At 69.2% G+C, this 109,884-nt stretch carries 113 protein-coding genes, 4 tRNA genes and 2 rRNA genes (2 of these 119 only partly in view); 53 read left to right on the top strand and 66 right to left on the bottom strand.

Annotated features, from left to right (window positions below):
• From CYAGR_RS14585 to CYAGR_RS14570, 4 genes are all read right to left on the bottom strand, one after another.
• On the bottom strand, positions 1-152 hold the start of the coding sequence (locus CYAGR_RS14585) for a DUF3326 domain-containing protein (RefSeq protein WP_015110610.1). It extends 907 nt beyond the left edge of the window; 152 of the gene's 1,059 nt are visible here — the first part of the coding sequence; it begins with the start codon at positions 150-152; its stop codon lies off the left edge, out of view.
• Positions 149-370, bottom strand: coding sequence for a hypothetical protein (locus CYAGR_RS14580; protein ID WP_015110609.1), 222 nt, complete (start codon positions 368-370; stop codon positions 149-151). Before CYAGR_RS14580 ends, CYAGR_RS14585 begins: the two co-directional genes overlap by 4 nt.
• Positions 367-672 (bottom strand): 2Fe-2S iron-sulfur cluster-binding protein, encoded by a 306-nt coding sequence (locus CYAGR_RS14575; protein WP_043327374.1) that lies wholly within the window; start codon positions 670-672, stop codon positions 367-369. The genes CYAGR_RS14580 and CYAGR_RS14575 overlap by 4 nt, the downstream gene beginning before the upstream one ends.
• A 99-nt stretch (positions 673-771) precedes the next feature.
• The gene (locus tag CYAGR_RS14570; protein WP_015110607.1) at positions 772-1,509 is read right to left on the bottom strand and encodes a TIGR02466 family protein; all 738 of its coding nucleotides are present in this window, start codon (positions 1,507-1,509) and stop codon (positions 772-774) included.
• 85 nt (positions 1,510-1,594) lie between these two features.
• On the opposite strand from CYAGR_RS14570, the gene CYAGR_RS14565 reads away from it, so the two are divergent.
• From CYAGR_RS14565 to CYAGR_RS16645, 4 genes are read left to right on the top strand one after another with little or no spacing between them, the layout of a single operon-like run.
• On the top strand, positions 1,595-2,281 hold the full coding sequence (locus CYAGR_RS14565; protein WP_015110606.1) for a hypothetical protein: 687 nt from the start codon (positions 1,595-1,597) through the stop codon (positions 2,279-2,281).
• A gap of 56 nt (positions 2,282-2,337) precedes the next feature.
• Positions 2,338-3,096, top strand: a complete 759-nt coding sequence (locus CYAGR_RS14560; protein ID WP_015110605.1) for a DUF4336 domain-containing protein — start codon at positions 2,338-2,340, stop codon at positions 3,094-3,096.
• Positions 3,093-4,073: an NAD(P)-dependent alcohol dehydrogenase gene (locus CYAGR_RS14555; RefSeq protein WP_015110604.1), complete on the top strand. Its 981-nt coding sequence runs from the start codon at positions 3,093-3,095 to the stop codon at positions 4,071-4,073. The genes CYAGR_RS14560 and CYAGR_RS14555 overlap by 4 nt, the downstream gene beginning before the upstream one ends.
• A 6-nt stretch (positions 4,074-4,079) precedes the next feature.
• Positions 4,080-4,520, top strand: a complete 441-nt coding sequence (locus CYAGR_RS16645) for an MGMT family protein (RefSeq protein ID WP_015110603.1) — start codon at positions 4,080-4,082, stop codon at positions 4,518-4,520.
• Positions 4,521-4,606: 86 nt separating this feature from the next.
• Here the strand turns inward: CYAGR_RS16645 and CYAGR_RS14545 are convergent, their stop codons facing one another.
• A complete protein-coding gene (locus tag CYAGR_RS14545; RefSeq protein WP_015110602.1) occupies positions 4,607-4,876 on the bottom strand; it encodes a hypothetical protein in 270 nt (89 codons plus the stop codon).
• A 307-nt stretch (positions 4,877-5,183) separates the two neighbouring features.
• On the opposite strand from CYAGR_RS14545, the gene CYAGR_RS14540 reads away from it, so the two are divergent.
• From CYAGR_RS14540 to CYAGR_RS14530, 3 genes are all read left to right on the top strand, one after another.
• The gene (locus CYAGR_RS14540; RefSeq protein WP_051017149.1) at positions 5,184-5,513 is read left to right on the top strand and encodes an HD-GYP domain-containing protein; all 330 of its coding nucleotides are present in this window, start codon (positions 5,184-5,186) and stop codon (positions 5,511-5,513) included.
• A 669-nt stretch (positions 5,514-6,182) separates the two neighbouring features.
• The gene (locus tag CYAGR_RS14535) at positions 6,183-7,871 is read left to right on the top strand and encodes a sulfatase family protein (protein WP_015110601.1); all 1,689 of its coding nucleotides are present in this window, start codon (positions 6,183-6,185) and stop codon (positions 7,869-7,871) included.
• 129 nt (positions 7,872-8,000) lie between these two features.
• The gene (locus CYAGR_RS14530) at positions 8,001-8,330 is read left to right on the top strand and encodes a hypothetical protein (protein WP_015110600.1); all 330 of its coding nucleotides are present in this window, start codon (positions 8,001-8,003) and stop codon (positions 8,328-8,330) included.
• Between the two features lie 115 nt (positions 8,331-8,445).
• Here the strand turns inward: CYAGR_RS14530 and CYAGR_RS14525 are convergent, their stop codons facing one another.
• The 9 genes from CYAGR_RS14525 to CYAGR_RS14485 all read right to left on the bottom strand — a co-directional run bounded on the left by CYAGR_RS14525 (position 8,446) and on the right by CYAGR_RS14485 (position 15,600).
• Positions 8,446-9,396 carry a F0F1 ATP synthase subunit gamma gene (locus tag CYAGR_RS14525; protein WP_015110599.1) on the bottom strand — a complete coding sequence of 317 codons (951 nt, stop codon included), beginning with the start codon at positions 9,394-9,396 and terminating at the stop codon, positions 8,446-8,448.
• Between the two features lie 10 nt (positions 9,397-9,406).
• Entirely contained in the window at positions 9,407-10,924 is a 1,518-nt protein-coding gene (gene atpA, locus CYAGR_RS14520) for a F0F1 ATP synthase subunit alpha (protein ID WP_015110598.1), read from the bottom strand.
• 61 nt (positions 10,925-10,985) lie between these two features.
• Entirely contained in the window at positions 10,986-11,534 is a 549-nt protein-coding gene (gene atpH, locus CYAGR_RS14515) for an ATP synthase F1 subunit delta (protein WP_015110597.1), read from the bottom strand.
• Positions 11,534-12,073, bottom strand: a complete 540-nt coding sequence (locus CYAGR_RS14510; RefSeq protein WP_015110596.1) for a F0F1 ATP synthase subunit B — start codon at positions 12,071-12,073, stop codon at positions 11,534-11,536. The genes atpH and CYAGR_RS14510 overlap by 1 nt, the downstream gene beginning before the upstream one ends.
• A complete protein-coding gene (locus CYAGR_RS14505) occupies positions 12,070-12,552 on the bottom strand; it encodes a F0F1 ATP synthase subunit B' (RefSeq protein ID WP_015110595.1) in 483 nt (160 codons plus the stop codon). Before CYAGR_RS14505 ends, CYAGR_RS14510 begins: the two co-directional genes overlap by 4 nt.
• Before the next feature lie 100 nt (positions 12,553-12,652).
• Positions 12,653-12,898, bottom strand: coding sequence for an ATP synthase F0 subunit C (gene atpE, locus CYAGR_RS14500; RefSeq protein ID WP_015110594.1), 246 nt, complete (start codon positions 12,896-12,898; stop codon positions 12,653-12,655).
• Positions 12,899-13,053: 155 nt separating this feature from the next.
• Positions 13,054-13,782, bottom strand: coding sequence for a F0F1 ATP synthase subunit A (atpB, locus tag CYAGR_RS14495; protein WP_015110593.1), 729 nt, complete (start codon positions 13,780-13,782; stop codon positions 13,054-13,056).
• Positions 13,783-13,856: 74 nt separating this feature from the next.
• Positions 13,857-14,204 carry an ATP synthase subunit I gene (locus CYAGR_RS14490; RefSeq protein ID WP_245552539.1) on the bottom strand — a complete coding sequence of 116 codons (348 nt, stop codon included), beginning with the start codon at positions 14,202-14,204 and terminating at the stop codon, positions 13,857-13,859.
• A gap of 172 nt (positions 14,205-14,376) precedes the next feature.
• Complete coding sequence (locus CYAGR_RS14485; RefSeq protein ID WP_015110591.1) at positions 14,377-15,600, bottom strand: class I SAM-dependent methyltransferase; 1,224 nt, start codon at positions 15,598-15,600, stop codon at positions 14,377-14,379.
• Between the two features lie 149 nt (positions 15,601-15,749).
• Between CYAGR_RS14485 and CYAGR_RS14480 the strand changes: the two genes are divergently transcribed.
• The 7 genes from CYAGR_RS14480 (at position 15,750) to CYAGR_RS14450 (ending at position 23,856) form a co-directional block, all read left to right on the top strand.
• Positions 15,750-18,776: a phycobilisome rod-core linker polypeptide gene (locus CYAGR_RS14480; RefSeq protein WP_043327361.1), complete on the top strand. Its 3,027-nt coding sequence runs from the start codon at positions 15,750-15,752 to the stop codon at positions 18,774-18,776.
• A 387-nt stretch (positions 18,777-19,163) separates the two neighbouring features.
• Entirely contained in the window at positions 19,164-19,649 is a 486-nt protein-coding gene (locus CYAGR_RS14475) for an allophycocyanin subunit alpha (RefSeq protein ID WP_015110589.1), read from the top strand.
• 43 nt (positions 19,650-19,692) lie between these two features.
• Positions 19,693-20,181, top strand: coding sequence for an allophycocyanin subunit beta (apcB, locus tag CYAGR_RS14470; protein WP_015110588.1), 489 nt, complete (start codon positions 19,693-19,695; stop codon positions 20,179-20,181).
• Positions 20,182-20,227: 46 nt separating this feature from the next.
• Positions 20,228-20,428, top strand: coding sequence for a rod-capping linker protein CpcD domain-containing protein (locus CYAGR_RS14465; RefSeq protein ID WP_015110587.1), 201 nt, complete (start codon positions 20,228-20,230; stop codon positions 20,426-20,428).
• 131 nt (positions 20,429-20,559) lie between these two features.
• Positions 20,560-21,786, top strand: a complete 1,227-nt coding sequence (locus CYAGR_RS14460) for an FtsW/RodA/SpoVE family cell cycle protein (protein ID WP_015110586.1) — start codon at positions 20,560-20,562, stop codon at positions 21,784-21,786.
• Positions 21,787-21,811: 25 nt separating this feature from the next.
• Entirely contained in the window at positions 21,812-22,540 is a 729-nt protein-coding gene (locus tag CYAGR_RS14455) for a cytochrome c biogenesis CcdA family protein (RefSeq protein WP_015110585.1), read from the top strand.
• The gene (locus tag CYAGR_RS14450) at positions 22,537-23,856 is read left to right on the top strand and encodes a cytochrome c biogenesis protein ResB (RefSeq protein ID WP_015110584.1); all 1,320 of its coding nucleotides are present in this window, start codon (positions 22,537-22,539) and stop codon (positions 23,854-23,856) included. Before CYAGR_RS14455 ends, CYAGR_RS14450 begins: the two co-directional genes overlap by 4 nt.
• A gap of 1 nt (position 23,857) precedes the next feature.
• Here the strand turns inward: CYAGR_RS14450 and queF are convergent, their stop codons facing one another.
• Positions 23,858-24,274 (bottom strand): preQ(1) synthase, encoded by a 417-nt coding sequence (queF, locus tag CYAGR_RS14445; protein ID WP_015110583.1) that lies wholly within the window; start codon positions 24,272-24,274, stop codon positions 23,858-23,860.
• Between the two features lie 215 nt (positions 24,275-24,489).
• On the opposite strand from queF, the gene CYAGR_RS14440 reads away from it, so the two are divergent.
• Complete coding sequence (locus CYAGR_RS14440; RefSeq protein WP_015110582.1) at positions 24,490-24,828, top strand: P-II family nitrogen regulator; 339 nt, start codon at positions 24,490-24,492, stop codon at positions 24,826-24,828.
• Positions 24,829-24,867: 39 nt separating this feature from the next.
• Here CYAGR_RS14440 and CYAGR_RS14435 read toward each other — a convergent pair whose 3' ends face one another.
• Positions 24,868-25,746 (bottom strand): TlyA family RNA methyltransferase, encoded by an 879-nt coding sequence (locus CYAGR_RS14435; protein ID WP_051017243.1) that lies wholly within the window; start codon positions 25,744-25,746, stop codon positions 24,868-24,870.
• Between the two features lie 141 nt (positions 25,747-25,887).
• Here CYAGR_RS14435 and CYAGR_RS14430 point away from each other — a divergent pair, with 141 nt between their 5' ends.
• Together CYAGR_RS14430 and purB are read left to right on the top strand one after the other, a co-directional pair.
• Positions 25,888-26,100, top strand: a complete 213-nt coding sequence (locus CYAGR_RS14430; protein WP_015110580.1) for a hypothetical protein — start codon at positions 25,888-25,890, stop codon at positions 26,098-26,100.
• Between the two features lie 52 nt (positions 26,101-26,152).
• Positions 26,153-27,448, top strand: a complete 1,296-nt coding sequence (gene purB / locus CYAGR_RS14425; protein ID WP_015110579.1) for an adenylosuccinate lyase — start codon at positions 26,153-26,155, stop codon at positions 27,446-27,448.
• Positions 27,449-27,541: 93 nt separating this feature from the next.
• Here purB and CYAGR_RS14420 read toward each other — a convergent pair whose 3' ends face one another.
• Complete coding sequence (locus CYAGR_RS14420; RefSeq protein ID WP_015110578.1) at positions 27,542-28,810, bottom strand: ATP-binding protein; 1,269 nt, start codon at positions 28,808-28,810, stop codon at positions 27,542-27,544.
• A gap of 100 nt (positions 28,811-28,910) precedes the next feature.
• A complete protein-coding gene (locus CYAGR_RS14415; protein WP_015110577.1) occupies positions 28,911-31,742 on the bottom strand; it encodes a DEAD/DEAH box helicase in 2,832 nt (943 codons plus the stop codon).
• Between the two features lie 66 nt (positions 31,743-31,808).
• On the opposite strand from CYAGR_RS14415, the gene CYAGR_RS14410 reads away from it, so the two are divergent.
• Positions 31,809-32,930: a baeRF11 domain-containing protein gene (locus tag CYAGR_RS14410; RefSeq protein ID WP_015110576.1), complete on the top strand. Its 1,122-nt coding sequence runs from the start codon at positions 31,809-31,811 to the stop codon at positions 32,928-32,930.
• Between the two features lie 67 nt (positions 32,931-32,997).
• Here CYAGR_RS14410 and CYAGR_RS14405 read toward each other — a convergent pair whose 3' ends face one another.
• A complete protein-coding gene (locus tag CYAGR_RS14405) occupies positions 32,998-33,723 on the bottom strand; it encodes an oxygen-binding di-iron domain-containing protein (RefSeq protein ID WP_015110575.1) in 726 nt (241 codons plus the stop codon).
• Between the two features lie 104 nt (positions 33,724-33,827).
• Here CYAGR_RS14405 and CYAGR_RS14400 point away from each other — a divergent pair, with 104 nt between their 5' ends.
• Positions 33,828-34,766 carry an IS481 family transposase gene (locus CYAGR_RS14400; protein ID WP_015110574.1) on the top strand — a complete coding sequence of 313 codons (939 nt, stop codon included), beginning with the start codon at positions 33,828-33,830 and terminating at the stop codon, positions 34,764-34,766.
• A 762-nt stretch (positions 34,767-35,528) separates the two neighbouring features.
• Here the strand turns inward: CYAGR_RS14400 and CYAGR_RS18575 are convergent.
• The 4 genes from CYAGR_RS18575 to CYAGR_RS14390 form a co-directional block, all read right to left on the bottom strand.
• Entirely contained in the window at positions 35,529-35,804 is a 276-nt protein-coding gene (locus CYAGR_RS18575; protein WP_156818487.1) for a hypothetical protein, read from the bottom strand.
• 171 nt (positions 35,805-35,975) lie between these two features.
• Complete coding sequence (locus tag CYAGR_RS18570; RefSeq protein WP_015110571.1) at positions 35,976-37,100, bottom strand: hypothetical protein; 1,125 nt, start codon at positions 37,098-37,100, stop codon at positions 35,976-35,978.
• Positions 37,101-38,230: 1,130 nt separating this feature from the next.
• Positions 38,231-39,289: an IS91 family transposase gene (locus CYAGR_RS14395; protein ID WP_015109140.1), complete on the bottom strand. Its 1,059-nt coding sequence runs from the start codon at positions 39,287-39,289 to the stop codon at positions 38,231-38,233.
• Positions 39,249-40,235: a tyrosine-type recombinase/integrase gene (locus CYAGR_RS14390; protein ID WP_245552538.1), complete on the bottom strand. Its 987-nt coding sequence runs from the start codon at positions 40,233-40,235 to the stop codon at positions 39,249-39,251. Before CYAGR_RS14390 ends, CYAGR_RS14395 begins: the two co-directional genes overlap by 41 nt.
• 496 nt (positions 40,236-40,731) lie before the next feature.
• On the opposite strand from CYAGR_RS14390, the gene CYAGR_RS14385 reads away from it, so the two are divergent.
• The 6 genes from CYAGR_RS14385 to bioA are packed head-to-tail and all read left to right on the top strand — an operon-like array spanning position 40,732 to position 45,537.
• Positions 40,732-41,994, top strand: a complete 1,263-nt coding sequence (locus CYAGR_RS14385; RefSeq protein WP_015110567.1) for an aminotransferase class I/II-fold pyridoxal phosphate-dependent enzyme — start codon at positions 40,732-40,734, stop codon at positions 41,992-41,994.
• Positions 41,978-42,724, top strand: coding sequence for an alpha/beta fold hydrolase (locus CYAGR_RS14380; RefSeq protein WP_015110566.1), 747 nt, complete (start codon positions 41,978-41,980; stop codon positions 42,722-42,724). The genes CYAGR_RS14385 and CYAGR_RS14380 overlap by 17 nt, the downstream gene beginning before the upstream one ends.
• Positions 42,721-43,494 (top strand): methyltransferase domain-containing protein, encoded by a 774-nt coding sequence (locus CYAGR_RS14375; RefSeq protein WP_015110565.1) that lies wholly within the window; start codon positions 42,721-42,723, stop codon positions 43,492-43,494. The genes CYAGR_RS14380 and CYAGR_RS14375 overlap by 4 nt, the downstream gene beginning before the upstream one ends.
• On the top strand, positions 43,491-44,114 hold the full coding sequence (gene bioD / locus CYAGR_RS14370) for a dethiobiotin synthase (protein WP_015110564.1): 624 nt from the start codon (positions 43,491-43,493) through the stop codon (positions 44,112-44,114). The genes CYAGR_RS14375 and bioD overlap by 4 nt, the downstream gene beginning before the upstream one ends.
• On the top strand, positions 44,111-44,266 hold the full coding sequence (locus CYAGR_RS18770; RefSeq protein WP_015110563.1) for a hypothetical protein: 156 nt from the start codon (positions 44,111-44,113) through the stop codon (positions 44,264-44,266). The genes bioD and CYAGR_RS18770 overlap by 4 nt, the downstream gene beginning before the upstream one ends.
• Positions 44,263-45,537, top strand: a complete 1,275-nt coding sequence (gene bioA, locus CYAGR_RS14365; protein WP_015110562.1) for an adenosylmethionine--8-amino-7-oxononanoate transaminase — start codon at positions 44,263-44,265, stop codon at positions 45,535-45,537. The genes CYAGR_RS18770 and bioA overlap by 4 nt, the downstream gene beginning before the upstream one ends.
• A 15-nt stretch (positions 45,538-45,552) precedes the next feature.
• Here the strand turns inward: bioA and CYAGR_RS14360 are convergent, their stop codons facing one another.
• Positions 45,553-45,819 (bottom strand): DUF3143 domain-containing protein, encoded by a 267-nt coding sequence (locus tag CYAGR_RS14360; RefSeq protein ID WP_015110561.1) that lies wholly within the window; start codon positions 45,817-45,819, stop codon positions 45,553-45,555.
• A 23-nt stretch (positions 45,820-45,842) separates the two neighbouring features.
• On the bottom strand, positions 45,843-46,412 hold the full coding sequence (locus CYAGR_RS14355; RefSeq protein WP_015110560.1) for a J domain-containing protein: 570 nt from the start codon (positions 46,410-46,412) through the stop codon (positions 45,843-45,845).
• A 71-nt stretch (positions 46,413-46,483) separates the two neighbouring features.
• On the opposite strand from CYAGR_RS14355, the gene CYAGR_RS14350 reads away from it, so the two are divergent.
• Positions 46,484-47,263 (top strand): 16S rRNA (guanine(527)-N(7))-methyltransferase RsmG, encoded by a 780-nt coding sequence (locus CYAGR_RS14350; RefSeq protein ID WP_015110559.1) that lies wholly within the window; start codon positions 46,484-46,486, stop codon positions 47,261-47,263.
• Here CYAGR_RS14350 and CYAGR_RS14345 read toward each other — a convergent pair.
• From CYAGR_RS14345 to CYAGR_RS19435, 6 genes are all read right to left on the bottom strand, one after another.
• Positions 47,260-48,447: an aldo/keto reductase gene (locus CYAGR_RS14345; RefSeq protein ID WP_083891448.1), complete on the bottom strand. Its 1,188-nt coding sequence runs from the start codon at positions 48,445-48,447 to the stop codon at positions 47,260-47,262. The two genes, CYAGR_RS14350 and CYAGR_RS14345, sit on opposite strands and share 4 nt — an antisense overlap.
• A 38-nt stretch (positions 48,448-48,485) precedes the next feature.
• A complete protein-coding gene (locus CYAGR_RS14340) occupies positions 48,486-48,908 on the bottom strand; it encodes a ferredoxin (protein ID WP_015110557.1) in 423 nt (140 codons plus the stop codon).
• Between the two features lie 4 nt (positions 48,909-48,912).
• Entirely contained in the window at positions 48,913-49,305 is a 393-nt protein-coding gene (locus CYAGR_RS14335; protein WP_015110556.1) for a DUF1257 domain-containing protein, read from the bottom strand.
• A 28-nt stretch (positions 49,306-49,333) separates the two neighbouring features.
• Positions 49,334-49,549 (bottom strand): DUF2997 domain-containing protein, encoded by a 216-nt coding sequence (locus CYAGR_RS14330; protein ID WP_015110555.1) that lies wholly within the window; start codon positions 49,547-49,549, stop codon positions 49,334-49,336.
• An 86-nt stretch (positions 49,550-49,635) separates the two neighbouring features.
• Complete coding sequence (locus tag CYAGR_RS14325) at positions 49,636-50,436, bottom strand: HEAT repeat domain-containing protein (protein ID WP_015110554.1); 801 nt, start codon at positions 50,434-50,436, stop codon at positions 49,636-49,638.
• 65 nt (positions 50,437-50,501) lie between these two features.
• The gene (locus CYAGR_RS19435; protein WP_015110553.1) at positions 50,502-50,627 is read right to left on the bottom strand and encodes a hypothetical protein; all 126 of its coding nucleotides are present in this window, start codon (positions 50,625-50,627) and stop codon (positions 50,502-50,504) included.
• Between the two features lie 78 nt (positions 50,628-50,705).
• On the opposite strand from CYAGR_RS19435, the gene CYAGR_RS14320 reads away from it, so the two are divergent.
• Positions 50,706-51,986: an AmpG family muropeptide MFS transporter gene (locus CYAGR_RS14320; protein ID WP_015110552.1), complete on the top strand. Its 1,281-nt coding sequence runs from the start codon at positions 50,706-50,708 to the stop codon at positions 51,984-51,986.
• On the opposite strand, the gene CYAGR_RS14315 is transcribed toward CYAGR_RS14320, so the two are convergent.
• From CYAGR_RS14315 to rpsT, 8 genes are all read right to left on the bottom strand, one after another.
• Complete coding sequence (locus CYAGR_RS14315; RefSeq protein WP_425386785.1) at positions 51,959-52,822, bottom strand: alpha/beta hydrolase; 864 nt, start codon at positions 52,820-52,822, stop codon at positions 51,959-51,961. The two genes, CYAGR_RS14320 and CYAGR_RS14315, sit on opposite strands and share 28 nt — an antisense overlap.
• A complete protein-coding gene (gene rlmN, locus CYAGR_RS14310; protein WP_015110550.1) occupies positions 52,819-53,877 on the bottom strand; it encodes a dual-specificity RNA methyltransferase RlmN in 1,059 nt (352 codons plus the stop codon). Before rlmN ends, CYAGR_RS14315 begins: the two co-directional genes overlap by 4 nt.
• On the bottom strand, positions 53,877-54,065 hold the full coding sequence (locus CYAGR_RS14305; RefSeq protein ID WP_015110549.1) for a chlorophyll a/b-binding protein: 189 nt from the start codon (positions 54,063-54,065) through the stop codon (positions 53,877-53,879). Before CYAGR_RS14305 ends, rlmN begins: the two co-directional genes overlap by 1 nt.
• Positions 54,058-58,167 (bottom strand): DNA-directed RNA polymerase subunit beta', encoded by a 4,110-nt coding sequence (locus tag CYAGR_RS14300; protein ID WP_015110548.1) that lies wholly within the window; start codon positions 58,165-58,167, stop codon positions 54,058-54,060. The genes CYAGR_RS14305 and CYAGR_RS14300 overlap by 8 nt, the downstream gene beginning before the upstream one ends.
• Positions 58,168-58,238: 71 nt before the next feature.
• Complete coding sequence (locus CYAGR_RS14295) at positions 58,239-60,143, bottom strand: DNA-directed RNA polymerase subunit gamma (protein WP_015110547.1); 1,905 nt, start codon at positions 60,141-60,143, stop codon at positions 58,239-58,241.
• 58 nt (positions 60,144-60,201) lie between these two features.
• The gene (rpoB, locus tag CYAGR_RS14290) at positions 60,202-63,492 is read right to left on the bottom strand and encodes a DNA-directed RNA polymerase subunit beta (protein ID WP_015110546.1); all 3,291 of its coding nucleotides are present in this window, start codon (positions 63,490-63,492) and stop codon (positions 60,202-60,204) included.
• Between the two features lie 249 nt (positions 63,493-63,741).
• Positions 63,742-64,554, bottom strand: coding sequence for a TatD family hydrolase (locus CYAGR_RS14285; protein ID WP_015110545.1), 813 nt, complete (start codon positions 64,552-64,554; stop codon positions 63,742-63,744).
• An 8-nt stretch (positions 64,555-64,562) separates the two neighbouring features.
• Positions 64,563-64,877: a 30S ribosomal protein S20 gene (gene rpsT / locus CYAGR_RS14280; protein ID WP_015110544.1), complete on the bottom strand. Its 315-nt coding sequence runs from the start codon at positions 64,875-64,877 to the stop codon at positions 64,563-64,565.
• Between the two features lie 103 nt (positions 64,878-64,980).
• Between rpsT and hisD the strand changes: the two genes are divergently transcribed.
• On the top strand, positions 64,981-66,363 hold the full coding sequence (gene hisD / locus CYAGR_RS14275) for a histidinol dehydrogenase (RefSeq protein ID WP_015110543.1): 1,383 nt from the start codon (positions 64,981-64,983) through the stop codon (positions 66,361-66,363).
• Positions 66,364-66,375: 12 nt separating this feature from the next.
• On the opposite strand, the gene CYAGR_RS14270 is transcribed toward hisD, so the two are convergent.
• The 4 genes from CYAGR_RS14270 to CYAGR_RS14255 form a co-directional block, all read right to left on the bottom strand.
• Positions 66,376-68,223: a putative bifunctional diguanylate cyclase/phosphodiesterase gene (locus CYAGR_RS14270; protein ID WP_015110542.1), complete on the bottom strand. Its 1,848-nt coding sequence runs from the start codon at positions 68,221-68,223 to the stop codon at positions 66,376-66,378.
• 71 nt (positions 68,224-68,294) lie between these two features.
• Complete coding sequence (gene rpiA, locus CYAGR_RS14265; protein ID WP_015110541.1) at positions 68,295-69,008, bottom strand: ribose-5-phosphate isomerase RpiA; 714 nt, start codon at positions 69,006-69,008, stop codon at positions 68,295-68,297.
• A 60-nt stretch (positions 69,009-69,068) separates the two neighbouring features.
• Positions 69,069-70,217 carry a trypsin-like peptidase domain-containing protein gene (locus CYAGR_RS14260; protein WP_015110540.1) on the bottom strand — a complete coding sequence of 383 codons (1,149 nt, stop codon included), beginning with the start codon at positions 70,215-70,217 and terminating at the stop codon, positions 69,069-69,071.
• A complete protein-coding gene (locus CYAGR_RS14255; RefSeq protein ID WP_015110539.1) occupies positions 70,217-71,014 on the bottom strand; it encodes a metallophosphoesterase in 798 nt (265 codons plus the stop codon). Before CYAGR_RS14255 ends, CYAGR_RS14260 begins: the two co-directional genes overlap by 1 nt.
• A gap of 80 nt (positions 71,015-71,094) precedes the next feature.
• On the opposite strand from CYAGR_RS14255, the gene nblD reads away from it, so the two are divergent.
• From nblD to CYAGR_RS14230, 6 genes are all read left to right on the top strand, one after another.
• Positions 71,095-71,379 (top strand): NblD family protein, encoded by a 285-nt coding sequence (gene nblD / locus CYAGR_RS14250; protein ID WP_015110538.1) that lies wholly within the window; start codon positions 71,095-71,097, stop codon positions 71,377-71,379.
• 141 nt (positions 71,380-71,520) lie between these two features.
• Positions 71,521-71,994 (top strand): ribosome assembly cofactor RimP, encoded by a 474-nt coding sequence (locus CYAGR_RS14245; protein WP_015110537.1) that lies wholly within the window; start codon positions 71,521-71,523, stop codon positions 71,992-71,994.
• A 51-nt stretch (positions 71,995-72,045) separates the two neighbouring features.
• Positions 72,046-73,479 (top strand): transcription termination factor NusA, encoded by a 1,434-nt coding sequence (gene nusA / locus CYAGR_RS14240; protein ID WP_015110536.1) that lies wholly within the window; start codon positions 72,046-72,048, stop codon positions 73,477-73,479.
• Positions 73,476-73,832 (top strand): YlxR family protein, encoded by a 357-nt coding sequence (locus tag CYAGR_RS17430; RefSeq protein ID WP_015110535.1) that lies wholly within the window; start codon positions 73,476-73,478, stop codon positions 73,830-73,832. Before nusA ends, CYAGR_RS17430 begins: the two co-directional genes overlap by 4 nt.
• Entirely contained in the window at positions 73,829-77,203 is a 3,375-nt protein-coding gene (infB, locus tag CYAGR_RS14235; protein WP_015110534.1) for a translation initiation factor IF-2, read from the top strand. The genes CYAGR_RS17430 and infB overlap by 4 nt, the downstream gene beginning before the upstream one ends.
• A 4-nt stretch (positions 77,204-77,207) precedes the next feature.
• Positions 77,208-77,987 (top strand): low-complexity tail membrane protein, encoded by a 780-nt coding sequence (locus CYAGR_RS14230; protein ID WP_015110533.1) that lies wholly within the window; start codon positions 77,208-77,210, stop codon positions 77,985-77,987.
• Here CYAGR_RS14230 and CYAGR_RS14225 read toward each other — a convergent pair.
• A complete protein-coding gene (locus CYAGR_RS14225; protein WP_015110532.1) occupies positions 77,904-78,161 on the bottom strand; it encodes a DUF3493 domain-containing protein in 258 nt (85 codons plus the stop codon). The two genes, CYAGR_RS14230 and CYAGR_RS14225, sit on opposite strands and share 84 nt — an antisense overlap.
• A gap of 52 nt (positions 78,162-78,213) precedes the next feature.
• On the opposite strand from CYAGR_RS14225, the gene CYAGR_RS14220 reads away from it, so the two are divergent.
• Positions 78,214-78,285, top strand: a tRNA-Thr gene (locus CYAGR_RS14220).
• Positions 78,286-78,379: 94 nt separating this feature from the next.
• Positions 78,380-78,871, top strand: a complete 492-nt coding sequence (locus tag CYAGR_RS14215; RefSeq protein ID WP_015110531.1) for a hypothetical protein — start codon at positions 78,380-78,382, stop codon at positions 78,869-78,871.
• Positions 78,872-78,875: 4 nt separating this feature from the next.
• Here CYAGR_RS14215 and CYAGR_RS14210 read toward each other — a convergent pair whose 3' ends face one another.
• The 6 genes from CYAGR_RS14210 to CYAGR_RS14185 form a co-directional block, all read right to left on the bottom strand.
• Entirely contained in the window at positions 78,876-79,244 is a 369-nt protein-coding gene (locus tag CYAGR_RS14210; protein ID WP_015110530.1) for an AbrB family transcriptional regulator, read from the bottom strand.
• A gap of 196 nt (positions 79,245-79,440) precedes the next feature.
• Positions 79,441-79,704 (bottom strand): hypothetical protein, encoded by a 264-nt coding sequence (locus CYAGR_RS14205; protein WP_015110529.1) that lies wholly within the window; start codon positions 79,702-79,704, stop codon positions 79,441-79,443.
• Positions 79,705-79,801: 97 nt separating this feature from the next.
• Complete coding sequence (locus tag CYAGR_RS14200) at positions 79,802-80,122, bottom strand: lactate dehydrogenase (protein WP_245552537.1); 321 nt, start codon at positions 80,120-80,122, stop codon at positions 79,802-79,804.
• A gap of 405 nt (positions 80,123-80,527) precedes the next feature.
• Positions 80,528-81,493 carry a tRNA glutamyl-Q(34) synthetase GluQRS gene (gene gluQRS, locus CYAGR_RS14195; protein WP_083891447.1) on the bottom strand — a complete coding sequence of 322 codons (966 nt, stop codon included), beginning with the start codon at positions 81,491-81,493 and terminating at the stop codon, positions 80,528-80,530.
• Positions 81,494-81,549: 56 nt separating this feature from the next.
• Complete coding sequence (locus tag CYAGR_RS14190) at positions 81,550-81,825, bottom strand: HU family DNA-binding protein (protein ID WP_015110525.1); 276 nt, start codon at positions 81,823-81,825, stop codon at positions 81,550-81,552.
• Between the two features lie 147 nt (positions 81,826-81,972).
• Complete coding sequence (locus tag CYAGR_RS14185; RefSeq protein ID WP_015110524.1) at positions 81,973-82,776, bottom strand: MBL fold metallo-hydrolase; 804 nt, start codon at positions 82,774-82,776, stop codon at positions 81,973-81,975.
• A gap of 70 nt (positions 82,777-82,846) precedes the next feature.
• Between CYAGR_RS14185 and CYAGR_RS17425 the strand changes: the two genes are divergently transcribed.
• A complete protein-coding gene (locus CYAGR_RS17425; RefSeq protein ID WP_015110523.1) occupies positions 82,847-85,003 on the top strand; it encodes a glycogen debranching protein in 2,157 nt (718 codons plus the stop codon).
• Here CYAGR_RS17425 and CYAGR_RS14175 read toward each other — a convergent pair.
• Positions 84,958-85,028, bottom strand: a tRNA-Gly gene (locus CYAGR_RS14175). The genes CYAGR_RS17425 and CYAGR_RS14175 overlap by 46 nt on opposite strands.
• Before the next feature lie 119 nt (positions 85,029-85,147).
• Here CYAGR_RS14175 and CYAGR_RS14170 point away from each other — a divergent pair.
• The 5 genes from CYAGR_RS14170 to plsY are packed head-to-tail and all read left to right on the top strand — an operon-like array spanning position 85,148 to position 89,409.
• Positions 85,148-86,587 (top strand): MFS transporter, encoded by a 1,440-nt coding sequence (locus CYAGR_RS14170; RefSeq protein WP_015110522.1) that lies wholly within the window; start codon positions 85,148-85,150, stop codon positions 86,585-86,587.
• The gene (locus tag CYAGR_RS14165) at positions 86,584-87,333 is read left to right on the top strand and encodes an MlaE family ABC transporter permease (protein WP_015110521.1); all 750 of its coding nucleotides are present in this window, start codon (positions 86,584-86,586) and stop codon (positions 87,331-87,333) included. Before CYAGR_RS14170 ends, CYAGR_RS14165 begins: the two co-directional genes overlap by 4 nt.
• A complete protein-coding gene (locus CYAGR_RS14160) occupies positions 87,330-87,806 on the top strand; it encodes a DUF3119 family protein (protein ID WP_015110520.1) in 477 nt (158 codons plus the stop codon). The genes CYAGR_RS14165 and CYAGR_RS14160 overlap by 4 nt, the downstream gene beginning before the upstream one ends.
• On the top strand, positions 87,803-88,753 hold the full coding sequence (locus CYAGR_RS14155) for a DUF3086 domain-containing protein (RefSeq protein ID WP_015110519.1): 951 nt from the start codon (positions 87,803-87,805) through the stop codon (positions 88,751-88,753). The genes CYAGR_RS14160 and CYAGR_RS14155 overlap by 4 nt, the downstream gene beginning before the upstream one ends.
• A gap of 20 nt (positions 88,754-88,773) precedes the next feature.
• Positions 88,774-89,409, top strand: coding sequence for a glycerol-3-phosphate 1-O-acyltransferase PlsY (gene plsY, locus CYAGR_RS14150; protein ID WP_015110518.1), 636 nt, complete (start codon positions 88,774-88,776; stop codon positions 89,407-89,409).
• A 3-nt stretch (positions 89,410-89,412) separates the two neighbouring features.
• Here the strand turns inward: plsY and proC are convergent, their stop codons facing one another.
• The 7 genes from proC to CYAGR_RS14115 all read right to left on the bottom strand — a co-directional run bounded on the left by proC (position 89,413) and on the right by CYAGR_RS14115 (position 94,775).
• Positions 89,413-90,231 carry a pyrroline-5-carboxylate reductase gene (gene proC, locus CYAGR_RS14145; RefSeq protein WP_015110517.1) on the bottom strand — a complete coding sequence of 273 codons (819 nt, stop codon included), beginning with the start codon at positions 90,229-90,231 and terminating at the stop codon, positions 89,413-89,415.
• Entirely contained in the window at positions 90,218-90,787 is a 570-nt protein-coding gene (locus CYAGR_RS14140; protein ID WP_043325926.1) for a cell division protein SepF, read from the bottom strand. Before CYAGR_RS14140 ends, proC begins: the two co-directional genes overlap by 14 nt.
• A gap of 74 nt (positions 90,788-90,861) precedes the next feature.
• Positions 90,862-91,548, bottom strand: a complete 687-nt coding sequence (locus CYAGR_RS14135; RefSeq protein ID WP_015110515.1) for a YggS family pyridoxal phosphate-dependent enzyme — start codon at positions 91,546-91,548, stop codon at positions 90,862-90,864.
• Positions 91,548-91,814, bottom strand: a complete 267-nt coding sequence (locus CYAGR_RS14130; protein ID WP_015110514.1) for a PipX family protein — start codon at positions 91,812-91,814, stop codon at positions 91,548-91,550. The genes CYAGR_RS14135 and CYAGR_RS14130 overlap by 1 nt, the downstream gene beginning before the upstream one ends.
• Before the next feature lie 22 nt (positions 91,815-91,836).
• Positions 91,837-92,793, bottom strand: coding sequence for a CbiQ family ECF transporter T component (locus CYAGR_RS14125; protein ID WP_015110513.1), 957 nt, complete (start codon positions 92,791-92,793; stop codon positions 91,837-91,839).
• Positions 92,794-92,843: 50 nt separating this feature from the next.
• Positions 92,844-94,208, bottom strand: a complete 1,365-nt coding sequence (gene der, locus CYAGR_RS14120) for a ribosome biogenesis GTPase Der (protein WP_015110512.1) — start codon at positions 94,206-94,208, stop codon at positions 92,844-92,846.
• 57 nt (positions 94,209-94,265) lie between these two features.
• Complete coding sequence (locus CYAGR_RS14115; RefSeq protein WP_015110511.1) at positions 94,266-94,775, bottom strand: DUF1823 family protein; 510 nt, start codon at positions 94,773-94,775, stop codon at positions 94,266-94,268.
• A 17-nt stretch (positions 94,776-94,792) separates the two neighbouring features.
• Here CYAGR_RS14115 and dusB point away from each other — a divergent pair, with 17 nt between their 5' ends.
• Positions 94,793-95,848, top strand: a complete 1,056-nt coding sequence (gene dusB, locus CYAGR_RS14110; protein WP_015110510.1) for a tRNA dihydrouridine synthase DusB — start codon at positions 94,793-94,795, stop codon at positions 95,846-95,848.
• Here the strand turns inward: dusB and CYAGR_RS14105 are convergent.
• Positions 95,805-96,437, bottom strand: a complete 633-nt coding sequence (locus CYAGR_RS14105; protein WP_156818485.1) for a DUF4079 domain-containing protein — start codon at positions 96,435-96,437, stop codon at positions 95,805-95,807. The two genes, dusB and CYAGR_RS14105, sit on opposite strands and share 44 nt — an antisense overlap.
• A gap of 88 nt (positions 96,438-96,525) precedes the next feature.
• Positions 96,526-97,236, bottom strand: a complete 711-nt coding sequence (gene cobI / locus CYAGR_RS14100) for a precorrin-2 C(20)-methyltransferase (protein WP_015110508.1) — start codon at positions 97,234-97,236, stop codon at positions 96,526-96,528.
• Between the two features lie 99 nt (positions 97,237-97,335).
• On the opposite strand from cobI, the gene CYAGR_RS14095 reads away from it, so the two are divergent.
• Positions 97,336-97,905, top strand: coding sequence for a 1,2-dihydroxy-3-keto-5-methylthiopentene dioxygenase (locus CYAGR_RS14095; RefSeq protein ID WP_015110507.1), 570 nt, complete (start codon positions 97,336-97,338; stop codon positions 97,903-97,905).
• Positions 97,906-97,915: 10 nt separating this feature from the next.
• Here CYAGR_RS14095 and CYAGR_RS14090 read toward each other — a convergent pair whose 3' ends face one another.
• Together CYAGR_RS14090 and aroQ are read right to left on the bottom strand one after the other, a co-directional pair.
• A complete protein-coding gene (locus tag CYAGR_RS14090) occupies positions 97,916-98,548 on the bottom strand; it encodes a MiaE family protein (RefSeq protein ID WP_015110506.1) in 633 nt (210 codons plus the stop codon).
• On the bottom strand, positions 98,545-99,000 hold the full coding sequence (gene aroQ / locus CYAGR_RS14085) for a type II 3-dehydroquinate dehydratase (protein ID WP_015110505.1): 456 nt from the start codon (positions 98,998-99,000) through the stop codon (positions 98,545-98,547). Before aroQ ends, CYAGR_RS14090 begins: the two co-directional genes overlap by 4 nt.
• Before the next feature lie 73 nt (positions 99,001-99,073).
• On the opposite strand from aroQ, the gene CYAGR_RS14080 reads away from it, so the two are divergent.
• From CYAGR_RS14080 to CYAGR_RS14055, 6 genes are all read left to right on the top strand, one after another.
• Positions 99,074-99,155, top strand: a tRNA-Tyr gene (locus CYAGR_RS14080).
• A 10-nt stretch (positions 99,156-99,165) separates the two neighbouring features.
• A tRNA-Thr gene (locus tag CYAGR_RS14075) sits at positions 99,166-99,237 on the top strand.
• A 115-nt stretch (positions 99,238-99,352) separates the two neighbouring features.
• Entirely contained in the window at positions 99,353-100,090 is a 738-nt protein-coding gene (locus CYAGR_RS14070; RefSeq protein ID WP_015110504.1) for a GAP family protein, read from the top strand.
• A 32-nt stretch (positions 100,091-100,122) separates the two neighbouring features.
• Positions 100,123-100,722: a hypothetical protein gene (locus tag CYAGR_RS14065; RefSeq protein WP_015110503.1), complete on the top strand. Its 600-nt coding sequence runs from the start codon at positions 100,123-100,125 to the stop codon at positions 100,720-100,722.
• A 68-nt stretch (positions 100,723-100,790) separates the two neighbouring features.
• Positions 100,791-102,215, top strand: coding sequence for an aldehyde dehydrogenase family protein (locus tag CYAGR_RS14060; protein WP_015110502.1), 1,425 nt, complete (start codon positions 100,791-100,793; stop codon positions 102,213-102,215).
• A 58-nt stretch (positions 102,216-102,273) separates the two neighbouring features.
• Positions 102,274-103,353, top strand: coding sequence for a LysM peptidoglycan-binding domain-containing protein (locus tag CYAGR_RS14055; RefSeq protein ID WP_015110501.1), 1,080 nt, complete (start codon positions 102,274-102,276; stop codon positions 103,351-103,353).
• Positions 103,354-103,369: 16 nt separating this feature from the next.
• Here the strand turns inward: CYAGR_RS14055 and CYAGR_RS14050 are convergent, their stop codons facing one another.
• Together CYAGR_RS14050 and CYAGR_RS14045 are read right to left on the bottom strand one after the other, a co-directional pair.
• The gene (locus CYAGR_RS14050; RefSeq protein ID WP_015110500.1) at positions 103,370-104,866 is read right to left on the bottom strand and encodes a RecQ family ATP-dependent DNA helicase; all 1,497 of its coding nucleotides are present in this window, start codon (positions 104,864-104,866) and stop codon (positions 103,370-103,372) included.
• Positions 104,867-104,972: 106 nt separating this feature from the next.
• Positions 104,973-106,004 (bottom strand): hypothetical protein, encoded by a 1,032-nt coding sequence (locus CYAGR_RS14045; protein ID WP_245552536.1) that lies wholly within the window; start codon positions 106,002-106,004, stop codon positions 104,973-104,975.
• Between the two features lie 140 nt (positions 106,005-106,144).
• Here CYAGR_RS14045 and CYAGR_RS14040 point away from each other — a divergent pair, with 140 nt between their 5' ends.
• The 3 genes from CYAGR_RS14040 to mtnC all read left to right on the top strand — a co-directional run bounded on the left by CYAGR_RS14040 (position 106,145) and on the right by mtnC (position 108,713).
• Positions 106,145-106,354 carry a photosystem I reaction center subunit IV gene (locus CYAGR_RS14040; protein WP_015110498.1) on the top strand — a complete coding sequence of 70 codons (210 nt, stop codon included), beginning with the start codon at positions 106,145-106,147 and terminating at the stop codon, positions 106,352-106,354.
• Positions 106,355-106,397: 43 nt separating this feature from the next.
• The gene (locus tag CYAGR_RS14035) at positions 106,398-107,246 is read left to right on the top strand and encodes a DNA-formamidopyrimidine glycosylase (protein ID WP_015110497.1); all 849 of its coding nucleotides are present in this window, start codon (positions 106,398-106,400) and stop codon (positions 107,244-107,246) included.
• A gap of 63 nt (positions 107,247-107,309) precedes the next feature.
• Positions 107,310-108,713, top strand: coding sequence for an acireductone synthase (gene mtnC / locus CYAGR_RS19515; protein ID WP_015110496.1), 1,404 nt, complete (start codon positions 107,310-107,312; stop codon positions 108,711-108,713).
• Positions 108,714-108,860: 147 nt separating this feature from the next.
• Here mtnC and rrf read toward each other — a convergent pair.
• Together rrf and CYAGR_RS14015 are read right to left on the bottom strand one after the other, a co-directional pair.
• Positions 108,861-108,977, bottom strand: a 5S ribosomal RNA gene (gene rrf, locus CYAGR_RS14020).
• A gap of 151 nt (positions 108,978-109,128) precedes the next feature.
• A 23S ribosomal RNA gene (locus CYAGR_RS14015) occupies positions 109,129-109,884 on the bottom strand (it continues 2,120 nt past the right edge of the window).

The raw sequence follows: 109,884 nt of genomic DNA, 5'->3' as shown, positions 1-109,884 counted from the left end.
TTCATCACGTTGGGGTGGGTGATCAGGCAGCCGCTGGCCGCCGCCAGCAACCGGGCCGCCGGCAGGCCGTCGCCGGCGAAGCCGCCCACGGCGCAGCCCACCCCGGTGGGAATCACCAGCAGGGTGGGCAGGGGCGGGACCGCCGGGCTCAAGGGCCGGGGACGGGGGCCGCCGTCGGCGCCGGCGCCACCACGACCCCCTCGAGCCGCAGGCCGCGGCGGGGATCCACCGCCGTGATCGCCCAGCGCAGGGGCTCGGCGCCCTCACCGGCCAGGCGGCGGGCCTCCCGCGCCAGACCCTGCCGCAGCTGGGGCAGCAGCGGACCGGGGGAGGCCTGCAGCCACAGCTCCAGGGGCACCAGGGCGCTCATTTCTGGAACTGACCGAACTGGGCCTCGTAGAGGGCGTCCTCCTGGCCGGCCACCAGGTCGAGGTCGGCAAGGGGATAGGAGACGCACAACAGGGCATAGCCCTTGGCCTGAAGGTCGGCCTTCACGCCCATGGCATCGGGCTGGTGCACCGTGCCACTGCGCAGCAGGGCGGCACAGGTGGTGCAGACGCCCGAGCAGCAGGAGCTGGGCAGGGGCACCCCGGCCGCCTCAGCGGCGCTCAGCACCGTCTGATCGCTGCGACAGGGAAAGCTGTAGGAGGTGCCATCCAGGCTGGCGCTGATCTGGAAGACGGAAAGCTCCGGCGTGGTGGCTGGGGTGGTCGCTGGGGTGGTCTCAGACACGGCGGGGGGATCGGGGAGGGGCGGCGTTGGCAGGGCGGCTCAGGCTCCCGGCTCGGTCCCATCCTCCCCGATCGCCAGCCAGCGACCGGGGTGGGGGGCAAGGTACTCACCCGGATCGGGCGCGTTCGCCGGGGCCGTGAGGACGAAGTCGATGCTGAGTGAGAAGCGGGTGTCCTCGGTGTCCCCGTTGGGCAGCACCGCATGGTCCACCGACGAGGGGAACAGCAGCAGCAGCCCCGCCCGGGGGGCCACGTCGTGCCAGGGGCGGTTGAGGGTGGCATCGGCCCCGATCGGCCCGTCCTGGCCCACCGCCAGCCCCGGCACCAGCTCGTTCACCTGCCGGGGGGCGAACAGGCGCAGGCAGCCGCTGCGGCCGCTGCCGTCGCCATTGAGGTAGTAGATGGCGCTGAGGTGGGCGTTGGGGTGGTGGTGGCGCCCCACCTGCTCACCGGCCTCGCTGATCACCGGCCAACTGCGCTGCACCTGCAGGGCCAGGCGCCGGCGATCGAACCCCAGCGCCGCCAGATACTCCCAGGCATGGAGCGCCAGCCGGCCGATCAGGGGGGCGAACAGGGGGTTGCGGTGCAACTCCCCGGCGCCGCGCACATCCCCGGTCCACGCCACCCCCTCTTCACTGGGGTCCCGCTCCCGCAGCTCCAGGGCCCGCTGCAGCAGCAGGGCGGTGTCGAGGGGATCGGGCGCCAGCTGCACCCGGCCCAGGGCCATCGGGAACAGGGGCTCGATCGCCAGGGCGGCAGGGGCGGCGGCATCGGCCATGGGCGAACGGGGAAAGAACGGGGAGGCAGCTGGCAGGGAACGGGACCATCATTCCCTGGCGCGACCTCACCCCTCCGGCTCCACCATGTTCACCCTGGATCAGGTCGTTCCCTGGGGCCGCTCCTTCGATGAGTACGGGGCCATGTTCGCCCTCACGGCGGACGACTTGGCGCGCCGGATCCTGGGCTGCGGGGATGGACCGGCCAGCTTCAACGCCGAAGCCAGCCGCAGGGGCACGACGGTGATCTCCTGCGATCCGATCTATCGCTTCAGCCGGGAGGCGATCGGCTCCCGCATCGCCGCCACCTACGACCAGGTCATTGAACAGATCCGGGAGAACCACAGCGACTTCGTCTGGGAGGCCATCCCCACGCCCGAGGAACTCGGCCGACGACGCCTGGAGGCCATGGGGGCCTTCCTGGACGACTATCCGGCCGGGGTGGCGCAGGGGCGCTATGTGGAAGCCACGCTGCCTTTCCTGCCCTTCGCCGACGCCAGCTTCGAGCTGGCGCTCTGCTCCCATCTGCTGTTTCTGTACAGCCTGCAGCTGGATGCCGCCTTCCATCGGGCCTCGCTGCTGGAGCTGGTCCGGGTGGCGCAGGAGGTGAGGGTGTTTCCGCTGCTCACCCTGGGCGGTGAATTGTCGCCCCATCTGGAGGAGAGTGGGGCAGCCCTGCGCGCGGAGGGTTGCACGGTGGCGATCGAACCGGTGCCCTACGAATTCCAGCGCGGCGGCAACGCGATGCTGCGGATTCGTCGCCCGGCCAGCTGACGCCAACCACCCGTTGGCCCAGGCCCTTACGTTTGGCCCAGCCATCGGCCACACCCATGCTGCGGCGCCTCGCCGATCATCTCTGGGTGGCCGAACAACCGCAGACCTACTTCGGCCTGAGCATCGGCACCCGGATGACGGTCATCCGCCTGGAGAACAGCAACCGGCTGGTGATTCTTTCGCCGATCCAGCCAACACCTGAGCTCGAAATCGAACTGGCCGCCATCGGTGTCGTCACCGACATCGTGGCGCCCAACGCCTTCCACCATCTCCATCTCCAGGCCTTCCAGCAGCGCTTTCCCCAGGCCATCTCCTGGGGTCCGCCCTTCCTGAGGCAGAAGTGTCCCCATCTGGAGCTGGACCGTCTGCTCAACGCGGAAGAGCCATCCCCATGGCCGGGATTGCTGCTGTGCAGCCTGAGCGGGCTCCACACCCTGGGGCCCACCGGCCCATCGCCGCTGCATGAGGTGGCCTTCTGCCACACCCCGAGCAGGACCCTCGTCCTGACGGACAGCGCCTTCCACTTCGATGCCTCCGCCCCCTGGCTCACCCGCTGGCTCACCCGGATCGGCGGCGGTTACGCTCGCCTGGAGCCCACCATTCTCGAGCGCCTGGCCACCTCCGACAGGACTTCGCTGCGGAGGGCCATGCAGGCTGTCCTGCAGTGGGACTTCGACAGGGTGATCGTGGCCCACGGCGCTGTGGTGGAAACCGGCGGCAAGGAAAGACTCACCAAGGCCTACGCGGCGTTTCTCGGCAGCGACCTCGGGCCCTGCGCCGGCGCCCCCCCAATCCCCAAGGACCACCAGCCATGAAAGCCGTCGTCGTTGAGCGCTACGGGCCACCCGAAGTGCTGCGCATCATCGAGATGCCCATACCCACCCCCAAAGACGACGAAATCCTGATCCGAATCAACGCCACCACCGTCACATCAGGGGACTGGCGCATTCGAAGCCAGACGGTTCCCACGGGGTTCGGGCTGATCATGCGGCTGGTGTTCGGCCTGCGGAAGCCCAGGCAACCGATCCTCGGTTCGGAGCTGGCCGGGGTGGTCGCGGCGATCGGCAGGGACGTCACCCGGTTCAAGGTGGGGGAGCGGGTGTTCGCCTTCAGCGACGTCCGCCTGGGCTGCCATGCCGAGTACATCGTCCTGCCGCAGGACGGCATGGTGGTGGCCACACCGCCCGCGCTCACGGATGAGACGGCCGCCGCCCTCTGCTTCGGCGGAACGACGGCCCTGGATTTCCTGCGGCGTGGCAAGGTTCAGCGCGGGGACAAGGTGCTGGTGAATGGGGCCTCCGGCGCGGTGGGGAGCGCCGTTGTGCAGCTGGCCCGCCACTTCGGGACCGAGTTGACCGGGGTGTGCAGCGGAGCCAGCATGGATCTGGTGCGCTCCCTGGGGGCGGCCCATGTCATCGACTACACCCAGGACGACTTCACCCGCAACGGCCAAACGTACGACCTCATCGTCGATACGGTCGGCACGGCGCCCTTTTCTCGCTGCAGGCGATCCCTGAAGGATGGGGGGCGGCTGTTGCTGGTGCTGGCCGGGTTGCCCGACATGCTGCGGAGCCTGTGGGTGTCGATGACGAGCTGCCACACGGTGATCGCCGGTCCCGCTGGCCTGAAACGCGACGATCTGCTCACGCTTGCCGCCCTGGCTGAGACGGGAGCGTTCCGACCCGTGATCGATCGGATCTATCCGATCGATCAGATTGTGGAAGCCCACCGTTATGTCGACACGGGACGAAAGAAGGGTAATGTCATCATCTCTGTGCGCGATCAGAACTAGTTCCCCATGACAAAGTCCGAGGCTTTCGCCCGCATCAAGGCACAGGTGCTCCGGATCGTCACGACGATTCCCGAATCGAAAATCACCACCTACCAATCCATCGGAGAACATCTGGCGGTGATGCCCAGACACGTCGCCTACATCCTCAGCCAGCTGGACGACAACGCGAAGATGGACGTTCCCTGGTATCGCGTCGTGTCAGGAGACGGAAGCCTGGGCGTGCCCAAACGGGATCCCAACGGCGACCCCCAGGCCTGCCTTCTCGAACGGGAAGGCATCGCCGTGGTGGGAAACGCCGTGCATCCTTCCCTCGAAGCATTCTTCCTGCCATGCCATGAACTGGGCCACGGGATCCCCAGGCAGGAGCGCCGTGCCGCGACGCCCGCCAGAGCGGTGGACGCTGGGGCGCGCAACGCGTGCGGGGTTACCGACAACGGTGGACGGTGAAGACGACAGAACAGCACCGACCACCGCTGCAGGAGCTTCCGTGAAAGTCTGTTCCTCTCGAAGGGAGGGCCAGATGAAGCCTGTCATCAAGTAAGGACATGGGCCCAGTGGCCCAGGCCACCGTGACGATGGCGAAGGAGCTGGCGCTGATGGGGCGGATCAAGGACCTCCACTGCCTCCATCAGATGGAGAAGATCATCGGCAACGATCAAGAAACACTCGACGACATTCTTCAAACGGTCGTTGAGGCCATCCCGGAAGCCTGTCTGCATTCCGCCAACACCGTTGCCAGAATTTCCCTTGGCGCGAAGGTGTATCAGACGGGTGATCTGGATGATGCCAATCGGTTCGCTCATCGGCGATCAGAGCCAACGCCGACGTCTACAGCTACGAGAACGTCGGCTAGATCGAACGCTGTGACGCCGCCATCAACGGGCCTTTTCTGGCGGAAGAACGTCTCCTGCTGGACACGATCGCCATCCGTCTCGGCAGCCTGACTGCCAGGGCGATCGCCGAAGAAGAGCAGCTCAGAACTCTCCGGGAGACCAAGAGGCTGTACAAGCAGTTGCTCACGGTCCCGGAGGGGGGATCCCTCCACCACAGGCGACCAGCACAGTGTGGAGAAAACTGGCCTCAGCCATCGGACAGAAACTGGGACAGCCAGTGCGGCAGCTGGAGGGACTGCAACTGGCCGCCTCCGTCCATGTCATCGGCAAGTTGAACGTGCCGGCGGAAATCCTCTGCAAGCCGAGGACACTGACCGATCATGAATCCGACCTGATCAGGGACCATGCCCAGGCTGGCCACAACGTCTTCAAGGACGTTGCCTCTTCCAGGCCGAGTGCCCGCATCATCCAGGAACACCACGAACGGATGGACGGCAGCGACGATCCGAATGGACTCTATGGCGACAAACTGATGCTGGAACCCCGGATCGTGGCGATCCCCGACGTGATGGAGGCCTGCCTGCGGCTGTTCAACGACAAGGGCTAGACCTGCGAGGATTGCCCCCTGGACGGATCCTTTTATGACGGCTGCGAACCGCCATTCTCTTTGTCTTCTGCCAGGGGTGGATCTGCTCAGCGAGCTCGAAACCATGGCCCAGGACAATCCGGAGCTCTGCGGCATCGGCAGCCTCAAGAGTCCAGCCCTACGCTTCCCATGGGGGCGGACGGGGGCGTTCTGGCCAGTCCCCACGAGGTCGTCTCCATGGCCGGCAGTGTGACCATGGAAGTGTCCATCTGCCCATGGTCGTGGCCGATGGGGAAGGATAAGACAGCGGTGATTCGGACTTCCCTGGATAGCGACGTCACAAGACGATGGACCTTGCTTGTCGCTCGCAGTCCTGGCGGCTGTGCAGGAGAACGGATGAAGCCTGCCAATACCTGGAATTGGAGATCACAAGCCTGGGCACCATCGAATCCTGGGGTGAGCGCCAGGGCAACCGGCCACGGGCAAAGGCGTCAGCAGACTTTCTGGAATTGTTGCAGCGTATAAAGCTGAATGTCCTGGGACCCATCCGGCCTTCTTGAGCGAGCAAGCTTGCATCAACTCGAGCTGCCCGATTCAATGACTTCAAGACGCAAGTTTCTACATCTGGCTGGAGCTGGCACCGTGGCACTGGGTGTGGCCAACGGATCGACATCGGGTGCCAGAGCATCGGTGGCGAGCGCTGCCAGCGCAGCGAAGGTTGCTGGTGCGTCCGGGGCTCAGCGCTACAACATCCTCTTCATTCTCACTGACCAGGAGCGCTTTTTTCAGCCCTGGGAACTGCCTGGGGATTTCAGCCTTCCCGGCCATGAACGTCTCATCAAGCAGGGCACCAGCTTCATCAATCACCGCATCAACTCCTGCGTCTGCACGCCTTCGCGGGCGGTGGCCTACACGGGCCAACACATCCAGCAGACGCGAATGTTCGACAACACGAATTTTCCGTGGGTCAGCAGCCTGTCCACCGATATCCGCACCGTCGGGCACATGCTGCGGGAGGCAGGCTATTACACGGCCTATAAAGGAAAATGGCATCTGACCAAGGAGTTCGAAACCGTCAACAAGCTGGGGACACCCACCAAGATCTTCACCGAGGAGATGGAAGCCTATGGGTTCTCCGACTACTTCGGAGTTGGCGACATCATTGCCCATACCCAGGGCGGCTATCTCCATGATGGCGTGATCACCGCCATGGGCATCAGTTGGTTACGCGGGAAGGGACGGGAGCTGGCGGCCCAGGGGAAGCCCTGGTTTCTCGCTGTCAATCTCGTGAATCCCCACGATGTGATGTTCTACGACACCGATGCCCCTGGTACCACGGTTCAGGCCCAACGGGGAATCGTCCATGTGGCCCGCGATCCGAAGGATCCCTTGTATGCCAGGCAATGGGCTTTCTCCCTTCCTCCCAGTCACACCCAGCCCTTGGATGTGCCCGGACGACCACCCGCCCATCGCGACTTCCTGAAATCACATGACGCGTTGGTTGGCGAGATCCCCAACGAGATCCCGCGCTGGAAGCGCAGGCATAACTACTATCTGAACTGCCTGCAGGATGTGGACCGCAACATCGTCACGCTGCTGGCCGAACTGGATGCGGCCGGCCTGAGGGAGCGAACGATCGTGATTCTGACCTCAGATCACGGGGACATGGATGGGGCACACCAGCTCCATGCCAAAGGCGCCGTCGCCTATCGGGAGCAGAATCATGTTCCCCTGATCGTTGCCCATCCGGCCTATCCAGGTGGCAACCGCTGCCAGGCCCTCACCTCCCATCTCGACCTCGCCCCGACCTTGGTGGGCCTGACTGGCGTCGCGCCCGACAGAAAAGCGGAGATCGTGAGAGGGCTGCCGGGCAAGGACTTCTCGACTCTGCTCGCCGCTCCCGAACGGGCAGCGATCGACAGCCTGCGGGAAGGAATCCTGTTCAACTACAACATGCTCGCCTACATCGATGGCGATTTCCTTTACAAAGCCGTTGGCCACCTGCAAAAGGGGGGCAAGCCGGATCAGCTCAAGCAGGTGGGTATCGTCCCCAACCTGATGAAACGGGGAGCCGTTCGATCGGTGTATGACGGGCGCCATGTCTTTTCTCGCTACTTCTCCCCGAAGCAGCACAACAGACCCCGTACCTATGAACAACTTGAGCAGTTCAACGATCTGGAGTTGTTTGATGTGCAGGCCGATCCCCATGAAATGAAGAACCTTGCCTCAACCGGGAAGAAGCATCGCGATCTCGTGATGGCCATGAACGAAAAGCTCAACCGTCTGATCGACCGCGAGGTGGGAGAGGATCTTGGCCAGATGCTTCCCGGGGGCATCGACGCCGGATGGGCGGTGAATGAACAGACGATGGCCCCCTGAACGGCCCTGTCGGAATCGCCGGGAGCCAGGCCTCCAGAGGGCTTCCGATGGTCGGACTTCCACCCATCGGCCGCCCTTTTCGCAGCGCCATCTCCTCCATAACGTTGATCCATTCTCTTCAACGTTCCCATGGAGAAGCGGAACAACAACACCGACTCCCTGGTCCCCGCCTCGGTGAGCTTCCGCCAGCTCGCGGCCATGCTGGGTAAGGCCCCCGTGGAAGCGGAGCAGCAGGGAGAGCTCCCCACGGCAGCCACCGCTGAACGTGAGGCTTTTGAGCGGCTGCTGGCCGAATGGAGCCGCAGCGGCCAGCGCCTCCTGGCAGCCCTCGGCAACGGCGGCCCCGCCACCACCGAAGGCCGCTCCCCACGCCAGCTGATCGCCCTCGGCGCCCTCCAGGCGCACCTCGCCTTGGCGCTCCAGGCCCACGCCGGCGCCAGCGGCCCCAACCCCGACTGATCCCAAGCCAACCTCCCCCAGAGACCGAAAACCCCGGACTTCCCGTAGGCGGCGTTGCGCGTGAAACGCGCATGGCCGCCAGAGGGAGATCCGGGGTTGTTGGTACGGCTGAACGTCAGCCCATGGCCGCCGCGCCACCCACCACTTCCAGGATTTCCTGGGTGATGGCCGCCTGCCGGGCCTTGTTGTAGTCGAGGGTGAGGGTCTTGGCGAGCGCCTTGGCGTTGTCGCTGGCGTTGTTCATGGCCGTCATCCGGCTGGCCAGTTCGCTGGCGGCCGCTTCCTGGAGGGAGCGCAGCAGCTGGTTGGCCAGGTAGAGGGGCAGCAGGGCATTGAGCAGCTGCTCCGGGCTCTGCTCGAACACGAAGTCCGGCTGCAGGGCCGGCTCGGCGTTCTCCACCTTGCCGATCTCCACCCCGAGGCGGCCGTCACGGGTGATGAGACGGAAGATCTCATCGTCGGAGCTGGCGATGCCCTGGGGATCGAGGGGCAGCAGGGTCTGGACCACCGGCTGGGAGCTCACCAGGTTGATGAAGCGGGTGAAGACGATCTCCACGCGGTCGGTGCTGGCGGAGAGGAACTCGGCGAGCACTTCGTTGGCGATCTCGCCCGCCTCCTGGGAGGTGGGCACCTGCTCCAGGCCGGTGAAGGTGGCCCGGATCGGGTAGGAGCGGTTGGTGAAGTAGGTGATGGCCTTGCGGCCCATCAGCACCATGTCCACCGTGAAGCCCTGTCCCTTGAGCTCGGCGAAGCGTTGTTCGGCCCTGCGGATCACGTTGGCGTTGTAGCCGCCGCAGAGACCCCGGTCGCCGGTGACCACCAGCAGGGTGATGGTGCTCACCGGACGGCGCTCTCCCAGCAGAGGGGAATCGGCCCCCTCGAAGCCCATGCGCGACTCGAGGTTCTGAAGCACCCGGGCCAGGCGATCGGCGAAGGGGCGGGTGCGCAGCACCTGCTCCTGGGCGCGACGCACCTTGGCGGCGGCCACCAGCCGCATGGCTTCGGTGATCTTGCGGGTGTTCTTGACCGAACTGATCCTGTCACGGATTGCCTTGAGATTGGCCATGGGGGACTCCTCAGGCGGCGGCCAGCATCGAGGAGGCGACCTCGGTGATCGCCTCCTTGAGCATGGCTTCGGATTCGTCGCTCAGCACCTTCTCGGTCTGAACCTTGTTGATGTACTCGGGCTTGTTGCTCTTGAGGTACTCGCGCAGCTCGCGGGCGAACTGGGGCACCAGCTCCACGGGCACATCGTCGATCAGCCCCTTGACACCCGCGTAGACCACCGCCACCTGCTCAGCCAGGATCAGGGGGCTGAACTGGGGCTGCTTGAGCAGTTCACGCAGACGCTTGCCCCGGGCCAGCTGGGCCTGGGTGGCGGCATCGAGATCGGAGGCGAACTGGGAGAAGGCGGCCAGTTCGTCGAACTGGGCCAGCTCCAGCTTCAGGGTGCCGGCGATCTTCTTGATGGCCTTGGTCTGGGCAGCGCCGCCCACCCGGCTCACGGAGATGCCCACGTTGATGGCGGGCCGCAGGCCGGAGTTGAACAGGTCGGAGCTGAGGAAGACCTGGCCGTCGGTGATCGAGATCACGTTGGTGGGGATGTAGGCCGAAACGTCGCCGGCCTGGGTCTCGATGATCGGCAGGGCGGTCATGCTGCCCTTGCCCATGGCGTCGGAAAGCTTGGCGGCCCGCTCCAGCAGGCGGCTGTGGCAGTAGAAGACGTCGCCGGGGTAGGCCTCACGGCCGGGGGGACGGCGCAGCAGCAGCGACATCTGGCGGTAGGCCTGGGCCTGCTTGGTGAGGTCGTCGTACACCACCAGGGTGGCTTTGCCCTTGTACATGAAGGACTCGGCGATGGCCGCGCCGGTGTAGGGGGCCAGGTACTGGAGGGCCGCCGCTTCCGAGGCGCTGGCCGCCACCACCACGGTGTAGTCGAGGGCGCCGCGCTCGCGGAGCACTTCCACCACGTTGGCCACCGAGGCGTTCTTCTGGCCGATGGCCACGTAGACGCAGACGACGTCCTCACCCTTCTGGTTGAGGATCGTGTCGATGCAGATGGCGGTCTTGCCGGTCTGGCGGTCGCCGATGATCAGCTCGCGCTGGCCCCGGCCGATGGGAATCATGGCGTCGATGGCCGTGATGCCGGTCTGCATGGGCTCATGCACCGACTTGCGCTGGATGATGCCGGGCGCCATCGACTCGATCAGGCGGGTCTCGGTGGTGGCGATCTCACCCTTGCCGTCGATCGGCTGACCCAGGGCGTTCACCACCCGGCCCAGCATGGCGTCGCCCACCGGCACGGCGGCGATGCGCCCGGTGGCCTTGACGGTGCTGCCCTCCTGGATACCCAGGCCCTCGCCCATCAGCACGACGCCGACGTTGTCGTCCTCCAGGTTCAGCGCCAGGCCCTCGGTGCCGTCTTCGAACAGCACCAGCTCGCCGGCCATCACCTGCTCCAGGCCGTAGACCCGGGCGATGCCATCACCGATCTGCAGGACGGTACCGACGTTGCTGACAGAGACCGACTTGTCGTAGTCGGCGATCTGTTTCTTGAGGATGGCGCTGATCTCGTCGGGGCGGATGGAAACCATGGATGGGAGTCCCCGGAGGGGAGGCGATGAAGTGAGGAGAGAAGGGGAGGGGGGGTAGGCGTCAGCTCACGTTGGCGAGCGTCAGGCCGAGGCGCCGCACCTGACCGGCGAGGCTGGCGTCGATCACCCGGGAACCGACACTGAGGACGAACCCACCGATCAGGGCAGGATCCACCGCGAGGCTGATCTCCACCTTGTCGGTGCCGGCCACGGCCTTGGCCTTCTCGGCAAGCAGCGCCTGCTGCTCGTCGCTCAGGGGACTCGCCGAGGTCACGGTGGCCAGGGCGATCTGGTTCTGCTCGCGGTAGAGATCCAGGAGCCGTTCCAGAACGGCATCGAGGAAGCCGATGCGCTGGCGGTCGGCCAGCAGCTTGAGCAGGTTGAGGAAGGAGGAGGAGATGTCCTTGCCGAAGAGTTGCTCGAGAGCTGCCTTCTTGCCTTCGACCTCAAGAACTGGGGAAGCCATCGCCTCACGCAGGTCGCTGGAGTCGTGCCAGAGGGCCAGGATCGCCCGGGCCTGATCGATCACCGCCTCGGTGTCGCCGTTGGCGTCGCACACCTGCAGGAAGGCGTCGGCGTAGGGGGTGGTGATGGTGTTGAGCAGAGGCATCAGGCGTTCCCCATCGATTGAATGGACTGATCGATCAGCTGGGCCTGGGTACTGGCGTCAAGGCGGCCGGGCAGGCTGACCAGGGCCTTGGCGATGGCCATCTCGGCGGCCTCGCGCTGCAGCAGCCGGCTGACGCGGGAAACCTCCGAATCCAGGTCGGACTGGGAGTCCTGCTTCAGGCGTGCCATCTCCTCGACGGTGCGCTTCTCGCTCTCGAAGCGGATGGCCTCGGCGCGGGCCTTGCCGTCGGCGCGGATCTTCTCGGCGCGGGTGCGGGCTTCACCCAGGCTCTTCTGGGCCTCGGCGAGGGAGGCGGTGGCGGCGTTCAGGCGCTCCTCAGCGTCCTTGAGTTCCCCCAGGATCCGCTCGCGGCGGCGCTCCAGGATGCCCCCGAGGAATCCCCTCAGGAACCACGTCAGACCGGCGATGACGATCGCCAGATTGATGATGTTGGTCTCGAAGATGTCGAAGTTGAGGCCGAAGCTGCCATGGCTCGCGAAGAGCGACGCCATCAGCGACGGGAGGGTGGAGGTGGTCATGAGGCGGTCAGGAGACGGTCGACGATGAGGTCGGCGAGCCTGTCGGCATCGGCCTCGAGAGCGCTCAGGGCTTCGGCGCGCTGAGCATCGATCTTGCTGCGGGCACTTTCGCGGCTCGCGATGGCGTCCGCCTGGGCCACCGCCAGGGCCTCACGGTAGAGACGGTCGGAATCCTGCTCGGCCTCCAGAATCACCTTCTGGGCCTCGAGCCGGGCCCCCTTCAGCTGCTCCTTGAGATCGGCCTCGAGGCGCTCGGCCTGGGCCAGCTTCTCCTTGGCCTGGGTCCGGCTTGTGGTGATGTAGCCCTCACGGTCCTCGACGGCCTTGCCGACGGGTCGGAAGAACAGGCTGTTGAGAATGAAGGTGAGGATCACCACCTGCAGCGCCATGAGCGGCAGGGTGGCGTCGAGGTCGAACAGACCTCCCTCGGGCGACCCTGCGGTCGCACCTGCCTCGGCAAGCAGAAGCCAGCTGGTCATGGGGCAATAAGGCGGGCGGTGGTGGAGGCGTGGATGGAGCCGGGGGTGGAGAAGGGCCGCGACGGACGGGCGGCCCTGTCATCCCCGCGATGGCCTCCGATCAGGAGAAGGGGTTGGCGAACAGGAGCACCAGGGCGACCACCAGGCCGTAGATGGTCAGCGATTCCATGAAGGCCAGGGACAGCAGCAGGGTGCCGCGGATCTTGCCTTCGGCTTCGGGCTGACGGGCGATGCCTTCGACGGCGCCGCCGGAAGCGGTGCCCTGGCCGATGCCAGGACCGATGGAGCCGAGACCGACGGCAAGACCAGCAGCCACGACGGACGCAGCGGAAGTAAGGGAATCCATGGTGGGGTTAGAAATGTGGGGCGCCGGGGAAGCGCGGAAGGAACCTTGTCGAGAACCCTGCGCCGGGGACACCTGGGAAGGCGGGCCCGGATCGAGCCGGACCTGCGCGCAGAGAGTTTGCCAGACCGGGGGAACGGCCCGGCCGAGGGGCCGACCTAGTGGTGCTCCTCGTGGACGGCCTCACCGATGTAGTAGGCCGCCAGGGTGGCGAAGATCAGGGCCTGGATGGCGCTGGTGAACAGGCCGAGGAACATCACCGGCAGGGGCACCACCAGGGGCACCAGGAAGGCCAGCACCGCCACCACCAGTTCGTCGGCAAGGATGTTGCCGAACAGACGGAAGGAGAGCGAGAGCGGCTTGGTGAAGTCCTCGACGATCTTGAACGGGAGCATGATCGGCGTGGGTTCCACGTAGTACTCGAAGTACCGGAAACCCTTGCGGCTCAGGCCCGCATAGAAGTAGGCCAGCGACACCAGCAGCGCCAGGGCGATGGTGGTGTTGATGTCGGCGGTGGGGGCGCCCAGTTCACCGTTGGGCAGGTGCACCAGCTTCCAGGGGATCAGGGCCCCGCCCCAGTTGCTCACGAAGATGAACAGGAACAGGGTGCCGATGAAGGGAAGCCAGTCGCGGTAGGCCTTCTCACCGATGTATTCGCGGGCGATGTCGCGCAGGTAATCCCAGAGGAACTCCAGCAGGTTCTGCACGCCCCGAGGGTCACGCTCCAGGCGGCGCGTACCCACCACCACCACGGCGAGCAGGGCGCCGATCACGACCCAGGAACTCAGGAAGACCTGGCCGTGGATCTTGTAATTGCCGAGCTGCCAGTAGAGGTGCTGGCCGACCTCGAGGGCGGCGAAGGGAAGGGCGTGGGGCAACGGAGCCATCGGGGGTAGGACCTGGCGGAACGTCGGGTGCCGCTAGGCGGCTGAAGAGGGCCGCCGGAGCGGCTGAACTTGTATCAGGTGTCGAGGACGGCCTGAACGATCAGAGCGGGCTTGTAGAGGAGAAAGCCCAGTACGGCGGGCAGGATCTCAAGGACGGGGAGCCGGGCGGCCGCGACCACCAGCACCACGGGCACCAGCAGCTGGGCCTTGCCCACCCCCTTGGTTTCGACGCCGAAGCGGGTGACGCTGCGGGCCAGGAGGCGGAGGTACAGGAGTCCTGCCAGGGCTCCCACCAGCAGGCTGAAAGCGGTGGGGAGGTCGAACCACAGGGCCGTGAGGGGCACCGCCAGGGCGGTGGCACAGACCGTGGAAAGGAGCAACCGGCGCTGCAGCCGCAGGTAACCGTCCATGCCGTTGTTCACCGTCGCCGAAGCGGCAGCGAGTTCAGGCTGGGGGGGAGGCTCGATGGTCGGATGAACTGCGACCTCTTCGGTCGACGTCTCCACGGGGGGGACGGCATCCGGGGAGGGGGTCAGGGCAGCCTGCAACCGACGAGGCTCCGTCTTGGCGTGCGGACTTTATCACTCGGCCCGTTCAGGCTCTAAGCAACAGAAGCACCCGCTCCTCCAGGAGCCGCCGCGCCGCCGCCAGCCGCTCGGCGGAGCCCTGGGCCAGGGGAAGCGCCCCGATCGGCGTGCCGGCGGGGGCCGCCTCCAGGGCCTCCATCAGGGCCAGCTCCTGCTCCGAGATGGTCAGGGGACGCAGGTCGGGACCCAGCAGCGCCGTCGAGGGCCAGCCCCACAGGCAGCGGTTGCGCTCGCCGCCGGCCGCCAGCAGGGCTTCATCGCTCAACGCCTCCGGCGCCGCGTCCGGCATCCCGTCGCCGTCCTGGCGCCGCAGGAAGAACTCGAAGTGGCTGATGTCGGGGTCGAGGCTCTCCACCAGGGCCCGCTGCTGCCGCGCCGGCAGCGCCCTGGCCCGCTCCAGCAGTTCCCCCTGCAGCAGCCGGGCCGGGTCCCACACCTCGGGATTGGAGAAGCCGGCGAAGTGGATGCCGGGCTGGTCGACGAAGCGGAACAGGCGCTCCAGGTCGTAGCTGGTCTCCTGGGGGTGGAGGTACATGTCGGCAAAGTTGGCATCAGCGGCGGTGTCGAGGGCCCAGCGCTGCTCGTGGTGCCGCCGCAGGCGGTTGGCCTCGGGCAGGGTGGCGAACAGCTCCCGGCCCAGCCGCAGACCCGCCGGTCCGGTGCCCACCCCCATCAGGGCCAGGGCCCGCTGGGTGCGGTGGATCTCCCAGCGGCCGCCGTCGGCATAGAGAAAGAGGTGCAGCAGCCCCCCCGGCCGGAGCAGGGGCACCAGGGCCCGCAGTCCCTCTTCGGGCCGGTCGAGGTGATGGAGCACCCCCACCGAGTTGATGTAGTCGAAGGGTCTCTCCCCCGCCAGGTCGAGCAGGCTGCGCTGCTCGATGCGCAGCTCCGCCACCCGGGCGGCGGCCCCGGATCGGGCGGTGCGCTCGCGGGCCACCGCCAGGGCACCGGCGCTGATGTCCACCGCCAGCACGGAGGCCCCCGGGTTGAGATGGCAGAGGTAGTCGGTGCTCACCCCTGTGCCGCAGCCGGCGTCGAGGATCCGCCAGGGCCGCGGCGCCGGCGGCAGGGCCCCGTCCACGGCCGCCACCACGCTGTCCACGCACCAGCGCCAGTTGTATCCCGGCGGCGGGCCGTCCTGAAGCGGGTCCCCCGGGTAGGGGAAGCGGTCGTAGAAGGCGCTGACCACCGGCGTGGCGGCATCCAGCGGGGCCTCCGGGGGGTGATCCATCAATGCCTGGGTGCGGGTTCCGGCAGCATTCCACGGCGCCGGCCGCCGTTCAGCGTGAGCGCCTCGGAAGGCTGCAAACATTTGTTCATGCCGCCCCGGGGGGCCAGGGGGCCAGCCGTAACGTGACCCAGCCCGGCTCGCTCTCGTTCATGACCGTGACCGCCAGCAGCGGCAGCACCAGGGTCGCCCCCCAGCGCTACGACACCCTGCCGCTCTCCAGCGTCCGGAAGGCGGAGCAGCAGGACCGTTTCCCCGACGGCGGCGAACTGGACGCCCTGACCACCTTCTTCCGCAGCGGCCAGATCCGCGTCGAAGCCGCCCGACGGATCTCCGCCAACGCCGACGCGATCGTGGCCAAGGCCGCCAACCGGATCTTCACCGGCGGCACGCCCCTCTCCTATCTCGACGCTCCCCTCAGCACCCCCAGCGCCGGTGCTGGCGATGGGGTCGCCCTCGCCGCCGACCAGGCCGCGTTCCAGCGTTCGGTGCGCACCTTCGCCCAGGGCTCCGGAGGCAGTGGTCTGCTCGGCCGCATTCTCGAAGGTGTCCAGGCCGACGCCGACGTGCGGGTGGTGCTGCCCAGCGGCTTCAACCCCATCTCGGTGGCGATCTACGGCAATGCCCGCATGCGCAAGTCGCTGCGGGACCTGGCCTGGTTCCTGCGCTACGTGGGCTATGCCGTGATCGCCGGCGATCCCAGCATCCTGGCGGTGAACACCCGCGGCCTGCGCGACGTGCTCGAGAAGGCCTGCTCCCTGGCCGCCACCAACGTGGCCCTGCAGGAGATGCGCGCTGCGGCCGCCGGTCTGTTCAAGGGGGAGCCGGACTCCCGCCAGCTGGTGATCGACTGCTTCAACGTGCTCCTCAAGGAGCTCGAGATCCCCACCCCCTCCACCCGGGCGCGCCTCGGTAGCCCGGTCAACCAGGGCCTGCAACTGCCGGCGATCTATGCCCTCGCCGCCGAAGGCGCCCAGCGCTTCGTGATGAAGCCGGGCCTCTCCGGTGCCGAGAAGGCCGAGGTCATCCGTGCCGCCTACCGCCAGGTGTTCGAGCGGGACATCGTCAAGGGCTACTCCCAGGTGGTGTGCCCGGTGGAGGCCACCCAGGTGCGCCAGGGCCAGCTCTCGATGCGGGAGTTCATCCGCGCCCTGGGCCGCAGCAAGGTCTACCGCCGCCAGTTCTACGGCCGCTTCTCCAACAGCCGGGTGGTGGAGCTCGCCTTCCGCCACTTCCTGGGCCGCGGCGTGAGCTCGATCGAGGAGTTCCGCCAGTACTTCGCCATCGTCAGTGCCAAGGGCCTGGCCGGCCTCGTCGATGCCCTGGTCAACGGCATGGAGTACGCCCGGGTCTTCGGTGAGGAAACGGTCCCCTACCTCCGCGACATCGGCGAAGAGGCCCAGGAGAGCGCCGGCTGGGGCTCCAACCGCAACCTCTTCCGCTTCAGCGCGCCGTTTGAGGGGGCGCCCCAGTACATCACCCTCTACGCCTCCTACCGCCAGCCCCTCGCCGACCAGCATCCCTACGGCGGCGGCAACGATCCCCTGGCCCTCACCTACGGGGCGATCTTCCCGTCCAGCACGGCCTCGGTGGCCACCCGCCCGGCCCCCTTCAGCTACGACACCCGCCGGATCCTGATCGGCAACGGCATGGCCCAGCCCGGGCCCATGGACAGTGCCCAGTTCCGCAAGGCCACCCCGCGCCGGGTGGGGCCGAAGGTGGTGCGCCTGCGCCAGATCGCCACCGGCGGCAGCTCCACCCCCCGCCGGGGCGGCCAGCCCAGCATCCGCGGCACCGAATCCAGCACCCAGGCCGTCATCAACGCGGTCTACGTGCAGGTGCTGGGCACCGCCGGCTACGCCGGTGAGCGCAACAAGGTGGAGGAGATCAAGCTCGAGAACGGCGACATCAGCCTGCGGGAGTTCGTGCGCCAGGTGGCCCGCTCCAACGCCTTCCGGCGCCGTTACTGGAGCGGCCTGTACATCACCAAGGCCATTGAGGTGATGCACCGCCGCATCCTCGGCCGGCCCACCTTCGGCCGCTGGGAGATCAACGCCTACTTCGACACCGCCGCCCGCAAGGGCTTCTACGGCGTCGTCGACGCCATGATCGAAGGCCGCGAGTACAACGACTGCTTCGGCGAGGACACCGTCCCCTACGAACGCTTCATCACCCCGGCCGATCGCAACGCCCGCCGCGTGCCCGGCTTGGTGCGCACCCTCGAGACGGTCGCCGACATCACGCCCCTGCAGCGGCCCAACGTGCCGGTGGCACAGGAGATCCGCACCGTCGGCGATCTGGTCCCCCGCAACCTGCCGGCCCGGCCCAAGGTGCGCGGCCAGTGGAAGGCGGAGGTGGCCGGCGGCCAGAGTTACACGGCCTCCACGGGTGCACCGAGCGGTCCCGGCACCCTCAGGCAGCCCCCGGCGCCCACCCGCAGCTGGAGCCAGTCCCCCTGGCAGCCCGGCGGTGGCGCCGCCCCCGTCTGGCGCAGTGGCGTCTCCAGCGCCGGCGGCGGCAATGGCTACATGTCCCCCGCCACCATCGGCATCGCCGGTGGCTGGAAGGCCTTGGTGGGCACCAACCTCCTGAGTGGTGTCGCTACAGCCCCCGACGGCGCCATGGCCAAGGCCCTGCGACCGGGCGCCCCCCAGGGCTTCCGTCGCCGTCAGAGCCTGTCCAGGCCCGTGCAGCTGCTCCGCGATCCCAGCGAGACCCAGGTGCAGGAGGTGGTGCAGGCGGTCTACCGCCAGCTCCTCAACCGCGTGCCCTTTGCGGCCGAGCGCCAGGTGGATCCCGAATCCCAGCTGCGCGACGGCCAGCTCTCGGTGGCCGAGTTCGTGGCCCAGATCGCCGGCAGCGATCTCTTCCAGCAGCGACTGCAGCGGATGGCCCCCCTTAGGGCCGCCTCGGCCGCCTACCTGGCCCTGCTCGGCCGCGCCGCCATGCCGGCGGAAGTGAGCCGGTTCCTGGCCACCCGCGCCACCGCCGGACAGCAGGCCGCCGTCGCCGAGCTGCTCAACGCCCGGGAGTACGCCACGGCCTTCGGCCAGGACACCGTGCCCTATCTGCGCGGCCTTGGCACCGAGGATGGCGTTCCCCTGACGACCGTGAACCGCACCGCCTCCCTTTATGGCGGCAACGCCGGGCTCACACCCTCGCTGAAGGGCGCGATCTGATCAGCCCCCGAGCCATACTGGGCGCTCCCCCCTGAGGGATGCCCAACCGCGCATCCGATGATCCCCCGGGTCTGACCCGGGGGGTTTCTTTTGGTCAGTCTCTACAACGAGACGAAGAGATTGGGCTGTCGATGCACCTGCGGCGCCGTGGACGGCAAGCTGAAAAGATGAACAATTGCTGCGCCTGGACGGTGATAACAACTCCCGCCAAAGCCGTTGCAAGCCAAGGGATCTCGCGGGCCGATCCGCCGTGAAGAACTGTTACCGGCCCCCATCGGAGCGACGGCCCTTGCCACAGAATGATGCGACGGTCGGCCAAGCCGATCACCCTTACCCACCGGATACCGGTCTCCTTCACGGTGACCGCTTGTTTCGAGGCAGAACTGCATGAGCATCGTCTCCAACTCGATCATCAACGCGGACGCCGAAGCCCGCTACCTCAGCCCTGGCGAACTTGACCAGATCAAGTCGTTCGTGGCAGGAGGTCAGCGTCGTCTGCGCGTCGCCCAGGTCCTGGCTGAAAGCCGGGAGCGCATCGTGAAGCAGGCCGGAGGCCAGCTTTTCCAGAAGCGCCCCGATCTCGTCTCCCCCGGCGGCAACGCCTACGGGGAAGAGATGACGGCTTCCTGCCTGCGCGACATGGACTACTACCTCCGCCTGGTCACCTACGGCGTGGTCGCCGGGGATGTGACCCCGATCGAAGAGATCGGCGTCATCGGGGCCCGCGAGATGTATCGCGCCCTCGGCACCCCCCTCGAAGCCATGGCGGAAGCCGTGCGCGAGATGAAGACCGCAGCCACGGGCCTTCTCACCGGCTCCGATGCCGAAGAGGCCGGCTTCTACTTCGACTACGTGGTCGGCGCCCTCTCCTGAGGTTTCACCTCCCTATCGTCCAAAGCCATCAAACCCAGGATCCATGCAAGACGCCATCACCAACGTCATCAACCAGGCCGACGTCCAGGGGCTCTATCTCGACGGCAGCTCCATGGGCCGCCTTGAGCAGTACTTCGCCAGCGGTGAGCTGCGGGTGCGTGCCGCCGCCACGATCAGCGCCAACGCTTCGGCCATCATCAAGGAAGCCGTCGCCAAGGCCCTGCTGTACTCGGACATCACCCGTCCGGGCGGCAACATGTACACCACCCGTCGTTACGCGGCCTGCATCCGCGACCTCGACTACTACCTGCGCTATGCCACCTACGCCATGCTGGCCGGTGACACGTCGATCCTCGACGAGCGTGTGCTGAACGGCCTCAAGGAGACCTACAACTCCCTGGGTGTGCCCATCGGCGCCACGGTGCAGTCGATCCAGGCCATGAAGGAAGCCACCGCCTCCCTCGTCGGTCCCGATGCCGGTCGTGAGATGGGCGTCTACTTCGACTACATCAGCTCCGGCCTGGGCAACTGATCCCCAGCAACGCCCTCACCACGGCACGTTTTCCGAGGATCACCCCATGCGCCTGTTCAAGATCACGGCCTGCATCCCCTGCCCCGAGAAGGTGCGCAGCCAGAGGGAACTGCAGAACACCTACTTCACCAAGTGGGTGCCCTACCACAGCTGGTTCGCCGAGCAGCAGCGGATCATGAAGCAGGGCGGCAGGATCCTGAAGGTGGAACTGGCCACCGGCCGTCGTCAGCAGAACTGCGGCAACTGAGGACGCCCAGCGCGCTCCCCCCCATCCGCCCGGCCTTTGGCCGGGCTTTTTTGTTGCCCTCGAGCGGCAGCAACGTCACAGGCGCCGAAATGTTCACTGCGGCTCGACAAACCCACCTCGGGCACGGCTGAATGGGCCATTCCCGGAACCCTCCCGCGGCCTTGTCCACCCCTGCCCCCCGCCTGCTCCACGGCCGTCCCGGCGCCGGCTTGCTGCCGCTGCCCTGGCAGCAGTGGCCGGCGGAAGCCCGCCTGCTGCTGGGCCTGGTGGCCCTCTGGAGCCTGGTGGGTCTGCTGGTGCTCACCTCCGCCAGCTGGTGGGTGGCCGAGCGGGAGATGGGGGACGGGGCCTACTACCTCAAGCGCCAGGCCATCTGGCTGGTGGCCAGCTGGGGGCTGCTCTGGCTGGCCATGCGCACGACGATGCGGCGCTGGCTGCACCTGGCGGCGCCGGCCCTGCTGGTGGGGGCCCTGATGGTGGCCGCCACCCTGGTGGTGGGCACCACCGTCAACGGGGCCAGCCGCTGGCTGGTGGTCGGCCCGGTGCAGCTGCAGCCCTCGGAGCTGATCAAGCCCTTCATCGTGCTGCAGGGAGCGGTGATCTTCTCCCACTGGCGCCGCATCGCCCTCGACCAGAAACTCCTCTGGATCGGCATCTTCGGGGTGGTGATCCTGCTGATCCTCAAGCAGCCCAACCTCAGCACCGCCGCCCTGCTGGGCCTGCTGCTGTGGCTGATGGCCCTGGCCGGCGGCCTGCCCCTGACACTGCTGCTGGGGGCCGCGGGCGGCGGGATCGCGCTGGGCAGCATCAGCATCATGATCAACCCCTACCAGCTCGACCGGGTCACCTCCTTCCTCAACCCCTGGCGCGTCGCCCAGGGGGACGGCTACCAGCTGGTGCAGAGCCTGCTGGCCATCGGTTCGGGGGGCGTGCTCGGCTCGGGCTTCGGTCTCTCCACCCAGAAGCTCCAGTATCTGCCCATCCAGACCACCGACTTCATCTTTGCCGTCTTCGCCGAGGAGTTCGGGTACGTCGGCTCGGTGATGCTGCTGCTGTTCCTGATGATCTTCGGCTTCGTGGGCCTGCGGGTGGCCCTGGCCTGCCGCAGCAACCAGCACCGCCTGGTGGCCATCGGCTGCACCACCCTGCTGGTGGGCCAGTCGATCCTCAACATCGCTGTGGCCAGCGGCTCGATGCCCACCACCGGCCTGCCCCTGCCGATGATCAGCTACGGCGGCAACTCCCTGCTCAGCAGCCTGTTCCTGGCGGGCCTGCTGCTGCGCTGCTCGCTGGAGTCCTCCGGACTCGAGCCGGTCCGGCCCCGGCGTCGGGCCCCCCGACCTGCCCCGATAGGCTGAGCCCTGCTGCCAACCTCGATCGGCCATGCTCAGCCCCGGGCTGCCCTTCGCCGACTGGGCCCGCAGCAGCGAACTGCTGCTCCAGGGCTCCCTGGCCCACCCCGGCCCCCTCACCCTGGCGGTGGTGTTCAGCGGCGGCCTGCTCACCAGCCTCGGTCCCTGCTCCCTCTCGCTGCTGCCCGTCACCCTGGCCTACCTGGCCGGCTTCGGCGCTGAGGGCCAGGGGCGTGCCCCCTGGCAGCGCAGCGTCAGCTTCGCGGCCGGGATCGTGGCGGCGCTGGTGCTGCTCGGCCTGGCCAGCGGCCTGATGGGCCGCCTCTACGGCCGCATCCCCGGCCAGCTGCCGCTGCTGGTGGCCGTCGTGGCCGTGGTCATGGGCCTCAACCTGCTGGGCCTGCTGCGGCTGCCGTTGCCGGCCGGGCCCGACCCCGAGCGCTGGCGGCGGCGGGTGCCGGCACCGCTGGCCCCGTTGGCGGCCGGCCTGGCCTTCGGCCTGGCGGCCACCCCCTGCACCACCCCGGTGCTGGCCGTGCTGCTGGCCTGGATGGCCCAGACCGGCCAGCCCCTGGTGGGCCTGGTGCTGCTCGCCTGCTTCGGTGCCGGCCAGGTGATGCCCCTGCTGCTGGCCGGCACGGTGGCCGCCTCCCTGCCCGGGCTGCTTCAGCTGCGCCGCCTCGGCCAGTGGGTGCCGCCGATCAGCGGCGTGGTGCTGCTCGCCAGCGGCGGCCTCACCCTGCTGTCGGTGCTGCCATGAGCGGCACGGCAGCCTCGCCCTGGCGCCCCCTGCAGCGCCTGGCCGCCTGGATCTCCGACCTGCGCCTGGCGATCGGCCTGCTGCTGGTCATCGCCATCGCCAGCGGCATCGGCACGGCCGTTCCCCAGAAGGAGGAGGCCGGCTTCTACCACCAGCTCTACGACCCCACCCCCTGGCTGGGGGTGCTCGACGGCGACGGGGTGCTGCGCCTGCAGCTCGATCACGTCTATTCCAGTGGCTGGTTCCTGGCCCTGCTCGCCTGGCTGGGCCTGTCGCTGATCCTGTGCAGCTGGCGCCGCCAGTGGCCCGCCCTGCAGGCCTCCCTGCGCTGGATCGACTACCGCAGCCCCCGGCAGCTCAGCAAGCTGAGCGTGGCCGAAACCCTCGTCACCGCCGAGCCCGTCGCCGGCCTTGAGCGGCTGGAGGCCGAACTGCGCGGTTCGGGCTGGCAGATCCATCGCCAGGACGACCGCCTGGCGGCCCGCCGGGGGGTGCTCGGCCGGGTGGGTCCCCTGCTGGTCCATGCCGGCATGGTGGTGCTGATGGTGGGGGCGGCCTGGGGCGCCCTGGGGGGCCAGCGGCTGGAGCGCTTCCTGGCCCCGGGTCGGGAGCTGGAGCTGCTCGACAGCCGCGGCAGCACCCAGGTGACCCTGGCCCTCGACGACTTCCGCATCCAGCGGGATCCGGCCGGCCGGCCGGAGCAGTTCTCCTCCAACCTGCGGCTGATCACCCCCGGCGATGCGGCCACCACCACCGAAGCCGCCATCAGCGTCAACCACCCCCTGCGCTACCGGGGCATGACGCTCTACCAGGCCGACTGGTCCCTGGCGACGATCAGCCTGCAGCTGGGCCGCAGCCCGGTGCTGGAGCTGCCGCTGCAGACCTTCCCCCAGCTGGGCGACCAGCTCTGGGGGCTGGTGCTGCCCACCCGCCCTGATGGCACCGAGCCGGTGCTGCTGAGCCTCACCAGCGAACAGGGGCCGGTGCAGGTGTTCGGCCCCGATGGCGTGGCCCTGGCCCAGCTGGTGCCGGGCGGCGATGCCCAGGAGGTGAAGGGTCTGCCGATCCGGGTGGCGAGCGTGCTGCCCGCCAGCGGCATCCTGTTCAAACGGGACCCCGGCGTGCCGCTCGTGTACACCGGTTTCGCCATCGCCCTGGCGGGCGGTGCCCTGAGCCTGGTGGCCACCCGTCAGCTCTGGGCCATCGCCGATGGGCCCGGCGGCCGGCTGCATGTGGCGGGCCTCTGCAACCGCAACCTCACCGCCTTCGCCGCCGAGCTGCCGGCGCTGCTGCAGCGGCTGGAACCCCAGCCCTGACTCAGCAGGGCCGGCGCTCGCCGTGGCTGACCCGCACCACGGTGTGGACGTTGCCGCGGGGATTGAAATCGGCCTCCAGCTGCATCCAGAGGGGATCGCAGGCGGCCACGAGGTCGTCGAGGATCCGGTTGGCCGCCTCCTCGTGGGAGATGGAGCGGTGGCGGTAGCTGTTGACGTAGAGCTTGAGGGCCTTGAGCTCCAGCACCCGGGGGCCGGGCTGGTACAGCAGCCGCAGGACGGCGAAATCGGGATAGCCGGAGAAGGGGCAGGTGCAGGTGAACTCCGGCAGTTCGATGGACACCTCGTAGGCGCGGCCCTCGCGGGGGTTGGCGAAGCAGACCAGCTGGGCCTCGGCGATGGCCCGCTCCCCGTAGAGGGGGGTCACGGTCTGGGGCTGGTCGGCGACACCGGAAGCCATGGTCAGCAGGACGGGGGAGACGGATTTTGACCGTACAGGAGCTGACCCATGGCGCGGAGCCCACGCCAGGAGCCCCGGCCGCCCGTCAGCGCCCCGGAGCGCGGGTAGCAACCGTTACGACGACCCCGGCAAGGCTCGGCGGTAATGGAGCCGTCCCCCCTCAGGCGGGGACTCTGAGAGACTCCAACCGTCGCCTTCCTGACCGCAGCACAGCCATGAAGAAAATCGAGGCCATCATCCGCCCCTTCAAACTCGAGGACGTGAAGATCGCCCTAGTCAATGCGGGCATCGTCGGCATGACCGTGAGCGAGGTGCGCGGATTCGGCCGGCAGAAGGGGCAGGTGGAGCGTTACCGCGGTTCGGAATTCACGGTGGAATTCCTGCAGAAACTCAAGCTCGAGATCGTCGTCGACGACGACCGGGTGGCCACGGTGGTCCAGGCGGTGCAGGACGCGGCCCGCACCGGCGAGATCGGTGACGGCAAGATCTTCATCAGCACCGTGGATTCGGTGATCCGGATCCGCACCGGCGACCTCGACAGCGGCGCCATCTGAGCTCGCGCTCCTGCCGCCCTGACCCTGGCCGTGGACCCCTCAGGACCCGGCCGGGGTTTCCTTCGTTGGGCGGTCCCCGGCCAGGGTCTGGTTCACCAGCGCCGCGATCCTGCCGGACCAGTTCGCGTCCTCCGCCCCCTCCGCGCTCTTCGCGGCCTCGGCGTCGCGCGTGGCGGGCGGCACGAGCCAGAGCAGGTATTCGTGGTTGCCGGCGGGCCCGGTGAGGGGCGAGGCCACCAGCCCCGCCGGGTGCCAGTCCAGCTCCCTTGCCGCCGTGATCACGGTGGCGATGGCATCGGCATGGGCCGCCGGGTCCCGCACCACGCCCCCCTTCCCCACCCGCTGGCGGCCCACCTCGAACTGGGGCTTGACCAGCAGCAGCGCCTCGCCCGCCCCCAGCAGCAGGGCCCGCAGGGCCGGCAGCACCCGGGTGAGGGAAATAAACGACACATCGGCCACGGCCAGGTCGGGCCAGGGGTCGCCCTCGCCGTAGAGCAGCTCCGGGGTGAGGTGGCGCAGGTTGGTGCGCTCCCGCAGCACCACCCGTTCATCGGTGCGCAGGCTCCAGGCCGTCTGGCCATAGCCCACATCGATCCCGTACACCCGCACCGCCCCGTGCTGCAGCAGGCAGTCAGTGAAGCCGCCGGTGGAGATGCCGCCGTCGAGGCACACCCGGCCGGCCACCCGGATCGGCAGGGCCGCCAGGGCCCCCGCCAGCTTCTCGCCCCCCCGGGAGACGAACCGGGGCGGCATCTCCACCTCCAGCGGCAGGGTCTCGGCCACCTCGGTGCCGGGCTTGTCGAGCACCTCGCCACCGCCGCGCACCCGGCCGGCGCGGATCAGCTGCTGGGCCTGCTGGCGGCTGGCCACCAGGCCCAGGTCCACCAGCCGGCGATCGAGCCGCTGCTTACGGGCCATCCAGATGTTCGGCCATGGGACCTGCCACTCCACCGGCATGTTGTCACCGAACAGCGACCGAAACCGAACAAAAACCGATGGGCGGACGGTTCAGCGCGGAACAGTCGCAGGATGGAAACCTTCTTCCCCAGGTTCCCTCCCATGGCTGCCCCTGGTTCCAAGGCTGCCCCCGGATCCAACGTGGTGGAACTTCTCCATCCGGGAAGCTTCGTGCGGCTGCGGGACCATCCCGAGGATCTGCCCCCCTTCCAGCTGATCCGGCGCCGCGGCACCCGCTGCTGGGTGCGGCAGCAGGCCTGGGGGTCGATGGTGCACCTGGAGCTGCCCTACCGCCGGCTCACCGCCGCCGCCTGAGCCGGTGGGGGCGGCTCGATAGGTTGGGGGATCGTTCATCACCGCCCGGCCCTTGATCGAGCGTTACACCCTGCCCGAGATGGGCCGCCTCTGGAGCGAGGAAGCGAAGTTCCAGAGCTGGCTTGAGGTGGAGATCGCCGCCACCGCCGCCAACGTGGAGCTGGGCCGGGTGCCCGCCGAGGCGCTGGCCACGATCCGGGAGAAGGCGGCCTTCGAGGTGCCGCGCATCCTGGAGATCGAGGCGGAGGTGCGCCACGACGTCATCGCCTTCCTCACCAACGTCAACGAGCACGTCGGTGATGCGGGCCGCTACATCCACGTCGGCATGACCAGCTCCGACGTGCTGGACACCGGCCTGGCCCTGCAGCTGAAGGCCTCGGTGGCCCTGCTGCGCACGGAACTCGATGGCCTCGCCGATGCCCTGCGCCGGCTGGCCCGGGCCCACAAGGACACGGTGATGATCGGCCGCTCCCACGCCATCCACGGCGAGCCGATCACCTTTGGCTTCAAGGTGGCCGGCTGGCTGGCCGAAACGGAGCGCAACCGGGAGCGACTGGAGCGGTTGGAGCGGGTGGTGGCCGTGGGCCAGATCAGCGGCGCCATGGGCACCTACGCCAACACCGATCCGCAGGTGGAGGCGATCACCTGCCGGCTGCTGGGCCTGGAGCCCGACACCGCCAGCACCCAGGTGATCGGCCGCGACCGTCATGCCGAGTACGTGCAGACCCTGGCCCTGGTGGGCACCTCCCTGGAGCGCTTCTCCACCGAGATCCGCAACCTGCAGCGCTCCGACGTGCTGGAGGTGGAGGAGAACTTCGCCAAGGGCCAGAAGGGCAGCTCGGCCATGCCCCACAAGCGCAACCCGATCCGCAGCGAACGCATCAGCGGCCTGGCCCGGGTGCTGCGCAGCTACACCGTGGCGGCGCTGGAGAACGTGGCCCTCTGGCACGAGCGGGACATCAGCCACAGCTCCGTGGAGCGGATGATGCTGCCCGACTGCTCGGTCACCCTGCACTTCATGCTGCGGGAGATGACCGCCGTGGTGAACGGGCTCGGGGTGTACCCCGAGAACATGGCCCGCAACATGAACGTCTACGGCGGCGTCGTGTTCAGCCAGCGGGTGCTGCTGGCCCTGGTGGAGGCGGGGCTGAGCCGGGAGGAGGCCTACCGGATCGTGCAGCGCCATGCCCACGCCGCCTGGAACACCGAGGGCGGCGACTTCCGCGCCAACCTGGCGGGGGATCCTGCGGTGACGGGCCACCTGGGCCCCGACCAGCTGGAGGCCTGCTTCGCCACCGACCTGCACCGGGCGAATCTGGACGTGATCTGGGAGCGGCTGGGGATCTGAGGCGCGCGGGCGGCGAGCAGGTGGGGTATTGGCTGGTGGCTGCCAACGGCCAATACGTAGCCGGTATTGGCCGTTCTGCCAATACGTCGCCCTTCAGCTGAGGGCCAGACGCGTCGCGCCTGTCAGCAGGTACTGGAGCGGGTCCCCTCCCCGGCGTGGCAGCACGTCCGCGGCACCCGCATGCACCAGTTGCTGCAACGTCTGGGACACCGAGGGCTGTTTGATCCCCCAGAGCCTCACCAGGTCGGCCTGGGTCAGCACCGCCTGCACGTCCCGCTCGCCCCAGGCTTCCAACCGTTGCCAGAGGGTGGTGCCGAGCTGGTCCAGCAACTCCAGTCTGTAGCGACGGCTCAGCACGAGGGTGAGGTCGGCCAGGCCAATCGGCTGGGGACCCTCACCGTCGCCTGTCAGACCCAGCAGGGCAGAGATGCCGTCCTCCAAGGCCTTGAGCAATCCGCGCAGATCGCCTCGGAACAGCTCATGCAACGCATCGATCACCGCACCCTGCACGGGCGGATGCACCGGCAGGTCCGGTTCCAGTCGCAGGGATCGGTAGCGCGCCTCCAGCAACTGGTGAACCTCCTTCGGCTCCAGGGGCTCGAGCACCACCGGATCGCTGAACACCGAGCGCACCTGGGTGTGGCTCTGCACCACGGTGCGGACGGCATCGGTGGTGCCCACCACGATCACGTGCAGGCCATCGAGCAACAGGGCCTGGTCACGGATGCTGCGCAGCAGATCGGCCGCACGGGTGGCATCGGCCTCACTGAGGTTCTCGAGATTGTTGAGGTGCAGCACCACGCCGGAGGCGCCCTGCTCCAGTGCAAAGGCCAGCAGGTCGCGCAGAACCCTGGGTCCATCCAGCAGCAGGGCCCCAGGGGGCGAGGAGACCGCCTGGGTGCTGGTGCCGCCCGCCCCAAAGCCGGCGGCCGACACCGTGAAGCCACGACCGCGCAGACGGATCGTTCGCACCAACTGCTGCGCAGCCTCCACGGCGGGTCCGCTCGCCTGCGTGCAGGAGGCGAGCACGGCATCAAAGGCGCCGGCGAGCAATTGGCCGATCAGATCCTCACTGGTCAGATCGGCCGTGATCGGGATGATCTCGGCTGAGGTCCAGTAGCCGGCGGCCAGGGCGTCGGCCTTGGCGGCCTGCACCAGGGTGGTCTTGCCGATGCCAGGCCTCCCCGCCACCGCCTGACGGGAACTGCGGGAGCCACCGATGGCGTTGAGCAGCCGTTGCCGCTCGTTCCGGCGCCCCACGAACAGGCTGAGCGGTGTGGCCTCCGAGTCCTGGCGCAGGGTGGCCTGGAAAAAGGGCGAGGAGCGGAGGTTGTAGAGCCTCCAGAGGTTCGGAAGTGCCATGGAGAGGGTATTGGCAGCGTCCGGACGCAAGCCAATACTGGCACCGTATTGGCAATTCCGCCAATAAAGGCCCTTCAACGCCAGCCCCGGCGGCCGCCCCCTACCCGGCCGGCGGCCTCTCCGTCGCCGGATCCAGCTTGCCGTTGCCCGTGGCCAGCAGGTCCTCGATCTCGCAGACCGGGAAGCGGTTGATGGCCTTGAGGGCCATGCGGGAGTTGCGGCGCAGCTGCTCGCTGATCGCCTCGCAGTAGGGAATCTGGGCCAGGAGATCGACGGTGCGGCGCAGGATCCGCACCACGTCGCCCTCGTCGAGGGAGGTGTTGGCGATCACGTCGTTCCAGCTGGCGCCCCGGGCCCAGGCGTGGACCAGGCCGGTGAGTTCCGGCTCCCACCACACCGGCACCACCACCGAGGCCCGCTCCTGCTGGCGCTGCAATTCACGCCGCAGGCTGCGCAGGTCGTGGAGGGCCTCCTCGGAGGCCGGTGGCGGCGGGTAGCCGCACCAGAGGTCGGGCCGGTTCACCTCGGTGGAGATGGCCTCCAGCACCGCCGCCAGCTCGGCCGGATCGAGGGCATCGAGATGGCCGCTCATCAGGGCCAGCCCCAGCCAGAGCTCGTTGTCGCCCCGCAGGGCGGCCACGGTGCGGCCCACCTCGGTGGGCTCCAGCCCCTCCTCGCCATCGAGGGCGCCGAAGAAGCGCAGGATGTCGATCAGGGACAGGAAGGTGTCCCAGTGGCGGTTGGCCCGGTGGTGCAGCAGCCGCTGGCGTTCGCCGATCTCCTCCTGGAGCTCCTCCATGCGGCGGCGGTGCTTCTTGAGGTGCTTGCGGTCGCCCCAGCGGTGGGCCGGGTGGGCCTCCAGCTCCTGCTCCAGCTGCCGCACCAGCTCACCCTGCTGGCGCACCTCGCCGGCCAGGTCGTAGCGGGGGGTGTGCATGTCGTGGCGGCGGGCCATCGAGGACACCGCCAGGGCCAGGCCGCCGCTGGCGTTGTCGCCATGGCGCAGCTCGTTGGCGTGGTGCAGCTCCGGCGGCTCCAGCTGGTCGACCTGCAGGCAGCTGAGCTCGGCGTGCAGGGTCACCACCGCGTGGCAGGGCAGCAGGATCCAGACGTTCTCGTCGGTGAGGCAGAGCAGCAGCGGGAACTGGCCGGAGCCCGGCACCTTGGCCACGATCACCGCCGGGGTGACCCGGCTGCGCAGGGCCGGCGCCTTGACGCTGACCAGCGTGCCCTCGCTGGCGAACTGCAGGGCCAGGGTGAGCTCATGGGCGAGGGTCTCCTCGGCCTGCTGCTGCAGGATCCGGTGCAGGCGGCGCTCCTCCCGCAGGCGGCCGCGGACCTTCTCGTAGTCCTCGAAATCGTCCCAGGGCACCTCGCCGCCGCTGGATTCGAGCGTGGCCAGCTGGGCCATCAGCTCGGCGATGCGGGCCTCGTCCTCGGCCAGGTCCAGCCCCGCCAGGTAGCGGCCGAAGCTGCGCTCCACCAGCTCCCGGGCCTTGGCCAGGTCGTAGCGCTGCAGCAGGTTGAGCACCATGCCGTAGCTGGGGGTGAACTGGCTCACCAGGGGATCGGCCGGGCTGGTGGCCAGGGCCCCGGCCTCCCTGACCCCCTCGAAGCGGCTCTGCACTGTCACCACGTAGCCCTGGGTATCCAGGCCGCGGCGGCCGGCGCGGCCCGCCATCTGCAGGAATTCGCTGCCCATCAGGGGCCGGTGGCCCCGCTCGGTGCGCTTGGAGAGGGCCGAGATCACCGTGGTGCGGGCCGGCATGTTGATGCCGGCGGCCAGGGTCTCGGTGGCGAACACCACCTTGATCAGCCCCTGCTGGAACAGCTCCTCGATCAGCTCCTTCCAGGCCGGCAGCACGCCGGCGTGGTGGGCGGCGATGCCCCGCAGCAGGGCATCGGCATGGCCGCCCTCCCGCACCGCCTCGGGCGTCACCGCCATGAAGGCGTCCAGCCGCCGGCGGATGCGGGCCTGCTCCTCGGGATTCACCAGGCACACCTTGGCCAGGTCGCGCACGGAGCGGTCGCAGTTGCGGCGGCTGAAGATGAAGTAGATGGCCGGCAGCATCTCCCGCTCCGCCATCTGGGCCACCACGAAGCCGATCGGCGGCGCCTCCGGCTGGGGCGGCCGCGGTTCCTTCGGGCCCTTGCGGCGGGTGGACTTCGGAGGGCGCCAGACCTTGCAGTTGGGGTGCAGGCCGGTGCCCTCGTCGTTGAGCAGGGGGTGCAGGCCCTTGGCGCTGCAGAAGCTGAAGGCCAGCGGGACGGGGCGGAAGTCGCTGTGGATCAGGCGGGTGGGGCCATGCACCCGCTCAATCCAGTCGGTGAGCTGGCCGGCATTGGCCACCGTGGCCGAGAGGGCCACCAGCTGCACCCGCGAGGGGCAGTGGATGATCGACTCCTCCCAGACGGTGCCCCGCTGGGTGTCGTTCATGTAGTGGCACTCGTCGAGCACCACGGCCTCCACGTCGGCCAGGGGGTCGTCGTCGGCGTGGTCGATCTCCGCGTAGAGCATGTTGCGGAAGATCTCGGTGGTCATCACCACCACCTGGGCCTCCCGGTTCAGGCTGAGATCGCCGGTGAGCAGGCCCACCTTCTCGTCGCCGAACTGGTGGCGGAAATCCCGCAGCTTCTGGTTGGAGAGGGCCTTGAGGGGCGTGGTGTAGAAGACCTTCTGGCCATGGGCCAGGGCCCGGTGGATGGCGTACTCGCCCACCAGGGTCTTGCCGGAGCCGGTGGGGGCGCTCACCACCACCGAGTGGCCCTGGTTCAGGGCGTCGATCGCCTCGAGCTGGAAACCGTCGAGGGGGAAGGGGAACAGCTGCTCCAGCGGGGGGACGGCACCGGTTCCAGCCGGGCGGCCCGAAGTCGTGTCGCTGGCGTCGCCGTCGGAGCGGATCGTGCTGCCAACGTCGGAGCGATCAAGCATGAAGCGATCCTATTGGGCCGTGTGCCCCGGGCCAGAGTGGCGTGGTCACCTGCGCACTCCTGGCCGATGCTCCACGTCGATCTGCCAAGCCGGGAGGAGCTCGCCGCCCTCGCCCGTCACATCCACGGGTCGAGCGTCTCGATCGTGCTGCCCACCACCCCGATCACCCCCGACACCGACGTGGACCGGCTGCGGTTCCGGGCCCTGGCGGAGGAGGCGGTCGGCCAACTGGAGGCCGCCTGCCAGGAGGGCTCAGCCGTGGAGGCCCTGCGGGAGTCCCTGGCCGATCTGGTCGACGACGATGGGTTCTGGCGTTTTCAGGCCCGTTCCCTGGTGGTCTACGCCACCCCCGGAACCCTGCGGACCTTCCGCCTGCCGACCACCGTCGAGCCGCTGGTGGCGGTCTCCGACCGGTTTCACCTCAAGCCCCTGCTGCGGGCCACCGCCTTCGGCAACAGCGGCTACGTGCTGGCGCTCGCCGAGGGAGGCGTGCGGCTGATCGAGGTGTCGGCCGATCTGCCGGCCAGCACGGTGAGGCTGGCGGATCTGCCGAAGGATGCGGCCGCGTCCGTCGGCAAGGCGAGCCTCAATGACCGCTCCCCCAGCGGCCGGCTCACTGGCTCGGAGGGCAAGAAGGTGCGCCTGCGGCAGTACGCCCGCCAGGTGAACCGGGCCCTGCGAGATCACCTCGCCGGTCAGAGCGTGCCGCTGGTGCTGGCGGCGGTGGAGAGCCTCGCGGCGATCTACCGCTCCGTGAACACCTACCCCCACCTGGTCGTCGCCACCATCGAGGGCAGCCCGGAGCACCGCGCCGACGACGAGCTCGCCCAGGCCGCCCGTCCGGTGTTCGACGCCCTGCATCAGCAGCGGCTGGTGGACTGGCGCAGCACGTTCGATCAGCGCCGCAACGCCGGCCGGGCCAGCACCGATCTCGCCCAGGTGGCCCGGGCGGCCACCTTCGAAGCGGTGGGCAGCCTCCTGGTGGACATTGACCGGGTGATCGACGGACGGATCGATGAGACGGACGGACGGATCTACGAGGCCGACGCCGCCGGAGCGGACAGCTACGGGGTGCTCGATGAGATCGCACGGCGGGTATTGCTCTCCGGGGGTGAGGTGCTGGGGGTGCGCCAGGGGGACCTTCCCGAGGGGGCACCCGTCGCCGCGATCCTCCGCTACGCCCTCTGACCACCGACCGGCAGGATTCGGACTGGGACGCTCCCTCCGCCGCGTCCCGGTAGGCCCCATCGCCCCATCACTCGGCCACGCACGCCTGCTTCATGGCGGCGGCGAGCTCGCTGAGCATCGGGCCGCCGGGGCCGGAATGGGAGGAGCCGTGCATCAGCGCCAGGGTCTGCGGTTGGAGGGCGGCAAGGCCGGCGAGCAGACCCTCGGTCTGGGGGGTGTAGGGCAGATAGCCGGCCAGGGGCCCCTGTTGCATCTGCTGCATGGCCGCCAGGGAGGGGCCGATCAGGTCGTGGGACACGAGCGGCGGCGGATTGCCGAAGTGGTGGAAGAGATCGGAGCAGAACAGGGTGCGGCGCGTTTCCTCGAACAGCAGGCCGGCGTCCCAGCCGTGGGGCAGGTGGGGCGTGGCCAGGAAACGGAAGCGATAGGTGCCGGTGGAGAGCACATCGGCGGGCGTCATGCCGCGGGCGGGCCGCAGGGCCACGTCGTCGACGCTGACGACCTTGCCAACGAACGTGCAGACGGGTTCGGCCTCGGGCGCGAGCTCCAGCCACTGGTTGAGGCCGCCCACCTCATCAGCCTCGAAATGACTCCAGGCCACATAGCGCAACTGGGCAGGATCGATCAGGGTGGCCACCGCGTCCCGAAGCAAAGGGAACATGCCCTTGAGGCCGGCGTGAAACAGCAGCGGCTGCTGATCGCGTACCAGAAAGTGGTTGAACTGCATGTCCAGTTCCGGCACATGGATCGAGAGCCGGAACAGATCGGGCGCTATTTCGGTGATGGTGGTCATGGAGGGAGGCTAAGTGTGTAGTCCCACCAGGTTGTTCAGCTGACGATTGGGTGTGAGGTCGCCAGGGTCGGGGTGTCACCGCCCGTCCCAAGACCTCACCCTCCATGCATAGCCACCCACTGGCCCGACTGACGCCGATCAGTCGGGAACGCCTGATTCGTCGGCACCTCGATGAAGGCGTGCCGCTCAAGGCCCTTGCGGCGCAAGCCTGGGTCAGCCTGCGCAGCGCTTACAAGTGGCTGGCGCGCTTCCGTGATGGTGGCGTGGCCGCACTGGCGGATCGACGGAGCGTGCGCCGCACTCAGCGGCGGACGCTCGATCCGCAGCAACTGCAGCAGGCTATGGACCTACGGCACCAGCGCTGCACGCTACGCCGCATCGCCAAGGCCCTCAAGGCGCCCCTCTCGACCGTCGGACGGGTGATGAACGCCCTAGGGCTGGGACGGCTCAAGAATCTGGAAACCAAGCCTCCTGTGCGGCGCTACCAGTGGGAGCGGCCCGGCGACATGATCCATGTCGACACCAAACAGCTGGCCCGTTTCGAGCGCATCGACCATCGGATCACCGGCGACCGTCGTCAAGGCTGTTCGCGTGGCGCCGGCTACGAGAAGGTGCACGTCGCCATCGATGACGCCACACGGCTGGCCTACGTCGAGGTCTTGCCTGACGAGCAGAAGGCGACCACGGTCGGCTTCTTGTGCCGTGCGGTGGGCTGGTTCAGCGATCAGGGCATCACCTGTCGCCGTGTCCTGTCGGATAACGGATCCTCCTATCGCTCTGGCGATTGGCGAAAAGCCTGTCAGGCACTGGGTCTGAAACCCATCCGCACCAAGCCCTACACCCCGCAGACCAACGGCAAGGCGGAGCGTTTCATCAAAACCCTCCTGGCGGAATGGGCCTACGTGATCGCCTACCAGACCTCAGAGGAACGCAACCGCTGGCTACCCCGCTATCTGGGCATCTATAACGGCAACAGATGCCACATGGCTCTCGGTGGCCTCAGCCCTCAGCAGTGCCTCCAGCGGCTGCTGATCGCTGAATGACCTGGTGAGAAAACACATCTAGACTGCCAGAGCTGACTAGGCTTGCGGTTAAGACACAAGCTCTTTTAAGATAATGTGAACGAGCTAGGTCTCTCGGCGGAAATACCTAACTTCTTCAAATTCTTCCATCTTGGTTTTGTTGAAATCTAACGCTCCAGATCAGAAGCGGGCAGAGCGCAACAGAATTGCAATCACCCTCCGCTCCCGTCTTCTGTATCTGGTTGTTGGACAGTTCCACTAGACGATGGAAAGAAGGCTGCACTTGCTATCTATCTGGCAAGAGCTTGGCTGATAAAAGCAGAAAGACTGACGCATTGTTAGACGCCCTTGCCACTGCCCAGTCTTGATGAGCTGCCTGTGCACGACTAACAGCAGCTACAACCTCAGCCCGTTTGAACGACAATGCAGTGTTGTAATCAGCTTTGTGTCGAAGCGATTGGAGGTCAACAAAGGCGTTGCACACGCTGATGAGCTCAGCCTCGACAGGTACCGTGAATAATGGACCAGGCCATGGAGGTGAGCTCTGCGATTGAGCCATGACCTTATTGGCCGCTTCCTTGATGGCTGTGTGTTGAAAGGATCTTGCAATGTATGGCTGCAATGCAACGTTGGTACTGATTCGGCGCGCTCCTTCGTCAATCAACAAGTGAAACACTGAATAATATGCCGCGGAAATAGCGCGTCTAAGTGACGCTTGCTTTGGCCTCATCGGATCCAAGGTGGCCAGTGTGCTGGATTGATCGAGAAGATCAGATGCGAGACTCACTCTTCACCTTCCTTCGAAAACGAGATCACTGTTGAAACCGGAAGATCTTTGGCTCTCTGTCGCACAGCAGTTGCAATACTATTTAAAAGCTTTCCCGTGTCTGCGCTTGGGTCTGCAATAGGGAATGAAGACAAGAGGCTAATCAACACTTGAATCTCGTCCTGCCCGTCCTCACTTGCACGGACTTGAGCGCGGATGGCTGAGACGTAATCTCGAAGATCAGAAAGGTCTTCTATTCTACTTTTTGATTCATCATCAAGCTTGTAGTTCATTGCAAAGTCTCGTTTTCCAAATTGTAGCAAGGCCTCATCGGCGTGTATGGATCGGGACCCGACGGCAGGGAACTAGTTGGCTCGGAAGCTGTCCAACGCTCCAGATCAGAAGCGGGTAGGTGCTGGCGGGCCGAGCAAAGTCTCTAAGCTCCCGACTTCTGAATCTGGATGTTAGATTCCCGGATTATTCTCTTTAGATTTTCCTGATGCTTCTTCAGGTAGATGGAGGATTGAATCCCCTTCAAGCTTTAGAAACTGTAAGGTTTTAGCTGCCGCTGCGATGTCTTTATAGTGCTTTTCCGAAAGCTCGTAATCATCTGAGTCCTCGCCCTCTCGATCTGCTTCATCCTGTACTGGGGCCTGCATTCGGATCTCAAAATTGAATCCGCAATCGATTCTGTTCGAAATTTTGTTAAGCGCATACTTGAGTTCTACCTTAAGCTCATTCTTCCTTCCATTATCGGCTGATCGATGGAATTCACTAATTAGGTGAGATGCAATTTCTTCTATACCCTTCCCCATCATGGCGTTGCTATGCTCTTCGATTCCCTTAAGATTCTTCTTTTCTAAGCCAAGACTTGAGAGCTCGGCTTGAATTTTTCTAATCTCTAGAAGCTTCTTGTAGAGCTCTAGTATACGTTCTAGACCAAGGGCGATGCAGGCACCTACTGCAGAAGCTGCCTCAAGAAAGACAGTCAGCTCCGAAGAGGATATTGTCTTGATAGCGAAACCAGGTCTTGACCCAGTTGCCAGCTCTGAAAAAACCCCAAAAATTTTGTTGAGCTCTTTCAATTCGTCGCCGAAAGTGCCGAGTTGATTATTCACAAAGTTGCGCGGCACCAAGATTCCAACCTCGCACTCACCAGGCTCAAGGTCCTCCCTGCCGACTCCCAAGGAATAGAACGAGCTTACAATCTGATCTATTGCCGTAGAAAACATCTGCAGTGTTTCTCTCAGCGATTGAAGCTCCGATTGGGCGACCGCAGGAGTGATCTGGTTTCGTTCGAATACATAATTGATTTGAAGCGCAAGATCTTGTCCGAGCAGACCAGTCAAACCTAGATCTGCCAACGACTCTCTCCATGCGGGGCTAAAATTGTTGCTTTCTGCGACATCAAGTGTCTTCAATAAGTCCTTGAGGCTATCGCTTGTCTCCTGTTGGTATTGTGGCTGGGATGGTTGGCTTACTTGATTTGCCAGGGCTTGGATAAGTCTGTCGAACTTGTTGAGTGTTTGAGATGAAGAAAGCTCTTTTTGCAGCGTCAAGGCGATGGCGTGAAGTCGTTCTGCGTTCATTCTGTTGGATAGCTCGATTACAGGATAAGCATAGACCTCGTAAAAGCAAGATATGTCGACGACCAATGAGAAGACCGCCAGAATCTAACGTTTGTCCTGAGAGGCACTGAGCAGCTTGCCCGGGTAGCGTACTCTCGATGGAAGAGTTAGATGCCATGGCTGTGACCCCTGCGGCGAGTTGGCGGCGGCGGCAGATGACTCTGAACCCAGGAATGCGCCTGAGACAACGAACTGAAGCGAACAAGCGTGAGCTCCTTCGCTGAGGGATCATGAGTAAGAAGCTCAAGTGTTGTGTTTGAAGAAGCACTGGTCTCTGCCATTACCCATGCAACGTACGTCTGAAAATCATTGAGGGAGAGAGACCTAATCCCGGCGCCGGAAAAGAACTCTTCGGCAAACACTGCCGCCTGAGCTCTGGTGGCATCGTTAGCAAGATCTGCTTCCAACCCGCAGTGGGCACCGAAGACTGCCCTAGTGCATATCTCATGGCGATAGATGTTCGTCCTGACGGACATCGTAGGCGGCTCGGTCCACGACACAAAGTGGCACTTGTCGTGCAGTATGCGCATATCGTCCCGAGCCAGCAGCTTCTTGCAGAGCACTAGGCGACGGGGCTTGTTCTTTTCGCTCAGGAGGTCGCGACTCGTGTACTTGAACTCAACCATCGCGAATCGATTGGCGTCAGTCAGCACATAGTCGGAACCCGCATCTCGGTCTTGCCCATCTACAGAGAAAGAGTGAAACGAGCATCCGTATTGCTGCGCTTTAGAGCGCATGAAAGAATTGAAGCTGTCAGCGAAGGATTGCTCATGCTGCATGAGAGATGGCTCCTACTAGCATCTAACGATTATGGATAGATCGTGCGCAGCCACGATCTTATCCGAAGTTGAACAAGCCTGCAACGATGGAGCCTGATGGCTTACTGCAGAAACATCCGGCCAGTTTTCAGGATATCTTTGGCTTTCTCCTGAGTGCAAATGCCTGCCGTTTGGGGCATCGTTGAACCTTGCCATGCCTCAGCCGAATCTAGAGCGCAGCTGAGCTGGCCGTTCAGTTCTCTGGAGCTGAACGGATCTGCTCAGTGTCTGCTGGCTACATTCAGGGATATCTTCCCAGCATTCTTGTCAGCCTCAGCACAGCAGCGGCGTCATCCCTCGTTCTCGCAGTGCGATGATGCGCATCTGTCCCTGGCACAGGGGGCAGAGCATAGGCGCTTTCTCGCGGGGAAGCTCTGGAATCGGCAATTCCACCCTGAGCAGCAATTGCACCCCTTGGATCAGTCGTTTGGCATTGCCATGCAGCAGGCCGTAATCCCGTACACGCCGGAAGCGTCTCGGCAGGACATGCCGCAGCAGCAGCCACAGAAACTCTCCGCCCGGTAGTGTGCGAACCTGGCGCGTTCCCTTGTTGTCCTGATAGCAGAAGCTGACTTTGCCCTCATGGTCGGCAATGATGTTCTTCTCCGGCAATACTCCACGGTAGAGGTAGCGCCCCAGATACACCAAGGCCTTTTCGCCCCTGCCCACCGATTTGCAGTTCACAATCCACTCTCTTGGCAGTGGAGTCTTGAGCCGCAAGCCCAGACGGCGCATCCCCTCGTACCATTTGGCGCGGAACACCCTCGCCAGGTTGCCGGCCGGGAACAGGTACCCTGCCACTTTGTCCCTCCACTGCCGTTTCTGCACGTTGATCGCACCTGCGGGCACAATCAGATGCACGTGGGGATGGTACTCAAGCCGCCGGTTGTGGGTGTGCAGAACGGCATGGGCGCCAATCTTCCCTCTCAGTTTCGGATCACGGCGGGCAAAGGAATCGATCGTTTCCCAGGCTGTTTTCAGCAGTAGATCATAGGCCAATCGTTGCTGCTGCCAGAAGATCTGCCTGAGTTCTGCAGGCACGGTGAAGGTGATCAGGAAGTACTCCACTGGCAGCAGCTTGGCCCGTTGTCGTTCGATCCACTGTTGACTTTCATGATGTTGGCAGTGTGGGCAACTGCGGTGTCCACAGGAATGGGGGATGCGGATGCTGTGCTCACAATCGGAGCATTGCAGCCGCATGACGTCACTGCCGCTCTGGCGGCAACGTCCCATCGCCTGCAGGGCCTGGCGGTGGCTTGGCAGCAGCTGATGGCCATGGCGGCGCTCCAGCTCACCCTGATAGCGCGCCACCAGATGGGAGAGGAGAAGCATCAGCCTTCCTCCAACGAAGCTGGAAGCCGCTCAGCAGCGTCTCGATCCGATCGCTGGTGTGATCGCGCACCACATGGGTGATGTGGGCGTAACGCGCTGTGGTGTTGCTGTTGCTGTGGCCGAGCAACGATTGGATCAGGCGTAGATCCATCCCTTGCTCCAGCAGGTGGGTGGCATAGGCATGGCGCAGGGAGTGCACTGTGAGCCGTTTCTCGATGCCACACTCCTTGCGGGCGGCCTTGAGCGCGGCCTGGACACCGCTGGCATCCATCGGTGCGCTCGCCATCCGGACGATGAACTGGCTTCCGGCCGGACTGGGGAAGAGCAGACGGGGGTGACGGTGGGTTGTCCAGAACCTGCGCAACGATTGGAGCGTGAGATCGGGGATGGGGACATAGCGATCCTTACCGCCTTTCGCATCGCGGAGGTGCACACGTCTTTGGCTGCCGTCAATGTCCGCCACCTCCAGTCCCAGGCCTTCACTGATTCGCAGACCCAGGCTGTAGACCGCCAGCAGGAAGATGCGATAACGCAACTTGCGTACCGTATTGATCAACGCATGCACTTCCTCTCGGGTGGGAATGTCCGGGAGAGTGCGTACACGGGGAGGGCGAATGATTTTGATCCACTCCATCTCGCGATCGAGCACATAGCGATGGAAGAACTGCAGGCTGCAGAGATCCACCTTGATTGTGCTCCATGAATACTGCTCCAGCAGAGCGGCAAAGTAGCTCTTTAACTCATCAGGGCTGAGATCATCGGGGCAACGACCAAAATGGCCGGCGACTCGCCGCAATGTTCGGCTGTAGCTATCAATTGTTTTGTCGCGCAAGCCATGCAGCTGCATGGCTTGCAGATTGGCATCAAACAGGCGATCAAAACGCTCCTGTTCTGCAGTATTCATCTCAGCAGCTTCCCAGCGGGAAGATGAAGGGGGAAAGCACATCCGAGGACGTGCATCCCTCAGTGTCTTCCCGACGGTCGCGCTCTCCTGTCGCTGCTCAAGACATGCTTGCAGTTCCGCGCCAGTGGCATGGCGCTAGAACCTTGGGCAGTCGGCTTGAAACTGAAGCAGTTCAGCTATGCTGTGGCTTGCAATCTGCCGCGTAGCGGCTTAGTTCAACGCTTATTGGGTGGTTTCCGAGAACCACGCCCCAGTCGCCTGTCCTTTCCGTGAACCACAAGTGCACCCCGAACACCGCGACGGCCAGAACATAGTCGGCCCATAGGGTATCCACCCCACTCAAGAAGAGCTCGCACATGGTTCTCGGAACCGAGAACCACCTGTATCCCGGGCTACACCTGTGCGGTGCACGTCGGCAGCTACACGGCCCACGCGGAGGCTCCAGGCCCACCTGAATCTCCCAACCACGCTCTGCCAAGAGTTCATCGACGGCCAGACCTCGCCTTCACACACCCCCATCCCAGACTGCCCCCTGTCATTGGTATGGGTCGCCCTGATCCCTCCTCCCCCCACCACCGAAGCCGGCGACCCCACCGCCCCCCAGCCCCCCTGGCGCCGGCAGCTGCGCGACGCCCTCGCGGCCCTGCCCCCCGCCCGCAGCCGCGCCCTGCGCACCCTGGAGCCCGCCCCCGACACGGCCTGCCTCCAGCCCGCACCCACCGGCGACGCGCTCCCCCTGCTGGATCTGGCCAGCAACGACTACCTCGGCCTCAGCCGTAACCCCGCCGTGCTCGCGGCCGCCGCGGCCGAACTGGCCGCCAGTGGTCTGGGGGCCGGCGCCTCCCGCCTGGTCACCGGCACCCGGCCCATCCACCAGCAGCTGGAGGAAGCCCTGGCCGCCTGGCTCGGCCGCGAGCGGGTGCTGCTCTTTCCCAGCGGCTTCCAGGCCAACCTCGCCGCCGTTTCGGCCCTGGCCGATCGCCACACCATGGTGCTCGCCGATCGGCTCATCCACCACTCCCTGCTGGTGGGCGTGCGAGCCAGCGGCGCCCGCCTGCAGCGCTTCGTCCACAACGACGTCGCAGACCTGAAACGCCGCCTGCTCGCCGCCCGGCGCGAACGGCCCGATGGCCAGCTGCTGGTGCTCTGCGAAAGCCTCTACAGCATGGAGGGCACCAGCGCGCCCGTCGCCGCCCTGGCGGCCCTCTGCCTCCGGCACGACGCGCCCCTGCTGGTGGATGAGGCCCACGCCCTCGGCGTGCTCGGCCCCGGCGGCCGCGGCCTCGCCCATGGCGTCGGCTCCGTGGCGATCGTGAGCGGCACCTTCGGCAAGGCCTTCGGCAGCGGTGGCGCCTTCCTCGCCGCTGACACCCTGGTGGGCGACTGGCTGCTGCAGAGCAGCGGCGCCTTCCGCTACACCACCGCCCTCGCCCCGCCGCTGGCGGCCGGTGCCCTGGCGGCCCTCGTTCACCTGCAGGCCACGCCATCGGTGGGCCTGGCCCTGGCGCAGCGGGCCGCCCGCTGGCGCGATGGCCTGGAAGCCGCGGGCTGGCCCCGGCCCCCCGGCGACGGGCCGATCCTGCCGTTGCTGCTCGGCGGCGACGCCGAGGCCCTGGCGGCCCAGCGGCGGCTGGAGGCGGCCGGCCTGCTCACCGTGGCGATCCGGCCGCCCAGCGTGCCGGAGGGCACCGCCAGGCTGCGGCTGGTGCTGCGCCAGGATCTCCCCACCGGCTCCCTCGAGCGGCTGCTGGCCGCGCTCGGGCCCGGCCCCCTCGCCCCCCGCCATGCCCTCGCCCCCTGAGGCCGCCCCGGCTTCGTCCCTGCAGGTGATCGCCATGCACGGCTGGGCCGGCGACGGCCTGGGCTGGGACCTGCTGCGCCAGGCCCTCGCCGCGCCGGGCTGGCACTGGCAGTGCGGCGAACGGGGCTACGGCGGCCGCACGCCCGCCCATCCCCAATGGGCCCCCGGCGGCCGGCGGCTGCTGATCGGCCATTCGATGGGCCCCCACCTGCTGCCCCCCTCGCTGCTTGAGCAGGCCGAGGCCGTGGTGCTGCTGGCCAGCTTCGCCCGCTTCCTGCCCCCGGGCCGCGAGGGGCGCCGCCTGCAGACCGCCCTCGCCGGCATGGCGGCCCAGCTCGCCGAAGGACCCGACGAAACCGACACGGCCCGCCGCGCCCAGCGGATGCTGCAGGCCTTCCTGGAGAAGGCGGCCTCCCCTGATCCCCCCGAGCTCCTGCCCTCGGGCCCCGCCAGCCAGCCGGTGGGGCCCGAGGGCCGGCGGCGGCTGCGCGACGACCTGGAGCGTCTGGCGGCCTGCGCCGATCTGCCGCCCGGCTTTCCCGAAGACGTACCGGTGCTGATCGTGGAGGCCGGCGCCGATCGAATCGTGGGGCCCGAGGCGCGCGCCCTGCTGCGCGAGCGCCTGCCCCACGCCGAGGTGCTCCACTTCGAAGGGGCGGGCCACTGCCTGCTGCAGGCGCCCCTGCCGAGCGAGCTGCGCCGCTGGATCACCGGCACCCTCGGCCCATGAGCGCCTTCCCCCTGCAGGTGGTCGGGGCCTTCGGCCGCCATGCCGCCGACTACGAGGGCCAGGCCGGCCTGCAGCGGGGCATCGCCTGGCGGCTCGCCCGCCTTTGCCGCGACCTGCCGGCCCCACCGCCCGGCGCCCCCCGGGCCGATCTGGGCGCCGGCAGCGGCCTGCTCAGCCGCGCCCTGCTGCACCACTGCCCCGGCCTCGCCGGCCGCCCGTTGCTGCAGCTCGATCTCTGCCCCGAGCTGCTGGCCCGCAATCCCCTGGCCACCGCCGGCCCGGAGCCGCTGGTGTGGGACCTCAACGGCGGCCTGCCCGCCGCCCTGGAGCCGGCGGGGCTGCTGGTGTCGAGCTTCGCGCTGCAGTGGCTGGAGGCGCCCGCCCAGGAACTGGAGCGCTGGGGGCGGGCCCTGGCCCCCGGCGGCTGGCTGGCGCTGGCGGTGCCCGTGCGCGGCAGCTTTCCCCAGTGGCACCAGGCTGCCGCCGCGGCCGGGGTGCCCTGCACCGCCCTGGAGCTGCCCGACGCCGACGAACTGATCGGCGCCCTGGACCGCGCCGGCCTGGCCACCACCCTCCAGCAACGGTTGCGCTTCAGCCGCCCGGCCGGCAACGGCCTGGCCACCCTGCGGCGCCTGCGTGATCTGGGTGCGGGCAGCAGCCGCACCGCGCCGCTGAGCCCCGCCCAGCTGCGCCGCCTGCTGCGCCACTGGCCCTGCGGTGCGGCAATCTCGTGGGACGTGCTGCTGCTGGTGGGCCGGAGGATCGCATGAGGCTGGTGGTCTGCGGCACCGACACCGACGTGGGCAAGACGGTGGTGAGCGCCCTGCTGGTGCAGGGGCTGGGGGCGACCTACTGGAAGCCGGTGCAGAGCGGCATGGAGGGGGGCGGCGACACGGGCCGGGTGCAGCAGCTGCTGGGGCTGCCGCCGGAGCGGGTGTGGCCGGAGGCCTACCGGCTCACGGCCCCCGTCTCCCCCCACTGGTCGGCGGAGCGGGACGGGATCACGATCGATCCGGCCCGGCTGGCCCTGCCGGCCGGGGACGGCCCCCTGGTGGTGGAGACGGCCGGCGGGCTGCTGGTGCCCCTGCGGCGCAACTGGCTGCAGATCGAGCAGATCGCCGTCTGGGGGCTGCCGGTGCTGCTGGTGGCCCGCAGCGGCCTGGGCACCCTCAACCACACCCTGCTGTCTCTGGAGGCCCTCTCCCGGCGTTCGATCCCCGTGCTCGGGCTGGTGCTCAACGGCGATCCCCACCCCGACAATCCCCGCACCCTGGAAGCCCTCGGCGGCGTGCCGGTGCTGGCGGAGCTGCCGCCCCTCGATCCCCTCGAGCGGGAGGGCCTGGAGCGGCAATGGCAGCGCAGTGGCCTGGCCCGTAGCCTGCAGCCATGAGCCGCAAGCATCTGCTCGTGACCGCTGCCGTGGCCGCGCTCTGTGCGGGCATCCTGGTGCTGTTCACCGACATCGAGACCAGCGTCACCCGCTGGGTGAACTGCGGGCCGCTGGCCACCGGGGGCGAACGCCGCTCGGAGGTCTGCCGCTGAATCGCCCCGGCTGGCATCCCCACCTCTGGCACCCCTTCACCCAGGTGGCCACCGCCGACCCGCCCCTGCGGGTGGTGCGCGGCGAGGGCGCCCTGCTGGAGCTGGAGGACGGCCGCCGGCTGATCGATGCCATCAGCAGCTGGTGGGTGACCCTGCACGGCCACGGCGAGCCCGCCATCGCCGAGGCCCTGGCCCGCCAGGCCCACACCCTGGAGCAGGTGGGCTTCTCCGATTTCCGCCACCCGGCCGCCGAGCAGCTGGCCGAGCGCCTGGCGGCCTGCAGCGGGCTGGAGCGGCTGTTCTTCTCCGACAACGGCTCCACGGCGGTGGAGGTGGCCCTCAAGATCGCCTGGCAGTGGTGGCGCAACCGGGGCGAACCGCGCCGGCAGCTGATCGCCTTCGACGGGGCGTATCACGGCGACACCTTCGGCGCCATGGCGGTGGGGGAGCGCTCCCTGTTCTCCGAGGCGTTCGAGCCGCTGCTGTTCGCCGTGGCCCGGGCCCCCTGGCCCGCCACCTGGTGGGGCGTCGAGGGGGTGGCGGCGCGGGAGACCGCCGCCCTGGAGCGGCTGGAGCAGCTGCTGGAGACGCCCACCGCGGCGGTGATCCTCGAACCATTGCTGCAGGGGGCCGGCGGCATGGCCCTGGTGCGGGAGGAGTTCCTGCGCAAGGTGGAGGCGCTGGTGCGCGCCAGCGGTGCCCTGCTGATCGCCGATGAGGTGATGACCGGCTTCGGCCGCAGCGGCCACCTGTTCGCCTGCCAGCGGGCCGGCATCCATCCGGACCTCATGGCCCTCTCCAAGGGGCTCACCGGCGGCTTCCTGCCCATGGGCGTCACCCTGGCCCGGGAGGCCATCTTCGAGGGCTTCATCGGCACCACCCCCGGCCTCACCCTCTTCCACGGCCACAGCTTCACCGCCAACCCCCTCGGTTGCGCCGCCGCCCTGGCCAGCCTGACCCTGCTGGAGGAGCGGCCGGAGCGCCACCAGGGGTTCGAGGCGCGCCACCGCCCCCACCTGGAGGCCCTGGCGCGCCACCCCCTGGTGCGGCGGCCGCGGCTGCTGGGCAGCGTCGCCGCCTTCGAGGTGGCCACCGACGCCCCCGGCTACCTGAATCCCCTCGGCCGCCGCCTGCAGCAACTGGCCCTGGAGCGGGGGGTGTTCCTGCGGCCCCTGGGGCAGGTGGTCTACCTGCTGCCGCCGCTCTGCATCGACGACGACCAGCTGGCCCGCTGCTACGCGGTGATCGAGAAAGCCCTCTCGAGCCTCTGAGCCGGCGCCCAGCGCTCAGGGTCCCGCCAGGATCGCCGCTTCCACGTCGGCCCGCGAGAGTCCATAGGGGAACTGGCGCGCCGTGGTGCGGCCCTCCTGGTGCCAGCTCACCCGCAGCTCCTCCACCTCCATCTCGATGCGGGCGCTCCACTCGGGGCGGTGCAGGTCCCAGTGGGCCACGTTGCTGCGCGACTGGCTGGCGCCCAGCTGGCGCAGCCAGGCCTCCAGGGCGGGCAGGGGGTGGTTGTAGAGGGGGGTAGGCGCGGGGGGCAGGGTCGCCATCGGATCGGCAGGGGAAGGGAGGATCAGGCGGCGGGCGGCTGGGGGAGCGGGGTGGGCGGCGAGGGGAGCGCCTGGGCCTCGCCGACAGGGGGCACCAGCTCGGCTGGAGCCACTGGGGCAGGGGCCAGCGGAGCCGGGGGCACCGAGGCCGCCTCCAGCTCCGACCACCAGCTGGGCCAGGCCATCAGTTCGGCACCGCGTGCCCAGGCCACCCCGAGCCCCAAGACCAGGCTGAGCACCAGGGCCACGGCCAGCAGCAGCAGGGCGAACCACTCGCCGCCGGACAGGGCCCGGCGCACCGGCACGGGCCGGACGACGGGCGCCGGTGCGGGCCGCAGCGGCGCTGGGGGGGCCGGCTGGGCCAGGGCGGCGTCATAGAGCCGTCGGGCGGCCGGGTCGCTCAGTACGGCGTAGGCCTGACGCAGCTGCCGGAAGGCCACCTCGGCCTCGCTCGCCGGCAGGGCGGTGGTGTCGGGGTGATAGCGCTTGCTGAGACCCCGGAACGCCTGCCGCAGCTCCTGATCGGTGGCGGTGGGCTGCAGCTGCAGCACCTGGTAGTGGGTGGGGGTGGAGGGCTTGGCTGTGGAGGACATGGTCCCTGCGGCGGCGATGGCAGCCTGCCCGGCGTGAGGGATCCTAGGGAGAAGCACCACTGCCGTAGCGGATGGCCGCCAGCCCCGACCCCAGCGCCCCTCCCGATGCCGGCCTCTGGCAGGCGCTCGGCTGGACCCCCACCGACGACCAGCTGGCGGCGCTGGTGGCCCTGCAGGAGCAGCTGCGGCTCTGGAACGGCCGGGTCAACCTCACCCGGCTGGTGGAGGGCGACGATTTCTGGATCGCCCAGGTGTTCGACAGCCTCTGGCCCTGGGTGCCCCTGCTCACGGCCCCGGGCGACGTTCCGGTCGGCCTGGAGCTGATCGATGTGGGCACCGGCGGCGGCTTCCCCGGCCTGGCCCTGGCGATCGCCCTGCCCACTGCCCGGATCACCCTGGTGGATTCGGTGGGTCGCAAGCTGGAGGCGGTGCGGGCCATGGCCCGCAGCCTGGGGCTGGACGAGGGGAGGCTGCGGCTGCGCTGCGAACGGGTCGAGCGCACCGGCCGCGCCCGCGACTGTCGGGGACGCTTCGATCGCGCCATGGCCCGCGCCGTGGCCAGCGCGCCGGTGGTGGCCGAATACCTGGTGCCCCTGCTCAAGCCCGACGGCCTGGCCCTGCTCTACCGGGGCCAGTGGGGCGCCGATGACCAGCGGGATCTGGAGGCGGCCGTGGCGGTCCTGCGGGCCAAGGTGGATCCCGTGCAGCGCTGCGACCTGCCGGCAGGCCGGGGGGTGCGCCACGGCCTCTGGCTGCGGCCGGCCGGTCCCTGTCCGGCCGCGTATCCCCGGGCCGTGGGGGTGCCCCAGAAGACGCCGATCGCGCCGGGGGCCATCACGCCAGGGGCCTAGGCCACCTGCAGCCGTTTCACCGCCTCGCCCCCCAGCCGCCCCCGCAGGCGCCGCAGCAGGTCGGGGATCTCGGCGGCCCAGGGGCTGGCCTGCAGCACCGCCAGCAGCTCGACCTCGCTGACGCTGCCGTCGAGGGCCTCGGCGTTCTCCCCCGGAAACCAGTGGCCCCCCTGGCCCAGCAGGCCGTAGCGGGCGCGGCCGTAGGCCTCCAGGTCCCAGGCCTCCAGCAGGTTGTGCAGCCAGAGCAGCACCGGCAGGTTGATCCGGCCGGGGGTGTCCTCCCAGGCGGGCAGACCCCGGTCCCAGCTGGCCAGCCAGTCGTCGCCGAGGGCCCGGCGGCGGGCCTCCTCGAGGCGGGCCAGGATCGGTGGCAGCAGCTCCCCGGCCCTGGGCAGCAGCGCCACCGCCTCCAGGTGCAGGTCCAGATCCTGCGGCGAGGCGGCACCGACGCTGATGGTGTGGATGCCGGGGGCCGACAGGCAGAACAGGTCGTTGAAGACGATCGGATGCAGCGGCGCGCAGAGCTCGCACAGGCGCTTGGAGGGGCTGTGCAGGTGGCCCCCCTTGTCGGTGGGGCTGATCACGAACACCCCCATGTCATGGGCGGTGGCGGCCTCGATCGCCGCCCGGTTGTCCTGGCGGATGAAGTACCAGTGCAGGTTGATGTAGTCGAACTGGTCGCTGGCGATCGCCTCCAGGATCAGGGGCAGCGGCGCATGGGTGGAGAAGCCCACGTGGCCGATCCGGCCCTCCTCCTGCCAGCGGCGGGCCACCGCCAGGCAACCGCCGGGCCGCAGGGTCTGATCGAGCAACTCCGGCGTGTTGACACCATGGATGGCCAGCAGATCAACCCGGCCCGCTTCGCCGTCTGGCCCCCCCTCGCCGTCCAGGCCCAGCCGCTCGAAGCTGGTGCGCAGGTCGGCCTCGAAGGCGGCCGGGTCGGCGGCCGGGGGCACCTTGGTCTGGAGGATCCGCCGGGGATCCGGCAGCCGGGGCAGCAGCCAGCCCAGCTGCCGTTCCGAGGTGCCGTAGTGGCGGGCCGTCTCAATGTGGTGCAGCCCCGCCGCCAGGGCGGCCTGCAGCGTGGCCTCGAGATTGGCCTGGCTGCCGGCCTCCACCGCCTCGGCCGGCAGGTCGCTCCAGCTCTGCTGGAAGCGCATTCCCCCCAGGGAGAGCACCGGCATCGCCAGTCCCGTGCGGCCGAAACGCCGGGTGGGGATGGTCACGGCGCTGGCGGGACGGGGCGGGGCAGGGTGCGGCGGCGGCGGCCGTGGGAGGGCAGCCCCAGGGGCTGGATCTCTTGGTCGTCGAGCTGGGCCCTCAGGGCCGGCAGCTGCTCGTAGGGCACCCAGTGGATGCAGTCCACCGGGCAGGTGTCGATCGCCTCCTGGATCCGCTCGGTGCTGTCGCCGTCCTGGCGCAGGGCCCGGGAGCGTCCCCAGTCGGGTTCCACCACGAAGGTGTTGCCGGCCACATGGGCGCAGTAGCGGCAGCCGATGCAGACGGCCTCATCAACCCAGACGGCCTGCTGACGCAGGGCCCCGCCCAGCACCGGCTCCCGGCCGGTGGCCGCCGACTCGGGGGCCACCGCGGTGCGGAAGGCGAGGGCGGGGTCGAGACCGGCGGCGGGACCCGTCGCGCTCACGGGATCAGGCGTCCCAGCGGGTCACCACCAGTTCGATGCTGCCGTCCTGGTGGTTGGTCTGCTCGCTCACCTGGAAACCCTCCTCGACGGTGCTGGCCAGGATGGTGCGCAGGGCATAGCGCTGGGTGAGCTTGGCCAGGAAGCGCTCCACCGGGATGGGCTGCTTCCAGAGCTCCAGGTCGGTGACGAGCTCGTAGCTGCCGCTGTCGGGGTTGAAGCGGAAGCCGATGTCGACGCCGTCGGCCTGGGGGATGGCGAGATCGGCGGTCACCGTCTGGCCGCGGTAGCCGCGCACCTGGCAGGTGCCCTCGGCCGGAGGGTGGCCCAGGTCGCGGAGGGCGTCCACCAGGGCCTGGCGATCGCGCAGCTCGGTCTTGACGGTGCTGAAGTGCGACATGGGACGAAAGGGAAGGGGGAGCGGGGGCTCAGGGGCCGTGGTGCTGGACGACCACCTGGGGGTCCTGGAGAACGAGGGGGGGCGTCTGGAACGCTTCCGAGGTGCTGCGTCGTTGCTGCACGCTGCCCAGCCGGGCCTCGATCCGCTCCGTCAGCTGGGAGCACCCCTCGCCCTGCACGCCCTCCACGAGTTCCTCCACGCGCCCGTCGGGGCGAATGCGGAAGCGGATGGTGCGTTGGGCCATCCCGGATGGGCTGCACAGGTGAGACCGGGATCTTAACCGCGATTTTCCGAGCTCGCGGCCGCCGGATGGCGCGGGCCCGCCGACCTTCAGCTGATCAGTCCCTCATCCACCAGGGTCTGCAGCCGTTCCAGCACCTCCGGCTGCTCCAGCTGCTCGAGGGCCATGCGGGCCTCGTCCCGGACGGTGGAGTCGCCGTCGTGCAGCATCGTATGCAGCAGGGCCTCCACCACGTCCCGCTGGCGCGGCTCCACCAGGTCGGTGTAGAGGCGCCCCAGCGACCAGGCGCAGTTGCTGCGCACCGCCGGCTCGCTGTCGATGCGGAGGCTCAGCAGCAGCTGGGCGGCGGCGGGGTCGGCCTTGGCCACGCCGGTGGCACCGGCATCGGCCAGGGAGCTGGCCGCCCACAGCCGCACCGCGGCGATGTCGAGCTCCAGGGCCCGCATCAGCGGGTTGAGCACCGGGGCCTCGGGATAGTTGCCAAGGCTCCAGGCCACCGCCTTGCGCACGTAGCCGTTGTCGTCGGCCGCCAGCAGGCCCAGCAGGGGTTCCACCGCCAGGGGGTGGGGGTTGCGGCCGAGGGCGTAGACGGCGCTCATCCGCACGATCGGGCAGCCGGCCTTGAGCAGCGGCAGCAGCAGGGGGATGGCGCGGGGGTCGCGGTGCTCACAGAAGATGCGCAGGCCCTGCAGGCGCTCCTCCCGTCCCCCCTTCAGCAGCTCGATGCCGAGGTCGCACTCGGCGGCCACGTCGGAGCTGGAGGGGGCGACGCTGTCGATCTCATCGAGGGGATCACCCAGGAGCTCCTGCGCCAGTTCCCGGGCCAGCACCTCCGGGTCGAGGGCCAGCGCGTGGGTGGTTTCGGGAAAGGGCAGGCCGTCGTCCGGCATGGAGCCATCCAGGTCAAGGCATCGTAAAAGCCGGGCGGGCGCCCGATCGGCCCGGGGCAGCCCGATCAGCCAAGCGGGGCGGGGGCGGCCATGTCGCCGGGTAGCCAGATGCGGGCGCTGACGGCGAACAGGGCCAGGGCGAACAGCAGCACGATGGCCACCGGCAGCAGCGTGGAGCGCAGGAAGGACATGGGGGGAACGGGACGGCGGGGCTGGCTGCATTGTGGTCCGACCGGCCGCCCCTAGGGTTCGGCGATCCGCGAGCGGCCATGGCCAGCCCTGCCTCCAGCAGTGTCCGCCCCTGGCGTCGCCTCCTGGCGGTGGCCGCCGAGGGGGTCGCCAGCGGCACCCCCTACATGGTGGGCACCAAGCTGCTGCAGGGCTGGCTCACCGCCAGCCAGATCCCTCTCGGCCTGATCGGCCTGCTCGGCCTGGCGGAGCTGCCCTACACGCTCAAGATGGTCTGGGCGCCGGCCCTCGACCGCTGGCCCCTGCCCTGGCCGGACCGCCGCCGCGGCTGGCTGCTGGTGCTGCAGCTCACCCTGGTGGCGGTGATCGGGGCCATGGCCCTGCTGCGGCCCTCCACCGATCCGGCCAGCCTCACGGCGATCGGGGCGATGGCGGTGCTGCTGGCGGTGGTCAGCGCCACCCAGGACATCGCCGTCGATGCCTATCGCACCGACCTGCTGCCCGACCTGGAGCGGGGCGCCGGGGCCGCCGCCTCCAACCTGGGCTACCGCACGGCGATGCTGGCGGTGGGGGCCGGCGGCTTTATCCTGGCCGGCCGCTTCGACTGGCCCCTGGCCTTCCTGTTCTCGGCCCTGCTGATGCTCGTGGTGGTGCCCTTCACCCTCACGGCGCCGCGGCTGGCACCCCTGGCGGTGCCGGTGAGCAGCCTGCGGCAGGCGGTGCTGGGGCCGGCGCGGGAGTTCCTGCACCGCAGCGGCGGCCCCCGGGCCGTGGCCCTGCTCACCCTGGTGCTGCTCTACCGCTGGCCCGACGGGCTGCTGGGCCTGATGGCGGTGCCGTTCCTGATCCAGAAGGGCTTCAGCCCGGAGGTGGTGGGGTCGGTGCTGGCGGGCTGGGGCATCGGCGCCACCATCGTCGGCACGGTGCTGGGGGGCGTGCTGTTCGGCCGGCTGGGCATGAACCGCTCCCTCTGGCTGTTCGCCCTGGTGGGGGCGGCGGGCAACCTGGCCTACTGGGGTCTGGCCCGCTTCGACGGCGGCATGCCGGCCCTGCTGATGGCGGTGGCCCTGGAGAACATCGGCGGCGGCATGGTGGGCGCCGCCTTCGTGGCGCTGCTGATGAGCCTCTGCAACCCCCGCTTCTCCGCCACCCAGTACGCCCTTCTCTCGGGGGTCTATGCCCTGAGCCGCTCCCTGCTGGCCGCCCCGGCCGGCCTGGTGGCCGAGCGCCTGGGCTGGCCGAGTTTCTTCCTGGCCACCACCGCCGCGGCCCTGCCGGCCTTCCTGCTGATGCTGCGGCTCACCCCCTGGAACGGCCAGGGGGTCCGCGGCGCCTACGAGGCGGGGCGCGACGGCGGCTGAGGGCTTTCCCCCGGGGCTTCCCCGGAGGGATCGGGCCTGAGGAACCCCTGCAGCAGAGGCAGGTACCGGGGGGAGTCCTCCACGGCGTTGTGCCCCTCCACCGGCAGCACCACAAGGGACGCCACCCCTGGCCGGAAGCTGGAGAGCAGGGCGTCGGTGTTGGCGCGGGGGATCACCTCGTCCCGTTCGGCGGCGATCAGCAGGGTGGGCGTCCCGATCCGGGGAGCCGCCGCGGCGGAGCGGTACTTGTCCTGCAGCAGCAGTCCCACCGGCACCAGGGGATAGTGGCGGGCCGCCACCGCCTCGATGCTGTCGAACGGCGTCACCAGCACCAGCCGGTCGACGGGCCGATGGGCCGCCAGGTGCACCGCCACGGCGCTGCCCAGGCTGCGGCCGACCACGGCGATCTGCCCGTGGTCGGGCCTGACCCGGTCGAACAGGGCGAGGGCATCGGCGAACAGGGCCCGCTCCGAGGGCTGGCCGCTGCTGCCGCCGTAGCCCCGGTAGTGCAGCAGGTACAAGGCGTGGTCCGGGAACGCCGCCTCCAGCCGGGGCAGCTGCCACGCCACGTCCTCGGCGTTGCCGCCGAAGTACAGCAGCGCCTTCGGGCCGGGACGGCGGCGGACGGTCACCAGCACCCGGGCCCCCGGCGGGCCGCCTGTGATCGGCAGGGCCAGCAGCTCGCCGGGCGCATCGGCGGCGCGGGGCTGAGGGAAATAGAGCAGGGAACGCTGGCGCAGGAACAGCAGGCCGCACAGGGCCCCGTAGGCCAGGGCGCCGGCCAGAAGGACCGCCAGGGCCGGGAGAGCGCGCGGCGGGATCGACAAGGCCCTCACCCCGCCGGGGCGTCCATCAGCCGGCGGCGCAGCTGGCCGCAGGCGGCGTCCTGGTCGAGGCCGCGGCTGGCCCGCACGCTCACGGCGATGTGGCGCCGCTGCAGCTGGGTGCGGAAGGCCTCCACCGCCTCCGGGGCGGGGCGCCGGAAGTCCTCCTCGGCGATCGGGTTGTAGGCGATCAGGTTGACGTGGCTCTGGAAGCCCCGCAGCAGGCGGGCGAGGGCATCGGCCTGGCGGGGGTGGTCGTTGACGCCCCCCAGCAGGATGTATTCGAAGCTCACCCGCCGGCCGGTGATCGCCACGTAATGGCGGCAGTCGTCCAGCAGGGCCTCCAGCGGGTAGGCCTGGGCGGTGGGGATCAGCTCTTCCCGCAGGCGCTGGTCGGGGGCATGGAGGCTCACGGCGAGGGTGAACTGGGCCCGGCCGAGCCGCTCGAGGGCCCGCTCCGCCAGGGTGGGCAGCGTGCGGGGCACCCCCACCGTGCTGACGGTGATCTGGCGCTGGGCCATACCCAGGTCGGTGCAGAGGCAGGCGATGGCCTCCAGCACCGCTTCGGTGTTCAGGAGGGGTTCGCCCATGCCCATGAACACCACATGGGAGGGGCGCCGGTCCATGGCCTCACGGATGCTGAGCACCTGGTCGACGATCTCGTGCACCGCCAGGGAGCGCTGCAGGCCCCCCTTGCCGGTGGCGCAGAAGCGGCAGGCCATGGGGCAGCCCACCTGGCTGCTGACGCAGACCGTGAGCCGGTCGCCGCTGGGGATGCCGACGGTCTCGAGGCTGAGGCCATCGGCGGTGGCCAGCAGCAGCTTGGTGGTGCCGTCCCGGGCGTCGCTGCGGTGCAGGAGGGCCGAGCGGCCGATGCCGGTACCCGCCGCCGCCAGCCCCTCGCGCCAGGCCTTGGGCAGCACCGTGATCGCCTCGAGGCTGCGGGCCCCCCGGCTGTAGATCCAGTCGTGCAGCTGCCGGCCGCGGAAGGCCGGCTGACCCTGGTCACCGGCCCAGGACTCCAGGGCCGCCTGACCCATCCCCAACAGCGGGGGAGGCCCGGCCATCAGGGCCAGATCAGCAGGCCGTGGCCCAGTTTCCACTCCACCGCCAGCAGGGCGATGAAGCCGAGCATGGCCACCCGGCCGTTGAGGCGCTCGGTGTGGGTGTGGAAGCCGAAGCGCGGCAGCCGGCGCACCGGCACAGGGGTGGGCCTGGACGGGGCCCTAGGGGTGGCGAGGGCGGGATCAGTCATCGCTGAGCAGCCCCTCCTCCTGCAGGCCCTCGAGGGCCGCCGGATCGGCGATCAGCTCCTCCTCCAGGCCCTCCTCGGCGGTGGGACGGGCGAAGGCAGCGAAGCCGCTGGCGGCCGCCTCGATGCCGTGGCGGCTGCGGGTGGCCTCCAGATCCTCCTCGGAGGGATCATCCAGCACGGCGGCGGTGGCGGCCGGAGCCGGCATCTCGACGGTGTAGTCGGGACGCAGGTTCTGGTTGCGGCGGTAGCCGGCGGCCTCCTCCTCGAGGATGTCCGGGTGGGGTCCGGCCTCGGCGCGCAGCTCCTCCTCGAAGCCCCCGAAACCGGTGCCGGCGGGGATCAGGCGGCCGATGATCACGTTCTCCTTGAGGCCCCGCAGCCAGTCGCTCTTGCCCTCGATGGCCGCTTCGGTCAGCACCCGGGTGGTCTCCTGGAAGGAGGCCGCCGAGATGAACGAGTCGGTGTTCAGCGAGGCCTTGGTGATGCCCAGCAGCACGGGGGTGAACTCGGCGGGAGCGCCGCCGGTGACGCCCATGGCGGAGTTCACCTGCTCCACCTGACGCAGCTCGATCAGCTCACCGGGGAGCAGCGTGGTGTCGCCGGCATCCTCGATGCGGACCTTGCTGGTCATCTGGCGCACGATCACCTCGATGTGCTTGTCGCTGATCGAGACCCCCTGCGATTTGTAGACGTTCTGCACCTCCGTCACCATGCGGAACTGCAGCTTGGAGATCGCCTCCTGGGCCGCCTCCATGGTGGGCTTGCGGCTGCGCAGGTCCTCGAAGAAGCAGTCGAGCAGCTCGTGGGGGTTGATGGGACCGTCGGTGAGCATCTCGCCGGCGCTCACCTGCTGGCCATCGGAGACCATCACGTTGCGGCCCAGCAGGATCGGGTACTCGGTGATGACATCGTCGGTCTCGATCACCGACACGGTGATCGAATCGTCGTCCTCGCCCTGTTTGATCTGCACGGTGCCGCTCTTGCGGCAGAGCACCGCCGATTCCCGCGGGCGGCGGGCCTCGAGCAGTTCCTCGATCCGGGGCAGACCCTGGACGATGTCGCCGGTCTTCTGGCGCTCGAACACCAGCAGCGCCAGGCCATCACCGCGCTGGACAAGTTCGCCGTCGCGGACGTGGAGCACCGAATCGGGCGACACCATGTAGGGACGGCCGAGGCGGATGGTGAGGGTCTGGCCGTCGATGGCCTCCACCTGGCCGCAGCAGGGGGAGATCACCCCGTCAGCGAGCACATCACCGTCGACGATGCGATCGCCCACCGCCACCGTCGGGACGGCCGCGCCGAGATCCAGGCTGCGGGTATCGTCGGCCCGCTCGACGATCAGACGGCGGATCGGTTCGCCGGGGACGGGATCGGGCAGCTGCACCACCCCGTCCTCCTTGCAGAGGATCTGGGTGGTGGCGACCACGTCGCCCCGCTTGACGGTGATGCCGTCCTCCACCTGCAGCTCGGTGTGGGTGGAGCCGTGGCTGGCGTCGGAGAGGGTATCGCGGCGGACCAGCAGGGTTTCCAGGATCACCAGCTGCAGGCGCTCGATGGTCTTGGCCCGCTTGTCGGCCACCGCCTCCACATCCACCGTCATCTGGGGGGTGGTGTCGAAGGTTTCCAGGATCAGCTGGGTGCGCAGCAGTTCCACCCCTTCCACCGACTTGATCAGCTCGCCGTCCTTGAAGGTGAGGCGCTGGGTGGCCTTGAGGCCGAGGGACGGACCGCCGGTCTGCTTGACCGTGGACAGTTCGGGCAGGTGGGCGGCATCGGGGATGGCGTACTCCTCAACGGGCCGCAGCAGCAGGGCGCCGCCCTCGGGGGTGTCCACCTTCTCGACGAACTTCATCGCCTCGGCCTTGAGGCCGGGGGCGATCTCCTCGCCGGGATTGACCATCTTTCCGTCCTCGCCATAGCGGGCCAGCACCTTGGCGTCGGAGACCAGGTGCAGCTCACCGGAGCGCACGATGATCTCCCGCAGGATGTCGTTCTTCTGGGTGACGGTGACGATGCCAGCGGTCTGGCTGAAGATGTCCTTGACCACCTCGGTGCCGGCCTCGATCCACTGGCCGTCCTCGATCATCAGCAGGGAGATGTCCTTGTTGATCTCGTGGGTTTCCTGGGGGATCCACAGCAGGGTGCCGCCCTTGCTCACCTCGAAGCCGTGCTTGGCGGAGCGGGCCTTCTTGATCGAGAGGCCGGGGGCGAACTTCACCATGCCGCCGGTCTGGGTGCGGAAGCGGTCGTCGGTGAGTTCGGCGATCACCTCTCCAGCGCCGATCTTGGTGCCGGGCTGGGTCTTGACCAGGTAGCGGGTGTTGTCCTTGCCCTCCAGGTGCCAGCTCTCGCCGGTGTGGCTGGATTCGCCCACCAGCTTGCAGTCCTTGAGGGTGAGGCTGGCGGTGACGATCTGCACCTCGCGGGAATCGCCGGTGGACTCCCGCAGCCGCACGGCGCCGCCGTATTCGCTCTGCAGGCGGCTTTCGGCCAGCACGTCGCCGGTGGTCACCGGCTTGTCGGTCTCGACGACGGGCAGGGCGTTGGGCGGCAGGTTGTAGACGTCACCGCTGAACACCCAGAGGCGGCCGAGGCGCTGGGCCTTGTGGGTGATGTTGCCCTGGCGGTCGGTGACCTCCCGGGGCTGGATCACGTCCTCAAAGCGCACCTGGCCGGCCAGGTCGCAGATGACGTCCTTCGTGGCCTTCTCGACGCTCTTCTTCACCGCCGAGCCCGAGGAGATCTGGGCCAGGATGATGTCGTGGGCGACGGGATCGCCATCGGCAACGAACAGGATCGAGCCGTTGGTGATGTCGATCTTCTGCACCTTGCCCTTGCCCGAGGGCTTGAGGGTGAGGGTGAAATCGGTTTCGGCCAGCTTGGCCTCAACGCCATGGGGGGTGCGGTGGTCGCGCACGCGGGCCTTGGGCCCGAATTCCACCACCCCATCCACCAGGGAGCGCACCACGCCGGTCTCGGCCGTGGACACACCACCGGTGTGGAAGGTGCGCATGGTGAGCTGGGTGCCCGGTTCACCGATGGACTGGGCGGCGATGATGCCGACGGCTTCGCCGAGGTCGACCAGTTCGTTGTGGGCCAGGGCCCAGCCGTAGCACTTGCGGCAGACCGAACGGGAGGCCTCGCAGGTGAGGGGGGAGCGCACCATCACGGTGGCGATCGCCGCCTTCTCGATGGCGGCCGAGATCGCCGGGTCGATCTCGCCGTTGCGGTCGACGATGACGACGCCGTCGCTGTCGACGACGGGCTGGGCCGCCAGACGGCCCACCAGCTTGGTGCCGAAGCGGCCCCGCTCATCGGCGTTGATGGGGATGAAGCGGTGGGTGCCGCAATCCTCTTCCCGCACGATCACATCCTGGGCCACATCCACCAGACGGCGGGTGAGGTAGCCGGAGTCGGCGGTGCGCAGGGCGGTGTCCACCAGGCCCTTGCGGGCGCCGTAGGAGGAGATCACGTACTCGGTGACCGTGAGCCCCTCACGGAAGTTGGTGCGGATCGGCAGGTCGATGATCTCCCCCTGGGGGTTGGCCATCAGGCCGCGCATGCCCACCAGCTGACGCACCTGGGACATGTTCCCCCGGGCGCCGGAGTTGGCCATCATCCACACCGAGTTGAGTGGATCGTTGTCGTTGAAGTTGCGGCGCACGGCTGCCACCAGCCGCTCGTTGGTCTCGGTCCAGGTGTCGATCACCTTGGTGTGGCGTTCCACCTCGGTGATCTCACCGAGCCGGTAGCGCTCCTCGGTGGCCGTGATCTGCTCCTCGGCCTCCTCCAGCAGCACGGCCTTATCACCGGGGATGCGCAGGTCGTCGACCGAGATCGAGACCGCCGCCTGGGTGGCGTAGTGGAAGCCCAGGTCCTTCAGCTCGTCGGCCATCGCCGCGGTGGCCGCGGTGCCGTGGTGCTTGTAGGCCCAGGACACCAGGTTGCGCAGCGCCTTCTTGTCGATGATCCGGTTGCGGAACGGCGGCGCCTGCTTGCTGAGGGCCGAGGCGGCCGCTGCCGCGGCGGCATTGGCGGCCGCGAGGTCGGCGGCGGCCTTGGCGCTCTTCTTGCTGATCTTCTTGGCGGGGGTGGCGGTCATGGCGGCGCGCGATGGAGAAGGCTGGAGGAAATCGGAAGACACAGGGCGGGGCTCGGCCCGGCCGGTGGAACTCAGGAGGCGGCCACGGCGTCGATGATCGTGTGGTTGATGACGACCCGACCCACGGTGGTCAGCAGGTAGCGACTGATCAGGGCGCCGTCCTCATCGAAGCGGTCGCGGCGGAACTTCCACTGCTCGACGCGGGTTCCATCGGAGAGGGTGTCGGTGGCGACGGGCTCGCTGTCCTCGTCGTCACTCTCCACCTCACCGTTGAAGCGCACCCAGACCCAGTCGTGCAGGCTGAGGTGCTTCTCCTCGAAGGCGGCGATCACGTCCTCGAGGTCGGCGAAGGTGCGGGAGCGGTCGCCGAAGGCGGGCTTCGCCTTGTCCCGGTCGACGGCGGTGAGGTAATAAGCGCCGAGCACCATGTCCTGGGAGGGGGTGATGATTGGCTCGCCGGTGGCGGGGGAGAGCACGTTGTTGCTGGCCAGCATCAGCATGCGGGCCTCCGTCTGGGCCTCGATCGCCAGGGGCACGTGCACAGCCATCTGGTCACCGTCGAAGTCGGCGTTGAAGGCCGGGCAGACCAGGGGATGGAGCTGGATGGCGCGGCCATCCACCAGCTTGGGCTCGAAGGCCTGGATGCCGAGGCGGTGCAGGGTGGGGGCCCGGTTGAGCAGGATCGGGTGCCCTTCGATCACCTCCTGCAGCACCTGCATCACCTCGTCGTCGGCGCGCTGGATCAGCTTCTTGGCCGCCTTGATGTTGTTGACGATGTTCTGGCGGATCAGGCGATGGATCACGAACGGCTGGAACAGCTCGATCGCCATCTCCTTGGGCAGGCCGCACTGGTGCATCTTCAGCTTGGGGCCCACCACGATCACAGAACGGCCGGAGTAGTCGACCCGTTTGCCGAGCAGGTTCTGGCGGAAGCGGCCCTGCTTGCCCTCGATGATGTCGCTGAGCGACTTGAGGGCCCGGTTGTTCGCCCCCACCACGGTGCGGCCGCGGCGGCCGTTGTCGATCAGGGCATCGACGGCCTCCTGCAGCATCCGCTTCTCGTTGCGGACGATGATCTCGGGGGCGAGGATCTCCTGGAGGCGGGCCAGGCGGTTGTTGCGGTTGATCACCCGCCGGTAGAGGTCGTTGAGATCGCTGGTGGCGAAACGACCGCCGTCGAGCTGCACCATGGGGCGCAGATCGGGGGGGATCACCGGGATCACATCCAGGACCATCCACTCGGGACGGGCGTTGGTGGCGATGAAGTTGTCGATCACCCGCAGGCGCTTGATCAGCTTGGCCCGCTTCTGGCCCTTGGAGTTGTTGATGTCCTCGCGGAGCTGCTCGGCCTCCTTCTCGAGGTCGAGGTCCTCCAGCAACTGCTTAAGGGCCTCGGCACCGATGCCCACCATGGGCTCGTTCTCGATCTCGGAATCCTCGGCGAAGATCTGGTCCTCGATCTCCAGCCACTCGTCCTCGGTGAGCAGCTGCTTGTAGGTGAGGTCCTTGTGGTCACCCTTGTCGAGCACCACGTAGCAGTTGAAGTAGACAATCTGCTCCACGTCCCGCAGGGGCATGTCGAGCAGGATCGCCACATAGCTGGGGATGCCCTTGAGGTACCACACATGGCTCACCGGCGCCGCCAGCTTGATGAAGCCCATGCGGTGGCGCCGCACCCGGCTCTCGGTCACTTCCACACCGCAGCGCTCACAGACGATGCCGCGGTGCCGCACCCGCTTGTACTTGCCGCAGTGGCATTCCCAGTCCTTGGAGGGGCCGAAGATCTTCTCGCAGAAGAGCCCGTCCATCTCGGGCTTGAGCGTGCGGTAGTTGATCGTTTCCGGCTTGGTGACCTCACCCACCACCTGTCCGTTGGGCAGCGTCCGCTGCCCCCACTGCATGATCCGCTCGGGGGAAGCGAGCGTGATCTTCACGTAGTCGAAGTGGTTTTCGGTGCGGAGGTTGCTGTTGGACATGGCGGGGACGCAGGGTGATCGAGAGAGACGGAGAAATCAGAGCCGGTGAATCAAGCGATCAGTCATCGTCGTAATCCGCGACACCGAGGGATTCGTAGGTGGGACGGCTGGGGGTGCTGCGACGCGGGTTGACGTCCTGCATCAGGTCGACCTCCTCGCCGGCGTCGGTGTAGACGGCGATGTCGAGGCCGAGGGACTGCAGCTCCCGCATCAGCACCTTGAACGACTCCGGCGTGCCCGGCCGGGGGATGGGCTTGCCCTTGACGATGGCGTTGAGGGCCTCGTTGCGGCCCTGCATGTCGTCGGACTTGACGGTGAGCAGCTCCTGCAGGGTGTAGGCGGCGCCGTAGGCCTCCAAGGCCCAGACCTCCATCTCCCCGAGCCGCTGGCCGCCCTGCTGGGCCTTGCCGCCCAGGGGCTGCTGGGTGACGAGCGAGTAGGGGCCGGTGGAGCGGGCGTGGATCTTGTCGTCCACCAGGTGCACCAGCTTGAGGATGTGGGCGTAGCCCACGGTCACCGGCTGGTCGAAGGGTTCGCCGCTTCGCCCATCAATGAGTTGGATCTTGCCGGGGTTGGCGGGGTTGTAGACCCAGTCCTTGCCGGGCAGCTTGGCGGCTTCCTCGAGGTAGGCCTGCACCGTCTGCTTCGACTTCTCGGGGCCGTACATCTCATCGAACGGCACCACCTTGACGCGGCAGTCGAGGTGGGAGGAGGCCCAGCCCATCAGGCACTCGAACACCTGGCCCACGTTCATGCGGCTCGGCACCCCCAGGGGGTTGAGCACGATGTCGATGGGGGTTCCGTCGGGCAGGTAAGGCATGTCCTCCCGGGGAAGAATGCGACTGATGATGCCCTTGTTGCCGTGGCGGCCGGCCATCTTGTCGCCCACCTGGATCTTGCGGCGCTGGGCCACGTAGACCCTCACGACCATGTTCGCGCCCGGCGGCAGTTCGTCGCCCTGCTCGCGGGTGTAGATGCGCACGTCGACCACCCGGCCCCGTTCGGTGCTGGGCACCCGCAGGGAGTTGTCGCGCACGTCGCGGGCCTTCTCGCCGAAGATGGCGCGCAGCAGCTTCTCTTCCGGCGGCTGATCCGACTCGCCCTTGGGGGTCACCTTGCCCACCAGGATGTCGCCGGATTCGACGTAGGCACCGATGCGGATGATGCCCATCTCATCGAGGTGGCCCAGGCTCTCCTCGGCCACGTTGGGGATCTCCCGGGTGATCTCCTCGGGACCGAGCTTGGTCTGGCGGGCTTCGATCTCGTACTTCTCGATGTGCACCGAGGTGTAGAGGTCGTCCTGGACGAGCCGGTCGCTCACCAGGATGGCGTCCTCGTAGTTGTAGCCCTCCCAGGGCATGTAGGCGATCAGGACGTTCTGGCCCAGGGCAATCTCACCGCCCTCGCAGGCGGAGCCGTTGGCCAGCACCTGGCCGGCGATCACCGGATCGCCCTGGCGGACGATCGGCCGCTGGTTGAGGCAGGTGTCCTGGTTGGAGCGCTGGTACTTCTGCAGGAAGTGGGTGTGGTCGCGGCCCTGCTCGTCACGGATGACGATGGCGGTGGCATCGACGAAGGAGACGGTGCCGTTCACCTTGGTGATGGGCACCATGCCGGAGTCGCGTGCCACCTGGGTTTCCAGGCCAGTGCCCACCAGGGGCCGTTCGGGGCGCAGCAAAGGCACGGCCTGGCGCTGCATGTTCGAGCCCATCAGGGCCCGGTTGGCGTCGTCGTGCTCGAGGAAGGGGATCAGGGAGGTGGCCACCGAGATCACCTGCACCGGTGACAGCTGGACGTAGTCCACCTGCTCGGGGGGCACCTTCTCGAAGTCCTGGCGGTAGCGGACCGGCACCAGATCGACGGTGATGCGTCCAGTGGCGTCGGTGGGCACGTCACCGGGAGCCACCCGGCACTCGTCTTCGAGGTCGGCGGAGAGGTAGAGGGGATCGCCCTGCTTGAGGACGATGCCGTTCTCCACCCGCCAGAAGGGGGTTTCGATGAAGCCGTATTCGTTCACCCGGGCGTGGGTGGCGAGTGAACCGATCAGGCCGGCGTTGGGGCCTTCAGGAGTCTCGATCGGGCAGATGCGGCCGTAGTGGGAGGGGTGGATGTCGCGCACGGCGAAGCCGGCTCGCTCCCGGGTGAGACCACCGGGGCCGAGGGCGCTGATGCGGCGCTTGTGGGTCAGCTCGGCCAGGGGGTTGGTCTGGTCCATGAACTGGCTCAGCTGGCTGGAGCCGAAGAACTCCTTGACCGCCGCCACCAGGGGCTTGGGGTTGACCAGCTGGGCGGGGGTGAGCGATTCGGTCTCGCCGACGGTCATCCGTTCCTTGATGATCCGCTCCAGGCGGTTGAGGCCCACGCGCACCTGGTTCTGCAGCAGCTCACCCACCGAGCGCACCCGGCGGTTGCCCAGGTGATCGATGTCGTCGAGGCAGGCGCCGCCCACATCGAGCTCCAGGTTGATCAGGTAGTCGATCGTGGAGAGCACGTCCTCGGCGGTGAGGGTGCGCACCGCATCGGGGATGGTGAGACGCAGCTTCTTGTTGATCTTGTAGCGGCCCACCCGGCCGAGGTCGTAGCGCTTGGGATCGAAGAAGCGGCTGTGCAGCAGCTGCTGGCCGCCGCTCACCGAGGGGGGCTCACCGGGGCGCAGCTTCTTGTAGAGCTCCAGCAGGGCCTGGTCTTCCGAGGAGATGCCCTCCTCGTTGGAGGCCTCGATCGACTTCTGGTAGTACTCCGGGTGCCGCAGCTTGTCGAGCACGTCGTTGTCGGACAGGCCGATGGCCCGCATCAGCACGTGGGCGTTGATCTTGCGGGTCTTGTCGACCCGCACGTGCAGCAGGTCGTTCTTGTCGGTCTCGAACTTGAGCCAGGCGCCCCGGTTGGGGATCAGGCTGGCGTTGAAGGTCTTGCGGCCGTTCTTGTCCTGCTCGTCCTTGAAGTAGACGCCGGGGCTGCGGACGATCTGGTTGACGATCACCCGCTCGGCGCCGTTGATGATGAAGGTGCCGCGCTCGGTCATCAGGGGGAGTTCCCCGATGAAGACCTCCTGCTCCTTGATCTCGCCGGTCTCCTTGTTGACCAGGCGGCAGGTGACGTACATCTGGGAGGCGAAGGTCGCATCGCGACGCTTGGCCTCTTCCACGTCGTGGCGGGGGCGTTTCAGGCGATACTGGTCGCCGATGAAGTGCAGCTCCAGCTTGCCGGTGTAGTCGGTGATCGGGGAGAAGCTGTCCAGCTCCTCGATCAGGCCCTTCTCCAGGAACCATTTGAAGCTCGCCCGCTGTACCTCCACGAGATCGGGAAGGTAAGTGACGGTCTTGGCGACCTGGATCGCGCTGCTCATGCGGTGAACCTGCAGGAACGAGGGGGTGGGGCGGACCTGGACGGGGTAAGGAAGGGGATCGCGGCGTGTCCTGCCTGGGCTGCCCGGGGGGTACGGGCCATGCCAACAGGCGCTCAGCCGAACCGACCGCCCCTGAAGCAGGGACGAACGATCCGGCGGGGGCGCTTACAGGGCTCGCTGCGGGTTTGCCGACTCAATTGATGCCGTCGTAGACAAAAGGAGCGCTTCCGCTTCCAGGCCAATAAGACATCATACAACCTGGAGGGGCAGCCTGAAAAGACGCGTCGCATTAGCGGTGGTGGTCGTCGCCACCTCCTCGAGCGTCTCGCCCCGCAGTTCGGCCACCCGGGCCGCGACCGACGCCACGTAGGCCGGCTCATTGCGCTTGCCGCGTCGAGGCACCGGCGCCAGGAAGGGGCAGTCGGTCTCGACGAGATAGCGGTCGGCCGGCACCAGCCGGGCGCAGGCATGGATGGGCTCGGCCCGGGAGAAGGTGACCGTGCCGCTGAAGCTGATGAACAGGCCGAGCTCGAGGAAGCCGACCATCTCCTCGGGGGTGCCCCCCCAGCAGTGCATGACGCCACGGGGGCAACGGCCCTCACGCTCGCGCCGGCGCAGCTCGGTGAGCATCGGTTCGGCTGCGTCCCGGCAGTGGATGATCACCGGCAGATCCAGGGTCACCGCCAGATCCAGCTGGGGCCCTAGGGCCGCCAGCTGCTCGTCGAGGTTGGTCGCCTTGAACAGGTCGAGGCCCAGTTCCCCGATCGCCACCACCCGCTTGTCGGCGCGGGCCGCCGTCTCAAGCGTGGCGGCGGTGTCGCCGTGCCAGTGCTGGGTGTCGAGGGGATGGACCCCGACGGCATAGCGCAGTTCGGGGAAGCGATCCGCCAGGGCCCGGATCGCCGGAATCTCCGCCGGTTCCACGCAGGCATGGACCAAGGCCTTCACCCCGGCCTCACGCCAGCGGTCGGCCACGGCATCGAGATCCGCCTCGAAATTGCGGAACACGATGTGGCAGTGGCTGTCGACCAGGGGTGGGGCGACTTGGGGGCTCACGGCCATGGGGGGCGTCAGGCGCCGGTGCTGCCGGCGGCGGTGGGCTCGAGCACCTGCTTCACCGCCCCGCTGAGGCGGGACTTCTGGTTGGCGCCGGTGTTGCGGTGCACCACGCCCACCTTGACGGCCTTGTCGATCTTGCTGAAGGCGGCGTTCATGCTCGCCTGGACGGCTGCCCTGGCCTCCTCGCCGGGCTGCTGGCCGTAGGCGCTGCAGGCGGTGAGGCAGCGCTTCATCAGGGTGCGCAGGGCGGACTTGTAGGTGCGGTTGCGCAGGCGATTGCGTTCGGCGATCTCGATGCGCTTCTTCGAAGACTTGTTATTGGCCACAGGCGTAGGGGCGCTGACTCGGCAAACGCGGATCCTACCGCGTGGGCCCTGGACAGTTCCAGGCCCTAGCGTCGACGCAGCCCATCGCCTCCGGCACCGCCCCGTGGTCGCTTCCACCCCAACCGGCAGCAGCCCTGCCGCCGCCCCTGCCGCCACCTGTGACACAGGCGGGGACCGGCCGGCGCTGCGGATCACCTGCCTGCGGGACGGCCAGCGGGCCGGCGAACGGCTCGAAGCGATCGCCGCCCGCACCGAGAGCGGCCGCCTGCGCGAGGAGGAAGCGCGGGTCGCGGCGATCCTGGTCGAGGTGAGGCAGCGCGGCGACGCCGCCCTGCTCGACTTCAGCGAGCGCTTCGACGGCCTGCGGCCCGATCCCCTGCGGGTGCCCCCCGAGCGGCTGGCCCAGGCCTGGCACGACTGCCCCGATCCCCTGCGCCGGGCCCTCGACCTGGCCCACGACCGGATCCTGGACTTCCACCGCCGCCAGATGCCGGCGGATCTGGCCGTCACCGGCCCCCACGGCGAGCGGCTGGGGCGCCGCTGGCGCCCGGTGCAGCGGGCGGGGATCTACGTCCCCGGTGGCCGGGCCTCTTACCCCAGCACGGTGCTGATGAATGCCATTCCCGCCCAGGTGGCCGGCGTGGAGCGGCTGGTGATGGTCACCCCGCCCGGCCCGGGCGGCGAACCGAACGCCACCGTGCTGGCCGCCGCCCACCGGGCCGGGGTGGAGGAGGTCTACCGGGTGGGCGGCGCCCAGGCGATCGCGGCCCTGGCCTACGGCACCGAAACGGTCCCCGCCGTCGATGTGATCAGCGGCCCCGGCAATCTCTACGTGACCCTGGCCAAGAAGGCCGTGTACGGCAAGGTCGGCATTGACTCCCTGGCCGGCCCCAGCGAGGTGCTGGTGATCGCCGACCACAGCGCGAGGCCCGCCCAGGTGGCCGCCGACCTGATGGCCCAGGCGGAGCACGATCCCCTGGCGGCGGCGATCCTGATCACCACCAGCGAGGAGCTGGCCGCCGCCGTGCCGGCCGCCATCGAAGCCCAACTGGAGCGCCACCCGCGGGCCGCCATCACCCTGCAGGCCCTCAACGACTGGGGGTTGATCGTGGTCTGCGACGATCTGGCCGAAGCGGCGGCCCTCAGCGACCGGTTCGCCCCGGAGCACCTCGAGCTGCTGGTGGACGATCCCGAATCCCTGGCGGACCGGATCACCCACGCCGGCGCCATCTTCCTCGGCCCCTGGTCGCCCGAGGCGGTGGGCGACTACCTGGCCGGCCCCAACCACACCCTGCCCACCTCCGGCACCGCCCGCTTCGCCGGCGCCCTGAGCGTCGAGACCTTCCTGCGCCACACCAGCCTGATCCACTTCAACCGGACCGCCCTGGAGGCCACCGGGCCGGCCGTGGTCACCCTGGCCGAGAGCGAGGGACTGCACAGCCACGCGGAATCGGTGCGCCAGCGGCTCGGGACCCAGCACAGCTGAGCGGACCGGCGCTCATCCGCCTGCTGAGGGCGGGAGGTGCCAGCCGGGCAGGTCCTCCGCCGGCATCGGCCGGGCGATGGCGAATCCCTGGGCGAGTTCACAGCCCATCGCCCGCAAGGCCTGCAGGTGCTCAGGTGTCTCCACGCCTTCGGCCACGCAGGTGCGGCCGAAGGCGTGGGCCAGATCCACGACGGCCTTGACGATGGCCCGATCGGCGGGATCCACCAACATCCTGGCCACGAACGAGCGGTCGATCTTGATCGTGGAGATCGGCAGCCTCCGCAGGTAGGTGAGCGAGGAGTAGCCGGTACCGAAGTCGTCGAGGGCAAAGCTCACGCCCAGCTCGCGGCAGCGCGCGATGTTCTGGGCCACCTGCTCCAGATCCTCCAGGGCGGCTGTTTCCAGCACCTCCAGCCTCAACGCCGAGGCAGGCAGATCGGGATGGAGGGCCAGGGCCGCGCGGATCCGCTCCGCGAAACCTGGATCACGCAGCTCCCAGGCCGACATGTTCACGCTCACCGCCGCACCCAGCCCTGCCCGCATCCAGGCCGCACAGTGGCGCAGGGCCTGCTCCAGCACCCAGTCGCCGAGGAGGCTGATCTCCGGTTGATCCTCGATCCAGCCCAGCCAGGCCTCCGGCAACAGCAGCCCCTGCTGGGGGTGCTGCCAGCGCACCAGGGCTTCGGCAAAGCGCAGCTGCCCGGTGGCCAGGTCGATCACCGGCTGCACGAACAGGCGCAGCTGCTGCTCTTCGATGGCCTGTCGCACCCTCTCCAGGCGGGAGCGCTGCAGCGACTGGCGTCGTTCCAGCTCCACGTCGAAGTGGTGCATACGCCCCGGGCCGGCTCGCTTGGCGGCGTACATGGCCTGGTCGGCCTGGCGCAGCAGGGTATCCGGATCGGCATCGTCGGGGGGCACCAGCCGGAAGCCGATGCTGGTGCTCAAGGCCACGCAGAGCGTCTCGCCAAGGAGGGTGGGCTGGGCGACGGCGCTGAGCAGCCGTTCCCCCAGCGAGTCCAGCTCGGCCAGGCTGCTGAGGCCAGGAAGGATCACCACGAATTCGTCCCCACCCAGCCGGCCCACCGTGTCGCCCGGTCGCAGGCACCGGCAGAGGCGCTCGGCCACGGCCACCAGCAGCTCGTCGCCTACGGCATGGCCGTGGCTGTCATTGATGGGCTTGAAGTTGTCGAGGTCGAGGTAGCCCACCGCCAGGTGGGTGCCGTTGCGCCTGGCCCGCTCCAGCTCCTCGCCCAGACGCTGGCTGAGCAGGGAGCGATTGGGCAGGCGGGTGAGCGGATCCTCGTAGGCCAGCTGGCGCAGTTGCTGGTCAATCAGCCGACGTTCGAATCCCTGGGCGAAGCCGCTGACCACGATCGAGAGCACGGCCACCTCCTGGTCGCTCCAGCGGCGGCAGCCGCGGATGTGGTCGAAGCCCGCGAACCCCTCCAGCTGGCCCCGCCGCACCAGGGGGAGGACCAGCAGGGACTGAATGCCCTGGGAGCTGAGATGGGCTCGCTCGGCATCGGCCCCGGCGGGGAGATCAAGCAGCGACTCGAGATTGATCGCCCGCCCGGATCGCATTTCCCCCATCAACCAGCCGATGGACACCTCCGACACGTGCTGGAGCTGGTGGATCTGCGGTTCCACCCCCGGCGCGCACCACTCGTGGGTGTTGCTGGCGAAACCCGGATGGCGCGTCAGGGAGAACACATAGGCCCGATCCACATCGAACAGGCCGCCAATGGACGCCAGGCTGCGATCAATGGTGGCGTCGAGTTCACTGGTGGGCTCGACGATGAACGCCTCAGCCGTCTCCGCCAGGAGCTGGAGCAGCAACTTGCTGAGGTCGCCGTGGGTCACCGTTCGCCCGGCCCACAGAGGATCCCTCCATTCTGGTGGCCACGCGCCGGGTAGCCCAGCGGAGGAGCGGCTCAGCGCCTCGCGAGGTCGCGCACCCCGGCCTCACCGTCCACGACCTCACCCACCAGCACCTGATCGGCGAGGTTCACGAACAGACCGTTCTCGAGCACACCGGGAATGTTGTTGATCGTCGCCTCCAGGGCGGCGGGGTCGCCGATGCCCCCGTCGAAGGCCACGTCCAGCACCAGGTTGCCCTGGTCGGTGACGACCGGACCGGCCTTGCGCACGGCCATGCGCAACTCGACGCGGCTGCCCATGGCCGTGAGTTCATCGCGAACCTGGCGCCAGGCCCCTGGCAGCACCTCCACCGGCAGCAGGAAGCCCAGGTTGAGGCGTTCCACCAGCTTGGTGGCATCCACCACCACCACGAAGCGGTCGGCCCGGCGGGCCACCAGCTTCTCCTGCACGTGGCAGGCCCCGCCCCCCTTGATCAGCTGGAAGGCGGGATCCACCTCATCGGCGCCATCGATGGCCAGGTCGATGCGCTGCACGGCGTTCAGCGCCTGGAGGGGAATGCCCAGCTCGGCGGCCAGCACCTCCCCCTGGAAGGAGGTGGTCACCCCGACGATGCCGCTGAGCTCACCCTGATGGAGCTTGCGGCCGAGGGCCCGGATCATCAGCGCCGCCGTGGAGCCCGAGCCCAGCCCCACCACCATGCCGTCACGGATCTGGTCCACCGCCGCCGTGGCCACGGCCTCCTTCATGCGGTCCTGGAGATCGGACATCGGGGCCTGCCGGAATGGCGCAGACCGTAGCAAGGAGGACCGTCCCAGCCCCCTGGGGCCCTACCCCGCCTGGGGCAGGGCCGCCGGCCGGATCGAGAGCTGCAGCTCCCGCTGGCCCCGCACCACCCTCAGCGGCAGGGGCTGGCCCACTTCGGCCCGTTCCACCTGCTGGAGCAGCGCCGAGGGGGTGTTCACCGGCTGGTCGGCGATGGCCACCACCAGGTCGCCGCGATGCAGCCCGGCTGCCTCGGCCGGACTCTCCGGCAGCACCCGCTGCACCAGGGAGCCGTCCCGCTCAGGGAGCTGCAGCAGGGCATTGGGATCCCGGTTGTTGTCCCGGGCCATGCGGGCCGTGAGCGGCACCAGCTGGAGGCCCAGGTAGGGGTGGACCACCGTGCCGCCGTCGCCAAGCTGGTCGGCCACCTTCCTGGCCAGGTTGATGGGGATGGCGAAGCCCAGCCCGGCGCCGGGCCCGGAGCGCACCAGGGTGTTGATGCCGATCACCTCACCGGCGGCGTTGATCAGGGGGCCGCCGGAGTTGCCCGGGTTGATGGCCGCGTCCGTCTGGATCAGGTCGAGACGCTTGTCGGCGAAGCCCAGGCTGTTGATGTCCCGATGCAGGCTGCTGACAATCCCCAGGGTGACCGTGCGCTCGAGGCCGTAGGGACTGCCCAGGGCGATGGCCCAGTCGCCCACCTCCAGGGCTTCGGAATCCCCGAGGGGAGCGGCGCTCAGGGGTGCTTTGCCGCTGACGTGCACCACCGCCAGGTCGGTCACGGGGTCGGTGCCCACCACGGTGCCGTCCAGCTGGCGGCCATCGGCCAGGGTGACGGTGACCCGGTCCACGCTCTCCACCACATGGGCGTTGGTCAGCACCAGGGCGCGGCTGTCATCGATCACCACCCCCGAGCCCTGGCCGCGCTCACGCGTGCTGCCGGAGGGATCGCCGAACAGATCCCTCAGCAGGGGATCCAGCAGGGCGGGATCGAACGGGGGCCGGGCCACGTTGCGCTCGGTGTCGATCCGCACCACCGCCGGGCCCACCCGCCGGGCGGCGTCGGCCACGAAGCTGTGGGGGGTCAGGGCCGGGGGGGCCTCCTCGAGGGCCGCCGCCGGCAGGGGAAGGGCGGCGAACGCCAGCAGCAGGGCCACCCCCATCAGGCCCTGCAGCCGCCGGATCAGGGAAGACAGGGGGAAGGGGCGTTGCATCAGGGGAGGCTAGGACCGTCAACCGGTGCCCAGCGCAGCAACCGCTGCCGCAGCACGCGGTCCGACCCCAGCGTCAGCCAGCGCCCGCCGGGGTCGGACGAGCGGCCCAGGGGACAGGGCTGCACCGGCCCGAAGCTGCGCAGGGTGGAAGGACAGCCCAGCAGGGGCACCGCCGGCCTCCCCGGGAGCCCCGCCTGCCAATGCTGGTGGATATGGCCGAAGACCAGCCCCCGCAGGGCGGCCAGCGGCTGCAGCAGATCCAGCAGGGCATCGCCGTCCCGCAGCCGGATCGCATCCATGGCGGCATCGCCGATCGGCAGCGGCGGATGGTGGACCGCCACCACCAGGGGGAGGTCGCCGTCGGCCGATCCGGCGGCCAGCTGGCGCCGCGCCCAGTCCAGCTGGGTCCCCCCCAGTTCACCGGCGGTGACGCCGCTGCGGTGGCTGTCGAGCAGCAGCAGCTGTCCGTTGCCGCAGCGGATCAGGGCCGGGGCGATCACGGCGCGGCGCCCCAGGGCGGACCGGAGCAGGGCCGGATGGTCGTGGTTGCCCGCCAGCAGGGCCACCGGCAGCTGGATCTCCTGCAGCAGGTCCCTGAGGCGGACGTACCCCCCCCAGCTCTCGTCATCGCAGAGATCGCCGCTGATCAGCACCAGGTCGGGGGTCTGCCCGGCGCTGCGGAGCTGTCCAAGGGCCTCGTGGAGCCCGTGGCGGAGCAGGGCCAGCGCCGGCCGGCCATGGCAGCGGCCGTCGGGATCGGCGAGCAGATGGGGATCGCTGAGTTGAAGAATTCGCATCGGAGACGGCTCCCGCCGGCCTGGAGCGGGACCGCTCGACCTGAATCGGCTTAACTTTGCCCCCAGTCCTCCCCGAGGCCATGGCCCCGATCCCCCCCGGCACGCGGCAGCGCTGCAACCTCTGCAAGGTGGAGATCCAGGGGATGGCCGGAGGCAACGACCTGGTCCACTTCAGCCAGGGGGCTCCGGGCAGCCGCGCCAAGCTCTGGGCCCGGGTGTGTCAGTACCTGCGTACACCGGAGCAGTGCGGCCAGTGCCTCAACCAGGACCTCAGCCTGCGGGGTGAGGTCACTGCCAACGACTACTACGCGGAGGCGCCGATCCTGGAGATGCCCAGGCCGCCGGAGGCCAATCCTCTAGGGTGAATTCGTGCCCGCCGGGCCTCACCCTTGTTCCGCATGGCCTTCTCCCTGACGGGAGGAAGCCTTGCGATTGGGGGCAGTGAACACTGCAGCGCGCGGCGGACCATCCCGCCAGCGGGAGTCCTCTCCCCACGCCGCCCGTCCTTGCCCCATCCCCTCACTGACGACCTGGAGACGCTGGCGCGGCCGGTGGTCGTCGCGGCGCACCTTGAGGTGCAGTCGGTTGAGGTGCTGGCCCACCGCATCCCCCTGACGGTCGTCGTGCGGGTGCAGAGGGCCGACGGCACCGATGTGAATCTCGATGAGTGTGCCGCCGTGAGCGGTCCCCTCGCCGAGGCCATCGAGGCCTCCGGCCTGCTGACCATGGCCTACGTCCTGGAGGTCAGCAGCCCCGGCATCGGGGAGGATCTCCACTCCGACCGGGATTTCGTCAGCTTCCGGGGCTTTCCGGTGGAAGTGCTCCGCCGGGACGCCGACGGTGCGGAAGTGCGGCGAACGGGCCTCCTGCTCGGCCGCGATGACCAGGTGGTGCAGCTCAACGAGCGCGGCCGCATCCTGCGCATCCCCCGCGACGACGTGCTGCGGGTGCGGCTCACCCAGGCGCCTCCCGATTCCTGAACCGCTCAGGTTCACCCCCCGTTCCCTTCCTGCCCCCACGCCCCCGAGTCCATGGCCCTGGTTCTTCTCCCCGGTCTCAACAACCTGATCGAGGACATCAGCGACGAGAAGAAGCTGGCTCCCCAGGTGGTGGAGGCGGCCCTGCGGGAGGCCCTGCTGAAGGGCTACGAGCGTTACCGCCGCACCCTCTACCTGGGCATCAGCGAGGACCCCTTCGAGGAGGACTACTTCAGCAACTTCGACGTGGCGCTCGATCTCGAGGAAGAGGGCTATCGGGTGCTGGCCAGCAAGATCATCGTCGAGGAGGTGGAGAGCGACGACCACCAGATCGCCATCGAGGAGGTGCGCCAGGTGGCGGAAGACGCCCAGATCGGCGACACGGTGGTGCTGGACGTGACACCGGAGAAAGATGATTTCGGCCGCATGGCCGCCGCCACCACCAAGCAGGTGCTGGCCCAGAAACTGCGCGACCAGCAGCGCCGCATGATCCAGGAGGAATTCGCCGACCTGGAGGATCCCGTGCTCACCGCCCGGGTGATCCGCTTCGAGCGCCAGAGCGTGATCATGGCCGTCAGCAGTGGCCTGGGCCGGCCCGAGGTGGAGGCGGAACTGCCCCGCCGCGACCAGCTGCCCAACGACAACTACCGCGCCAACGCCACCTTCAAGGTGTTCCTCAAGGAGGTCAGCGAGGTGCCCAGGCGCGGCCCCCAGCTGTTCGTCTCCCGGGCCAATGCGGGCCTGGTGGTCTACCTGTTCGAAAACGAGGTGCCCGAAATCCAGGAGGGTTCGGTGCGGATCGTCGCTGTGGCCCGCGAGGCCAATCCCCCCTCCCGCGCCGTCGGCCCCCGCACCAAGGTGGCGGTCGACAGTGTGGAGCGGGAAGTGGATCCGGTGGGGGCCTGCATCGGTGCCCGCGGCTCCCGCATCCAGCAGGTGGTGAATGAACTGCGGGGCGAGAAGATCGACGTGATCCGCTGGTCTCCGGACCCAGCCCAGTACCTGGCCAACTCCCTCAGTCCGGCGCGGGTGGAGATGGTCCGCCTGGTGGACCCCGAAGGTCACCACGCCCACGTGCTCGTGCCCCACGACCAGCTGAGCCTGGCCATCGGCCGGGAGGGCCAGAACGTCCGCCTGGCGGCCCGCCTCACCGGCTGGAAGATCGACATCAAGGATGCCCAGGACTACGACCAGGTCAGCGAGGACGAGAAGGTGGCAACCCTGATCGCCCAGCGCCAGGAGGAGGAGGCCCTGCAGGCCGAGGCCGAGGCCCGGCTGCAGGCCGAACAGGCCACCCGCGCCGAGGAGGACGCCCGTCTGCGGGAGCTCTACCCCCTGCCGGAGGACGAGGAGATCGATGGGGAAGGGGATGGCGAGGAGGACGGTGGGGAGGTCGGCCCATCCGAAGTGGAAGCCGAAGCCGACGATCCGCTGGAGCCCCCGCTCGAGGAGGCCCCAGAAGAGACCGCTGGTGAGGACGTCCGGTGACGTCGCCCGCCGGGCGGCCGGTGCTTCGGCGCTGCGTCTCCTGTCGCCGCCTGTGCGACCGGACCCAGCTCTGGCGTGTGGTGCGCCAGTCCGACGGGACGGTGAGCCTGGATGGGGGCATGGGCCGATCGGCCTATCTGTGCCCGCAACCGAGCTGCCTGGAGGAGGCCCGCCGTCGCCGCCGCCTCCAGCGCGGCCTGCGCTGCGCCGTCAGCGAAACCATCCTCGCCATCCTCGAGGCACGTCTCGAGCGATCGGCCCCGCGACCTCTGAGGCAAGATGAACCATGGTCGCCACGTGCGTGCGGCCCCGGGGCCCTTTCGGCCCCACCGTACGGAGACCTTTCTGAATGACCAGCAGCGGCAAAGTGAGAATCTACGAGCTGTCAAAGGACCTGGGCCTGGACAACAAGGACGTGCTCGATGCCGCCGAGAAGCTCTCCATTGCGGCCAAGAGCCACAGCAGCTCCATCAGTGATGACGAGGCCTCCCGGATCCGTTCCCTGATTGGCGTGAACGTCGCCAGCCCAACACCCGCACGCCCCGGATCGCCCACCCGGCCCGAACCGGCGCCGCCGGCGCCCCCTGCCAAGGCGATCCTGGCCGTCAAGAAGGCCGCTCCGGCTCCGGTGAGCATCCCCCGCAGCGGCGCGGCGCCGGTCGCTCCGGCCGCAGCCGCTCCACCGGCTCCCCCCGCCAGCCGTCCCCCCGCGCCCCGCCCCGTCGCGGCAGCATCGGCCCAGGCTCCGGCCCGGCCCGAGCCCCCGGCAGCACGGCCCAGGCCAGCCGGGGCCCCGGTGCCGGCGCGCCCCCGCCCTGTCGAGGCCGGCAAACCGGCCGGCCAGCCGCCCACGATCATGGGCAAACCCGCCGCCACCGCCGCACCAGCCGCCGCCCCCACGGCGAAGCCGGCCGCCCCCGGCGCCCCAGCCCGTCCTGCGCCCGCTGCCCCTGCCCGGCCGGCCGCCGCAGCCCCGCCGACCAAACCCCTGGCGGCACCGAAGCCCACCGGTCCGGCCCCGGTGAACCGTGCCTCCCAGCCCCCGGTCCGGGTCGGCTCGCCCCAGCGGCCGCCGGCCCCTGCTCCGGGACGGCCTGCCCAGGCCGGCACACCCACCCGGCCGCCCGCCACCCGGCCCCAGCTCGTCGGCCGTCCCCAGCCCGGCCAGAGCGGCCCCACCAGCAGCCGGCCCGCCCCTCCCTCGGCCCGACCCCAGCGTCCCGGCGCCCCGGCACCGATCCGTCCCGGCAGCGCCGGCGCCAGGACCGGCTCGGCCCCGGGACGGCCCGGCCCCACCCCGCTCGAACTGGTCGGCAAGCCGATCCGCCGCGACTCGGCCGGCCCCGGCACCTTCGTCGGCGGGCCGTCCGACGTGCCCCCGGCCGCCCGGGCATCCCCGAGAGGATGCGCAAGATCGATGGCCCCCGGAGAGCTGATACAGCTACAGAAGCCCACCGGCTGTCCCGGCGCCCCGCCGCCGAGGCGACCCGACCACAGCGAGGGCGGCACTGAGGCCGTTGGTGAGAAGGAGGGCGTGACGCGCCCCACCGCCACCCCTCAGGCGGCGCCCCGCCGCCCCGGCTTTGGCCCGCCCACCCCGGCCGGCGCCCGCGCCCCCGGCGCCCGGCGTCCCGACTGGGACGACAGCGCCAAGCTGGAGGCCCTGCGCAGCCGCACGCCCCAGAAGCAGCGCCAGAAGGTCCACATCATCGGCGAAAACGATGATGCCCTCACCGCCGAGACCGGTGGCTATGCCGGCGAGCAGGAAGCCTTGGTGCTACAGGCCAGCCTGGCGCGGCCGGCCAAGCCCCGCACCCCCGCCGGCGCCCAGGCCAAGCCCACCGTTGCGGTGCGCAAGCGCAAGAAGGAGACCACCCGCCAGCGTCAGCGGCGCCGTGCCATGGAGCTGCGGGCCTCCCGCGAAGCCAAGGCCCTGCGTCCCGAGATGCTGATCGTGCCTGAGGGCAACCTCACGGTGCAGGAACTGGCCGACCGCCTCGGGGTGGAGAGCTCCGAGATCATCAAATCCCTGTTCTTCAAGGGAATCATCGCCACCGTCACCCAGACCCTCGACCTCCACACGATCGAGACGGTGTCCGAGGAATTCGGCGTACCCGTGCTCCAGGACGACATCGAGGCCGCGGCCAAGAAAACCGTGGAGATGATCGAGGAGAGCGACATGGCACACCTGATCAGGCGTCCGCCCGTGGTGACCGTGATGGGCCACGTCGACCACGGCAAGACAAGCCTGCTCGACGCCATTCGCAAGACCCGCGTGGCGGCCGGAGAAGCCGGCGGCATCACCCAGCACATCGGCGCGTACCAAGTGGATGTGCCCCATGGCGAGGAGCACCGCAAGATCACCTTCCTCGACACCCCGGGCCACGAGGCGTTCACCGCCATGCGGGCCCGCGGCACCAAGGTCACCGACGTGGCGGTGCTGGTGGTGGCCGCCGACGACGGCGTCCGCCCCCAGACCCTGGAGGCGATCAGCCACGCCCGCGCCGCCGAGGTGCCGATCGTGGTGGCGATCAACAAGATCGACAAGGAAGGGGCCCAGCCCGACCGGGTCAAGCAGGAACTCTCCGGCCTCGACCTGGTGGCCGAGGACTGGGGCGGCAACACCGTCATGGTCCCCGTCAGCGCCATCAAAGGGGAGAACATCGACAAGCTGCTGGAGATGATCCTGCTGGTCACCGAAGTGGAGGACCTGCAGGCCAACCCCGACCGGATGGCCCGGGGCACGGTGATCGAGGCCCACCTCGACAAGGCCAAGGGTCCGGTGGCCACCCTGCTGATCCAGAACGGCACCCTCAAGGCCGGCGACGTTCTGGCGGCCGGACCGATCCTCGGCAAGGTGCGGGCCATGGTCGACGACACCGGCAAGCGGGTGAAGCAGGCCGGCCCGTCGAGTGCCGTGGAGGCCCTGGGCTTCAGCGAGGTGCCCACCGCCGGCGACGAGTTCGAGGTCTACGCCGATGAGAAGAGCGCCCGGGCGGTGGTCGGCGACCGGGCCACCGAGGCCCGGGCCACCCGACTGGCCCAGCAGATGGCCTCCCGCCGGGTGTCCCTGGCGTCGATGTCGGGCCAGGCCAGCGAAGGCGAGCTCAAGGAGCTCAACCTCATCCTCAAGGCCGATGTACAGGGCAGCGTCGAGGCGATCCTCGGGTCCCTCGAGCAGCTGCCCCAGGAGGAGGTTCAGGTGCGGGTGCTGCTCTCGGCACCGGGCGAGATCACCGAAACGGACGTCGACCTGGCGGCCGCGTCGGGCGCTGTGATCGTGGGCTTCAACACCTCGATGGCCTCCGGTGCCAAGCGCGCCGCCGATGCCACCGGCGTGGACGTGCGCGATTACGACGTCATCTACAAGCTGCTCGAGGACATCCAGATGGCCATGGAGGGCCTGCTGGAGCCGGAGATGGTGGAGGAGGGCCTGGGCGAGGCGGAGGTGCGGGCCGTGTTCACGATCGGCAAGAGCGCCGTGGCCGGCTGTTACGTCACCAGCGGCAAGCTGCAGCGCAACTGCCGCATCCGTGTCCATCGCGGCAAGGAGCTCGTCTACGAAGGCGATCTCGATTCCTTGCGGCGCAACAAGGACGACGTCAAGGAGGTGGCCACCGGCTTCGAGTGCGGCATCGGCTGCGACCGGTTCACCGGCTGGCAGGACAAGGATCGGGTCGAGGCCTTCAAGCTGGTCACCCAGCGCCGGACCCTCAGCACCTGATCCCGTGACGCCCCGCAGCGAGCCGCTGCTCTGGCTCCAGCTGATCGCCCTCGGGGTCCTGCCGCTTGAGGCGCTGCTGCTGCTGCTGGTGCTCGCCGGCAGCGACCCGGGCCCCCTGCCGGGTCTGGAGCGGCTGCTCTGCTGGGCGATCGGTGCCCTGGCCCCCGCCGTGCTGCTGGCGCGCCGACCCGCCGACGTCTGGTCGCTGCTGCTGCTGCAGACCCCGCTGCGGGGTCGCCGGGAGCTGCAGCGGCGGCTCAGCCGGCTGCAGGCGGCCCCTGGGCTGGCCCTGGCCACCGCCGGCGGCGCCGCCCTCGCCCTGCCCCTGCTGTGGTGGATCGATCGCCAGGCCGCCGTGGCCGCGCCCATCACCCCCTTCGCCTCCTGCCCGCGCCTGGTGGCCCTGCTGCTGGCGGCCCTGCTGCTGGTGGTGATGCTGTGGCAGTGGCAGCAGCTGATCCAGTCCCTCTGGCTGCTGAACCGCAGCCCCGAGGTCTTGGCCGCCACCCGCCCCCTCAGCCTGGAGGAACTGGAGCAGCAGCGCCTCTGCCTGGGCCTGCCCCTGTTGCTACCCGAGCCCCTCAAAAGACCCGAGGTGGTGATGCCGCCCGAAGCGAATCCAGGCGAAGCGGAGGACCCACCGGAAACCCAGGCGCCCGAGGCGCCACCAGCGCCGCCCCCGACCCCAGCCGTCGAACCCTCAGCCGTCGAGGCGGTTGCGGTCGAACCAGAGCAGCCCCCCGAAGAGGCCGAAGGCTCCGACCTGGATCAGGAGATCCCCTGAGGCCACCTCCGAGCCGGCGGAAGCCCGCAGGGCCATGGTGGCCAGGCCCAGCCCGGCCGACGCCACCAGGGCGAACCAGAGGGCCCGCCGGAGCCCCCGCCAGGGGGTTCTCGCTTCCGTGAGAAGGCGCTGGCGCAGCGCCGGATCCAGGGATCTGTTCGGGTCGGATCCCATGGAGAGGTGCCCAGCGGATGGTGTTCCGGCGAATGCTAATTTCTTGGCCGATGCCGGTGTAGCTCAGGGGTAGAGCAACTGATTCGTAATCAGTAGGTCGTCGGTTCAAATCCGATCACCGGCTTCTTCGCTCACCTCTCTCCCGTTGCCAGCAGGCCGTCTCAAGGTTTCCGTGGGCCCGGGTCCCTGTGGCCGCTGCAGCGTTGCCCTGAACGGCCATGGATGATCTGAAGGCCCGCCATGAACGGCTGCTGGAGAGCCACCACGGGGCCCTCTGCCAGGCCGCCGAACGCTTGCTGGAGGAAACGGAATGGTCGCTGGCGGCGACGGCCTTGCTGCTGCGGACCGCAGGCCCGGTCCTGAGCCAGGTGGTGGCCGTCGGGGACCTGGGCCGCTGGATCGAGCATCTCGGGCCGGATCTGGATGCCTTCGTGAGGCTGCGGCGGCAGGGGCTCGACGTGGGCGAGGCCTATGCCCGATGCCGCGCCATCGAGGGGGAGACCTTCCTGGGTGCCTGGGAGAACGTGCAGGGAACGCTACCCCTGGTCAGCCACGACGACCTCAACCGGTTCGCCGTGCTGTCGCAGCAAGGCTTCTCCCGTTCACCCCGCAACCTGCTGGTGGTGGTGAACTGGGGCGAACGGGTGACTGCGTTCCTGGTGGCCTGCGATCGCCAGAGGAAAAGGTCATCACCCTCAGGGCCGGGCTGAAGGTTCAGTCGTCGTCGTCGGTGGATCCGGCGGGAATCAGGCGAATCTGCTTGCGGCCCAGCTTGATCTCGAATTCATCGCCGGGCTGCAGATCAAGCATGGCGGTGTAGGCCTTGCCCACAAGAAGATTGCCATTGCCCTGCACGGTGGCCACATAGCTGAGTTTGCGACCGCCTTTGGAGGCACCCTTGCCACCGCCTTCGCCCAGGCTGACGCCCTTGGCTTCCAGCAGGGCCTCGTAAAAGGCGGTGAAATTAAGACGCTCTGACCCGTCCTTCTTGGTGCTGACGTAGCCGCAACCACGCACCAGATCGGATTTCGAGACATCGCCCAGTTCCTTGACCTTGGCCAGGAGATCAGATCCGGTGAGCATCGGAAGCAGAAAAGACCTTTCGAATCACACTATAAAGCTTTCGTCGCTTGTCGTCATTGGAGGATCTGCCGATAAGCCCAGCCGATGAAGCTCTGCCCACGGCACCCGGCCGATTGTTGCCACGAACCAAGGGGAACCTGTGGCGGCTTCCGGAGACAAGATCCAGAGGCCTTCACCGTGACGGGAGTCACCGGCCTCAGCACAGGGCGATGGGCCACTCCACCTTGACCACGTCAAAGTCGTCACCACCCAGACGATTGAGTTCACCGGCGGCACGTAGGGCCGCCTCGTGGGTATGGAACAGATAGGCCGTGGTCGGTTCGCTCACATCTCCGAGGCCCTGGTCGTCGGGACGGATGGAGACGTAGGAACCATCCGAGAGACGCTGGAGCACATAGCGCTCGGCCTGGGTGCATTCCAGCGGGCGGGCCGGATTGATCTCGGGTGCCCAGAAATGCATCGCAACCCCCGCGCGTGACCCTTCTAACTACTCCAGAGGACCCGCTGGCCGCGAGGAAGCGCCACATGTCGTTGCAACGGGGCCCGGACCCCGCAGTTCATGTCTCATTGCCACCGAAGTCATCGTCGTAGCCCTCGTAAGGCTCGAACTCACTCCAGCCGGGACTGGCGTTCTGCAGCAGCCCGTAGCGGGCGTCCACATCATTCATCAGCGTGTTGCCGGTGGGCACCGTGTCGCAGGTGATCGACCCATCGGCGGCGGTGACGCAATTCTCGAACTGCACATTGGCCAGCACCCTGCCCCCTCCCCCCGCCAGGACGAGCAGCAGGAGGCCGGCCAGAGAACCCGCCCGGAGCCCGCGGCAGGGGCGCGAACCATCGCTGGACTGCAGAGCGTCGGCCATCACCGGAGGGGGCATCTGCTGGGATGATGGCACCGCTTCAACACACGCACCCATGTACACCGACTGGACCGCCGTGATCCTGCTGCTGCTCACGGCGGCACCCCTGGCCGTGGTTGTGGCCACCGCCGCCTTCTTCATCTGGCGGAAGAAACGGACCTTGAAGTGACGATTCGGAAGACCATCCCATCGCCCCCGATGGCCGGGGAGCGGCCCTGGCCGAGGCAGTCGAGGCAGGTGCGGTAACGCTGATCATCGATGCGCAGCAGACCGCTGCCGCCGCACTGGGGACATCGGCTCTGACCGAGGGACGGGCCCTTCGATCCGGAGGCAGGAACCGGGGCAGCCATGGCCGGCTCGCAGGGATTTGTTCTCATCTCCTCACTGTGCCTGGCTCAGACCCCCTGGATCCCGAAATCTTCCTTAAGCATTCGTGCCCTTCCCCCGGCGCAGGGAATCCTCCAGGCCGTCCAGGGTCAGGTGGTTCGCCAGCTCCCGGGCACTGAGCCGGCTGCCCGGCGGCACCAGGCCGAGGCTGGCGGCCAGGTCCCCGATCACGCCGGGGGCATCCAGGCCCCGGCGGCGCATGCCGGCCAGCCCCTCGGCCCCCTCCCGCTTGCTCAGCCGCTCCCCCTGGCCATCACGCCACAGGGGCACGTGGGCATAGGCCGGCGGGTCGGTGCCGAGGGCGGCCATCACGGCCACCTGGGCCCCGGTGGAGGGCCACAGATCCTCTCCCCGCACCACCTCGCTGATGCCCATCAGCAGCTCATCCACGGCTGTGGCCAGGTGGTAAGCCACCACCCCGTCGGCCCGGCGCAGCACCACATCCCCCACCTCGGCGGGGCCGTCCTGGCGGCCAGCGGGTCCGCAGCGCTCCTGCCAGCGCAGGGCGCCGGGCTCCAGACGCAGTCGCCAGCTGGGCAGCCGCCCCGCCTGGGGGCCCCACAGGGGCGGGCCATTCCGGCAGTAGCCCGGATAGATCGCCAGCGCTCCATGGGGGGCGGAGACATCGGCCAGCAACCGCCGGCTGCAGCGGCAGGGGTAGAGACGGCCGGCCTGGCGCAGGGCTGAGAGAACGGTGGCGTAGACGCCGCGCTGGGCGCTCTGGCGGGCCACGGGTCCGTCCCAGGGCAGACCCAGCCAGCGCAGATCCTCCAGGATCGCGTCCTCGGCACCCGACCGGTTGCGGGGCCCGTCGAGGTCATCGATGCGCAATAGCCACACACCGCCCTTCAGCCGGGCTTCGAGCCAGCCGAGCAGGGCGGTGCGCAGGTTGCCCCGGTGCAGGGGGCCGGTGGGGGACGGGGCGAAACGGGTTCGGTAGCCCTGCCGCCGGAGCTCCAGACCCCAGCCGAGGCGTTCCTGGAGATGGAGGGGCAGTCGCAGGGGAGGTCCAGACGCCCCTGCGGCCGCCGCCATGGCCGGAGAGCGGCGGCTGGGGATCAGCCCTGGACCTTGTCCTTGAAGAGCTTGCCGGCGGTGAAGGCGGGTACGCGCTTGGCGGGGATCTTGATCTTCTCGCCGGTCTTGGGATTCAGACCCTGACGGGCGGAACGCTCACGGGGCTCGAAGGAGCCGAAGCCGAGGATGGACACCTTCTTGCCCTCGACCACCGAATCGACGATGGTTTCGATGGCGGCATCGACGACGAGGGAGACGTCGGTCTTGGTGAGCTCCGTGCGGGCAGCCACGATGTTGACGAGATCAGCTTTGTTCATTGTTCGGGGGAAGCCTCCGGGTAGGTGGCGATGGCGGGGTTCGGGACGTCGAGAGATGGAGGCGAATCGGAAGTTCCCGACCGCCCGGTGCGTTCAGCGCGCCAATCGTATGGGCGTTGCTGCAGGGCCGCAACAGGAGAAGTCCACTCATGACAGCGGTTTGGGGTCCATGGAGTCCGCAACAGGGCGTTCCGTGGTAAGGGCCGCAACCTCCAGCCCGCCCCCGGGCGGCTGGAGCGGGAGGGCCTCCAGATCCAGGGCCGCCAGCAGGGCGGCGCCCTGCTCCACCAGCTTCTCCCCCCTCAGCGCCCCCAGGCCGGCGCCGCTGGCGATCCAGCCGGGAGAGCCGGGCGGCAGCCAGCCGCGCAGCCGCTCGATGCTGCGCAGCTGGCGACCCCAATGGAAGGTGCCCCGCTGCCGCAGGGGCGCGACGCGGGCCGGCGCCACCGGAACCAGGAGCCGGCCGCAGAACAGCCCGCCCCGGCCGTCCCCCGCCGCCGGGGCGACATGCACCACGCAGGCGCCCGGGGAGGGCCCCGGCGTCCAGAGCAGCCGCACATCCGGCTCCAGCCGGTGTTCGGCGGCGAAGGTCTGCAGCGGATCCACACCGGGCAGCAGGTAGGCCTCCTGTTCCTGAACGAGCACCGGCCAGCCCAAAGCCTGCTGCAGGCGGCGGCAGCGGCCGTGGCCGCCGCGGCCGGTGAGCACGATCCAGGCCCGGGGGGCGCCGCTCCCCGACGTCCGCTGGCGGGGGCGGCCGGCCAGGAAGCGCAGGTTGGCCCGGGTGTAGGCGGGGCAGTCGATCAGCAGATCGGCGCCGGCGGCCTCGAGCAGCCAGGCGCTACCCCCCTGGCTCTCGCGACTGGGGGCGAACAACCACAGCCCGGGGCGGACCGGCAGGGGCGGACGGCCCTCCTCGGACGGCAGCAGGGCGGCAGGGGAAGCGGTCATCGCCCCATTGAACCCCCGGCGGCAGCTTCCGGAGGCCCGGCGTAGCCTGGGCACAACCCAGGCCAATGATTTGTCGGCGACCCGGATCGGACATCCCTGGCCACTGGGGGCCTCCGTCACACGCCGGGGCGTCAATTTCTCCGTGGTGGCCCCCCTGGCCACCCGCATCGAGCTGCTGATCTTCGCGGACGGGGCCGCCCGGGAACCCCTGGAGGTGATCGAACTCGACCCCGCCCACCGCTCCGGTGAGCACTGGCATGTGGAGGTGGAAGGCCTCGGGATCGGCTGCTGCTATGGCTACCGGGTGTTCGGCCCGATCCAGCCCGGGAGCCATGGCTTCAACCCCTCCAAGGTGCTGCTCGATCCCTGCGCCAGGGCGATCACCGGCTGGGACGTCTACCAGCGGGGCGCCGCCGTCGGCGCCGTCCCCAACGCCTCCGCCTGCCTCAAGGGGGTGGTCACCGAGCGGGACCGGTTCGACTTCGACGCCGCCCCCCGGCCGCGCCATTCCTGGCAGAAGAGCGTCATCTACGAGCTGCACGTGGGCGGTTTCACCCGTGGCGCTGGCTGCCCGGTGCCGGGGGAACGCCAGGGCACCCTGCTGGGGCTGATCGACACCCTGCCCTACCTCCAGTCGATGGGGGTGACGGCGATCGAACTGCTGCCGGTGATGGCGTTCGATCCCCAGGACGCCCCCGCCGGGCGGTTCAACCACTGGGGCTACAGCCCCGTGAGCTGGATGGCGCCCCATCCGGCCTATCTGGTCGAGCGCGACCCGCTGCAGGGTCGCCACGAGGTGCGCCAGCTGGTGACGGCCTGCCACCAGGCTGGCCTGGAGGTGATTCTGGATGTGGTCTACAACCACACCAGCGAAGGCAACCAGGAGGGCCCCACCCTGAGCTGGCGCGGCTTCGGCGACGCCCTCTACTACCACCAGACGGCCAGGGGCGACTACCTCGACGTCAGCGGCTGCGGCAACACGATCGCCGCCAACCGCCCCCTGGTGCGGCGCCTGATCCTGGAGTCCCTGCGGTGCTGGAGCACGGAGCTGGGCATCGACGGCTTCCGCTTCGACCTCGGCATCGCCCTGACCCGGGGGGAGGCCCTGGCCCCCCTCGATGCGCCTCCCCTGTTCGAGGAGATGGAGGCGGATCCCGATCTCAGCGATCTGAAGGTGGTGAGCGAACCCTGGGACTGCGGCGGCCTTTACCGGCTCGCCGACTTCCCGGCCCGGCGGGTGGCCAGCTGGAACGGCCGCTTCCGCGACGACGTGCGCCGCTTCTGGAAGGGGGACGACCGCACCACCTGGAGCCTGAGTCAGCGCCTGTCAGGCAATCCGGATCTGTTCAATGGCCAGCCCTCTCCGGTGGGCCGCACGATCAACTTCCTCACCGCCCACGATGGCTTCACCCTGGCGGACCTGGTCAGCTTCGACCGCAAGCACAACCTGGCCAACGGCGAGAACGACCGCGACGGGGACAACCACAACAACAGCTGGAACCACGGCGTGGAGGGTCCCTGCAGCGACGCCGGCGTCAACGGCCTGCGGGACCGGCAGCTGCGCAACCTGCTGGCCTCCCTGCTGCTGGCCCCCGGGGTGCCGATGCTGTTGATGGGCGATGAGGTGCGGCGCAGCCAGGGGGGCAACAACAACACCTGGTGCCAGAACAACCCCCTGGGGTGGATGCACTGGCAGCCGGACGCCGGGGACATGGCCCTGCGCCGCTTTCTGCGGCGCCTGATCCAACTGCGTCAGCGGCTCGCCCCCCTGCTCAACCAGGAGCTGCCCCTGGCACCGGCCCCTGCCGGCCCTGCCCGGGGCGCCGGCAGCCTGCCCCTCTGGCGGGAGTGGCACGGGCTCGAGCTGGGCAAGCCCGACTGGGCCAGCTGGTCCCACTGCCTGGGCTGGAGCCTGCATGACGCCAGCCTCGGCCCCCTGCTCTGGTGCGGCATGAACGCCTACTACCAGCCGATGCAGTTCCAGCTGCCGGCCCAGGCCGCGGGCTGGCGGCGGGTCATCGACACGGCCATTCCCGGCGACCATGACCTGCCGGCGAAACCCGATCCCTGGCTGCTGCCGACGGCGCCCCTGGAGAGCCGCAGCCTGATGCTGCTGGTGGCGACCCCCCTGCTCGAGGAGCCTGAGGAGGGAGCGGCGGCGGTGGCTCCGGCGGAGGAGCAAGCGGGCGGCGGGAATCGAACCCGCATCATCAGCTTGGAAGGCTGAGGTTTTACCACTAAACTACGCCCGCAGCAGTACAGGGGTACTGGCGACCGGTTCTTCGGAACTGGTTCCCCGAAACCGGCTGCAGCATTATGACCTGCACCGGACGGCCACAACCCGACGACCACCACCGGAGCCCCTCCAGGTTTGACCACCCCCACGCCGTCCATCCCGCCACCGGCAGCGCCGCACCTGCCGTCGGGTGTGGTGGACACGGCGGACCTTCCCGCAGGTGAGCGCCGCCGGGTGCTCCTGGCCTACGGCATGGGGGACGCCGGCACCGGCATGGCCGCCTCCCTGATCGGCTTCTACCTCTTCATCTTCTACACCTCAGCGGCGGGGCTGCCGGCCTGGATGGCCGGGCTGGTGCTGATGACCGCCCGGCTCTGGGATGCCATCAACGACCCGATCGTGGGCTGGCTGAGCGACAAGACCCGGTCCTCCTGGGGACCCCGGCTGCCCTGGATCCTGGGCAGCGCCGTTCCGCTCGGCTTCGCCATGGCCCTGATGTGGTGGCTGCCGCCGGGGGGGCTCTGGGTCCGGTTCGCCGTGTTCGTGGCCATCTCGATGGTGGCCAACACCCTCTACACCTGCGTCAACCTTCCCTACTCCGCCCTGGCGGCGGAGCTCACCACCAGCGTCAACCTGCGCACCCGCCTCAACAGCGCCCGGTTCACCGGCTCGATCATCGCCGGCCTGGTGGGGATTGTGCTGGGGGGCGTGCTGCTCAAGGATCACCAGAACCCCGACAGCTACCTGCAGGTGGGGATCTTCTCGGGGGTGCTGATCACCTGCTCCACCCTGCTCTGCGGCTGGGGCATCGCCCCGGCGGCGCGGAACTGCCAGCGGCCCACCAGCCAGCGGGGCACCACCCGGCGGCTTCTGGCCCGGGTGGGCAGCAACGGACGCTTCCAGATGGTGCTGGGGCTCTACCTGCTGCTCTGGTGCGCCCTGCAGATCATGCAGACGGCGGCGCTGATCTTCCTGCCGGTGGTGATGCGGCTGCCGGAGGGCTGGAGCAACTGGATCCTGCTGCCCTTCCAGATCAGCACCCTGGTGGGACTCCAGCTCTGGACCGCCGTCGCCCGTCGGCGTGGTCGCCTCACCGCCCTGCACTGGGGCACCGCCCTCTGGATCGCCGCCTGTGTGATGGCGATGCTGCTGGTGCCCCTTGATGCCGCCTTGGGCCCCACCGCCTCCACCACCAACATGGTGCGTCTCACCGCCCTGGTGGTGACGATCCTGATTGTCGGACTGGGGGCCTCCACCGCCTACCTGATCCCCTGGGCGCTGCTTCCGGACGCCATCGATGCCGATCCGGAGAAGCCCGCCGGGCTCTACAGCGCCTGGATGGTGTTCACCCAGAAGATCTGCATCAGCCTGGCCCTGTTCTTCTTCGGCAACCTGATGAGCCTGAGCGGCTACCAGGCGGCCAAGGGCATCCTGCAGCCGGACAGCGCCCTGCTGGCGATCCGGATGTGCATGGGCCTGATCCCGGCGCTGCTGGTGGTGCTGGGCCTGGTGGTGATGCGGCGCTGGCCGGAGCGGGGCCCCGAGCCGGAGACCCTGACGCCCTCCGCGCCATGAAGCCGCCCCGCTGGCTGCAGCGGCTGGGGGCCAGCCTGATGATCGGCGGTCAGGCGGTGAGTGCCATCGCCCGTGGCCGCATCGGCATGGTCGACCTGGTTCAGGAACTGCTGGAGGCCGGACCGGGCAGCTTCCTGATCGTGCTGATCACCGCCCTGGCGGCCGGCACCGTGTTCAACATCCAGGTGGCGGCCGAACTCTCCAAGCAGGGAGCCAGCGCCGCCGTGGGGGGGCTGCTGGCCCTGGGCCTTTCGCGGGAGATCGCCCCCCTGCTCACGGCGACCCTGCTCACCGGCAAGGTGGCCACCGCCTACGCCGCCCAGCTGGGCACCATGAAGGTGACCGAGCAGATCGACGCCATCACGATGCTGCGCACCGACCCGGTGGAGTACCTGGTGGTGCCGCGGGTGCTGGCCATGGTGGTGATGGCGCCGGTGCAGTGCCTGCTGTTCTTCTGGATGGCGATCTGGTCGGGCCAGGTGAGCAGCACCCTCCTGTACAGCATTCCTCCGAGCGTCTTCTGGAACTCGGTGCGGGTCTGGATGAAACCCGACGACCTGCCCTCGATGCTGCTCAAGGCCGTGGTGTTCGGCCTGATGATCGCTGTGATCGCCTGCGGCTGGGGGCTCACCACCCGGGGGGGCCCCAAGGAGGTGGGCGCCAGCACCACCGGCGCGGTGGTCATGATTCTTGTCAGCGTCGCCCTGGTGGACGTGCTGCTCACCCAGTTGCTCTTCGGCCAATGACCTCCACCCCCTCCCCCCCTCCGGCCAGCGCCGTCCCCGACGGCGCCGCCGGCGCGAACGTTGTGGTCCTCCGCCCCCGGGCCTGGGTGCCGCTCGGGCTGCTGGGTCTGGCGGTCGCCACCCTGGAGCTGCGGCCCCTGTGGGGCCCCGCGCTCTGGCCGGCCCTGGCCATGGGGCTCATGGGGTTGTTCCTGCTGCTGCAGACGGCCCTGCTGCGGTTGCGCTTCGCGGCCGACGCCCTGCTGGTGTCCCGTGGCGAGACCGTGATCCGGCGCTTTCCCTACGACGAATGGATCGGCTGGCGGGTCTGGTGGCCGGCCCTGCCGGTGCTGTTCTATTTCCGGGAGCAGAAGAGCCTTCACCTGCTGCCGATGCTGTTCGACGCCACGGCCCTGCGGGAGGAGCTGGAGCGGCGCCTGCCGCCCGCCCCTTCCCCTGAACCCCCCGCCGTCTTGCCCCCCCGCCTGCCATGAGCGACCAACCCGAACCGCCCGCCATCACCCCGCCGGAGCCCCTTCCCGGGACCACCCCGGCAACCGGTAACCCCGACACCAGTGGGCTGGTGGAGCTGGCCCTGACGGAACTGCGGGAACGGCGTGCCGCACTCCTGGGTGAGATCAGCGAACTGGAGAGCCGCCGGGAGCAGATCCGCCAGGAGATCGCCGGCAGCTTCGCCGGCCAGTCGGATGCGATCGCCCGGCGTCTCAAGGGCTTCCAGGACTACCTGGTGGGGGCCCTGCAGGATCTGGCCGCCGCCGCCGAGCAGATGGAGCTGGTGGTGCAGCCGCTGGTGGTGCAGCCCTCCCCCCTCGACCAGGCGACGACCGGAACCGAGGCGAGCGGGGCTCCCCAGGTCACCGCGGCCCCGGCCGCCGCGGGCCTGTTCAGCGACGATGCGGACCTGATCCGGGAGCGGCTGGAGCAGTTCGGCGGCCAGCCCGACTTCTACGCCGATCCCTGGAAACTGCGCCGGACCCTCGAGGGTTCCGCCGCCACACGGCTGGAGGACTGGTTCCTCTCCCAGGGCGGTCGGGGCGCCCAACCCAGCGGCGGCAGCCGCAGCCGCAATGCCCTGGCGGCGGCTGCGGCGATCGCGATCCTGGGGGAGCTCTACGGCGAGCGCTTCCAGACCCTGGTGCTGGCCAGCCAGCCGGAGCGCCTCGGGGAATGGCGACGGGGGCTGCAGGACTGCCTGGGGCTGAGCCGCGACGATTTCGGCCCCGCCAGCGGCATCGTGCTGTTCGAGCGCCCCGATGCCCTGATCGAGCGGGCCGACCGACTCGAGGAGCGGGGGGAACTGCCCTTCATCGTGATCGACGCGGCCGAGCAGGTGATCGAGATTCCGATCCTGCAGTTCCCCCTCTGGCTGGCCTTCGCCGCCGGCCCCGGGGAGCTCGACGCCGAAGCCGATCTCTACTGACCCTCCAGCCCATTCCTGCCATGGCCTTCCTCCCCGAACTGCTGGTGCTGCCGGCGGGCTACCTGCTCGGCTCGATTCCCTTCGGCTGGCTGGCGGGCCACTGGCTCGCCGGCGTCGACCTGCGCCAGGAAGGCTCCGGCTCCACCGGCGCCACCAACGTGCTGCGGGTGCTGGGCAAGGGTCCGGCCCTGGTGGTGTTCCTGCTCGACGTGCTCAAGGGAACGGCCGCCGTGCTGCTGGCCAAGGCGGTGCTCCAGCCCCTCGGCTTCAGCGCCGTGAGCGACTGGTGGGTGGTGGCGGCGGGTCTGGCGGCCCTGGCCGGCCACATCTGGCCGCTCTGGCTGGGCTGGAAAGGGGGCAAGGCGGTGGCCACCGGCCTGGGGATGCTGCTGGGCCTGACCTGGCCCGTGGGCCTGGCCTGTTTCGGCATCTTCCTCACCACCCTGACCCTCAGCCGCATCGTCTCGCTCTCCAGCGTGGTCGCGGCCCTGTCGCTGCCCTTGCTGATGCTGGGCTCCTTCGGCGCCGACGGGTTGCGGCCGGCCTACCTGAGCCTGGCCCTGCTCACCACGGCGCTGGTGCTCTGGCGGCACCGGAGCAACCTGCAGCGGCTGATGGCCGGCACGGAGCCGAAGCTGGGGGCCGGTCGCAGCTGACGTTCAGGCCAGCTGGCGGCTGCGTTCCGCCGCGGCCAGCACGGCCTCGATCAGGGCCGAGCGCAGGCCGGCCCGCTCCAGCTGCCGCAGCCCGGCGGCCGTGGTGCCGGCGGGGCTGGTCACCATGTCCTTGAGCTGGCCGGGGTGGAGCTCCTGCCCCTGCAGCAAGGCGGCCGTGCCCGCCATGGTGCGGTGGGCCAGGTGCATGGCCAGGGGCCGGGGCAGCCCCCCCGCCACCGCCCCGTCCGCCATCGATTCGGCCACCAGGGCCAGGAAGGCGGGACCGGAGGAGGTGAGGGCCAGGAAGGGATCGAGCTGGGGCTCCGGCAGATCCAGCACCTCCCCCACCTGGGCGAACAACCGCCGCACCTGCTCGCGCCGGGCCTCGCCGACGCCCTCACCCCAGCTCAGGCCCGTGAGTCCGGCGCGCACCAGGGCGGGGGTGTTGGGCACGGCGCGCACACAGGCCCTTCCAGGGAACAGGGCCTGCAGCCGCGCGAGGGTCACTCCCGCCAGCACGGAGATCAGCAGGGGCTCAGCGCCGCTGGGTGCCGCCGACAGAGCGGCCGCCGCTGCGGGGGCCACCGCTTCGATCTGCTGGGGCTTCACCGCCAGCAGCACCACCGGAGCGGCCCAGGCGTGGGCGGCATCGGTGCTGACCTGAACCCCGAGTTCGTCGCCCAGCCGCCGGGCGGAAGCCTCGCTGGCCACCACCGCCCGGACGGCGGAGCGCTCGAGCAGGCCGGCGTCGAGGAGCGGCAGCAGCAGGGCCCGGGCCATGCGGCCGAGGCCCACCACTCCGATGGTGTCAGACCATGGCATCCGAACGGCCCCAGGCGGGGCTGGGGGCGGCCTCCTGCTGATCATCGACGGGGCCGGTGCGCCCGGAGACCACCGTGGGGGAGGCGGCTTCCTCACCGCCCGCGGTGGTGACCGTGACGCAGCTGGGGGCGAACAGGAAGATGCTCTCGCCCACCCGTTCCTGATGCCCGTCGATGGCGAAGGTGCCACCGGCGACGAAATCCACGGCCCGCTGGGCCTGGTCCGGCTCCATCATAGTGAGGTTGAGGATGACGGTCTTGCGCTCGCGGAGGGCCTGAATCGCACGGGGCATCTCGTCAAAGCTGCGCGGCTCCATGAGGCACACCTCGGCGACGGCGCTGGTGATGCCGGGCATGCCGATGACGTTGGTGCCGGCAAAGGGATCGTCGCTGGAGAAATCGGTGCTCAGAGCCAGGGCTCCGGTGTTTCTGCTCGCCGTCGAGGTGGCCGCGGCGGTGGTGCTGTCGCCGGGGTCGTAGTCGAGTTCGTCGTCAAAGTCGCCATCGAGATAGTCGTCACCGGAGACGACGGCACGCAGGCGGGAGAACAACGACACGGAGTCGACCTCGGGAAGGATGCTTGGCCTTGAATAGCGTCCCACATCCGAGCCGGCAAGATCCCAACGCCCTTTCATGGCTGGATTGGGCGACTTCCGAACAGAGCACTGCCGAGGCGCACCCAGGTGCTGCCGGCCGCCACCGCTTCGCGCCAGTCGCCGCTCATCCCCATCGAACAGTCCGGCAGCCCCAGGGCATCGGCCAGGGCGCGGCATTCCCGGAACAGCTCCAGCCGCTCCCCGGCGGTGAGCCCCAGGGGGGCGATGGTCATCAGACCGAGGCAGCGCAGGGGGGCCAGCCGATCCTGGTCGGCCCCCAGGGCCCGCACCTCCTCCGGTTCGAAGCCGGTCTTGGCCGGGTCGGGGCGGAATTTCACCTGCAGCAGGATCCCCGGGGTCAGGCCCTCTTCGGCGGCGATCCGCTGCAGCCGCCCGGCCAGGGCCAGGCTGTCGACGGAATGGATGGTGCCGAAGTGGCGCAGCACGGCCCGCGCCTTGTTGGCCTGCAGCCGGCCGATGAAGTGCCAATCGAGATCGGGCAGGTCGGCCAGGGCGTCCTGCTTGGCGATGGCCTCCTGCAGCCGGCTCTCCCCGAAGCTCCGCTGGCCCAGGGCCGCGGCCTGGCGCATCAGCTCGGCCGGATGCCCCTTGGACACCGCCAGCAGGCGGGTGGAGGGCGGCAACGCCGCCTGCAATGTCCCCAGCCGCTCCGCCAGGGTGGAACCGAACGCCTCCGCCGCCCCGGGCGACGCCGCCGCCATCAGATGAAGGTCTGGTCGAAGAGCTGGCGCCAGCGGGCCTGGGCCTCCGGCCCCTCGCGGCGGCAGCGGGCCAGGTTCTGCTCGGCGAAGTGGCGGGCGTCCATCAGGGGAATCACCTCGAAATGGGCGCCGCGCTCCTGGAGGGTGACCAGAAAGAAGATCCGCTGGGCGTAGAGGGTGGCATACAGATCGCGGCTCTCGGCCACCGGCGCTACCCGATAGAGCATCCCGAAGGTCGGGTGGTTCAGATAGCGCTCCGTGCTCACGACTCCCTGCAGGCTGCGGCCATTAAAGGGCACCGACTTTCCAGCGCAGCGCCAGCAGGGCCGCCAGGGCCAGCACCGCCGCCAGGCTGGCGCCGGAGGGGGTGGCGGCCGGCTGGTGCAGGCGGTCGGGGGGAAGCCACATGCCGCCGCGCGCCATCAGGGCCTCAGCCCCCTGCTCGGAACGCAGCAGCACGTTGGCCAGCAGCCGCTCCCCCACCGCCAGCACCAGGCCGAGACTGGCCTTCCAGCCCAGGCGACGCAGATTCACCGCCCGGGTGGCGATGGAGCGCAGAAGGTTCTGGAGCTCCTCCTGCACCAGGGGCAGGAAGCGCAGGGACAGCAGCAGGGTGAAGCCCAGGCGCTCCACGGGCCAGCCCAGGACCCGCAGGGGGCCCAGCCACCAGGCGATGGCCCAGACCAGCTCCTCGGGGGGGGTGGACAGCAGCAGCAGGTTGGCGCTGTGGATGACGGTGAACAGCAGGGTGGCGCCGTTGATGCCGAGTTCGGCCGAGCGGCGGGTGACCACCAGGGGGCCCAGCTCCAACGATCCGGCCGTCACGGGGCCCCAGCGCACCAGCTCCCAGGAGAGGCCCGCCCGCGACACAGGCGGGGCACCTGGGGGACCGGGCACCAGCCGCAGCTCCCCCGGCGGGCGCTGCAGGCTGGCCGGCGGGCTCCCTGCGGCCGGCAGCAGGGCGGCCAGCAGGCCCACCAGCAGGGCCAGGGCGATCAGCAGCGGCAGGGTCTGCCGCCAGAGGCGCCAGGGCAGGCCGCTGAACGCGGTGATCAGCAGCAGCAGCCCCACCAGGGCCAGCCGCCAGAGGGGCCCGGCCAGGATCGGCGTCACCAGGAACGCCACCGTCCAGACCAGCTTCACCCGCGGATCGAGCCGCTTCAGCCAACTGCCTCGGCCACCGGTCTTGCCGCCCTCGCCGTCATCGACGTACTGACCGATCGGCAGCTGCCGCAACCAGTCCATTCAGGCCAGGCCCCCCTGGATCGCCCCCGGAATCGCCATCCCCATCGACCTCAGCCGCCCCGGCTCTGGTGGCGGGCCTGCTCCTTCTCGGCGTCCCGCTGCTGCTTGCCGCGCCAGAAGAGGCGCACCGGCGATCCCTCGAAGCCAAGGGCCTCGCGGATCTGGCGCTCGACGTAGCGGCGGTAGGTGTCGCCGAACAGCTTGGGATCGTTGACGAACAGGGTGAAGCTGGGGGGGCGGGTCGCCACCTGGGTGCCGTAGTAGAGGCGGCCCTGGCGGCCGCCGCGGGTGGTGGGGGGCGAGCGCCAGCGCAGGGCCTCCTGCAGCACCTCGTTCACCACCGAGGTGCTCACCCGGCGGCGGTGCTGCTCCACGGCCACGGCGGCGATGGCGAAGATGCTCTCCACCCGCTGGCCGGTGAGGGCGGAGGTGAAGAGCATCGGCGCCCAGTCGAGGAAGTAGAGCTTGGCGCGCAGCTCCTTCTCCATGGCGCTCATGGTGTGGCTGTCCTTCTCGATGGCGTCCCACTTGTTCACCACCACGGCACAGGCGCGGCCGTCCTCCTCGATCCGCCCCGCCAGGCGCTGGTCCTGCTCGGTGACACCGTCGAGGGCATCGATCACGAGGATGCAGACGTCGCTGCGCTCGATCGCCTTGAAGCTGCGGGTGATGCCGAAGTACTCCGGGCCGTAGTCGACGCTGCGGCGCCGCCGGATGCCGGCGGTGTCGATCAGCTTCCAGGTGAGACCCTCCCGTTCCAGGGTGGTGTCGATGGTGTCGCGGGTGGTGCCGCGGATCGGGCTGACGATGGCCCGGTTCTCGCCGCAGATGGCATTGAGCAGGCTGGACTTGCCCACGTTGGGGCGGCCGATGATCGCCAGCTGGATCGGCTCGGCCTCATCCGTCTCGGTAGTGGCCGGCAGGAAGCTGATCACCCGATCGAGCAGATCGCCCGTGCCGGCTCCGTGGATGGCGGAGATCGGGTGGGGTTCGCCCAGGCCCAGGCCCCAGAAATCGGCCGCCATCGCCAGGCCCTGGTCAGGGGACTCGCATTTGTTCACCCCCAGCAGCACGGGGACGTTGTGGCCCCGCAGCCACTCGGCGATCGATTCATCGGCGGCGGTGACCCCCTGCTGGCCGTCCACGATCACCACCGCCACCGACGCCTCGGCCAGGGCCAGGTTGGCCTGCTCCCGGATCTCCGGCAGAAATTCGCTGTCGTCGTCGAACACCAGGCCGCCGGTGTCCACCACGCGGAAGGTGCGGTCCCCCCAGAAACCCTCCTGGTAGGTGCGGTCCCGGGTCACACCGGGCTGGTCGTGGACGATGGCCTCACGGCTGCGGCACAGCCGGTTGACCAGCGTGGACTTGCCCACGTTGGGGCGTCCGATCACGGCGACGACGGGGAGCGCCAATCTGACTTATTCCTTACGACGGATGCGTTACCTAGACCCTACAGAGCCACGGACGCCTCAACCCACCGGGGGATCGCCGGGATGGCCGGCCACCGGGTCCTCGGGCGGATCGAGGAGCTCCGGCAGCGGGCCTGCCGCCGGGAGGGGTTCGCCGCATGCGGCCAGATCGGCCAGCAGCCAGTTCACCGCCGTGGCCCGCCGGGTGCGGCGGGGGTAGAGGCCGCCGATGCGGTAACCGGCGAAGCCCAGCTGCTGCTTGAGCAGCTGCTTGTGCTCGGGGGCGATCGAGCGGGTGAGCCGCACGCTCGCGGGCCGCTCGGCGATCAGCTGCGGCGCCTCGGGGAAGGCCTCGGCCCAGGCCGGCGGGGTGTCGGGCCCGGCCTGCCAGCGTCCGTCGGCGGCGGGGCGGTAGCCCAGCCGTTCCCAGATCAGTCGGCAGACGAAGCGATCGCTGGTGCGGTCATCCAGCACCGCCTCCAGCAGGGCGCGGCTGAGGGGAAAGGGTCCCGGGGCGCCATCAGGCTTCCAGAGGGGAGCGGCGGCAGCGTCCAAAGCGGCGTTCGGCATCCGAGAGTCACCCCAGCATGCCCAGTCCCGCTCCCCATCCCTCCCCCAACGGCCCGCTCCACCTGGCCGGCAACGGCACCGACCGGCTGCTGAGCTGCCGGGTGCTGCAGTCGCCCCTGGCGGGGGTGAGCGATGGGATCTTCCGCGCCCTGGTGCGTCGCTGGGCCCCCGACGCCCTCCTGTTCACGGAGATGGTGAATGCCACGGCCCTGGAGCTGGGCCACGGCGGCGCCAAGATGGCGGCCCTCGACCAGGATCCCGGCCCCGTTGGGGTGCAGCTGTTCGACCACCGGCCCGACGCCATGGCCGAGGCGGCCCGCCGGGCTGAGGCCGCCGGGGCCTGGCTGATCGACATCAACATGGGCTGTCCGGTGCGCAAGATCGCCCGCAAGGGGGGCGGCAGCGGCCTGCTGCGCCAGCCGGATCTGGCCCTGCGGATCGTGGCGGCGGTGGCGGCGTCGGTGCGGGTGCCGGTGACGGTGAAGACCCGGCTGGGCTGGTGCGGGGCCAGTGCCGATCCGGTGGGCTTCGCCCTGGCCCTTCAGAACGCCGGCGCCCGCGCCCTCACCCTGCACGGCCGCACCCGGGAGCAGGGGTTCTCCGGCAAAGCCGACTGGGGGGCAATCGCCCGGGTGAAGGCGGCCCTGCAGATTCCGCTGATCGCCAACGGCGACATCACCGGCCCGGAGGAGGCCCTGCGCTGCCTGGCGATCACGGGCGCCGACGGGGTGATGGTGGGGCGGGGCACCCTCGGGCGCCCCTGGCTGGTGGGGCGCATCGCCGCGGCCCTCGCCGGCCGGCCTCTGCCGCCGGAGCCCGACGCACGCGCCCGGATCGCCCTGGCCCGGGAGCACATGGAGGCCCTGGTGGCCGCCCGCGGCGATCAGGGCCTGCTGATCGCCCGCAAGCACCTGGGCTGGACCTGCCAGGGCTTCGCCGGGGCGGCCCGGCTGCGGCGCGACCTGATGGTGGCCCCCAGCCTGGAGAGTGCCCTGGGGCTGCTGCACCGGGCGGAGGCGGAGCTGGAGATCACTGGCCCAGCGCCATGCCCAGCAGGTCCCGGCTGCCGCTGATCGCCTGCACCGCCAGCAGCAGGGCGGTGAGAAAGGCGGCGCTGACATGCAGGCGCCGCATCCGAGGGGAACGCAGGGTCTCGGGGGCGGCCGCCATGGCGAACAGCAGCAGGCCGCAGAGCAGCACCCCGCTCCAGTAGTGGGACCCCCACACCGAACCGTCGAAGGGACTGCGGCCCAGGTGCCACAGGGCGGGCTGGGCTCCCAGGGTCAGCAGTCCCAGCCAGCAGATCAGGGCGAAACCGGCCCGCAGCCCGGCGCCCTTGGCCCGCCACAGGGCCAGGCAGCTCACCAGGCAGCCCACTCCGGCCAGCAGCAGGGCCACGCCGGTGCCGGAGCCGCCGACGACGACGGCGCCACCCCGGGCATAGGTGGCCGCCATGGCGATCAGCACCGCCACCACCACGCCCGAGGTCACCCAGCGGCCATGGTCGGTGTGCTCCACCCCCACCGTCGGCGGCAGGGGGTTGATGTCGAGGCGACGCTCCCGCGCCAGGATCCCGAGCCGGATGGTGGCGCCCACCACCGGGTACACAAAGAGGATGATCAGCACCGGGTGCAGCAGGGCGAACCAGTCGGTGACGGTCATCCCAGTAGCGGTCATCCCAGTAGCGGTCATCCCGGTGGCGGTCATCCCGGCGGCAGGCATCGGCAAGGGCGGGGCAAAACACGAACGGTCATGGAAGCACCGCCGGCCACCCCTGCCGGATGAGCAGCAGGGAGAAGTAGGGGGCCTCGGCGGCGGGCACCTCGGCCGCCGGGCAGAGCCGCTGGTCGGGCCAGCCCACCCGCTGGGCAAACAACGCGTCCGCCAGCAGGCCCCGCTCGGCCAGCAGCGGCCGCACCCAGGGCCAGCGGCCACCCAGCTTGAGCAGGGCCAGCACCCAGCCAGCGGCCGCCGCCTGGGCCAGCAGGTCCTCCAGCTGGCCGGGCTCCTCCGGGGTGGGGCGGATCAGCAGCCCCTCCTGCTGCAGGGCCAGGGGCCAGGCCCCGGCGGCAGCCGCCGCCGCCACGGCGCTGATGCCGGGGATCAGGCCCACCGGCAGGGCGGGGTGGCGCTCCCGCAGGGCCAGCAGCACGTAGCTGCTGCTGGCGAACAGCGACACGTCGCCCTCGCAGAGCAGCACCACCGACCGCCCGTCGGCCACCTCGGCGGCGAGGCGGTCGGCGGCGGCGTGCCAGGCCTGCCGGCGGGGCTCAGCCGCCGCCACCATCGGGAACACCAGGGGCAGGCGCCGCTGGCCGGGGTCGATCCAGGAGCCGGCCACGGCGGCCGCCATCCCCTCGGCCCCTTCGCGGGCGACCGGGTAGGCGATGGTGTCGGCGGTTTCGATGGCCCGCACCGCCGCCACGGTGAGTAGGTCGGGATCGCCGGGCCCCACCCCCACCAGGGTGAGGCCGGCACTGGCAGCACGGTCGGCGATGGGGGGAAGTCCGCTGCAGACCTTTCTAGGCTGCAGATCCTCCGACCGCCCTGGAGCGCCCCGATGACCCACCTGGTGATCCGTTCCGCCGCCGGCGACGGCCACGCCGCCCCCCTGCTGCGCAGCAGCGACGCCAACCTGATCGCCCGGGAGCTTGAGGCCCGGGGGGTGCGCTTCGAGCGTTGGGCCACGCCGGCCTCCCTGGCGACGGACGCCGACCAGGCCGCGATCCTGGCTGCCTACGCCGCGGAGATCGCCCGGGTGCAGGCCGAGGGGCGCTACCGCACGGTGGACGCGATCCGGCTCGGCCCGGACCATCCGGACCGGGAGGCCCTGCGGGCGAAGTTCCTCTCCGAGCACACCCACGCGGAAGACGAGGTGCGCTTCTTCGTGGAGGGCCGCGGACTCTTCTGCCTGCACATCGGCGACGAGGTGCTCCAGCTGGTGTGCGAGCAGGGCGACTGGATCGGGGTGCCGGCGGGCACCCGGCACTGGTTCGACACCGGCGAGCGCCCGTCCTTCTGCGCCCTGCGCTTCTTCGACAACAGCGACGGCTGGGTGGCCAGCTTCACCGGCGATCCGATCGCGTCCCGCTTCCCGCTGCTGGAGGAGATCCTGGCCGCCACGGCCTGAGCGACTGACCTCAGCTGTGCATGCGCGGCTGGGGATGGAGGCTGGCCAGGACCTGCGCCTCGCTCGCGGCCAGGGCCGTGAGCCGATCGGCCACCAACGGCCGGGGCCAGCGCCTTTCGCACAGCACCCAGTAGAGGCCGAAGTGGCGCGCCTCGCTGGCCAGCAGGTCGGCGTAGAGATCCCGCAGCTCCGGATCGGGACTGTGGGCGGCCAGCAGGGCCATCCGCTCGTGGCTGCGGGCCTCGATCAGACCCGCCACCAGGAAGCTGTCGAGCATCCGCTCCGGCTCCTGCCGGCGTACCAGGGCGGCCAGGGCGGCGCCGTAGGGCGGGGCGGCCAGGGCCCGCAGGCCGATGCCGCGCCGCTCCAGCAGGGCCTGCACCCGCTCGAAGTGCTCCAGTTCCTCCCGGGCCAGGGGGCTGAGCACGGCCGCCAGCTCCCCGTCGGACGGGTAGCGGAACATCAGCTGCAGGGCGGCGCCAGCCGCCTTGCGCTCGCAGTGGGCGTGGTCGATCAGCAGCAGCTCCGGGTGGGTCAGGGCCTGCTCCAGCCAGGCGGCGCTGCTGGGGGCCGCCAGCCACCGCACCCGGGCCGCCGCCGCCACCGGGGCCTCGGCCGCCACCGGCAGGGAGGCGCCGCTCATGCCGAGGCCCGCAGATGGGCCACCAGGCCCTCGAGGGCGAGGCGGTAACTGGTGGGGCCGAAGCCGCAGATGACCCCCAGGGCCCGGTCCGCCAGCAGGGAACGATGGCGGAAGGGCTCGCGGGCGTGGGTGTTGCTGAGGTGCACCTCCACGAAGGGCAGGGCCACCGCCAGCAGGGCATCACGGATCGCCACCGAGGTGTGGGTGTAGGCGGCGGCGTTGATCAGGATCCCGTCGCTTGCCGGACTGCCGGCCTGGCCTCCGGCCTGCTGGATGCGGTCCACCAGGGCCCCCTCGTGGTTGCTCTGGAAGCAGGTGAGCTCCACCCCCAGCGCCGCGGCCTGCTGCTCGAGGGCGGCATCGATGGCCGCCAGGGTGCTGCTGCCGTAGAGGCCCGGCTCCCGCTGGCCGAGCAGGTTGAGGTTGGGACCATGGAGCACGAGCAGGCGCATCGGGGAGGGGATAAGGGGGGAAGGGCAGGGAGGAGGCGGGAAGGTCGGCTGGTAAGTTCTGAGGGTGTGGTTCGGGTCGGTGCCCGAGTGGTTAATGGGGGCGGACTGTAAATCCGCTGGCTCTGCCTACGTTGGTTCAAATCCAACCCGGCCCACCTTCCACATGCCCTTGTAGCTCAGCGGTAGAGCACTCCCTTGGTAAGGGAGAGGTCACGAGTTCAAGTCTCGTCAAGGGCTTTCCCCCCCAGCCCCTTCCCCTCCCCGCAACTCCTGAGGCGGCAATGGGGTTCCGTTCGCGGTGGGCCGGGAGCATGCCCGAGAATGCGGGACCTCCGCCGCCCGGACGGTCTGCTTGCCGCCCCTGTTATCTCCCGTCTGCCTCAGCGTTCCCGCGCTCCTGTCTCCGGCCCTGATCACCCAGTCGTCCCTGTTCGGGATCGGCATCGCCTTCAGCCCCCTGCACATCGCGGTGGTCACCCTGCTGCTGCTGGGCCGTGACCCCCTGAAGCGCGCCATGGCCTACGTGGCGGGCTGGGCAGCCGCCAATGCCCTCGCCATCGTGCTGCTGATGGTGCTCGGGGAGACCTTCGCCATCAGCCTCAGCCACGGCGAGCGGGAGCAGGTGCTGATCGACCTGCTCGGGGCCGGCGCCCTCGTGGGCCTGGGGCTGTACCAGCTCACGCCCCAGGCCAACATCGGCGAGGAGGGGATGGCCCTGCGGCTGATGAACCAGCTGCCCGACTTCAGCACCTTCACCCTGGTGCTGATCGGCGCCACCAGCGCCCTGCTCACCCCGGAGAACCTGGTCTTCTATCTCAAGGAGGCCGGCCTGCTGCTGCTCAACGATCCCGGCCTCACCGCTGACGCGGAGGTGACGGGCCTGTTCACCCTGATGGCCAGCTCCCTGCTGCTGCTGCCGCCCCTGGCCTGGCTGGTGAGCGGCGGGGCGATCAGGGAGCCGATCATGCGCCTGGAGGACTGGCTGCAGCACAAGGCCGAGTGGCTCGTGGGGGTCCTCGCCCTGGTGCTCGGGGCCTACCTGCTCTTTGAAGGACTGCACGGCCTCAACCTGCTGAGCGTGGCCGGGTGAGCGCCGGCGGCCGTTAGCGTCGTTGGATTCCCTTGGTCAGCATCCCGTTGCTCCCCGCCGTGCGCCGGACCTGCCTGGCGATCGGTCTGGGCCTTGCCCTGGCCCTGCTGCCCCCAGGAGCTCGCCTGCTGGCCGCCACGGTCTGCGTGCTCACCCCCAGGCTGGCGCTCAATGCCCGGGCCGAGGCCGTGGCCGCCGTCCCGGTAGGAGCCCCCACGATCCTGAGCACCGAAAGCCTTGAGGAGGTGCGGATCGAACGGGCCGGTGAGCTGCTCTGGCAGCAACGGGCTCTCCCAGGCGAGCCCATCGAGGGGCCGATCGCCTGGCCCCTGGCGCCGATCCGCCCGGGCCAGCAGTTTCAGCTGCTGCTGAGGCCCGTGGGCGTCCGCAGGGACGACTTCGCCATCATCCTGCTGGAGGGCGATCCGGCCGAACGGATGGAGCGCGCCCAGCGGGAGCTCGACGGCCTGGGCCGCGATCCGCTCGCCTGGTGGGCCTCCATCCAGCGCACGTTCGACCGGGGCGACCTCAGCCTGGGCCTGGCCCTGCTTTACGCCATTGAAGGCCCGGCCTCCCCCCGGCTCGACAACCTGCGGCGAGCCGTGTTCCAGGCCGGTTGCGGCGCCCCCTGAGCGCCACCCGTCCGGCCGGGGCCGCGGCGGGGAAGGATTTGCCAGCCTGGGCGGAAAGGGCCCCACCCATGACCACACCGGCCGCTCCCGCCAGCCCCAGCGCCAGCCCCTCCCCCCTGACGGTGCCGGTGGCGACGATGCGCGACCTGGTGGAGGGGGGCACCACCCGGCCCCTGGCCTGGCGGCTGGAGCAGCTGGAGCGGCTGGGCCGCCTGCTGGAGTCGGCGGAGCCGGCGATGCTGGAGGCCCTGGCCAGCGACCTGGGCCGCTCCGCCATGGAGGGGGGGTTTGAGCTGGCGGCCCTGCGCCAGGAGCTGCGCCACACCCGCCGCCACCTGGCCGGCTGGATGCGTCCCCGCCGCCGCCCCCTGCCCCTGTGGGCGTGGCCGGGCCAGGGCTCGGTGCGCACCGAACCCCTGGGCTGCGTCCTGATCATCGGCGCCTGGAACTATCCCTTCGAGCTCTGTCTCCACCCCCTGCTCCATGTCCTGGCCGCGGGCAACACGGCCGTGGTCAAGCCCTCCGAACTGAGCCCCGCCTCGGCGGCGCTGCTGGCCGAGCTGCTGGGCCGCCACTTCGAGCCCACGGTGGTCCAGGTGGTGGGCGGCGACGGGACCGTGGCCGCCGGGCTGCTGGAGCGGGAGCGCTTCGACCACATCCTTTTCACCGGCGGGGAGCGGGTGGGACGGCTGGTGATGGGGGCCGCCGCCCGCCATCTCACCCCTGTGACGCTGGAGCTGGGGGGCCGGAACCCGGCGATCGTGCTGGCGGATGCGGATCCGACCATCACCGCCCGGCGGCTGCTGTGGGGGCGCTGCCTCAACGCCGGCCAGACCTGCCTGGCCCCCAACCACGTGCTGGTGGCGGCCGGGGGGCGGGAGGCCCTGGTGGCCGCGTTCCGCGAGCAGGCCCGGGCCCTGTACGGCCAGGATCCCCTGGCCAGCCCTGACCTGGGGCGCCTGGTCGGGGCGGCGCGCTTCAAGTGGCTCCAGGGGCTGCTGGCCCAAGCGCGGGAGAAGGGCCAGGTGCTGCTGGGCGGAGGCTGGGACGAAGCCGGGCGGAGGATCGAGCCCACCGTGGTGGCGGTCGATGATCCCGACGACGATCCGCTGCTGCAGGAGGAGCTGTTCGCCCCGATCCTGCCCCTGCTGACGGTGACGGGCCTGGAGGAGGCCCTGAGGCTGGTGCGCCGGGGCCCGAAACCCCTGGCCCTCTACCTGTTCGGCGGTGGCGCATCCGAGCGGGAACGGGCGCTGGCGGGCAGCGGTTCGGGCAGCCTGGTGGTCAACGACACGGTGATCCAGGGGGGCATGGCCTCCCTGCCCTTCGGCGGTATCGGCCCCAGCGGCATGGGGGCGTACCACGGAGAAGCTGGCTTCCTCACCTTCTCCCATCAGCGCAGTGTGATCTGCCGGTCGCTGCGGCCCGACCCCCCGATCCGCTTTCCCCCCTACGCCGGCAAGCTGGGCCTGGTCCGCCGTCTGATGGGCTAGGGGGGCTGGGCGGGCCTGGACGTGGACCTTAACGTGCCTGCAGCTATCCCTAGTGCCCATGCGCCGCCCCCTCATCGCCCTGGCTCTAGCCATGGTGTTGCCGCTGCCGGCTCTGGCTGCCCAGGTGACCGTCAAGCCCGGTGAGACCCTCTCCGACATCGCCGCGCGCCACCGGGTGAGCGTGACCACCCTGATGAAGATGAACGGGATCAGCGATCCCGATCTGGTCGAAGCGGGCCGGACCCTGACGCTGCCGGGGGGAGCGGCCCGACCCCGGGCCTCCGGCGGCAGCCTCACCGTGGCCCCCGGGGAAACCCTCTCCGAGATCGCCGAGCGGCACGGCATCACCGTCAGCCGGCTGATGCAGCTGAACGGCCTCAGCAAGGCGGACCACATCGAAGCCGGCCAGAAGCTGGTGGTGCCCTCGTCCTCCCGCAGCGCCGCCCCGGTCGCCGCGGTCAACCGCAAGGCCTCCGAGCACGTGGTTCGCAGCGGCGAAAGCCTCTCCCAGATCGCCGACGCCTACGGCGTCCCGATGAAGCAGCTGATCGCCATCAACCGGATCAGCGACCCCGACCTGGTGGAATCCGGCACCCGGCTGCGGCTGAAGCCAGCCAGCGCCCCCGCCCCCAGGCCGGCCGCCCGCCCCGCGGCGGCGGCGAAGCCGGTGCCCAAGCCGGCCGCCACGGCGAGCAGGCCCGCGCCGGCACCGGCGGCCCGCCCCCAGCCGGCCGCGACAGCAGCCAAGCCTGCGCCGGCACCGGCGCAGACCCCGGCCGCCAGCCGCCCCGCCCCCAGCGTCGCCCGGGCCACCCCGGCTCCAACGCGCCGCCCCCAGCCGGCCACGGTGGCCGCCGCCCCACGGCCCGCCAGCACGGCGACAGCGAGCCCCGGCAAGCCAGACTGGCGCAACTACGGCCCCCTGCAGGTGGACTGGGCCAACTGGCAGCCCATGGGCGGCAGCATGGTGGCCCCGACCCTCAATTCCCAGGGGGAATCTCTCTACCTGGCCGTCAACTGCAGCGCTCGCAAGCTCAATGCCACCAGCCAGGCCGGCCAGTGGAAGAGCTGGGATGATCCCCAGGCCGATTTCGAGCAGCAGCTCGTCTCCGACCTCTGCAAGGCCCGCGGCAGCTGAAGCCCACCAGGGCCGTTCAGGCCGACCAGCGCAGGGGCCAGGGATCCCGCAGGTAGCTGCGGCCCACGGGGCGCAGGTAGAGGCGCTGGGCTCCGTCATCGCTCTCACTGATCAGCTCCTCCTGCACCAGCCGGCGGGCGAGCCAGGCCCAGGAGGGCTCGGGCTCCCCGTGGGCACCGGCCAGGTCCTCCGCCAGGCCGCGCAGGTCGCGGCCACTGCGGTCCTCCAGGGCGGAGAGCAGCACGGCGGCCTGGGGGGCCCAGTCGCTGCGGGACGGCGCCGAGAGGCAGTTGTCGCAGCGGCCGCAGGGCGAGGAGATCTCCCCCACGGCCAGGAGCAGGGCCTGCTCCCGGCAGCCCTCCCCTTCGGCCACCGCCTCGATGCGCCGCAGCTGCTGCTGGGCCAGTTCGAGCCGGTGGCGCTCCAGCAGCCGCTGGTCGGGGGGGAGCTGCTGGCCGGCGGAGCGCATGGCCCAGCCCAGGCTGGTGCGATCGGCCGGATCGAAGAGCACCAGGCAACGGGCGGGCAGCCCGTCGCGACCGGCCCGCCCGGATTCCTGCAGGTAGCCCTCGGCGCTGGCCGGCAGGTCGAGGTGCAGCACCAGACCCACGTCGGGACGATCGACCCCCATGCCGAAGGCCACGGTTGCTACCAGCACCGGCGCGGGATGCTCCTGGAAATGGCGCAGGGCCAGCTGGCGGCTCTCGGGGTCCATGCCGGCGTGGTAAGCGATCGCCTCCACCCCGGCCGCCGTCAGGCGCGCGGCCCACTGCTCCACCGAGCGACGGGTGCGGGCATAGATCAGCACCGCCCCACGGGCCTCGCCGATCGCCGCCACCACCTCCGCCAGGGGATCGGAGGGGCGCCGCCGCATCGTGTAGGCGAGGTTGCCGCGGCGGGCGGAGCGCACCTGCACCAGGGGTCGGCGGAGCTGCAGCAGGCGGATGATGTCGGCCCGCACCTGGGGGGCGGCAGTAGCGCTGAGGGCCACCAGCGGCACGCCCGGACAGAGGGCCCGCAGCTGGCCCAGGCGCCGGTAATCGGGACGGAAATCATGGCCCCAGGCGCTGATGCAGTGGGCCTCATCCACCGCCAGGGCCACCAGCCGGCCGGTCTCGAGGGCCTCATCGAGCAGCTGGCGGGTGGCCTCCGCCTGGGCCCTCTCGGGAGCCAGATAGAGCAGCCGCAGCCGGTTGGCCACCAAGCGCTGCTGCAGCTGGCGGCGCTGCCCTGGATCCAGCCCCCGGTGCAGACAGGCCGCCGGGATGCCATGGGCCTGCAGCTGGCTCACCTGGTCCTGCATCAGGGCCACCAGGGGGGAGATCACCACCACCAGACCGTCCCGCACCAGGGCGGGGAGCTGGAAGCAGAGCGACTTCCCCGCCCCGGTCGGCAGCACCGCCAGGCAATCGCGGCCGGCGAGCAGGGCTTCCACCACCGGGCGCTGTCCGGGCCGGAAGCTCTCCCAGCCGAAATGGCGCCGCAGGCTCTCGGTGAGGGGATCGGCCCCCAAGCTCACTCCACCGCTGGTACCGCCAGACCCTAGCTCCCACCAGATATGGGGGCGCCGTGGCCGTTCAGCGCCCAATTCAGTGCAGCGAGCGCCAGTTCGGCAGGCCTCAGTGCAGCGGGGGCGGATCCAGCTGGTCGGGGGACTCCTCCACCAGCTGCAGGCGCACCCGCTTGCCCCCGGCCAGTTCCCCCAGGGACACCCGCATCGTGGTGCCGCTCAGGCTCTGCAGCACAGTGAGCAGCTCCCTCAGATGGGGCGTGCTGCTGCCGCTCTCCACCCAGAGGCGCTCCTGGAGCCCCCCAAGCCGGCGCCAGCTGGTGTGGAGTTTGAGCACGGCGCTCTCCAGGGCCAGGGCCTGGCCGACGGCATCGGCCAGAAGGCCGAGGGCATCAAGCCGCTGGGCCTCCTGCAGGGCCTTCTCCAGGTCGAGGTTCCCCTGCTGGAAGGCCCGCACCGCCAGACCGGCCTCGGCCGCCTTGCTGAGCCACCGGGCCGTGAGCGTCACGTCCTTGACCCGCTCCAGCTCCGGTTCATCCCGCAGCACGCGACGCAGGTCGTCCTGCTGATCCTCGGGCAGCTTGGCCAGTTCCCGCACCAGGGGCGCCACGGCCCGTGGGGGCAGCAGGTTGTCGGCGGTGCGCTGGCGGATCTCCTCCGGCAGCAGGGGGCTCGTGGCGGCGGTGAACTCATCGGTGAGCCGTCGCACCTGCTTGCGGGTGATCTGCTGGCCCTCGTTAGCCGCCTCGCTGATCATCAGCTGGATCTCCGGGTCCGCCTGGGCCGTCTCCAGGAAGGCCCGCTTGGAGAAGTTGTTGACGCTGGCCTCCTCCAGCAGGCCCTCGCCCACCAGGCCGTCGGCCGATTCCGCCAGCTGGATCAGGGTGTAGGCCCGGGTCTTGCTGATCTCCCGCTCCCGCAGCCACTGCAGGAAGCCGGTGCCGCGCCCCTCGCCGCCCCGCCGTTCCCGGTCGCGCACCGAACGCAGGATCCGCCCGCGCCAGATTTCGGTCTGCAGATCGAAACGGTCGCAGACCGCCCAGGCCTCCTCCAGGCGGGCCAGGAACTCCATCGTGCTGAGGGTGTCGCTCTCCGGATCGGGCAGATCCAGGCGCAGCTGGGGGGCCTCGGGCAGGGCCATGGACGGGACCATCGGCGGGGCCGGCGGTGGGTTCGGGGATGCTGCCACGGGGCCGGCAACGAACCGTGACATCGCCCAGGCACGGGCCCCTGATCGCCGGTAGGGTCGCTGCGCAGACCACCCGACCTTCCAGCCCAGCGATGGCCATCTCCCGCGGCGACAAAGTACGGATCAAGCGTCCCGAGTCCTACTGGTACAACGAAGTGGGAACGGTGGCCTCGATTGACACCTCCGGCATCCGTTACCCGGTCGTGGTTCGCTTCGAGAAGGTGAACTACAACGGCTACAGCGGCTCGGACGGCGGCATCAACACCAACAACTTCGCCGAAAGCGAGCTCGTCAAGGCCTGAGCGACAGGCCCGGCCCTCCAAGCCCAGCCCTACGATCCCGGGCATGCCCGAGCTCCCGGAGGTTGAAACCGTACGCCGGGGGCTCGAGCTTCAGACGTCCGGTCTCGTTATCGAGCGTGTCGAGGTGCTCCGCGCCCGCGCCATTGCCAGCCCCGAAGACCCTGCCGATTTCTGCAGGGCGCTTCGGGGCCTTTGTGTGGGCCGGTGGCTGCGCCGCGGCAAGTACCTCCTGGCCGATCTCCAGGCCCCGGACGGCAGCCCCGCAGGCCGCTGGGGGGTGCATCTGCGCATGACCGGCCAGTTTCTGTGGCTGGCGGAGGACCGTCCCCCCTGCTCCCACACCCGGGTGCGGGTCTGGAGCAGGGGCGGCGAAGAACTGCGCTTTGTCGACACCCGCAGTTTCGGCCAGATGTGGTGGGTGCCGCCCGGGGTCGCCGACGAGACCGTGATGGGCGGTCTGCGGCGCCTGGGGCCCGAACCCTTCGGAGCAGATTTCACCGGCGCCTACCTGCGGCAGCGGCTCAAGGGCTCACGCCGTCCGATCAAGAACGCTCTGCTCGATCAGTCGCTGGTGGCGGGAGTGGGAAACATCTACGCCGATGAATCCCTGTTCGCGGCAGGGATCCTGCCCCAGACACCCAGCGGCCGTCTGCCGCTGAGCCGGCTGGAGCGGCTGCGCCTGGCCCTGGTGGAGGTGCTGGAGACCAGCATCGGCGCCGGTGGCACCACCTTCAGTGATTTCCGGGACCTGCAGGGCACCAATGGCAACTACGGCGGCCAGGCCTGGGTGTACCGCCGCGGCGGATCCCCCTGCCGCCGTTGCGGCACGGCGATCCTGCGCGAGAAGCTGGGGGGGCGCAGCAGTCACTGGTGCCCCCGCTGCCAGAGCTGACCAGGCGGCCCGCTCCCGCCGCCCGTTTCGTTCCCAAGCCGTTCCCTTCGTTTCCAATCCCGCGTGACCAGCGCCCTCGCCGTCCAGCTCAGCCAGACCATGGCGGCCATCCATGAGCGCGGCTGGTGCGACGGCACCGGCGGCAACTTCAGCTGCGTTCTCTCACGTGACCCCCTGATCCTGCTGATGGCCCCCAGCGGCGTCGACAAGGGCACGGTCGCCCCGGAGGACCTGATCCAGGTGGACGCCTGCGCGCAGGTGGTGGCGGGCGAAGGTCGGGCCAGTGCCGAGACCCTGCTGCATCAGGAAATCGTGGCGCGCACCGGCGCCGGTGCCGTGCTGCACACCCATTCCCACGCCGCCACCCTGCTGTCCGACTGGTGTCTGGGGGAGGGGAGGGAGGCGGGGGCGCTGCCGCTGCAGGGCCTGGAAATGCTGAAGGGACTGGCGGGCATTGACAGCCACCGCCGCCGTGTGATGCTGCCGGTTCTGGCCAACGACCAGGATCTGGCCCGGCTCAGTGCCACCGCCGGCCCGCTGCTGGGCGACGCCCCCCACGGCCTGCTGATCGGCGGCCATGGTCTCTATGCCTGGGGGCGCGACCTGAGCGAAGCCCATCGTCATCTGGAGATCCTGGAGTGGTTGCTGGAGCAGCGCTGGCGCCGGCTTCTGCTCGAGGCCCTGGGCCAGCGGCATCCCAAGGCCAGCGGCATTCAAGCCGTGCTGCTCGACATCGAAGGAACCACCTGCCCGGTGCCCTTCGTGAGCAAGGTGCTCTTCCCCTATGCCCGTGAGCGGCTCGATGGCTTCCTGCGGGAAGGGGCAGACGAGCCGGCACTGGCACCGCTGATCGAGGCGATCGATGCGGCCATGGCCGCCACCGACAACGGCACCACCCAAGGCGAAACGTTCAGACCCTGTGATGCAGGCAGCTCCGGTCATCAAACCAGCTCCGACGGCGCAATCAACCACCTGAGCAGAGTTCGCTTCCTTCAGGAGCTGATCGATCAGGACCGCAAGCTGCCCGCCCTGAAGGAACTGCAGGGTCTGATCTGGGACCGGGGGTATGCCGACGGCGAACTGCGCTGCCCCCTGTTCGACGATGTGGCCCCGGCCCTTCGGGCCTGGCGCCGGGCCGGGCTGGAACTGGCCGTCTACTCATCAGGTTCAGTGAAGGCGCAGAAGCTCCTCTACCGCCACAGCAACGCCGGCGATTTGAGCGGCCTCTTCAGCCACTGGTTCGATACGACGACCGGCGCCAAGGGCGATGCCGCCAGCTACCGGGCCATCGCCGCCGCCATGGGTCTGGAGCCCAGGGCGATCCTCTTTGTGAGTGATGCCAGGGCCGAGCTGGAAGCGGCCCGCACCGCCGGCATGGAGACCCGCTTCAGCCAGCGCCAGGACAACCCCGAACAGGACCCCGGTCCCTTCGAGGTAATCACAAGCCTGGCACGGATCGACGTCTGATCCTGTTCACCAACAGGGCCACCGTCCGCCAACCGTGCCACAGGCCTAAGGCTCAGGCTTTGCCTGCAGCCAAAACGCATGCCAACAGAAAAGCCACCCTCCTCGGGTGGCCTCTCCTCATCGCCCCTTCTCAGGAGCTGAAGTTTTACCTGGCATCGAGCTATTTTCGCAGGGGGCTACCCCCCAACTATCGTCGCCGCTGCTGCGTTTCACAACCGAGTTCGAGATGGATCGGTGTGGTTCCACAGCGCCATGGACACCAGGATAGAGTCCCCACTCTCACCACAAACGTGATAAAGAAAGGGGGTGAACCCTGAAAACTGCATAGGTTAGAAACAACACACTTGGTGCTATCTCCTCTGGAAAAGTCGTCATTCCTCCGTCCCTTTCAGAACGGCAGGCTTAGAACCAGGTGTTGGTCAAGCCCTCGGTCTATTAGTACTCCTCCGCTTCACCGGTTACCCGGCTTCCACGTAGAGCCTATCAACGGGTGTTCTTCCCGTGACCTTACTGGCTAACGCCATGGGAATACTCATCTTGAGGTGGGCTTCCCACTTAGATGCTTTCAGCGGTTATCCTCTCCGCACATGGCTACCCAGCGTTTACCGTTGGCACGATAACTGGCACACCAGAGGTGCGTTCCTCCCGGTCCTCTCGTACTAGGGAGAAATCCTCTCAATATTCCTGCGCATGCACCGGATATGGACCGAACTGTCTCACGACGTTCTGAACCCAGCTCGCGTACCGCTTTAATGGGCGAACAGCCCAACCCTTGGGACCGACTTCAGCCCCAGGTTGCGATGAGCCGACATCGAGGTGCCAAACCTCCCCGTCGATGTGAACTCTTGGGGGAGATCAGCCTGTTATCCCTAGAGTAACTTTTATCCGTTGAGCGACGGCCCTTCCACACAGAACCGTCGGATCACTAAGGCCGACTTTCGTCCCTGTTCGACTTGTAGGTCTCACAGTCAAGCTCCCTTCTGCCTTTACACTCGTCGGCTGATTTCCAACCAGCCTGAGGGAACCTTTGCGCGCCTCCGTTACCTTTTAGGAGGCGACCGCCCCAGTCAAACTGCCCACCTGATACTGTCCGGTCCCCGGATGACGGGTGACCGTTAGAACCCTAGCTCTGAAAGAGTGGTATCTCACCGTTGGCTCACCATCACCCACA

The organism is Cyanobium gracile PCC 6307 (genome assembly GCF_000316515.1).
Lineage (GTDB): Bacteria > Cyanobacteriota > Cyanobacteriia > PCC-6307 > Cyanobiaceae > Cyanobium > Cyanobium gracile.
The sequence above is the reverse complement of the archived record's forward strand: the minus strand, read 5'-3'. Positions and strand labels throughout refer to the sequence as shown.

Bases quoted from the DNA above. Each gene is read 5' to 3' on its own strand.
- CYAGR_RS14580 (WP_015110609.1), bottom strand. From the start codon at position 370: ATGAGCGCCCTGGTGCCCCTGGAGCTGTGGCTGCAGGCCTCCCCCGGT.
- CYAGR_RS14570 (WP_015110607.1), bottom strand. From the start codon at position 1,509: ATGGCCGATGCCGCCGCCCCTGCCGCCCTGGCGATCGAGCCCCTGTTC.
- CYAGR_RS14565 (WP_015110606.1), top strand. From the start codon at position 1,595: ATGTTCACCCTGGATCAGGTCGTTCCCTGGGGCCGCTCCTTCGATGAG.
- CYAGR_RS14560 (WP_015110605.1), top strand. From the start codon at position 2,338: ATGCTGCGGCGCCTCGCCGATCATCTCTGGGTGGCCGAACAACCGCAG.
- CYAGR_RS14555 (WP_015110604.1), top strand. From the start codon at position 3,093: ATGAAAGCCGTCGTCGTTGAGCGCTACGGGCCACCCGAAGTGCTGCGC.
- CYAGR_RS16645 (WP_015110603.1), top strand. From the start codon at position 4,080: ATGACAAAGTCCGAGGCTTTCGCCCGCATCAAGGCACAGGTGCTCCGG.
- CYAGR_RS14545 (WP_015110602.1), bottom strand. From the start codon at position 4,876: ATGAGCGAACCGATTGGCATCATCCAGATCACCCGTCTGATACACCTT.
- CYAGR_RS14530 (WP_015110600.1), top strand. From the start codon at position 8,001: ATGGAGAAGCGGAACAACAACACCGACTCCCTGGTCCCCGCCTCGGTG.
- CYAGR_RS14525 (WP_015110599.1), bottom strand. From the start codon at position 9,396: ATGGCCAATCTCAAGGCAATCCGTGACAGGATCAGTTCGGTCAAGAAC.
- atpA (WP_015110598.1), bottom strand. From the start codon at position 10,924: ATGGTTTCCATCCGCCCCGACGAGATCAGCGCCATCCTCAAGAAACAG.
- atpH (WP_015110597.1), bottom strand. From the start codon at position 11,534: ATGCCTCTGCTCAACACCATCACCACCCCCTACGCCGACGCCTTCCTG.
- CYAGR_RS14510 (WP_015110596.1), bottom strand. From the start codon at position 12,073: ATGACCACCTCCACCCTCCCGTCGCTGATGGCGTCGCTCTTCGCGAGC.
- CYAGR_RS14505 (WP_015110595.1), bottom strand. From the start codon at position 12,552: ATGACCAGCTGGCTTCTGCTTGCCGAGGCAGGTGCGACCGCAGGGTCG.
- atpE (WP_015110594.1), bottom strand. From the start codon at position 12,898: ATGGATTCCCTTACTTCCGCTGCGTCCGTCGTGGCTGCTGGTCTTGCC.
- atpB (WP_015110593.1), bottom strand. From the start codon at position 13,782: ATGGCTCCGTTGCCCCACGCCCTTCCCTTCGCCGCCCTCGAGGTCGGC.
- CYAGR_RS14485 (WP_015110591.1), bottom strand. From the start codon at position 15,600: ATGGATCACCCCCCGGAGGCCCCGCTGGATGCCGCCACGCCGGTGGTC.
- CYAGR_RS14480 (WP_043327361.1), top strand. From the start codon at position 15,750: ATGACCGTGACCGCCAGCAGCGGCAGCACCAGGGTCGCCCCCCAGCGC.
- CYAGR_RS14475 (WP_015110589.1), top strand. From the start codon at position 19,164: ATGAGCATCGTCTCCAACTCGATCATCAACGCGGACGCCGAAGCCCGC.
- apcB (WP_015110588.1), top strand. From the start codon at position 19,693: ATGCAAGACGCCATCACCAACGTCATCAACCAGGCCGACGTCCAGGGG.
- CYAGR_RS14465 (WP_015110587.1), top strand. From the start codon at position 20,228: ATGCGCCTGTTCAAGATCACGGCCTGCATCCCCTGCCCCGAGAAGGTG.
- CYAGR_RS14460 (WP_015110586.1), top strand. From the start codon at position 20,560: ATGGGCCATTCCCGGAACCCTCCCGCGGCCTTGTCCACCCCTGCCCCC.
- CYAGR_RS14455 (WP_015110585.1), top strand. From the start codon at position 21,812: ATGCTCAGCCCCGGGCTGCCCTTCGCCGACTGGGCCCGCAGCAGCGAA.
- CYAGR_RS14450 (WP_015110584.1), top strand. From the start codon at position 22,537: ATGAGCGGCACGGCAGCCTCGCCCTGGCGCCCCCTGCAGCGCCTGGCC.
- queF (WP_015110583.1), bottom strand. From the start codon at position 24,274: ATGGCTTCCGGTGTCGCCGACCAGCCCCAGACCGTGACCCCCCTCTAC.
- CYAGR_RS14440 (WP_015110582.1), top strand. From the start codon at position 24,490: ATGAAGAAAATCGAGGCCATCATCCGCCCCTTCAAACTCGAGGACGTG.
- CYAGR_RS14435 (WP_051017243.1), bottom strand. From the start codon at position 25,746: ATGGCCCGTAAGCAGCGGCTCGATCGCCGGCTGGTGGACCTGGGCCTG.
- CYAGR_RS14430 (WP_015110580.1), top strand. From the start codon at position 25,888: ATGGCTGCCCCTGGTTCCAAGGCTGCCCCCGGATCCAACGTGGTGGAA.
- CYAGR_RS14420 (WP_015110578.1), bottom strand. From the start codon at position 28,810: ATGGCACTTCCGAACCTCTGGAGGCTCTACAACCTCCGCTCCTCGCCC.
- CYAGR_RS14415 (WP_015110577.1), bottom strand. From the start codon at position 31,742: ATGCTTGATCGCTCCGACGTTGGCAGCACGATCCGCTCCGACGGCGAC.
- CYAGR_RS14410 (WP_015110576.1), top strand. From the start codon at position 31,809: ATGCTCCACGTCGATCTGCCAAGCCGGGAGGAGCTCGCCGCCCTCGCC.
- CYAGR_RS14405 (WP_015110575.1), bottom strand. From the start codon at position 33,723: ATGACCACCATCACCGAAATAGCGCCCGATCTGTTCCGGCTCTCGATC.
- CYAGR_RS14400 (WP_015110574.1), top strand. From the start codon at position 33,828: ATGCATAGCCACCCACTGGCCCGACTGACGCCGATCAGTCGGGAACGC.
- CYAGR_RS18575 (WP_156818487.1), bottom strand. From the start codon at position 35,804: ATGAACTACAAGCTTGATGATGAATCAAAAAGTAGAATAGAAGACCTT.
- CYAGR_RS18570 (WP_015110571.1), bottom strand. From the start codon at position 37,100: ATGAACGCAGAACGACTTCACGCCATCGCCTTGACGCTGCAAAAAGAG.
- CYAGR_RS14395 (WP_015109140.1), bottom strand. From the start codon at position 39,289: ATGCTTCTCCTCTCCCATCTGGTGGCGCGCTATCAGGGTGAGCTGGAG.
- CYAGR_RS14390 (WP_245552538.1), bottom strand. From the start codon at position 40,235: ATGTGCTTTCCCCCTTCATCTTCCCGCTGGGAAGCTGCTGAGATGAAT.
- CYAGR_RS14380 (WP_015110566.1), top strand. From the start codon at position 41,978: ATGCCCTCGCCCCCTGAGGCCGCCCCGGCTTCGTCCCTGCAGGTGATC.
- CYAGR_RS14375 (WP_015110565.1), top strand. From the start codon at position 42,721: ATGAGCGCCTTCCCCCTGCAGGTGGTCGGGGCCTTCGGCCGCCATGCC.
- bioD (WP_015110564.1), top strand. From the start codon at position 43,491: ATGAGGCTGGTGGTCTGCGGCACCGACACCGACGTGGGCAAGACGGTG.
- CYAGR_RS18770 (WP_015110563.1), top strand. From the start codon at position 44,111: ATGAGCCGCAAGCATCTGCTCGTGACCGCTGCCGTGGCCGCGCTCTGT.
- CYAGR_RS14360 (WP_015110561.1), bottom strand. From the start codon at position 45,819: ATGGCGACCCTGCCCCCCGCGCCTACCCCCCTCTACAACCACCCCCTG.
- CYAGR_RS14355 (WP_015110560.1), bottom strand. From the start codon at position 46,412: ATGTCCTCCACAGCCAAGCCCTCCACCCCCACCCACTACCAGGTGCTG.
- CYAGR_RS14350 (WP_015110559.1), top strand. From the start codon at position 46,484: ATGGCCGCCAGCCCCGACCCCAGCGCCCCTCCCGATGCCGGCCTCTGG.
- CYAGR_RS14345 (WP_083891448.1), bottom strand. From the start codon at position 48,447: ATGCCGGTGCTCTCCCTGGGGGGAATGCGCTTCCAGCAGAGCTGGAGC.
- CYAGR_RS14335 (WP_015110556.1), bottom strand. From the start codon at position 49,305: ATGTCGCACTTCAGCACCGTCAAGACCGAGCTGCGCGATCGCCAGGCC.
- CYAGR_RS14330 (WP_015110555.1), bottom strand. From the start codon at position 49,549: ATGGCCCAACGCACCATCCGCTTCCGCATTCGCCCCGACGGGCGCGTG.
- CYAGR_RS14325 (WP_015110554.1), bottom strand. From the start codon at position 50,436: ATGCCGGACGACGGCCTGCCCTTTCCCGAAACCACCCACGCGCTGGCC.
- CYAGR_RS19435 (WP_015110553.1), bottom strand. From the start codon at position 50,627: ATGTCCTTCCTGCGCTCCACGCTGCTGCCGGTGGCCATCGTGCTGCTG.
- CYAGR_RS14320 (WP_015110552.1), top strand. From the start codon at position 50,706: ATGGCCAGCCCTGCCTCCAGCAGTGTCCGCCCCTGGCGTCGCCTCCTG.
- rlmN (WP_015110550.1), bottom strand. From the start codon at position 53,877: ATGGCCGGGCCTCCCCCGCTGTTGGGGATGGGTCAGGCGGCCCTGGAG.
- CYAGR_RS14305 (WP_015110549.1), bottom strand. From the start codon at position 54,065: ATGACTGATCCCGCCCTCGCCACCCCTAGGGCCCCGTCCAGGCCCACC.
- CYAGR_RS14300 (WP_015110548.1), bottom strand. From the start codon at position 58,167: ATGACCGCCACCCCCGCCAAGAAGATCAGCAAGAAGAGCGCCAAGGCC.
- CYAGR_RS14295 (WP_015110547.1), bottom strand. From the start codon at position 60,143: ATGTCCAACAGCAACCTCCGCACCGAAAACCACTTCGACTACGTGAAG.
- rpoB (WP_015110546.1), bottom strand. From the start codon at position 63,492: ATGAGCAGCGCGATCCAGGTCGCCAAGACCGTCACTTACCTTCCCGAT.
- CYAGR_RS14285 (WP_015110545.1), bottom strand. From the start codon at position 64,554: ATGGCCGTGAGCCCCCAAGTCGCCCCACCCCTGGTCGACAGCCACTGC.
- rpiA (WP_015110541.1), bottom strand. From the start codon at position 69,008: ATGTCCGATCTCCAGGACCGCATGAAGGAGGCCGTGGCCACGGCGGCG.
- CYAGR_RS14260 (WP_015110540.1), bottom strand. From the start codon at position 70,217: ATGCAACGCCCCTTCCCCCTGTCTTCCCTGATCCGGCGGCTGCAGGGC.
- CYAGR_RS14255 (WP_015110539.1), bottom strand. From the start codon at position 71,014: ATGCGAATTCTTCAACTCAGCGATCCCCATCTGCTCGCCGATCCCGAC.
- nblD (WP_015110538.1), top strand. From the start codon at position 71,095: ATGGCCCCGATCCCCCCCGGCACGCGGCAGCGCTGCAACCTCTGCAAG.
- nusA (WP_015110536.1), top strand. From the start codon at position 72,046: ATGGCCCTGGTTCTTCTCCCCGGTCTCAACAACCTGATCGAGGACATC.
- infB (WP_015110534.1), top strand. From the start codon at position 73,829: ATGACCAGCAGCGGCAAAGTGAGAATCTACGAGCTGTCAAAGGACCTG.
- CYAGR_RS14225 (WP_015110532.1), bottom strand. From the start codon at position 78,161: ATGGGATCCGACCCGAACAGATCCCTGGATCCGGCGCTGCGCCAGCGC.
- CYAGR_RS14215 (WP_015110531.1), top strand. From the start codon at position 78,380: ATGGATGATCTGAAGGCCCGCCATGAACGGCTGCTGGAGAGCCACCAC.
- CYAGR_RS14210 (WP_015110530.1), bottom strand. From the start codon at position 79,244: ATGCTCACCGGATCTGATCTCCTGGCCAAGGTCAAGGAACTGGGCGAT.
- CYAGR_RS14205 (WP_015110529.1), bottom strand. From the start codon at position 79,704: ATGCATTTCTGGGCACCCGAGATCAATCCGGCCCGCCCGCTGGAATGC.
- CYAGR_RS14200 (WP_245552537.1), bottom strand. From the start codon at position 80,122: ATGCCCCCTCCGGTGATGGCCGACGCTCTGCAGTCCAGCGATGGTTCG.
- CYAGR_RS14190 (WP_015110525.1), bottom strand. From the start codon at position 81,825: ATGAACAAAGCTGATCTCGTCAACATCGTGGCTGCCCGCACGGAGCTC.
- CYAGR_RS14185 (WP_015110524.1), bottom strand. From the start codon at position 82,776: ATGACCGCTTCCCCTGCCGCCCTGCTGCCGTCCGAGGAGGGCCGTCCG.
- CYAGR_RS14165 (WP_015110521.1), top strand. From the start codon at position 86,584: ATGAAGCCGCCCCGCTGGCTGCAGCGGCTGGGGGCCAGCCTGATGATC.
- CYAGR_RS14160 (WP_015110520.1), top strand. From the start codon at position 87,330: ATGACCTCCACCCCCTCCCCCCCTCCGGCCAGCGCCGTCCCCGACGGC.
- CYAGR_RS14155 (WP_015110519.1), top strand. From the start codon at position 87,803: ATGAGCGACCAACCCGAACCGCCCGCCATCACCCCGCCGGAGCCCCTT.
- plsY (WP_015110518.1), top strand. From the start codon at position 88,774: ATGGCCTTCCTCCCCGAACTGCTGGTGCTGCCGGCGGGCTACCTGCTC.
- proC (WP_015110517.1), bottom strand. From the start codon at position 90,231: ATGCCATGGTCTGACACCATCGGAGTGGTGGGCCTCGGCCGCATGGCC.
- CYAGR_RS14135 (WP_015110515.1), bottom strand. From the start codon at position 91,548: ATGGCGGCGGCGTCGCCCGGGGCGGCGGAGGCGTTCGGTTCCACCCTG.
- CYAGR_RS14125 (WP_015110513.1), bottom strand. From the start codon at position 92,793: ATGGACTGGTTGCGGCAGCTGCCGATCGGTCAGTACGTCGATGACGGC.
- CYAGR_RS14115 (WP_015110511.1), bottom strand. From the start codon at position 94,775: ATGCCGAACGCCGCTTTGGACGCTGCCGCCGCTCCCCTCTGGAAGCCT.
- dusB (WP_015110510.1), top strand. From the start codon at position 94,793: ATGCCCAGTCCCGCTCCCCATCCCTCCCCCAACGGCCCGCTCCACCTG.
- CYAGR_RS14105 (WP_156818485.1), bottom strand. From the start codon at position 96,437: ATGACCGTCACCGACTGGTTCGCCCTGCTGCACCCGGTGCTGATCATC.
- CYAGR_RS14095 (WP_015110507.1), top strand. From the start codon at position 97,336: ATGACCCACCTGGTGATCCGTTCCGCCGCCGGCGACGGCCACGCCGCC.
- CYAGR_RS14090 (WP_015110506.1), bottom strand. From the start codon at position 98,548: ATGAGCGGCGCCTCCCTGCCGGTGGCGGCCGAGGCCCCGGTGGCGGCG.
- aroQ (WP_015110505.1), bottom strand. From the start codon at position 99,000: ATGCGCCTGCTCGTGCTCCATGGTCCCAACCTCAACCTGCTCGGCCAG.
- CYAGR_RS14060 (WP_015110502.1), top strand. From the start codon at position 100,791: ATGACCACACCGGCCGCTCCCGCCAGCCCCAGCGCCAGCCCCTCCCCC.
- CYAGR_RS14055 (WP_015110501.1), top strand. From the start codon at position 102,274: ATGCGCCGCCCCCTCATCGCCCTGGCTCTAGCCATGGTGTTGCCGCTG.
- CYAGR_RS14045 (WP_245552536.1), bottom strand. From the start codon at position 106,004: ATGGCCCTGCCCGAGGCCCCCCAGCTGCGCCTGGATCTGCCCGATCCG.
- CYAGR_RS14040 (WP_015110498.1), top strand. From the start codon at position 106,145: ATGGCCATCTCCCGCGGCGACAAAGTACGGATCAAGCGTCCCGAGTCC.
- CYAGR_RS14035 (WP_015110497.1), top strand. From the start codon at position 106,398: ATGCCCGAGCTCCCGGAGGTTGAAACCGTACGCCGGGGGCTCGAGCTT.